Genomic DNA, 112754 nt, shown 5'->3' on the forward strand with positions numbered 1-112754 from the left:
ACGTGTTCGGGCTCGAGTTCGACGAAGTCGCGGCCACGATCGGGCGCGAGAGCGCCGCATGCCGCCAGCTCGCGGCGCGCGCCCGCACTCATGTGCGAGAGGCGCGCCCGCGTTTTCATGTGGAGAAAGCGCGCGGCCTCGAGCTGGCGCAGGCGTTCTTCGCGGCGTCGCGCAGCGGCGACATGAGCGCGCTGGGCGCCATGCTTGCCGATGACGTGAGCCTGCACGCGGACGGCGGCGGCAAGCGCCCGGCGATCGGCCGCCCGGTGTTCGGCTTCGAGAGTGTGATGAAGCTGCATGCGCAGCTAGCCGACCTGTTCCGCAAGAATGGCTCGACTTTCGTGCGCGCGGGTTTCATCAACGGCCTGCCCGGTTTCGTCTCGCGCGAGGCCGATGGCGAGTTGCAGACCACCGCGCTCGAGATCGAAGACGGCAAGGTCACGGCCATTTACGTGATGCGCAATCCGGACAAGCTGCGGCATCTGCACTGAGATGTGCGGCTTCCGGGCGACCCAAGCCGCCGTGCACAAACATTCCAGACTTGCAGCGGCGTTTCGAGGATCATGACTGCCTCGAAAAAGGAGGCAGCATGTTCGATACGAAAGTCGCGCTGGTCGTGCGGGAAAACCTCGCGGTCTGGCAGAAGCTCAATGTGACCGCGTTTCTCGCCACGGGCATTGCGGCGGCGGTGCCCGAAGCGCTTGGCGAGCCCTACGAAGACGCGCGCGGGCAACGCTACGGCAGGATGCTGGGCCAGCCGATGATGATCTATGGCGCCGATGTCGGGGGATTGCAGGCGGCGATGCGGCGCGGCGTTTCGCGCGAACTCACGATCGTGCCGTATGTGCACGCCATGTTCTCGACGGGCCACGACGCGGCGAACCGCGAGGTTTTTCGCGCCGAGGACCCGGAGAATCCCGATCTGGTGGGAATCGCGTTATACGGCCCGAAGAACGCGGTCGACAAGGCCGTGAAGGGGCTGGCGCTGCATCAGTAGACGCGCGCCGTTTCCATCACCCCGCCTTGCGCACCGGCGGAAAGCGCCGCTTGCCGTTGCCCACGGGAATGCGGCGGAAGCGCTCCTTTTTGTGCTCTTCCTCGAAGTGCGCAAGCGAGAGCTTGACGAGGTCGCTGCGCGAGACGATGCCCACGAGCCGCCGCGATTCGCGGTCGGCAACCACGGGCAGGCGTTCGAGCCCGTGAATCGCGAGGCGCGTGGCAACCTGCCGGCAGGTTTCCGCGGGGAGCGCCATGTCGGGGGAACGTTGCGCGAGCAACGAGCCGAGTGGCGTGTCGAGGGCTTCGGTCGCGGCGCTCGCGCGCACGGCGTCGAGCATCGCGCGATCCACCACACCGAGCACCGCGCCGTCGCGCAGCACCGGGAAGGCGCGGCGCTGCTGGGTCGAACCGAAATAGCGGTCGAGGGCGTCGCGCACGGTGACGTTCGCGTCGATCGTATCGACGGTGCGGGTCATCACTTCATCGACGTAATGGCGTTCGAGCGGATCGACGCCGTACTCGCGATAGATGTGATAACCGCGGCGCGCGATCTTTTCGGTCATGATCGAGCGCTTCATGACGACCGTCGCGAAGCCGTGCGCCACCAGCGTGGCCGTGAGCAGCGGCAGCAGCGCATTGGTATCGTGCGTGAGGCCGAACGCGAACACGATGGCCGTGAGCGGCGCGCCGAGCGTGGCGCCGAGCGTCGCCGCCATGCACACGAGCGGCCACAGCGCCGGGTCGCTGCCGGGCAGCACGTGGCTCAACACCGAGCCGAGCCCGGCGCCGAGCATGAGCAGCGGGGCGAGCACGCCGCCCGAGGTGCCGGAGCCGAGCGCCACGACCCAGATCACGGCTTTCACCACCAGAATCGCAATGGCGACCTGAAGAACGATGTGCTGATGCAGCAGATCGCCGATCACGTCGTAGCCCACGCCGAGCGCGCGCGGCTCGATGAAGCCGCCGATGCCCACCACGAGCCCGCCGATGGCCGGCCACCACGACCAGTGCAGCGGCAGATGGCCGAACAGGTCCTCGACCTTGTAGAGCGCCGCCGACAGCCCCGACGCGAGCGCGCCAGCCAGCAGCCCTGCGATGATGCACGAGAAGAGCGCCACGGCGTGCGGCGGCGGGGTCTGCATGGGAAAGAGCGGCGCCGTGCCGAAGAACACGGAGCGCGCGAAGCCGGCCACCGCGCACGCGAGCGCCACCGGCAGGAAGCTGCGCGGGCGCCATTCGAACAGCAGCAGTTCGACGGCGAGCAGCACGGCCGCGACCGGCGTGCCGAACACGGCGGTCATGCCCGCGGCCGCGCCCGCCACGAGGAGCGTCTTGCGCTCGGCCGAGGTGACGCGCACGCACTGCGCGAGCAGCGAGCCGAGCGCGCCGCCCGTCATGATGATCGGGCCTTCCGCGCCGAACGGGCCGCCGCTGCCGATCACGATGCCCGACGAAAGCGGCTTGAGCACGGCCACCTTCGGCGACATCTTGCTCTTGCCGAACAGAATGGCTTCGATGGCTTCGGGAATGCCGTGGCCGCGAATTTTCTCGGAGCCGAAGCGCGCCATCATCCCGACGATTAGTCCGCCAATCACCGGCACGACGATGACCCACGGCCCCAGCGTGTTGAGCGCGGGCGAGCGGTCGGCGAACGAGAACTGGCCGAAGAAGAACAGGTTCGTGAACCAGTGGATCAGGCTCAGCAGCACGAACGCCGCGAGCGTGGCCAGTGCGCCAATCACGGCGGCCAGCGCGCTGATGCCGGGCAGGCGTGCGTTCGCCGAGAAGTCGCGCTTGTGGGAATCGTCGGAATGCATGGTGAGCAGGCCCTAAAGATCGATACGCGGAATGGTGAATGCGCCCTCGAGCGACTTCAACTCGGCGCGATGCAGTTCGGCCAGGCGCGCGAGCAGCTTTTCGCCGGCAGCGAGCAAATGCACTTCCACCTGGCGCCGGTCGCGCTCGCTCACGCGGCGTTCGACGAGTTCGATCGCCTCGCAGCGCGAGACGAGCGCCACCACGCCGTGATGCTGCGCCTGCAAACGCTCGGCCAACTCGCCGATGGTCGCCCACGTGCGGCCGGGGTAACCCTTCACATGCAGCAGCAACAGGTATTGCAACGGCGTGATGCCCTCGGCCTGCGCGGCCTGCTCCGAGAAGCGCTCGAAGCGGCGCATCTGGTAGCGAAATTCGGACAGCTGTTCAAAGTCGACCTTGTCGAGGTCGCGCGCGCTTTTTTTCATCGGGAGTCCCTGGAACGGTTTAGTCTCCTAATATATCACGATGTGACATTTCTTCCCGAAAACGCCCGTCACATCGGCATGCGGCCAGGTGTATGGCCGCGATTCTGGCCGCCAAGCGGTTCAGGCCGGTGCCTGCTGCGGCGTCTTCGCCTGGTGATAGAGCCCCGAGATCAAATCGGCCTGCGTGATGATGCCCGCGAGCCGGTGGTCGTGATCGACCACCGGCACATGGTGGTGCCCGCGGCCCGCAAAAATACGCACGAGTTCGACGATCGGCGTCGTGTTCGCGACGGTCAGCACATGCGTGGTCATCAGCGTGCCGACACTCTGGCCGGACTCTGCGTGCGGCCGGAACAGGCGCGCAATCGCGTAAAGCATGAGACGCAGCGGATGCCGTTCGCGCCCGTCGTCGGCGAGGTCGGCGCGCGTGACGATGCCTTTCACCTGGTGATGCGCGTCCACCACGGGCAGTGCCTTCACATCGTGGCGCTTGAGCAGCGAGCGCGCTTCGCCCACGGTCGTCGCGGGCGTGATGCTCACCACGTTGGCCGACATGACGTCGGCGCAGGTCAGTTCGCCGAAGCTGCGCGCGTAGGCGCGGATCTCGGCGTCCTGGAGCACGGCTTCCAGGTCGTCGGTGTCGATGTCGAGCATTTCGTCGCGCTCGCGCAGCACGGCTTCGAGGTCGGCACGCGTGAAACCGGCTTGCGCGGGGACGGGGCCGGCCACCCGCGGGCGCCGCGCGGCATGCGGATAGCGATGCCCCGTGGCGGCGTGATAGACGAGCGCGCCGCCGAGCAGCAGGAACGACTGCAGCGCGACGGGCACGAATACGAACTCATAGCCGAGCGCATGCACGGCCGGGCCGCCCAGCACCGCGGTCAGCGCGACCGCGCCTGAGGGCGGATGCACGCAGCGCAGCGTAAACATCGCGACGATGGCCACGGCGATGGCCACGGCGGCGGCCGGCACGGGGTCATGGATCCACATCGCCGCGGTCACGCCCACGGTGGCGGAAACGAGGTTGCCGCCGATGATCGACCAGGGCTGCGCGAGCGGGCTGGCGGGGACGCCGAACAGCAGCACGGCGGAGGCGCCCATCGGGGCGATCAGGTACGGAATGCCCGCATCGCCGCCAGGCAGCCGGTGCGCGAGCGCCCCAGTCAGCGCGATGCCGACCAGCGCACCGCCGCCCGAGCGCAGACGCTCGCGCCATGTGATGGTGACCCTGGAAGGGGTGAAGCGGGTGAGCCAGCGAAGGACCTTGAAGCGTGACACGATTCGGAGCGGAAACGGATGGGGAGCGCAGACGGCTCGGCGCCGCCCAAAGAATAGGGATTATATCGCAATATGATATATATCGCGTCACTTAGTCGCGGCGATGTTGTACCGAGGATGCGCTTCGGGCAGGAATTTTTGGGGACGCAACCGTAACCGCGCGGCGGGCGGCGGCAGGTGAGGCAAGGTGAGGAGGCGCCGCCAGAGGGGCGGCGGCGCATTTTAGGCCGGCCAGTGAACGTTGGCCGCCGGTTCGAACTTCAAGTTTTAGCCAGCCTTAACCGGCATGCGGCGGCTGACCCGCGAAACGCGGCGCGGGAGCGGCGTTGGGATGGCCGTCGGGGTGGCGGTGATGGCCGGCATTGGCGTTGGCGCTGGCGTTCGCGTTGCGGTTCGGTGCGGGCGGCGGGCGATGTTGGGCGGTGTGCGCCGGCGGATGCCCGCCCGGCTGGGGCCGGTATCCATGCGGCGGCGTGCCGTGCGGCTGCATCGTCACGCGCACGCGCTGGGGCTCGGACATGTGCGCATGTTGCATCGGCAGATGGCCTTCGTTATGCGCCATCACCACGCGCAGTTCCGCGCGGCGGTGCAGGACTTCGCCGCGCAGGTCGCCGCGGCCGTAGTAGCGGCGCTGGCGGTGGCCGTCCGGCCCCACGATCCAGATATACGTGCCGCCGCCGGCGTAGACCACGTCGCGGTCGAGCACGACCGAAACGTAGGCGTCGTACGGTTGCGGCACATAAACGGGTTGTGCGACGACGACAGGCGGGGGCGGCGGCGGGGGAGCGACAACCACGGTCGTGGGGCGCGCGGGGGCGGTGGCGACTCGGGGGCTCGAGACGCAGCCGCTGATCAGCAGGGTTGCGGCCAGGGTTCCGAACAAGACAGATGCAGATGGCAGGGCGCGTGGTTTCGCGTGCAAGCGGGACTCCGGAATGAGTGGTTGCTGGTCCCGTGTGTTAACGGCAAATGCCCGAGGCGCTTGAGCAAGCGCCCGTCGACGCGGGGATTGCTGCGCGCCCAGCCATCCGTTTTTCGCATACCGGTGTTCCCAATTTGTGATTTTACGATGGCATATCGGCTTCCTATACTCGCCCGGAAAACGTACCGATGAAGTACCGATTCCGGAGACAGCCCCGCCATGAACGCCCCAGACCGTGCCGCCGTAGACGCTGCATCGCTAGCCGCATCCGTTTCGCTCGACGATAAATATACGCTAGAAAAGGGCCGCGTGTACATCAGCGGCACCCAGGCGCTGGTACGCCTGCCCATGCTGCAAAAGGCGCGCGACCGCAAGGCCGGCCTGAATACCGCGGGCTTCGTCTCGGGCTATCGCGGCTCGCCGCTCGGCGCGCTCGACCAGTCGCTCTGGAAGGCGAAAAAGCACCTCCAGGCCCACGACGTCGTGTTCCAGCCCGGCGTGAACGAAGACCTCGCCGCCACCGCCGTGTGGGGCACGCAGCAGATCAATCTCTGGCCCGGCGCGCAGCGCGACGGCGTGTTCGGCATGTGGTACGGCAAGGGCCCCGGCGTCGACCGCACCGGCGACGTGTTCAAGCACGCCAACTCCGCGGGCAGCGACGCGCGCGGCGGCGTGCTCGTGCTCGCGGGCGACGACCATGCGGCGAAGTCGTCGTCGGTCGCGCACCAGTCCGAGCACGCGCTCATCGCGGCGGGCATTCCCGTGCTCTATCCCGCGAACGTGCAGGAATATCTCGACTACGGTTTGCACGGCTGGGCCATGAGCCGCTACTCCGGCTTGTGGGTCGCCATGAAGTGCGTGACCGACGTGATCGAATCGACCGCGTCGATCGACCTGGACCCGGATCGCGTGGCAATCGTCACGCCCGCCGACTACACCATGCCCGAAGGCGGGCTCAATATCCGCTGGCCCGACACGCCGCTCGCCCAGGAAGCGCGCCTGCTTGACGAGAAGTGGTACGCCGCGCTCGCCTATGTGCGCGCGAACCGCCTGAACCGCGTGGTGATCGATTCGCCGCGCGCGCGCTTTGGCCTCATGACCGCGGGCAAGGCGTATCTCGACGTGCGCCAGGCGCTCACCGACCTCGGTCTCGACGACGAAACCTGCGCGCAGATCGGCGTGCGCGTGCTCAAGGTGGGCTGTGTGTGGCCGCTCGACGCGCAGGACGCGCGCGGCTTCGCCACCGGGCTCGAAGAAATTCTCGTGGTGGAGGAAAAGCGCCAGATTCTCGAATACGCGCTCAAGGAAGAGCTCTACAACTGGCGCGAAGACGTGCGTCCCAAGATCTACGGCAAGTTCGACGAGCGCGACAACGAAGGCGGCGAATGGTCGGTGCCGCGCGGCAACTGGCTGCTGCCCGCGCACTACGAACTCTCGCCCGCACTGATCGCCAAGGCCATTGCGCGTCGTCTCGCGCGCGCCGACGTGCCCGAGGAAGTCCGCGCACGTATGCTCGCGCGCGTGGCGATCATCGAGGCGAAGGAACGCGAGGCAGCGAAGCCGCGCGTGACGGTGGAGCGCAAGCCGTGGTTCTGCTCGGGCTGTCCGCACAACACCTCGACGAATGTGCCCGAAGGCTCGCGTGCGCTGGCGGGCATCGGCTGCCACTACATGTCGATGTGGATGGACCGCAAGACTGAAACGTTCAGCCAGATGGGCGGCGAGGGCGTGGCGTGGCTCGGCCAGATGCATTTCTCGGGCGACAGGCACGTGTTCGTGAATCTCGGCGACGGCACGTACTTTCACTCAGGACTGCTGGCGATTCGCGCGGCCATCGCATCGAACGCCAACATCACCTACAAGATTCTCTACAACGACGCGGTGGCGATGACGGGTGGCCAGCCCGTGGACGGCGTGCTCACCGTGCCGCAGATCGCGCATCAGGTGCATGCCGAAGGCGCGAAGCGCATCGTCATCGTCACGGACGAGCCGCAAAAATACGACGCAAAGATCGCATTGCCGGCAGGCGTGGATGTTCATCATCGCGACCAGCTCGACAGCGTGCAGCGCACGTTGCGCGAAATCGCCGGCACCACCGTGCTGATCTACGACCAGACCTGCGCCACCGAAAAGCGCCGTCGCCGCAAGCGCGGCGCCTATCCCGACCCGGCGCGCCGCGCGTTCATCAACGACGCCGTGTGCGAGGGCTGCGGCGACTGCTCGGTGCAATCGAACTGCCTGTCCGTCGAGCCGCTCGACACGCCGCTCGGCACGAAGCGCAAGATCAACCAGTCGTCGTGCAACAAGGACTTTTCGTGCGTGAAGGGCTTTTGCCCGAGCTTCGTGACGGCCGAGGGCGCGCAGTTGCGCAAGCCGCGCGCGGCGAACGTGTCCAGCGCCGCATCGATCGATTTCGACGCGCTGCCCATGCCGGTGCTCCCGCAACTGGCGAAGCCTTACGGCATCCTCGTGACGGGCGTGGGCGGCACGGGTGTCGTGACCATCGGCGGCCTGATCGGCATGGCCGCGCATCTTGCAGGCAAGGGCGTGACCGTGCTCGACATGGCCGGGCTCGCGCAAAAGGGCGGCGCCGTGCTGAGCCACGTGCAGGTGGCGGCGACGCCCGCCGCCTTGCACGCCACGCGCATCGCCACGGGCGAGGCGCGCCTCGTGATCGGCTGCGATGCGATCGTCTCCGCTTCGGGCGACGTGCTCTCGCGCACCCAGCATGGCGTGACGGTCGCGGCGATCAACAGCGGCGCGACGCCGACCGCGGAATTCGTCAAGAATCCGAAGTGGACGTTTCCGGGCGCGCAAACCGAGGCTGAACTGCGTGCGAGCATCGGCGAGGGCTGTGCGTTCGTGGACGCCAATGCGCTCGCGCTGGCCTTGCTCGGCGACACGATCTACAGCAATCCGCTGCTGCTGGGCTATGCGTGGCAAAAGGGTTGGCTGCCGCTCGAACTCGCGCATCTGCGCCGCGCGATCGAACTCAACGCCGTGGCCGTGGAGAAGAACCAGCAGGCGTTCAACTCGGGCCGCTACGTCGCGCATCATGGCGAGGCGTTCGTGCGCGCGCTCACCAGGACGCAGGCAGAGCCGCAAGCCGTCGTTCTGCGCATGCCCGAATCGCTCGACAAGGTGATCGCCGCGCGCGAAGCGCTGCTCACGGCGTATCAGAACGCCGCCTATGCGCAGCAGTATCGCCGCGTGGTCGAGCGCATTCGCGTGAAAGAGACAGCGCTTGGCTGCGACGCGAAGCTGCCGCTCACGCGCGCCGTTGCCGTGAATCTCGCGAAGCTCATGGCCTACAAGGACGAATACGAGGTCGCGCGTCTTTACGCCGATCCCGCGTATCTGCAGAAGCTGCGTGAGCAGTTCGAAGGCGAGCCGGGACGCGACTACAAGCTGAACTTCTGGCTCGCGCCGCCGCTCTTCGCGAAGCGCGACGAGCACGGTCATCTCGTGAAGCGCCGTTTCGGTCCGTGGGTGCTGCCGGTGTTGCGCACGCTGGCCCGCATGAAGGGGCTGCGCGGGACGGCGTTCGACGTGTTCGGCAAGACCGGAGAGCGTCGCGACGAACGCCGCTCGATTGCGCAATACGTCGCGCTCGTGGACGAATTCTGCGCGAGCCTCGACGCCCAGCGCCTGCCTGTCGCGCTGCAGCTCGCGGCGCTGCCCGACGAGATTCGCGGCTTCGGCCACGTCAAGGCGCACAATCTCGCGGCGGCCGGCAAAAAGCAGGAGCGCTTGCTGGCCGACTACCGCACGCCCGCTACGCAGCGCGCCACGGCGTAACGAGCCAAGCAGCGATCAGGGCAACAGGCGCCTGCCGAGCAAGCGCGGCAGGCGCAGCGCGAACCCGCTCACGAGCCGCAGATGCATGCCCGCGAGCAGCAGGTTGTCGCGCACGTAGTTGAAATGCGAGACCCCGCCTTCATCGGCGCCGAAGTAACGCACCGGCGCTTCGATCTGGATGGGCCGCACGCCGGCCCAGCACAGGCGCACGGCGGCTTCGGGATCGAAGTCGAAGCGGCGCATCCACGTCTGGCGGTGCATGATCGCCTTCAGTGGCGCGATCGGGTACACGCGAAAGCCGTATAGCGAATCGCCAATGCCGGCCCACAGCGTCTCGAAGTCGGCGAAGAAGTTCGACAGGCGTCGTCCCTGCACGCGCAGTTGCGGCGCGCTCGCGTCGAACTTCGGCAGGCCCAGCACCATGGCGTCGGGCGCGGCCTGCGAGGCGGCCATGAATTCGGGAATCAGCGCGGCGGGGTGCTGGCCGTCGGAGTCCATCGTCAGCACGTGGGTGAATCCGCGCGCCGCGGCGGCTTCGAGCCCCGCGAGCACCGCGCCGCCCTTGCCCCGGTTGTCGGGCAGCACGATGACGTGCAGGCCGGGGTCGTCGTTGGCCATGGCCTGCAGGCGCGCGGCGCTGCCGTCCGTGCTGCCGTCCACCACGACCCACACGGGGTTCCATTGCGCACGTGCGCCGCGCACGGTTTCGTCGAGCTTGGCGCCCGGGTTGTAGCTCGGGATCAGGACGAGATGCGTGGACGAAGGCGTGGCCATGGCAGCGGGTGCCTCGACAGCGTGAGATCCTGAAAAAATTCTAGGTCGCGCCGCTGCGCGCGCATAACCGCCCGGGCGGACGTCCGGCGCATCGTGCGCGGGGACGTCGTATCCGGATGCCTCGGCGCTCGCGCCCGTGCTGGTGCCGGGCGCGGAGCGCGACTGCCGCTTTGCGTCGAAGGGTTGCACAGACACTCGTATTTCCTCAGAGGATGCAGCAGCGGAAAACGCGCCGCGTGTTCAAGCCAGGCCGCCGTTGATCGAGAGCACTTGCCCTGTCACATAGGCGGCCGCGTCGGACACCAGGTACGCCACCATGCCCGCGACTTCCTCGGGCTGGCCGGCGCGCTGCGCGGGCACGAGCTGCTTGATGCGCTCGGCGGGAAACGCGTGCTCCGCCATGGGCGAAGCGATGATACCGGGCGCCACGGCGTTCACCGTGATGCCGCGCGAGGCCAGCTCCAGCGAGAGCGATTTCGTTGCGCCGATCAGCCCGGCCTTCGCGGCCGCGTAGTTCGCCTGGCCGCGATTGCCCATCACGCCCGCGAGCGAGGCGATGTTGACGATGCGCCCGTGGCGCGTACGGATCATCGGCATGAGGAGCGGCTGGGTCACGTTGAAAAAGCCGTTGAGCGAGACGTCGATCACGCGGCGCCATTGCTCCCGGCGCATGCCCACCAAGGGCGCGTCGTCGTGAATGCCCGCGTTGTTCACCAGGATCTGCACGGGCGCTTCGTCCACGAGCCGCGCGAGCGCGGCTTGGGCCGCGTCGGCGTCGGTCACGTCGAAGGCGATGGCGTGCGCGCTGCCGCCCGCCGCGACGATGCGCTGCGCGACGGCTTCGGCCTCGGCCAGACGCCGGTTCGCGTGCACCCAGACCTCGTGGCCCGCCTGCGCGAGCGCCACGCTGATGGCCTGCCCGAGTGCGCCGCTGCCGCCTGTCACGAGTGCACGCATGGGTTTTCCTCCCTCAATCCTGGCCAGGTCCTGGCCTGCGCCGGCAGTCATGGCACTACGCGCCGCGCACGTCAGCGCACCCGGTGCGCCGCGACGTAGGCGGCCAGCGAGCCGAGCGTCGCGAAGATCTTTTCGTTTTCCGGATTGTCCGAGCGCAGCTCGAAGCCGTACTTCTTCGAGATCAGCAGCGCAATTTCCAGGATGTCGATCGAGTCGAGCCCGAAGCCTTCGCCGTAGAGCGGAGTGTCGGCGCCCACTTCGTCGAGCGAGACATCTTCGAGATTCAGCTCTTTCACGATCTGCGTGGCGAGCTCTTGTTCCAGTGCGTTCATCATGCGTGGGCTCTCCGGGCGTGCGGGCCGAAAGCGCCGGCCACCCGTTTTTAGGGTTCGTTTGATGTAAAAGTTACCAGGATTCTAAGTGAAGGGTATCGGTGCGTATACCGTGCTCCCAGCCGAAAGGGTTACAGAGGGTCGGTGCCAGGCGCCGCCCTTTTTTGGGATCGGAACGCGCGAGACGCTTGCACGGCTTCGGGCCTGTCTGGATCCGACAAAAACCCCGCCTGACGCGATTCCGAACATTCAGTTACAAACCGGCATCCGGCAGGACAGGTGATCGGGTCCCGCCAATCTTAAAATGTGCGTGCCTGACCATAGTTGCAAGAAACCGGCCCGATACTTGCGTTTCTTAAGAGGATTCGGGGCGCTTGCCTTACCCTACGATTCACTTACGAGTCCATTTGCGATATTTGCCAGATGCCCTCTTTGCTTAGCCAGACCGCCCTGGGTCGCACCGGGGCCGACCGCCCGCCGGCGCCCTGCGCACGGCCCTCTGGCGCGCGCGTGCGCGGAGGCGGGCAATGAGCGCCGTGGCTGCGGCGGCGCGCGCGGCGCTTGGAGTGGCGGCTGTGGCCGCCTGGCAAATCGGCGCGCACTACGCGGTCGCGACGCCCGGCGCGCACGGCTTCGGCCTGGCCATGGCGCTCGTGCCCCCGCTCGCGATCGCGCTGGCCGCCGCCGCGCGTTCGCCGCGCCGGGCGTGGCTGCTGCCGCTGTGGACGCTCGTGGTGCTCACGCTGTGGTTCATGCGCACGCCGCTTGCTTGGCACTTTGAGTGGGGACTGTATCTGGAGCATGTGAGCTTCAACCTCGCGATGGCGCTGCTGTTTGGGCGCACGCTCGCGGCGGGGCGCGTGCCGCTTTGCACGCAGTTCGCGTCGATGATCCACGGCGGCGCGCTGACGCCGTCCGTCGCGCGCTATACGCGCCAGATCACGCTCGCATGGACGCTCTTTTTCGTCGCGATTGCCGGCGTTTCGACGCTGATGTTCGCGGTTGCACCGATCGTCGCGTGGTCGACGTTCGCCAACTATCTGGCGTTGCCGCTCGTGGCGGTGATGTTCGTCGCCGAGCACGCATGCCGGCGTTTCGTGCTGCCCGGCGAGGCGAATGCCGGCATGCTCGACGCGATTCGCGCATACCGGCAGACGACCCAGGCGCACGCGGAGCATTCCTGATCATGGACGCCGCTCGCCAGCCTGAATCAAAGCAGGGAACAACGCAGGAATCCGTATTGACTGAAGTTATGCAGACTCATCCGCTCGTTTTTCATACGTCGCCCGATCAGGTCATGGCCTGGCGCGACGGCGCGCCCGTTACGGTGCGCGCGTTCCTCGCCGATGTCACGCGTGTGGCCGCGGCACTGCCGGCGGGCGGCCACGTATTCAACGTCTGCCGCGATCGCTACCGCTTTACTGTGGGCCTGTGCGCGGCGCTCGTCTCTGGCCGCGTCAGCCTGCTGCCCTCGACGCAGACGCCGGAAACGGTGCGCCAGCTCGCCTCGTTCGCACCCGACGCGTTCTGCTTGCACGACGCGCCCGATTGCGCCATCGACCTGCCGCGTTTCGCGTATCCCGAAGCCCGGCAGGAAGCCGACGGGCACGCGCCGTTCGCCGTCCCGCGGATCGACGCCTCGCGCGTCGCGGCCTACGTTTTCACGTCGGGGTCCACCGGCGCGCCGGTGCCGCATGCCAAGACGTGGGGCGTGCTGGTGGCGGGCGTGCGCGCGTCGGCCGAGCGGCACGGCCTGCTCGCCGCGCGCGACTGCACGATCGTCGGCACGGTGCCGCCGCAGCACATGTATGGCTTCGAAGTGACCGTGCTCCTGCCGCTGATCGGTGGCTTCGCCTTCAGCAACCGGCTGCCGTTCTATCCCGTCGATATCCGCGACGAACTCGAAGCCGTGCCGCACCCGCGCGTGCTCGTGACCTCGCCGATCCATTTGCGCGCGCTGCTCGCCACCGATCACGCGCTGCCGCCGGCCGAGCTGGTGCTCTCCGCCACCGCGCCGCTCTCGGAAAAGCTCGCGCTCGAAGCGGAAACGCGCCTGAAGGCGCCGCTCGTCGAAATCTACGGCAGCACCGAAACCGGCCAGATCGCGACGCGCCGCACCGCGAAGGGCGCAACGTGGCAACTGTTCCCGCAGGTTCGCTTCGAAGCGCGCGCAAGCGCGGTCCAGGACGACGAAGGCCCCACGATGTGGGTTTCGGGCGGCCACGTGGAAGAGCCGGTGCCGATGGGCGACGCCATCGAACTGCTCGACGCGCAGCGTTTCCTGCTGCACGGGCGCAAGGCGGACCTCATCAACATCGCGGGCAAGCGGACCTCGCTCGCCTACCTCAACCATCAGCTCAACGCCATTCCTGGCGTGGTGGACGGCGTGTTCTTCATGCCAGCGCACCTCGAGCACGATGCGCATACGGGACACGACATCGTGCAGCGCCTCGTCGCGCTCGTGGTCGCGCCCACGCTCACGCTTGCCGATCTGCAGCGCGCGCTGCGCGAGCGCATCGATCGCGCGTTTCTGCCGCGTCCGCTGCTGTTCGTCGATTCCCTGCCGCGCAACGACACCGGCAAGCTGCCGCACGATGTGCTCGCGGCGTTCGTCGCGCGGCAGATGCGCGGCGGCCTCGCGCCGGCCGCGCGGGAAGCGGGCGACGCTCTATCCGAACCCGCAACCACGCTTTCGTTCGCGATTCCCGCCGATCATCCCGCGCTGCCGGGCCACTTCCCGGGTCACCCGATCGTGCCCGGCGTCGTGCTGCTCGATCACGCCATCGACGCGATCGGCGACGCGCTGAACCGGCCGTTCACCACGTTCAAGCTCAGCACCGCGAAATTCCTGAGCCCGGCCGCGCCTGGCGAAACGCTCGACCTCGCCTGGGACGCGGCGGCGAGCGGCGCGATCCGCTTCACGCTGCGCGCGGGCGCGCGCGATGTCGCGAGCGGCGTCATCAGCGACGAAAAAACCGGAGCGCAGCCATGACGAAGCGCACCGACTGGGCGAACCAGCAGGAGCGCAGCAATACGCTGCTCCTGCGCATCATGACGTGGCTCTCGCTGCGCCTCGGCCGCCGCGCGGGCCGCGTGCTGCTGCATTTGATCGCCCTGTATTTCGTGCTGTTTTCGCCGCGCGCGTGCGCCGCCTCGCGCGACTACCTGCGCCGCGTGCTGGGCCGCCCGGCGCACTGGCGCGATATCTACCGCCACGTGTTTACATTCGCGTCGACGATTCACGACCGCATCTACCTGGCGAACGCGCGCTTCGACATGTTCGATATCCGCCCGCACGGCCATACGCTCGTGGACGAGACGCTCGCCAAGGGGCGCGGCGTGTTCCTGATGGGCGCGCATCTCGGCAGCTTCGAGATCGTGCGCGCGCTCGGCCGCACGCGGCCCGACCTGCGCGTGGTCGTGACGATGTACGAAGAGAACGCGCAGAAGATCAACGCGACGCTCGCCGCCGTGAATCCCGCGGCGAAGCCCGAAGTGATCGGGCTCGGCCAGGTTGGCTCGATGCTGAAGGTGCACGAGCGTCTCGACCAGAACTGCATGGTGGGTATGCTCGCGGACCGCACGCTGCTCGCCGACGACGCCGCCACCATGCGCCGCATGGCGTTTCTCGGCGAACCGGCGGCGTTCCCGCTCGGGCCGCTCTACATGGCCGCGATGCTCAAGCGCCCGGTACTGTTCATGACGGGCCTGTATCGCGGCGGCAATCGCTACGACGTGCACTTCGAAACGCTGGCGGACTTCACCGACGTGCCGCGCGAGTCGCGCCAGCGCGCCATCGACGCGGCGCTCGTGCGCTACGTGACCCTGCTCGATCGCTATTGCCGCCTGGCGCCGTACAACTGGTTCAACTACTACGACTTCTGGCAGGGCGGCAGGCAGGGCGCGATGGTTGGCGCAACGGCATCGGCAACTGCGGCGGCGAGCACTGCAGCGCGTGCGCCGGCCACGGTGCGCCGCCGCGAGACGCGCCCCCATGCCGAGCTACCCGTGCACGAGGTGACCGACGCATGAGCGCGAACCGCCGTTGCGCAACCTTGCGCGCGCGCTGCCAGCGTGCGCTGGCGAGCGCCGCTTTCCTCGCCGCTTCCGTCATGACGGCGGCCGCGCCCGCCGCGCCGGCACAGGCCGCCGAAACCGCGCAGCCCGCGTGGACGCTCGACCGCCTGATGTCCACGCTCGCGCAGCGCAAGTCCGGCCGCGCGAGCTTCACCGAGACGAAGTACCTCTCGATCGCGACACAGCCCGTGGAGTCGTCGGGCGAACTCGTGTTCGTCGCGCCCGATCATCTGGAAAAGATCACGCAGAACCCGAAGCCCGAGCACCTCGTGGTGGACGGCGACATGCTCACCGTGCAGCGCGAGAACCACAAGTACACGCTGGCGCTCGCGCGCTATCCGGAACTGGGCGCGTTCATCGAGAGCATCCGCGCGACGCTCGCAGGCAACCGCTTCGCGCTGGAGCAGGTGTACAAGGTCGCGCTCACGGGTGAGGGCGACGACTGGACGCTCACGCTCACGCCGCTCGACTCGCGCATGCGCAAGGTAGTGAGCACCATCACGATCGACGGCACGCGCGACGCGATGCGCAGCGTCGCGATCCAGCAGGCAGACGGCGATCATTCGGTGATGCGCCTGCATGCCCTTTCCGCGGACGCGAACTGATGGACCCGCGCGCCCATCCGGTCCTTGCGCGCGGCGTCGCGCTCGTGCAGCGTCGCGCCGTTGCGGTGTGGCTGCTGTGCCTCGTCGCGTGCGCGGTGGCGATCGGCCGCGCGAACTTCACCGCCGATCTCTCGGCGTTTCTGCCGCGCTCGCCGAGCCCCACGCAGCAAGTGCTCGTCGATCAACTGCGCGACGGGCTGGCGTCCCGGCTCATTCTGATCGGCATCGACGGCGGCTACGAGAGCACGCGCGCGGAGCTTTCGCGCCGCGTGGCGGCGAGCCTGCGCGCCGACCCGCAATTCGTGGCGATCCACAACGGCTCGGGCCAGAACGACGCGCGCGACGAGCAGTTCATGTTCGCCCACCGCTATGTGCTGAGCCCCGCGGTCACGCCGCAACACTTCACGGAACAAGGGCTGCACGAAGCGCTGGGCGAGAGCCTCGATCTGCTGACTTCGTCGGCGGGGCTGGTTGCCAAGGACCTGCTGCCGCGCGACCCGACGGGCGAAGTGGCGGCGATGGTCGGCCAGCTCGATAGCGCGGCGCAGCCTGCGAGCCGCGGCGGCGTTTGGGCCTCGCGCGACGGCCGGCGCGCCGTGCTGGTGGCGCAAACGGCGGCCGCCGGCTCCGACACGGACGCCCAGTCCCGCGCCATCGACGCCGTGCGCGCCGCTTTTGCCGCCGCCACGCGCACCTTGCCCAATGCTTCGGCCTACCAGGTATCGCTGACGGGGCCGGGCGTGTTCGGGGTCGCCACGCGCGACGCGATTCGCCACGACGTGGAACGCCTCTCCACCCTGAGCCTCGTGCTGATCGTCGCGCTGCTGCTCACGCTGTACCATTCGCCGCGCACGCTGGGGCTCGGGCTCCTGCCGGTGTTCTCGGGTGTGGCGGTGGGCATTGCGACGGTTTCGCTCGTGTTCGGCACGGTGCATGGCTTGACGCTCGGCTTCGGCACGACGCTGATGGGCGAGGCGGTGGACTACTCGATCTATCTGTTCGTGCAGTCGTCGCAGGGTGGCCCCCGCGGCGCGCCTCAGGGCCGCGAGTCGATGCGCGCATGGCTCGCCGCTTACTGGCCGACCATCCGCCTTGGCGTGCTGACGTCGGTGTGCGGCTTCGCGACGATGCTGTTCTCGGGCTTCCCCGGCCTCGTGCAACTCGGGCTCTATTCGATCGCGGGCCTCGTGAGCGCCGCGCTCGTCACGCGATTCGTGCTGCCGCAACTGTCGGGCGGCGCAGTCGCGATCCGCGATGTGTCGCGTATCGGCGCGGCGCTCGCGCGCCTGGCGCACGCCGCACCGCGCCTGCGTTGGCCGCTCGCGGCGCTCGTGCTCGCCGCGCTCGCGTCGCTCTGGCTGCATCGCGACGACCTCTGGAGCCACGAGCTTGCCGCCTTGAGCCCCGTGCCCGCCGCGAGCCAGGCGCTCGACACGCGCCTGCGCGCGGACGTGGGCGCGCCCGACGTGCGCTATCTCGTGGTGATTCCGGCCGCGAGCGAGCAGGCCGCGCTCGAAGGCGCGGAGAAGGTCGGCGCGCAGTTGGAGCCGCTCGTCGAGCGTGGTGTGCTGGGCGGCTTCGAGAGCCCCGCGCGCTACCTGCCGAGCGACGCCACCCAGCGTGCACGCCTCGCGAGCCTGCCCGGCAAGGACGTGCTCACGGCGCGCCTGCAGGAGGCGCTCAGGAACCAGCCGGTGGATGTGAGGCCCGACGCCTTCGCGCCGTTCCTCGCCGACGTCGAGGCGGCGCGCAACGCGCCGCTCGTCACGCGCGCGGACCTCAAGGGCACGTCGATGGCGCTCGCCGTCGATGCGCTCCTGACCCAGCGCGACGGCCAGTGGAGCGCCATGCTCGCCTTGCGCGCGCCGCGCCATTCACAAGGCGCGCAGGCCGTGAATACGCCGAGCCTCGACGCCAGCTCCGTGAGCGGCGCCGTCGCCCGTGCGAACGTGCCGGGCGCGCTCTTCGTCGACATGAAGGCCGAAGCCGACCGCATGTACGTGGACTACGTGCACGAAGACATTCGCCTCTCGCTCGCGGGTTTCGCCGTCATCGTCGTGCTGCTGGTGTTCGCGCTGCGCTCGTTCTCGCGTGCGGCGAGGGCGCTCGCGCCGCTCGTCGCGGCGGTGCTGGTCGTGGCGGCGGGATTCGCGCTGGCAGGCGTGTCGCTCACCATTCTGCACCTGGTCGGGATGCTGCTCATCGTCGCGGTGGGCTCGAACTATGCACTGTTCTTTTGCAAGCGCGACGACGAAGCGGGCATCACGCCGCGCACGCTCGTCTCGTTGCTCGTCGCCAATCTCGCGACGGTGGCAGGCTTCGGCCTGCTCTCGCTGTCTCATGTGCCACTGCTCGAAACGTTCGGGCTGACGGTGGGGCCGGGCGCGATGCTCGCGCTCGTGTTCGCGGCGATTCTCGCGCCGCCGCTCGTGCACAGCAGCGACGAGGCGCGCGTGGCCGCCGATACGCCTGAGCAGCAGCGGCCGGCTCGCCCGCGTACCGAACGCGCGCAGATGACCCACCCGCACGGAGGCCGCGCATGAATTCGGCTTCGTTGCGCGCTACGCATGCGACGCCCGCGTCCGCCACGGCGCGCCGCTGGAGGCCGTCGCCGTTCATAAGCGGCGCGGCGGCGCTGCACGCGGGAGCGGCCGCCGCCGTGGCCGCGCAGCCGCACGCGTGGCCGTGGGCCGCGGGCAGCGTGGTCGCGTCGCATCTCGCGCTGATCGCCGCGGGCCTGTGGCCGCGCAGCGCGTTGCTCGGCCCGAACTGGACGCGCCTGCCCGAGCACGCGGGGCAGCGCATCGCGCTCACCATCGACGATGGCCCGGACCCCGAAGTGACACCGCGCGTGCTCGACTTACTCGACCACTTCGAAGTTCGCGCAACCTTCTTCTGCATCGGCGATCTCGCGCGACGCCACCCGCATCTGGTCGAAGCGATCGTGGCGCGCGGCCATGCCGTCGAGAACCATAGCCAGCGCCATCGGCATACGTTTTCAGTTTCGGGGCCCATCGTGATGAAGCGCGAGATCGAGGCGGCGCAGCGCACGCTTGCCGAAATCGCGGGGACGCCGCCGCGCTTTTTCCGCGCACCGGCGGGCCTGCGCAATCCGTTCCTCGAGCCGGTGCTGTGCGGCCTCGGCCTGCACCTCGCGAGCTGGACGCGGCGCGGCTTCGACACCCGCGCGAAAGAGGCCGGGACGGTCACGCACCGCCTGCTCGACGGCCTGGCTGCGCGCGACATCCTGCTCGTGCACGACGGCCACGCGGCGCGCGACGCAAGCGGCCAGCCGCTCGTGCTCGACGTGCTGCCGCCGCTCCTGCGCGCCGCCGCCGAACGCCAGCTGCAGTGGACCACACTGCGCGCGTGCCTCGACGGCGAAGCCGGTCAACCCTGATTCCACCGCTGCGCAAACGGAACGACTGACGTGAAACCACTGATCCTTTCGCATTTCACCGCTACCAGCTGCCTCGGGCGCGGGCTCGACGCGACGCTCGACGCGCTGCGCGGCAAGCGCGGGGGCCTCGCGCGCTGCGACTTCGCGCGCGCGGACCTCGATACGTGGATTGGCGAAGTGGCGGGCCTCGAGAGCGAGACGCTACGCGCCGACCTCGCGGACTATGCGTGCCGCAACCACCGTCTCGCGCAGATCGGCTTCACGCAGGACGGTTTCGCCGAACACATTCGGGCCGCCGTCGCGCGCTATGGCGCCGAGCGGGTGGGCGTGTTCGTCGGCACCAGCACCTCGGGCATTCTCGAAACCGAAAACGCCTACCGGCAGCGGGACCTGGAAAGCGGCGCGCTCAAGCCGGGCTTTCACTACGCGCAGACGCACAACCCGTTCGCGCTGGCCTCGTTCGTGCGCGCCTATTTTGGCCTGCGCGGCCCGGCCACGTCGATTTCTTCCGCCTGTTCCTCGGGCGCGAAGGTGTTTGGCTCCGCGCGCCGCATGATCGAGGCGGGGCTGATCGATGCGGCCGTGGTGGGCGGCGTCGATTCGCTCTGCCTGACGACGCTATACGGTTTCAACTCGCTCGAACTGCTTTCGCGCGATCCGTGCCGCCCGTTCGACGTGAACCGCAACGGCATTTCGATTGGCGAGGCCGCGGCGTTCGCCTTCCTCGAGCGCACGCCCGACACGCTGGACGACGACGCCATCCTCCTGCTCGGCGTGGGCGAATCGAGCGACGCGCATCACATGTCGTCGCCGCATCCCGAAGGGCTCGGCGCGCGCGCCGCGATGGCGCAGGCGCTTTCCACCGCGGGCGTGGCCCCAGACGAAATCGGTTACATCAATCTGCATGGCACGGCCACGCCAAGCAACGACGTCGCTGAAAGCCGCGCGATCAACGCACTGTTCGAGCGCACGCCATGCAGCTCGACCAAGGGCGCGACGGGGCATACGCTCGGCGCGGCGGGTGCGCTCGAAGCCGTGATCGCGGCGCTCGCGCTGCGCCATCGTTTCGTGCCCGCCGGCGTCAACACCACGCAGCCTGACGCCGCGCTCGGCCTCGACTACGTGCTGGAAAGCCGCGAAGCGCAAGTCGGCGCCGCACTCAGCAATTCATTCGGTTTTGGCGGCACGAACTGCAGCCTCCTGTTCGGGCGCGCGGACCGCGCACATCACGGATGACCGCCATGAAACTTTCCGTATTCATCGAAAGCGTCGGCGTGATCGGCCCGGGTCTCGCCAACTGGCCGCAGACGGTCGACGTGCTCGCCGCGCGCGCGCCCTACGCGAGCGCACGCACGGTGCTGCCGCCGCCGGAGGGGTTGCCGGCGGCAGAGCGCCGCCGCACCGGGGCCGTCGTCAAGACCGCGCTCGCCGTGGGCCACGAAGCCGTCGCGGCGAGCGGTCGCGACGCGACGACGCTTGCCGCCGTGTTCGCGGCCTCGGGTGGAGATGGTCAGAACTGCCACATAATTTGCGACGCGCTGGCAAGCGACGACCGCCTGCTTTCGCCCACGCGTTTTCACAACTCGGTGCATAACGCGCCCGCGGGCTACTGGAGCATCGCGACGCGCGACCGGGCCGCATCGAACGTGCTGTGCGCGCACGACGGCAGCTTCGCAGCGGGGCTGCTCGAAAGCGCGTGTCAGGTGGCCGTGGATGGCGTGCCCACCTTGCTGATCGCCTACGACGCCGACTATCCCGAGCCGCTGCACGCGTTGCGTCCCGTGGCCGATGCATTCGGCGTCGCGCTCGTGCTCGCGCCGCAGGCCAGCGCGACGACGCTCGCGCGCCTCGACGTGACGCTCACCGAAGCGCTCGCGACGCCGCTCGCCTCGCCTGAACTCGAAGCGCTGCGCACGAACAATCCCGCCGCGCGTGTGCTGCCGCTGCTCGAAGCGCTCGCGAGCATCGATGCATCCGGCCAACGTGCGAGCGTGGTCATCGACTACATGCCCGAGCTGCGTGTGCAAATCGACGTCGAGCCCGTGGACGCGTCTGGAGAGGGGGCATGACGACGCAAGCCACTCTGCCCGCTACGCTCGCGGACGTGATCGCGAACGCCGCGCCGGGCGCGCCGCTCGACCGCGCATGGATCGCGGCGCGCATACCGCATAGCGGCGCGATGTGCCTGCTCGACGCGGTACAGTCATGGGATGAGACGCGTATCCGCTGCATCGCGACCAGCCATCGCGATCCGCACAATCCGCTGCGCTCGCGCGGCCGCCTTGCGGCGGTGTGCGGCGTGGAGTACGCGGCGCAGGCCATGGCGGTGCATGGCGCGTTGCTCGGCGCACTGGACGGCGCAGAGGCCGAGCGTCCGCGCGTGGGTTTTCTTGCGAGCGTGCGCACGGTAGTGGCGCATATCGAGCGCCTCGACACGCTCGCCGCGCCGCTCGCGATCGAAGCCGAACGCGTGAGCGGCAGCGGCAACACGGTACTCTATGGTTTTACGGTGCGCGGCGAGGGCCGCGTGCTGCTTACGGGACGCGCGGCAGTCATGCTCGACGCGTCCGCAGTCATTCGATGACAATACAAAAGGGAGCCCGATGATGAAATCCAAACGGTTCATACTTGCCGCGCTCGTGCTGGGCATGGCCAGCACGATGGCGCACGCCGACCTTCACGAAGTGAAGGAGAACATCAAGCACGACTCGAAGGAAGCGGCCACGAAAACCGGCCACGCCGCACGCGACTTCGGCCACGCCACCGCGCACGCGGCGAAGACGGTGGGCCACGGCATCGCGCATGCGTCGCGCGAAGGCTACGAGGCCACCAAGCGCGCGACCAAGCGCGTGTTCCATAAGGACGGCAACGGCGAAAGCAGCGAGAAGAGTCAGGCGTAAGGCGTTTTTTGCGATGTACCGGCGCGCGTAGGCGTTTACCCTCGCGAACCCCTACGCGCCGCCCATACCCCTCCACCCGGCGTGCCTTCCCGTCCGCGCCCTGTTATCCGGCTCGCCGCCGGCCCGTACCTTTCGCCCCAACGCTTCAAGAATCGCGCCGCCCTTGCCGTTAACGCAGGGGCGGCGCAATCGCTCGCCTGACGGCGAGCGGTTTGCCGCGCACCACATTAGAGATCGAGCCGGCCGCGGGCGCTACCTGCACCACAGGCACCGCGGCAACAAGAGGGGAAGAAGGTATGGTCTATTCCCAAGCGGCGGGAGCGTTCGGCGCAGCGGGATCACGGGGCGGTCAGTCGGAGGTGTCGAAAGAATCGGACGGGGCAACCAGCGGGGCCGCGAACGGAACCGATGCGGCGCTCGCACAGGAGCGCAGCGTATTGCGGCTGGTGTCGCGCAGCATGCCGCTGCCGGAACTGCTGGCGGAAGTCTGCTGTCGCGCCGGGCGGCTGCTGGGCGCGGGCGCAAACTGTGCGGTCCTGCAACTCGATGCCGACGGCCAGCGCCTGCGCATCGGCAGTGCGCCGAACTTGCCGGCGCAGTATCACGCCGCGTTCGACGGCACGCCGGTCGGTTCCGGCACGAGCCCGTCCGGCACGGCGATCGCCGAGCGGCGCACGATATGCGTGGAGGACTACGAACTCGCGCACGAGTGGGGCGAGTACCGCCGCATCGCGCTCGACAGCGGCCTGCGCGCGGTCTGGACGACGCCGCTCGACGACGACAACGGCGGCGTGCTGGGCGCGCTCGCCGTGTACCAGAGCCGGCCCTGGCGGCCCAGCGCGGCCGAGGAGGCGCTGCTGTGCGACATCGCTCACAGCGTCGCGGCCATGCTCAACCAGCAGACCATGGCCGAGCGTCTCGCGCTCAGCGAGGAGCACCATCGCCTCGTGGTGGACCACCTCAACGAAGGCATCGTGATGCAGGCCCGCGACGACACCGTGCTCGCCTGCAATCGCAGCGCGCGGCGCCTCCTGCGCCTGCCCGAGCACGCTGTCGGCATGAGCATCATGCAGGTGATTCCGCGCGTGCTCGACGAAAGCGGCAAGCCCCTGCCCACCTCGAAGCGCCCGAGCATGAAGGCGCTCGAGACGGGCAAGCCGGTGCTCGGCGAGACCGTCGGCCTCGAACTCGCGGACGGCGAGATCGTCTGGGTGAGCGAGAACGTGCTGCCGATCTTCCGGCCCGGCGAAAGCGAGCCGATTTCCGTGGTGGTCTCGTTCACGGATATCGGGCCCGTGCGCGAGGCGCAGCAGCAATTGCGCTACCTCGCCACGCGCGACGCGCTCACAGGCCTGTACAACCGCACCTTCCTCGCCGATCGCATGCACGCGATGCTGGAGCGCGCCACGTGTTCGGCGAAGCCGGCGCTCCTCTTCGTCGATCTCGACGGGTTCAAGAAGGTCAACGACACGGGCGGCCACGAAGCCGGCGACTCGCTGCTGCGCGACGTGGGGCGGCGCCTCACCGGCTGCGTGAGCGAGGGGGACACGCTCGCACGCGTGGGTGGCGACGAATTCGTGATCGCGGTGTGCTGCTACAAGGGCGTGGACGACCTTGTCGCGCTTGCGCAGCGCGTGCTCGGCGCGCTTGCCGCGCCGTTCGCGGTCGCGGGCAACGAGTACTACCTGGGCGCCTCGATCGGCATCAGCCTGTATCCCGACGATGGCCGCAGCGCCGCCGCGCTCATGCGCAACGCCGATTCGGCCATGTACGCGGCCAAGCAGCGCGGCACCAACCAGTTCCAGTTCTTCACGAACGAGTTGCGCCAGCACCTGCAGCGCCGTTTCCAGATCGAGCGGGGGCTGCGCCGCGCGCTCGCTTCGGGCGAACTGCGCCTCGTCTATCAGCCGATCGTGGATGGCGAAAGCGGCCGCATGATCGGCGCCGAGGCGCTGCTGCGCTGGGAGAGCGAGGAGCTCGGCCAGGTCTCGCCGGTGGAGTTCATCCCCGTGGCCGAGGACACCGGCATGATCATCCCGATCGGCCAGTGGGTGCTCGAGCACGCGTGCCGCCAGGCCGCGCAGTGGCGGCGCCTCTTCGCGCCCGACTTCGTCATGGCGGTCAACTTCTCGCCGCGCCAGATCGCGGACGGGCTGGTCGAACAGGTGGAGGGGTGCCTCGCGCGCACGGGCCTCGCGCCCGACGCGCTCGAAGTGGAGATCACCGAAGGCATTCTGATGAGCGACAGCCAGAGTGTGCTGCCTCTCCTGCACGCGCTGAACGCCATTGGCGTGCGCATTTCAGTGGACGATTTCGGCACCGGCTACTCGTCGCTTTCGTATTTGAAGCGCTTTCCGCTGCACCATCTGAAGGTCGATCGCACGTTCGTGGCGGGACTGCCCGACAACCGCGACTCCGTGGCGATCACCTCGGCCGTCGTGGCGATGGCGCATTCGCTCGGCATGCGCGTGACCGCCGAAGGCGTGGAAACGCCCGAGCAGGCGTCGTTTCTGCGCTCGCTGCGCTGCGAGCGGCAGCAGGGCTACCTGTTCGGCAGGCCGGTGAGCGCCCAGGGCTGCGCGGCGCTCCTGCGCGAGCATGCTGCTGGCCGCGTGCGCGAGGGCGTGTGAGCGTGTCCTGATCCGGCACGCTCGTGCGGGAGCGGCAGGCTCAAGATTTCCCGCGCCAGGCCGTAGACGTTGGCAGAGAGCGGATGCCGGACGCATCGCGCCACACGTAAAGGACACCAGAGAATCATGGATAGCGGCTTCGCAATCGACGAACGAACCCGCCTGACGAGCACGAACCAGTTCGAGCTGCTGCTTTTCCGTCTCGGCGCGGCGCCGGGCAGCGACGTTGGCGAAGTCTTCGGCATCAACGTTTTCAAGGTACGGGAAATTCTGAGCATGCCGGCGATCACGCCGATCGCGGCGTCGTCCCCCTACGTGCTGGGCGCGGCGAACATCCGCGGCCAGGTGATGCCCGTGATCGACCTGCCGCGGCTCATGGGCTGCGAGCCGGCCACGGGCCTGAACATCCTGCTCGTGACCGAATTCGCGCGTTCCACCCAGGGCTTCGCGCTCGAAAGCGTGGACGAGATCGTGCGGCTCGAATGGAGCCAGGTGCTGACCGCCGACGTCACGATGGGCAACCGCGTGACGAGCATCGCGCGGCTCGAGAACGACCCCGAGAGCAAGAAACTCGTGCAGGTGGTGGACGTGGAGCAGGTGCTGCGCGACGTCTTCCCGGCGCAGCACGGCGCGGTCGTGCCGGAGGACGTGGGCGAGCCCGCGATGATTCCGCCGGGTGCCAAGGTGCTGGCCGCCGACGACTCGGGCTTCGCGCGCGAGCTGATCGGCCAGAGCCTCAAGGCGCTCGGCGTGGAATACACGATGGCGAAGACGGGACTCGAAGCGTGGAAGCAGCTCGACGAGATTGCCAGGAACGCGGAGCGCGACGGCGTGCGCGCGAAGGATCGCATTGCGCTCGTGCTGACCGACCTCGAAATGCCGGAGATGGACGGCTTCACGTTGACGCGCAAGATCAAGGCGGACCCGCGCACCGTGGATATTCCGGTGGTGATTCATTCGTCGCTCACGGGCACGGCGAATGAGGCGCACGTGAAGAATGCAGGCGCGAGCGGCTACGTGGCGAAATTCGCCGCCGGCGACCTCGCGGGGGCGATTCGCAGCGCGCTCGCCGGCAAGCCCATTTACGCCTGATTTCATCAGCGGATGTTCGCGCCGGTGCGCAATGTCTGCGCAAGATCGCCGATGGCGACTACGGCAATCTCGGTGACGTTTCAACGCTGGCCGACCCGCGTGTCGTGAAGGAGTCGATCGATCGTCGCGTTGCTCAGTCGTGCATTAGCGCATCAACGCGCGAACAGGCGCCCCAGCTGCGGCTCGCTATCCTGCACCCCCGCGAGCCGCAGCGCGTGCCACGCCATCGCGTAGTTGCTCGACAGAACGGGCTTGCCGGTCTGCGCCTCGATCTGAGGCACGAGCGCGGCCACGCGCAGGCTGGTGCACGACACGAACACCGCATCGGCATCGTCGTGGCGCGCCAGCGTTTCTATCGCACTGCGAATCGAACTCGCATCGATGCGCGCCACCTCGTTGTCGTCCGCGTGCTCGAACGAAGCCATGCGTGTGACGGCCACGCCGCGCGCCTCGATGTAATCGCGCATGAAGTCGTTGATGGTACGCACGTAGGGTGTAAGAAGCGCCACGCGGCGCACCTTGAGCGCCTTTAGCGCGGCGAGCGCGGCCGTGATCGGCGTGGTGCAGGCAATATCGGGCCGCGCCTCGCGGATGCGTGCCGCAACCTTGTCTTCGCCTATCACCATCGAAGCCGACGTGCAGCCGAACGCCACCACGTCGAGGCGCTCGCCGGGCAGCATGAGGTTCACGGCGGGGGCGATGCGCGCCTCGATTTCCGCGAGGCGAGGCGGCGTGATGTCCGGCGAATTCTCGAGCCGGCTCTCGTAGAACGCCACGCCCGGCTGGCGCAACAGATCGCGCCATTCGTATTCGATCGTATGATCGGTGGCCAGCACGACGAGGCCGATCGCGGCGCGGCGGGCAATGCCGCCGTCGAGCGCGAAGCCGAGCTTCGTGTAGGCATCCTCGTGATCTTGCGGCGGTGCGGTAATGGTCATCTCAGCATCAATCCCGTCATGTCGAGTTCGGGCTCGCGCCCGGCCATGATGTCGGCGAGCAGTTTTGCGGTGCCGCACGACATGGTCCAGCCCATGTGTCCGTGACCCGTGTTCAGAAAGAAGTTGCGATGGCGCGTGCGGCCGATCAGCGGCGTGCCTTCGGGCGTCATCGGCCGCAGCCCGGCCCAGTACGCCGGCTGCGTGTAGTCGGCGCCCTGGGGAAAGAGTTCGCGCGCCGCCTGCATCATGGAAGTGAAATCGGCGGGCGTGTGGCGCGTGTCGTAGCCCGCGAAATCCGCGGTGGCCGTGAAGCGCAGGCGCGCGCCAAAACGCGCCCATGCCACGAGGTGATTCTCGTCGACGCCACCCATCTCGGGCGGCCGATGCCCGGGCCCGCAGGGGAACGTGGCCGAATAGCCCTTCACCGGATAGACCGCGATGCGATAGCCGAGTGGCCGCGCGAGGATCGGCGACCAGGAGCCGAGCGCGAGCACGTAGTCGTCGCCCTGAATCATGCCCGCGCTCGTGCGCACGCCGGCAATGCGGTCGCCGGTGGCTTCGATGGCCTCGATCGGGGCATCGAACACGAAGCGCACACCCATACGTTCGCAAACTTCCTTGAGCCCGCGCGTGAAGCGGTGGGCGTCACCGCTTGCGTCGCTGGGGCAGTAGATCGCGCCCGCGATGCGCTCGCGCGCGTGGGCGAGCGCCGGTTCGCGTGCTGCAACGGCGGCGGCGTCGAGCGTTTCGAGCGGCAGTCCGTTTTCCACGAGGATCGACATGTGGGCGCGGCCGCGCTCGAACGAGGCGGCGTCGCGATAGAGATAGAGCAGGCCGCGGCTGATGAGGTCGTATTCGAGTTGCTCGCGCGCCGTGACCTCTTGCAGTTGATGCTGCGAATAGCGGCACAACTTGACCTTGCGCGAGGTGTTCTCGCGCGAGCGCGCCTCGGTGCAGTTGAGCAGGAATTGCGCGCACCAGGCCCACATATGCGGATCGGCCTTCAGGCGCAGGCGCAACGCCTGGCCCTCGACGAACAGCGATTTGAGCAGGATTTTCGGCGCACGCGGCGAGGCCCATGTGTACGAGTGGCCCGGCGCGACGAGCCCCGCGTTGGCGAAACTGGTTTCGAGCGCAACGCCTGAGCGTCGCTCGATAACGGTGACGTCGCGGCCGTCGCGCGCAAGGTAATACGCGCTCGTGACGCCCGCGATGCCGCCGCCCAGTACGATGGTCTTCATTCGCGCCCCTCCATGCGTGTATACAAATTACCTTCACGCTGCCGCGAGCGCACGTAATTTGTATACGCGCATACCCTAGGCAGTTAAACGGTGACGTGCATCTATCATGGATAAGTCGTTATGCGCCGGTCCCATGCAAGCCGCGCGCCATGAGCGCGCGAGACCTGCAGGGCATCGCACTGGACGAATTATTTCGTTTCGCTAACTGACCGCGCGGGCTCGCCTGCGTTGCGGCATCGCCCGGTCGGGTCCACGCTCAGGAGCCGCTCACATGAATCCTCAGAACAATGGCGCGCTGCACACAACCCTCGCGCTCACGCTCTTTTCGCTCGCGGCGCTGGCGCCTGGACTCGCCCAGGCGCAGACCATCAAGATCGGCGTGGCGGTGCCGCTTTCGGGCAGCAGCGCCGCAGCGGGCACGGATATCCTGAACGGCGCGAAGCTCGCGGCCGCGAAGATCAACGCGGCGGGTGGCGTGCTCGGCAAGCAGATCGAACTCGTGCCCGAAGACGACGCATGCGACGCACAAACGGCGGTACAGGCCGCGCAGAAGCTCGTGGACGCGGGCGTGGTTGCCGTGGCGGGCGGCTACTGCTCGAGCGCGGCACTGCCCGAGTTGACCGCATTCCACCGCGCCGGCATTCCCTACGTGCTCGATGCCTCGACCAATCCGAAGCTCACGGAAATGGGCTACGACAATGTGTTCCGCACGATTGGCCGTGACGACGAGCAAGGGCCTTTCGCGGCCAGCTTCATCAAGAATTCGCTGCACGCGAAGCGCGCGGCAGTGATCGACGACAACACGACCTACGCCAAGGGTCTCGCGCAGAACACGGTGGAATCGCTCAAGAAGATGGGCGTGGACGTGGTCTATGCCGACTCGATCACGCCGGGCCAGATGGATTATTCGCCGACGCTCACCAAGGTTTCCTCGCTCAAGCCGGACGTGATCTATTACACGGGCTATTTCTCCGAAGCGGGTCTGCTCGTGAAGGAAGCGCGCCAGGTGGGCCTGAAGATGACCTTCATGGGCGGCGACGGCACCAATGACCCCACGCTCATGAAGACGGCAGGGCCAGCCGCCGACGGCATGATCATCACGACTGCGCCGCTCGCACAGTTCCTTCCTGGTGCGCACGACTACCTCGATCAGTACAACAAGAGCTATGGTCAGGGGCCGGGGCCGTACTCGGTGTACGAGTACGACGCCGTGGGCGTGACCGCCAAGGCCATCGCCGACGGCAAGTCGGCAAAGCCCGCAGACATCAGCGCCGCGCTGCACAAGATCACGGACTACCAGGGCGCCACGGGAACGATCGGCTTCAATCCGAAGGGCGACCGTAGCCGTGCCGTGTACATCACGGTCGTCGTGCATAACGATCAGTTCGAGCCTTACCAACGCCAGGATGCCAGCGGCAAGTGGGTGGCTATGAAGTAAGCGTACCGGGCCGCTCATGAGCACCTTCTTCCAGTTCGTCATCGAGGGGCTGACGATCGGCTCGTTCTACGCGCTCGTCGCCCTCGGCTACACGATGGTCTACGGCATTATCCGGCTCATCAACTTCGCACACGGGGATCTTTTCATGGTGGGCGCGTTCGTGGGCTGGACCGCGCTCGCCGCGCTCGCGGCCGCTCGCCTGCCGCTCGCGCTCGCGCTGTTCGTGGCCTTCGCGGTGGCCATGCTCGCGACCGGCGTGCTCGGCGTGGCGATCGCGCGCGTGGCCTATCAGCCGTTGCTGCGCGCGCCGCGCCTGTCCATTCTCATTACGGCGCTAGCCGTTTCTCTGCTGCTGGAGAACGGCGTCCTGATTGCCTACGGCGCGGGCTTTCGTACGTACCCGCACCTGCTCACGCATACGGGCTTCGACGTTGCGCAAGTGCACATCACGTTCGCGCAGATCGGCACTATCGCGGCCAGCTTCGCGCTGATGATCGCGCTGTATCTGTTCGTACACCATACGTTCGTCGGTACGGCCATGCGCGCGCTCGCCATCGACCAGGACGCGGCGCGGCTCATGGGCATCGACGTCGAGCGGCTCATCCAGCTCACGTTTTTCATCGGTTCGGCGCTCGCCGCGGTCGCCGGCGTGATGGAAGGGCTCTTCTACACGCAGATCAACTTCTTCATGGGCTTCGTGCTCGGGCTGCGCGCGTTCACGGCGGCCGTGCTCGGCGGCATCGGCAATATTCCGGGGGCGATGGTGGGCGGCTTCCTGATCGGTTTGCTGGAGGCGTTCGGCGCGGGATATGTCTCCTCCCAATGGACCGACGTGTTCGTGTTCGGTGTGCTGATCGCCGTGCTCGTGGTGAAGCCCACCGGGCTATTCGGCGAACGCGTGGTCGAGAGGATGTGAGACATGCGCGCGCGGGCCACGGACACTTCATGGGTCGTTTCCGGCGTGCTGCTCGCGTTGGCGATCGCGCTGCCCAAGTTCGCGAGCGGTTATATCGTCGATGTCGGGCTCACCATCATCACCTACGCGATTCTGGGCCTCGGGTTGAACATCGTCGTGGGCTATGCCGGGTTGCTCGACCTCGGCTACGCGGCGTTTTTTGCCATCGGCGCCTATACCACGGCGCTGCTCGAGACGCTGCTGCACTTCTCGTTCTGGGCGACGCTGCCGTTCAGCCTGGTGTTCGCGGGCGCCTCCGGCGTCGTGATCGGCTACCCCACGCTGCGCCTGCGTAGCGACTATCTCGCCATCGTCACGCTCGGCTTCGGCGAGATCACGCGCATCGTCGCCACCAATCTCGACATTACCGGCGGCCCGAACGGCATCTACGGCATCGAGCCGCCGAGCCTGTTCGGCTTCGAATTCAGTTCGCCGCGCTCGGTGTATGTGCTGGGCATGGCGTTCTTCATCGTCGTGCTGGTGTTCGCCGTGCGGCTCGGACGCTCGCGCCTCGGGCGCGCTTGGACCAGCATCCGCGAGGACGAAGCCGCCGCCGAAGCGGTGGGTGTCGCGACCCTGCGCGTGAAGATGCTCGCCTACGTGATCGGCGCACTGATCGGCGGCCTCGCGGGCAGTCTGTTCGCCGCGCGCTTCGGCACGATCGACCCCACGGCGTTCACCTATCTGCAGTCGGTGACGATTCTCATCGTCGTCGTGATGGGGGGACGCGGCAGCATTCCCGGCGTGATACTCGGCGCGCTGATCGTCGCGGGGCTGCCGGAAATGCTGCGCTTTTTGAACCTGTGGCGTATTTTCGGCTTTGCCGTGGCGCTCGTCGTGCTCATGTTGTTGCGTCCGCAAGGATTGTGGCCGGCGCGCGTGAGGCGTGCCGCGCCGCGGCCCGAAGAGGAAACGGTGGCGCACGAAGCGGAAGCCGCGGAAGCGGCGGGCAAGGAAACCGAGGCGGCCGTTTCCCTCGCCGATAGCGGCGGCCTCGAAGCCGCCGCCGCGCGCGAAACCCTGCTCGAGGTGCATGACCTCGAGCGCCGCTTTGGCGGCGTGCGCGCGATTGGCGGCATTACCTTCCAGGTGCGCAGCGGCGAAATTCTCGCGTTGATCGGCCCGAACGGCGCGGGCAAGACCACGGTGTTCAACTGCCTGACGGGCGTAATCCGGCCGAGCGGCGGCCGCCTCGTCTGGCGCGGCGAGCCGCTTGGCGGCGGCGCGCCCCATCGCAACGTGCATCGCGGCATTGCCCGTACGTTTCAGGGCATTCGCCTGTTTAACCATATGAGCGCATTCGAGAACGTGCTGATCGGCATGGACCATCGCCTGCACACGGCCCTCGTAGCGGAACTGGTGGGCACGCGCGCCGCGCGCGCCGAAGCCGCCGAGCACGGCGCGCTCGGGCAGCGCTGGCTCGATCTGGTGGGGCTCGGCGCGCGGGCGAGCGAATATGCCTCGGACCTCCCCTATGGCGATCAGCGCAGGCTGGAAATCGCCCGCGCGCTGGCGAGCCAGCCACGCTTGTTGCTGCTCGACGAGCCCGCCGCCGGCATGAACCCAACCGAAAAGCACGCGTTGATGGCGCAGATCCGCCGCATCCGCGACCTGGGCGTGACCGTGCTGCTGATCGAACACGACATGGCGCTCGTGATGGGCGTGTCCGACCGCATCATCGTGATGGACCATGGCGAGATCATTGCTCAGGGCACGCCCGCGCAAATCCAGAACGACCCGGTGGTGATCGACGCCTACCTGGGCACGGCGGAGGAAGACGACGGACCCGACGCCACGGACGGGGAGAAGTCGCTATGGGGGTAGAGACGTCCGACAAACTCCTCGACGTTCGCGACCTGCGCGTGAACTACGGCAACATCGAAGCGCTGCACGGCGTTTCGCTCGATGTCGAGCCGGGCGAGATCGTCGCGCTGCTCGGGGCCAACGGCGCGGGCAAGACCACGACGCTGCGCACCATCTCCGGACTGCTGCGTCCGCGCGGCGGCAGCATCGGGTTCGAGGGGCAGGCGCTCGTCGGGCTGCCGTCGCATCGCATCGTCGCGCTCGGGATCGGGCACGTGCCGGAGGGGCGCCGTATTTTCGGCGGGTTGACGGTCGAGGAGAACCTGCGCCTGGGCGGCTACCTGTTGCGGCGCGATGCCGGCGCGCTTGATCAGGGCATTGCTCAGGCATACGAAACATTCAGCCGGCTGCGCGAGCGCAAGGACCAGCTTGCCGGCACGCTGAGCGGCGGCGAGCAGCAAATGCTCGCGATTGCGCGCGCGCTCATGCTCAAGCCCAAACTCGTGCTGCTCGACGAGCCTTCCATGGGGCTCGCGCCCAAGCTCGTGCGCGCGATCTTCGAAGTGATCGCGCGCATCAGCCACGCGGGCACGGCGGTGCTGCTCGTGGAGCAGAATGCGCGGCAGGCGCTGCGCATCGCGAACCGCGCCTATGTGCTGGAAGGCGGCCGCGTGGCGCTCGCGGGTTCGGCCCATGAACTGGCCGACGACAACCGCGTGCGCGCCACCTATCTCGGCGGCAGCGCGGCGGCGCAGGAGGGCGGGGCCGTCTAGGGCACCAGATCGGTTCTCTGGAAAATTCAGTATTCATATAGAAAATCATTATCGTTCGCATTAGCAATTAATCATCATCCGATGCAAAATAAGAGACACAGCGATGGCCGACGCATCGGGCATAAATTGCGCAAAACGGACATTTTTCTGGAAAATGAGCGAAGGAATATTCGATCGTGGATCAAATATGGCGGCGACCGCTTGAAATCCCGCACCGCAAGCTCGAACGGCCAATCGTGGCGGCAAGCTACCAGTACGACGCTGCCCATAAGGGATCGTGGCTTTCGCACGATCAGGGGCGGTTCGTCTTTACGGAGAGCGGGGTGCTGCGTGTGACGACGCCCAGCGGCATGTGGACGCTCGGGCCGCAGCGCGGGCTGTGGATCGCGCCGCGCGTGCGCCACGAATTGATCGCGACGAGCGCGGTGAGCCTGCATAGCGTGTCGTTAGAGCCGCAGGCGTCGCCGTGGCCAGAATCCGCATGTCATGCGATGCGGGTTTCACCGCTGTTGCGCGAACTGGTGGCCGCGCTGGTCGAAGACCGCGAGCGCGGCCCGGAGTGCCGCTACGCGCTTATTACGCCGCTGTTGCTCAGCGAAATGCGCAATGCGCGCGAGGCCTCGGGCGGCGGGTTGCCGCTGCCGCTCGACCGGCGTTTGCGGCAGATTTGCGATTTCCTGCTGGCGGCGCCTGCCAACGGCGACTCGCTCGCGACCTGGGGCGAGCGCGTGGGGGCGAGCGAGCGTACGCTCGCGAGGCGCTTCAAGGACGAGACCGGCTTGACGTTCGGCCACTGGCGCCAGCAGCTGCGCATCGTCGAGGCCGTGTCGAGGCTCGCCCAGGGCGTGCGCGTGGCGGAGATCGCGGCCGAGCTCGGCTATGCGAATTCGAGCGCGTTCATCTCCATGTTCCGCAAGACGATGGGCGAGCCGCCTCAGCGGTATTTGAAAAGCGAGCCGCGTTGAAGGCGTTTGCCGTTCTCGTGGCGCGCGTCACATCTGCTTGAACAGGTGTGCGTACTGGCGGCTTACGTCGAGGGCGCCCGCGTGGCCGCGCAGCCTCAACGTCATCTTCCCGATCGCGCTGACCGAGGCGCATTCCACCTGATCCACGTTGACCACCGTGCCGCGGTGAACTTGCCAGAAGCGCGCCGGGTCCAGTTGCGCGCATAACTCTCGCAGGCTCGTGCGGATCAGCAATTCGCCGCTGTGCGTCGTGACCACGACATATTTGTCGGCTGCTTCGAAGTACAAAACATCTTCCACCGGCACCATGCGGATGTCGTTGCCGCTCGAGGCGCGCAGATATCGCAGCGGGGCCCAGCGCGGGGCGCTTTCCGCATTGCCCGCTCGTGCACCGGCGCGCGCTTCGCGGACGTCCTGGGTGATCGTTTCGAGCTGGCGCAGCACGCGTTGCAGATCGGCCTGCATCTGCGGCGCCTCGGCGTCGTTTGCCGCCGATCGCGCGAGCCGGACGCGCAGGCGCTCCACCGTCCGCGCGAGCCGCGCAGTCTCCACGGGCTTGAGCAGATAGTCGATGGCCGCGGCCTCGAAGGCCTCGAGGGCATAGGCGTCGTAGGCGGTCACGAACACGATTTGCGGCGGCGCGGCGAGATTCGCGCACGCGCGCGCGACATCGAGGCCAGTCGCGCCCGGCATGGCGATGTCGAGGAACGCGACGTCGGGCGTCAGCGCGCCGATGCGTTCAATGGCTTCCTGGCCGTTGCCGGCCGTTGCCACGATGCGCAGTTCCGGCCACGCGGAGGCCAGTTCGCGTTCCAGGGCGGCGGCGATCAGCGGCTCGTCCTCGGCGATCAGTGCGGTCGGAGTGTCGGGCGAGCGGTGCGAGGCGTCGCCGTGTTGCGCCGTATCTGCGGGCGCGTGGCGTTTCATGATCTGGACTCCTGCACGCTTGCACCAACAGTATCGCGCAGCGGCAGCGGCAGCCGCACCCGCGCAACGAGGCCATGCGGCACGTTCTCGATCAGCGTGAGCGACGCCTGCTCGCCATAGAGCGCCGCGAGCCGCTCGCGCACGTTCACTAGCCCGACGCCCGCGCCCTGGGTGCCCGGCGTCGCGCCAAAACCCGGGCCCGTATCGGTCACGCTCAACTCGACATTGTCACCGTCGCGCCGTGCGGCAACGTCGATTCTGCCGCCCTCGAGCGCACCCTGGATGCCATGCTTGAGCGCGTTCTCCACGAGCGGCTGCAACAGCATGGGCGGCACCGGGAGGTCGGCGCAATCGTGCGGCAGGTCGAGCGCGTAGGCAAGGCGCGGGCCGATACGCATGGCATGCACGGCGAGCATCGAGTCGAGCACCTTGAACTGCACCGCGAGCGTTTCGCTTTGCGCGCGCGAGGCCTCGAGCGTCGCGCGCAGGAAGCGGTTGAGGCTCGCGAGCAGTTCGCGCGCACGCGGCGGGTCGGACGCGATCAGGCTGTCGAGCGTCGCCAGCGTGTTAAAGAGAAAGTGCGGCTCGATCTGGGCCTGCAGCGCCTGCAGGCGCGCGCTGAGCGCCGTGCGCTCTGCGGCTTCCTTTTGCCATGCCGTGCGCGCGACCTGTTCGCTCAGCTCGGCAATGCGCGTGCGCGACCAGCCATACCAGGTGACCAGCAGCGTGGCGGTCAGCGCGATCCAGCCGGTGAGCGCGAGATCCTTCGTCGCGAACGCGTTGTGCAAGCCGATTCCGAGCATCACGCTCGCGATGCCGCGCCCGAGCGACGCACCGAGCACGATGGCGAGCACCATCGCCAAGGCGAGGCGCGGGCCCGTGAGCGCATTGTGGCGTTGCAGAAAGAAGCGGGCGACGTCGAGCAGCAGCATGATCGAAAGCCCGATCGCCTGGCTGAAGACGAGGTTGTCGATGAAGCGCTCGTGAACGCCCGCGGCGGTGAGCGCGACCGCAATCAGCGCATTGCCTATGACGACGATCACGCCCTCGCGCGCGAACCCGGCGAGCAGGACATTGGCCGTCGGCGCGGGGAGGCGGGCGGCGGCGTTCGGAAACTCGACGTGCATGCCAGGAATCATGCGAACCAGCTCGTGACGATGAGGTTGAGCAACCGGTGCGGCGTCGCAACGGCGGCAAGACCGGCCGCAATGAGGCTGAAGAACGAACCGCGCATGGCGAGGCGATGGCCGCGGACGTTGCCGTGGCGGATCGCCCAGATGGCGCGCCCGACGCTTGCGAACGTCAGCAGCGACAGGCCGTGCACCCAGGACAGATGCCCCGGATGCAGCTCGCGGATATCGAACGAGCTGAGCGCGGCGGTAAGCATCGTTAGTGCCCAGAGGCGGCCGAGCCACTTGTGCCGCGCGCTGCCCTTTTCGGCCAGCATGACGGCGGTTCCGAGTATGACAGAAAGTGTTGCGGCGACGACGTGCGCAGCAATGATGGCAGACATGCTGGCTCTCCATGGCGGGTCGAGCGGGGGCGATGTCTGCAGTGTGGTGAATGGGGGCGGGGCGGGCGAGGGGGATGCGACGAAGTGTGGGGAAACGGGCGCGAACGGGGCCTGGGTGGCGCGAACGGTCGGCAGGCGGACCGCGCGGCGCCACTCAATCCGGCGGCGCGTTGTCGATTTCCCGCAGAATCTCTTCGAACGGCGCGGGCTTGACGAGATGCCGGTCGAAGCCTGCCTCGCTCGCTGCTTGGCGGTCGCGCTCCTGGCCGTAGCCCGTCAGCGCGATCAATTGCACGTGCGCGGTGGCCGGCCCGGCGCGCAGCGCCTTCGCCAGCGCGTGACCGTCCATGCCGGGCAAGCCGATGTCGAGAATCGCGACGTTGGGCAGGAAGCTCTGCGCGAGCGCGAGTGCGCTCGGTCCGTCGTGCGCCACGCGCACCTCGTGGCCTTCGAGTTCCAGCAGCATGAGCAGCGAAGTAGCGGAATCGACGTTGTCGTCGGCGATCAGCACGCGGCGGCGCGGCGGCGCGATTTGTTCCCCGGCGCCCGGCGCTTCGTCGCGCGGCGCTTCGCACTGCGACGCTCGCGCGAGCGGCAGACGCACGACGAATTCCGAGCCGTGTCCAAGCCCGTCCGAATGGGCGCTCACCGAGCCGCCATGCAGTTCCGCGAGTTCGCGCACGAGTGCGAGGCCGATGCCGAGGCCGCCGTCGGCGCGCTTCACGGCTTCGCGCGACTGCATGAAGAGCTCGAACACGTAGGGCAGCTCGTCGGGCGCGATGCCGATGCCGTTGTCGCGCACGCGAATCAGGATCTCGTAGACGTCCTGTTCGAGCCGCAACGCGATCTGGCCGCCTTCGGCCGTGTACTTCGCGGCGTTGGAAAGCAGGTTGCTCATGATCTGCGCCACGCGTATCGCGTCGCCGGTCACATGGCACGGCTCGCAGTCGATCTCGACCGTGAGCGTTTGCGATTTCGCGTCGAGGAAGGGCCGGCTCGTTTCCACGGCGGTCTGGACGATCTCGCGCAGGTCGAGCGTGCTCATCTGCAGCGCGATCTTGCCGTGCGAGATGCGCGAGACGTCGAGCAGGTCGTCGACGAGGCGGCCGAGATGCTCGACCTGGCGGCTCGCGATCTGCCGCGCGTCGGCGCGCATGACATCGTTCGCGCCATGGCGCGGGTCGAGTAGCGCGATGGCGTTGCGAATCGGCGCGAGCGGATTGCGCAGTTCGTGCGCAAGTGTCGCGAGGAAGCGGTCCTTGCGGCGGTCGGCGTCACGCAGCGCTTTTTCGGCCGCGTAGAGGCGCAGGAGCGCGCGCACGTTCGCCACCAGCTCGGCGGGCTCGACGGGCTCGGTGAGGTAGCTGTCGGCGCCGCCGTCGAGCGCGAGAATCTTGTCGCGCGTCTGCACCGCGGCGGCGGAGGTCTGCAGCACGAGCGTGGAGGTCGTTTCCGGGTCTGCCTTGATGAGGCGGCACACTTCGATGCCGCTGATGTCGGGCAGCTTGACGTCGAGCAGCACGATCGCAGGCGCCTGTTCGCGCACGGCTTCGAGCGCGGCCTGGCCCGTCGCGGCTTCGATCACGGCGTAGCCGGCGTGGCGCAGCACGCGCGACTTCACGTAGCGCGCGCCTTCGTTGTCGTCGACGTTGAGGATCAGCGTGGCCTGCGCGTTCATGGCACCGCGTCCCCGGAGGTCTCGGGTTCGTCCTCGACGGACGTCGCGAGGCACACCGGCACATTCAGGCGGAACGTCGAGCCCACGCCGGGCTCGCTTTCCACGCCCACTTCGCCGCCCAGCAGCGCCGCAAGCTTGCGGCACAGCGGCAGGCCAAGACCCGTTCCCTTCACGCGCTGCTGGAGGCGGTTCTGCACCTGGCCGAACTCCTCGAAAATGATCTGGTGGTGTTCGGGAGCAATTCCGATGCCCGTGTCCGCAACGAAGAAGGTGATGCGCGCTTCGTCGCCGTCGCCGGGCATGCACTGGGCGCCCACGCGAATCTGCCCGCGCTCGGTGTACTTGAGCGCGTTCGAGACGAAATTGCGCAGGATCTGCGTGAGTTTGGGTTCGTCGGTGTAAAGCTGCGGCAGGCCTGCCGTGGAACCGAACTCGAGCGTGACCTCCGGCGTATCGAGCAGCGGCATGAGCATGGTGCGCAGCGCGGCGAAGAGGTCGGCGGCATCGAACCACGTGGGCACGACTTCGGTCTTGCCGGCTTCGATCTTCGCGAGATCGAGCAGGTCGTTCACGGTCTCGCCCAGGCTTTCCGCAGACGAAAGAATCAGCTTGACCTGGCGTTCCTGCTCCACGCTCAGGTCGCCGTCGAGCCGGTTGAGCAGCAGGTTGGCGAGCGCGCGGATCGAACTGAGCGGTGTGCGCAATTCGTGGCTCATGTTCGAGAGAAAGCGCGTCTTCATCATGTCGGCGCGGCGCAGCTCCTCGGCGCGCTCGTCGAGTTCGGCGTAGAGCGCCACCACGCCGCGGTTGGTCGCTTCCAGCTCCTGCGTGAGGCGCGAGAGTTCTTCCTGGCGTTCGCGCAGTTCGTCGAGCGCCGTCACGAGTTCGCGGTTCTGCTGCTGCAGTTCTTCGAGGGAGTCGCCATGCGCGCCTTCCTGCGGACTGCGTGCGGCGAGTTCGTGCACGATGCGCTCGAGTTCCGGGCCGCTCGCCTCGCCGCGCTCGTGCGGCAAGTCGCGCGTCATGGTGACGGTCGTGCCGCCGGTCGACGAACGAATCTCGAAGCGGTCCATGAGGCGGCGGCTGCCCGTGATGCCGAGGCCCATGCCGCCCGGCGAGCGATAAGTGCCGTCGAGCACGGCTTCGAGTTCGCGCACGCCGGGGCCCTGGTCGCTGACCTGCACGGCGAGCGCTTCGCGCGGCCGCTCGCCTTCCAGCGCGAAGGCGACTTCGCCGCCGCCCGCATATTCGAACGCGTTGCGGGCGATTTCGGAGACGGCGCTCGCAATGCGCGTCTGGTCGAGCGGCGAGAAGCCGAGTCCGGCGGCCAGCTCGCGCGCGCGGCGACGCGCGGCGACGACGTCCTGGGCGGTTTGCAGCCGGATGCGCAGCAGGGGCTTATTCATGATTCAACTGTACTCCGGGGCGGGCGCGCACGACGACGACGGTGGCGTCGTCGCGCCGGCGCGCGAAGTCTCGGTAGAGAACGGCCGCGATCACGGCGGCGGGCTGGTTGGCGAGGCCGGGCCAGGCGGCGAGGTCCCAGCGGGTGCCGATGCCGTCCGAATGCAGGACGAGGAGCGCGTTCTCGCTCCACGTCAGCTCGAACTCCTGGGTGCCGCGCATCGTGTGGCCCACGATGCCGTTGCGCGAGACGAGCTGATAACACTCGCGCGCGGGTGGTGTGCCTGCGCCGGCGGAGCGCTGCGCGTGGCCGGCCGAAGCGCGGTTATCGATGGGGCGGCCCGCGCCATACGCGACCGCCGAGATGTTGCCCGTGCCGCAAAACGCGAGCGCGCCGCGCGCCAGATCGATGCGCACGAGCGCGAGCGCCGCGCCGCGCGTGGGGCGCAGGGCCGCGTGCGAGAGTTCCATGAGTGCGGCGGGCGCGAGGCCGGCGCGGCGGCGCAGCACGTCGAGCGCGGCCACGGCGGCCACGTGGGCTTCGGCACCGTGGCCGAGCCCATCGGCGAGTGCGAGCGTGAGGCCGCTCTGGTCGGCCTGCGCCTGCCAGCCGTCGCCGCAGACTTCCTCGCCGGGGTAAGGCACGCAGACCCCGCCGATCTCGGGTCGGGTGAATGCCGCGAGCGCTGCGTTGACGCCGCTTTTCTGCACGAGCACGCGCAACACCGTGCCCGCGCCCGGCTGCGAGTAAATGGCGAACTGGTTCGAGAGCCGCCGGATCGCGCCGAGCCCGGTGCCGGGCGTCCCGGTCGTGGAGTGGCCGTCGGCGAGGGCGATGCCCACGTCGGCCATGCCGGGGCCGCTGTCGAGCGCGATCAGCTCCACCGCGCCCTCCAGCGCGCGCACGAGCAGTTCGCCGTGGCCGGCATGCTTGAGGATATTGGTGGCCGCTTCCGTGAGCACGATCGCGAGGCGGCCGGCGTCGGTCTCGCTGAGCGCCGCAAAGCGCGCGGCTTCGCTGGCGCCGCGGCGTGCAAAGGCGACGCCGCTGGCGTCGCCGATCTCGAAGGAGCGGTGGGTGCCGCCGGCAGAACCGGCCGCGCCGTCTAGCGTACTTTCCATTTCGTGATGGTGACCGTTGTACCGCTGCCCGGAGTCGATTCGATCGTGAACTCGTCGCACAGTCGCCGCGAGCCGCCGAGGCCGAGTCCCAGGCCATTGCCGCTCGTGAAGCCGTCCTGCAGCGCGCGCCCGATATCGGCAATACCCGGACCCTGATCGACGAACGAGAGCCGCAGTCCCACGCGCACGCCTTTTTCCAGCACGTCGAGCCGCGCATCGCCGCCGCCGCCATGCTGCAGCGTGTTGCGTGCGAGCTCGCTCGCCGCCGTCACGAACTTGGTCTGTTCGATGAGCGAGAAACCCTGCGCGATGGCGGCGTCGCGCACGATCTGTCGCAGCCGGACGATTTCCTCGTCCGATCTCAGGCTCACCTGGGCCGCAAGCCTTCCGGTCGTGTCGTTGCTATTCATGATTGAACGCAAGAGACGTGCTAGCTAACGGAGTCATCGGACTCAACGGAGCTGCCGCTGCTTGAGCAGCGCCATGCCTTTTTCGACGTTCAGCGCGGTGCGCACGCCCGACAGCGTGAGACCGAGCTCGACCAGCGTGATCGCCACGGACGGCTGCATGCCGACCACCACGGTCTGCGCGTCGAGCACCATCGCCATGGCGGCCGTGTTGCTGATCATGCGGCCGATGAACGAGTCGACCACGTCGAGCGTCGAGATGTCGATCAGCACGCCCTTGGCCGACTCTTTCACGATGCGCTCGGTAAGGTCGTCCTGCAGTGCGATCGCGAGGCGGTCGTGCATGTCCACCTGGATCGTGACGATCAGGCAGTCGCCGAGGCGCAGAATCGGAATGCGTTCCATCGTGTGCGGTTCCCCGTGCTTCAGTGGCGCTGAGTGGCGTTCAGGTCGTGGCCTTCGGCGAGATGATGGTCGCGCCGATGCGCTGCAACGCGATGACGAAGGCGTCGGCGAGCGTGGACTTGGTCGTGACGTTGGTGAGATCGACGCCCAGATGCACGATGGTCTGCGCGATCTGCGGGCGGATGCCGCTGATGATGCAGTCCGCGCCCATGAGGCGCGCGGCGGCCACGGTCTTGAGCAGATGCTGCGCGACGAGCGTGTCGACGGTGGGCACGCCCGTGATGTCGATGATCGCGAGGCCCGCGCCCGTGTCGACGATCTTCTGCAGCAGGCTCTCCATGACGACCTGGGTGCGCGCGGAATCGAGCGTGCCGATGAGCGGCAGCGCGAGGATGCCTTCCCAAAGCTGCACGACGGGCGTGGAAAGCTCGAGCAGTTCTTCCTGCTGGCGCGCGATGATCGCTTCGCGGCTCTTCTGGAAAATGTCGGTGGTGTAGATGCCGAAGCCATCGAGCAGCAGGTTGACCTGCCAGCTCACATGGGCAAGCTCGGCGGCGTTGTTCGCATACGCCTCGCGCAGCCGCGCATAGAGCGGCTCCTTGAACGAGAACACGAAGGTGGCCGTCTCGACAGGCGTGTAGCCCTGACGTGCGCGATGCGCCGACATGTCCGCGAGGAATGCGCGCACCGGCTCCCAGTCCGGGCTGCCCGAATCGAAGGTTCCGGTGTTAGGCAGCGTGTCGAGAAAGACATTCAGGAACGCCGAAAACTGCTCGCGAATTTCCCCCTCCATCGCAAGGCCGCGGCGCAGCGCGATCGGCAGATGCAGGCGCAGCCATTCCGCGAGCAGCGTGTCGCGATGCTGGCCGAGGATGTCCGCAATGCGAACCTGTTCCGGTGTGTTCATGCGATCTCCTGAGCGATGGGGCCACGCCTCCTTTCGGGACGAACCGCTGAACCTTGCACCCTCGTATCGATTTGATCCCAATTGCATGGCGATTGAACCGATTACGCGGTCAGTCAAGGCGAGCGAACGGGCGGGCGTGGGGCTGCATGCGTTTTTCGTGCCCGCTGGTCCGCGCAACGACTGCTGGGCCTGCAGCGCGCGGCACCATCCGCTTTGCCATGACGCGCTTGTAGTTTTTACAGGGCGGTCGTTATGTGCAGATGAGTGAGCCTTGTTTTCGGGTGGCCCGCTATGTCATGGAATGGTATGTAACTTGCTTTGCCGTAGCGCCTTTCGGGCTGGAGGCGTTCCTCGGAAGCCGGTGCGCGGGCTCGCACGCCCCGCGCGTGAAGGCATGAACGCACGAGCCGCACAGCGATCCGACCGGACCCCGCCCGACCCGCTAGACTGAGCGCTGGCGTGCGCTTGCGCGAAGCGTGCGGTTTGTCGATTTCGCGCCCGCTCGCCTCTCCCGCCATTGCCCAGAGATATCGATGACCAGGTTATTCCGCATGACCGCGCTGCTTGCGTGGTGTCTGTCGTTCCTGCCCGCTACGGCGGCATTCGCTCAATCGGCCCAGGTGGACCAGTCGGACCCGCAGGCGCTCATCAAGACCGCCACGCAGCAGATCCTCGACGAGGTCCGCACGAAGGCCATCGCGCCCGACGATATCGCGCGCATCCAGGATATCGTCAACCGCGACATTCTTCCGTACGTCGATTTTCGCCGCACCACGCGCCTCGCCATGGGGCCGCACTGGCGCACCACGACGCCCGAGCAGCAAGCGCAGATCGAGCAGCAGTTCCAGCTGCTGCTGATCCATCTCTACTCGGGCGCCATCGCGCAACTCAAGCCTGACCAGAAGATCGAGTACCCGCCCATGCGCAGTTCGCCAGGAGACACCGACGTCGTCGTGCGCACGCTCGCGCAGACCAGCAGCAATCCGGTTGAAATCGATTACCGCCTGTACAAGACGCCGCAGGGCTGGCGCCTTTATGACCTGAACGTGCTCGGTGCGTGGCTGATCCAGACCTATCGCCAGCAGTTCAACGAGAAGATCCAGCAGGGCGGCGTGGACGGGCTCATCCAGTTCCTGACCGCGCGCAACCAGGAGCTCGTCACGGGCAAGACGCAGACGCAGTGACGTGCGGTTTTTGCGTCCGCCTCTCGCGACCTGCGAAAATCTGGACGGCTGCGCCTCACGTATGGAGGCGCTGTACCATTTCCAGGTGCGCCTCGTGCGTATAGATGGGCCGTGCGCTTGCCCGAGCCCGCGCGGCCCCGATGTTTCTTTTTTTGCCGATCCGATCCGACATGAATTTCCCGCTGCCGCCGCAGGGCCGACGCAACCGGGTGTTTCCGCCAAGCCCGCCGACGCTGCACAGCCTCGCCTCCGTCATTACCGGCGTGGTCGTGGTGTGCGGCTTGTACTTTGGGCGTGCGGTGCTGATTCCCATTACGCTCTCGGTGCTGCTGAGCTTTCTGCTGGCGCCGCTCGTGACCACGCTGCGGCGCTTTCATCTGCCACAGTTCCTCGCCATCCTCGTTGCGGTGCTTTCCACCGTGCTCGCGCTTGCCGGTGTGGGCGCGCTGATCGCCGCGCAGGTCTACCAGCTTTCCGCCTCCCTGCCGCAGTACCAGGAAGAGATCGAGCAGAAAGTGCAAACGGTGCAGGAAAAAACCGTGGGCCGCGCCGATTCGCTGATGTCGCGAGCCGCCACCGCGCTGCAGCGTGTGACGCCCACGCCGCCGCCCGCGCCGCCGCAGCCGCGCGGGCGCGCGGCGCGCAATCAGCCGCAGCAGCCCATGCCCGTGGAGATCCATAATCCGGCGCCCACGCCGCTTACGCTCGCGCAAAAGGCGCTCGCCCCAGCTATCGCGCCGCTCGAGACGACCTTCATCGTGCTGGTGGTGACGATCTTCATCCTGTTCCAGCGCGAGGATCTGCGCGACCGGCTCATCAGCGTGTTCGGCTCAGACGACCTGCACCGCACCACAACCGCCATCAACGACGCCTCGCAGCGGCTCTCGCGCTACTTCGTCGCGCAAGTCGGCGTGAACGTCACGGTGGGCGGCGTGATCGCGCTGGGGCTGGCGGGCATCGGCGTGCCGGGCGCGCTGTTGTTCGGCGCGGTGGCGGCGCTCATGCGCTTCGTGCCGTACATCGGCATCTGGATCGCCGCGATCATGGCGACGATCGTCGCCGCGGCCACGCAGCCGCAGTGGACCATGGGCGTCACGACGCTGATCTTCTTCATCGTCGTGGACGTGGTGGCGGGTCAGTTCGCCGAGCCGATGGTCTATGGCAAGCGCTCGGGCCTTTCGCCGCTGGCCGTGGTAGTGGCGGCGATCTTCTGGAGCTGGCTGTGGGGGCCCGTGGGGCTGGTGCTTTCCACGCCGCTCACGCTGTGCATCGTCACGCTGGGCCGCTACGTGGACCGGCTGAACTTCCTCACGATCCTGCTCGGCGACCAGCCCGCGCTCACGCCTGCGCAAACCTGCTACCAGCGCCTGCTCGCCGACGATCCTCATGAAGCGCTGCTGCAGGCGGACCGGCTGCTCACGAGCATGCCGCTCATCGACTACTACGAGCAGGTGGTGTTCGAGGGCCTGCGCTTCGCGCGCAACGACGCCTTGCGCGGCGTGCTGCCCGGCGAGCAGGTCGCGCGCATCAACCAGGCGCTGCTCGATATCGTCGAGGATCTCGAATCCGTGGACGATTCTCGCCACACCGCAGCCGAGGAGGAGAGCGCCAGGAAGTCCGTCGAAGGCGCGGACGAAGGCGCCAAGGTAATCGAGTTCACGCTCTCGCCGGACGCGGGCGAGGTGCTCTGCGTACCCGGACGCGGCGCGTTCGACGACGTGGCGGTGGCGATCGTCGGCCAGTTGCTCATGCGGCGCAACATTCCCTGCACGGCTACCACCTACGACGAAGTGCGCGCCACGCGCGGGGCCATGATCGACGAGCGCTCGCCGGCCATCTGCCTGGTGTCGCTCGATGCGCCCGAGTCGGCGCCGTACCTGCGCAATCTCGTGCGGCGCCTGCGCGAGCGTGCGCCCGACGCGACCATCGTGGTGGGCATCGGCGCGGCGTTGCGCGACGACGGCGCAGGCATTGCCGACGACCCCGGCACGCTCTTCCCGACCTCGCTGCGCAACCTCGTGGAGGAATGCGGCGCGGCGCTCGTGCCGGCTCACACGCCGCAAAGCGAAAAGAGGGCGGCAGCACCGGATATGCAGGATCAATATAGTGCGGGAGCGAAATTGTGACAGTCATGCCCGTGTCACATTAAGGCTCGAATATATGCGGCCCTGTGCCCCTGGTTGCGGCATGAAAGTTACTGGGAGACGACATTGCTGAGCCCTAAGGAATTCGCCACGCTGATGCTGGTCCGCCATTCGCCGGACCAGATCGACATGAATCGCCAGGAACTGGACACGCTGCTCGAGCGTCAGCTGGTTGCGCTCGAGCATTGGACGGAAGGCCACCGCCGGCTGTCGCTCACGATTGCCGGCCGCTCGCTGCTCGAAGCCGTGGGGCGGCTGGAATACGTGACGGGTTTGCCCGAGGGGTATGGCAACGAGCGCCTCGCCGCCGGCCTTTGATGCTTGTCTGATTCTCCCGCAGTGAGCCTGCGCGCGGCCCGGCCTCGAATGGAGCCGGGCCGTATCTTTATGCAAAACACATTTCCCCGCTTGCATTTACTGAGGCATGCCAGGTAATTGTGTGCTTTTGCCCACGCCCGCAGGCGTGATCGTCTTGTGTCCCCCAAAGGGCGCTGCTACGCTGAGTCGGTTCTCCGGCGGTATCGAGCGAAGGCCGGCGCACGCTGTCTTACGGAAGGATTGCGGCAGGCGTTTTCCTGTACGGGTATTTCCCCATCGCCCGGCTTGGTGGCGCTCGTCAAACTGACTCCATCCTCCAGAGTCTTTCCCAACTCACCTACCCCCTAAAGCAAAAGGAGGATCTATGGCAAAGCGTATTGCCTACGTGACCGGCGGCATGGGCGGCATCGGAACGGCCATCTGCCAGCGTCTGCACAAGGATGGCTACACGGTGGTCGCGGGCTGCGGCCCGAACTCGCAGCGCAAGGCGCGCTGGCTCGACGAGCAGAAGGCGCTGGGCTACGAGTTCGTCGCGTCCGAAGGCAACGTGGCCGACTGGGACTCCACGGCTGCCGCGTTCGAGAAGGTGAAGAAGGACGTCGGCGAGATCGACATCCTGGTCAACAACGCCGGCATCACGCGCGACGTCGTGTTCCGCAAGATGACGCACGAAGACTGGATCGCGGTGATCGACACCAATCTCACGAGCCTCTTCAACGTGACCAAGCAGGTGATCGACGGCATGATCGAGCGGGGCTTTGGGCGGGTGATCAATATTTCGTCGGTCAACGGGCAGAAAGGCCAGTTCGGTCAGACGAATTACTCTACAGCCAAGGCCGGCATTCACGGCTTCACCATGGCGCTCGCGCAGGAAGTGGCGACCAAGGGCGTGACGGTCAACACCGTTTCTCCCGGCTATATCGGCACGGACATGGTGAAGGCGGTGAAGCCCGAAGTGCTCTCGAAGATCGTCGACAGCATTCCGGTGCGGCGCCTCGGCGAGCCGCAGGAAATTGCCTCGATCGTGGCGTGGCTCGCGTCCGACGAAGCAGGTTTCTCGACCGGCGCGGACTTCTCGCTCAACGGCGGCCTGCACATGAGCTGAGCATTGCCGCGGCTTCTTGCGCGGTGCTTGTGAGCACAACGAAGTGATCTGGCGGGAGCGGCGAAATGCCGGCTCCCGCCTCGTATTTGGGGGCGCCGGTTTTGTGCTGGGTCTGGAATCGGCGTCCGGCGACCGCAGCGCAGGACACGTGAGGCAGGCGCGCTCGCGCCACGCGTTCCACTTGCGACGCACCAGGCGAGAGTTCTTCCTAGACTATCGTCATGGCCTCGACCCGCGACCGCAATCCGTCATCACCGCCGCTTTCCCGCTACGGAAAAAAGCGGGATTTCAGTGTCACGCCTGAACCGGCGCCGCCGGCTGCCAGCTCGCCCGTTGAAAATGGACATCTGGGCTTCGTCGTGCAGAAGCACTGGGCGAGCCGGCTGCACTACGACTTCAGGCTCGAACTCGACGGGGTATTGCTCTCATGGGCCGTACCCAAAGGTCCGTGTTACGACCCGAAGGAAAAACGGATGGCCATTCACGTGGAGGACCATCCTGCCGACTACGCGGGTTTTGAAGGCACGATTCCGGCAAAGCAATACGGCGCTGGCGACGTGATCGTCTGGGACCGTGGCACCTGGGAACCCGTCGGTGATCCGCGTGAGGGGATGACTGCGGGCAAGCTGGTCTTCCGTCTCCACGGCGAAAAACTTGCCGGACTCTGGGAGCTGGTCCGCATATCGAAGCCGGGCGACAGGCAAGACCAGTGGATGCTGTTCAAGAAGCGCGATGCCTGGGCGCAGCCGCTTGCCGAATACGATGTCATCAAGGCGCTTCCCGATAGCGTGACGGCGAAGCCGCTCGGGCTCATCGAGGAACGTGCGCCGCGGGCAGCGAGGCCTGCGCGCAGCGAATCGTCGGAGATCGACCTTTGCGCGGCGGTGTCTGCTCCGTTGCCTGCCAGGCTCGAGCCCCAACTCGCGACCCTGGCGCCATCACTTCCCACAAGCGGTGATTGGGTAACGGAAGCCAAGCTCGACGGCTATCGCATGCTGTCCCGCGTCGCCAAAGGCCGTGTGCGACTCATCACACGAGGCGGTCATGACTGGACAGTGAGGTTTCCCGCGCTTGCAGCAGAGGTCGAGGCGCTTGGGCTCAACAGCGCGTGGCTGGATGGCGAAATCACCGTCCTCAAAAACGGCCTTCCCAGTTTCGCTGCGTTGCAAGATGCGATAGACGGCAACGCGAATCAAGACATCGTCTACTTCCTGTTCGACCTGGTGTACCTCGACGGGAAAGACCTCAGGAAGGTGCCGCTGTGGTCGAGGCGCATGCTGCTCGCGCAGCTTCTTCACGATGCCGGTGAGCACATCCGGTTCAGCGAGGACTTCGAGGCGCCCCCGACCCAACTGTTCGAGGCCGCCTCGGGCCTGGGCCTGGAAGGCCTCATGCTCAAGCGCCGCGACGCGCCTTATGAGTCGGGGCGGACCCAGACGTGGCTCAAGGCAAAATCCCGGCTCCGGCAGGAACTGGTCATCTGCGGGTTCACGGCCCGAGGCGGTAAAGACGGGGAGATTGGCAGCCTGTTGCTTGGCTATTACGCAGACGGCAGGCTTCGCGACGCTGGAAGCGTCGGCACCGGCTGGGACGCCAGGATCGCGCGGGACCTGTGGGCGCGGCTGACGCCGCTCGAAGTCGATGCGGCACCCTTTGAAGTCGACGTCGCGAGGTCGCGCCGGTGGGCCCGGCGCTCGGCCGGCAGTGAGCGGTGGGTTCGCCCTGAACTCGTCGCAGAGGTCGAATTCGCGGACTGGACCGCCGATGGCGTCATCCGGCAGGCCTCGTTCAGAGGTCTGCGCATCGACAAGCCGCCAGGCGGCGTCGTCCGGGAGGGGGGGAAGACGCAGGCGCCGGAGCCGCAACTGAAGCTGAAAATCACGCATCCGGAACGCGTCGTCGACCCATCGACGGGTGTCACGAAGGCGGACCTCGTGCGCTACTACGCGAGTATCGCGGAGCGGATGCTGCCTCACCTGAAAGCCCGGCCCATTGCGATGGTTCGCGCGCCCGCAGGCATCGCCGAAGACCTGTTCTTTCAGAAGCATGCCGAGAGAACAGGCATGCCCGGATTGACGGCTCACGACCGCAGTCTCTGGCCGAATCATCCGCCCCTCTTGAGCGTCGACACGGTCGATGCGCTGCTGTCGGCGGCACAGATGAACGCCGTCGAGTTTCACACCTGGAATTCGACCGTTCGACGACTCGACAAGCCCGACAGGGTCATCTTCGACCTGGACCCAGGCGAGGGCGTGAAATGGGGACGCGTTCAGGAAGCGGCGCTGCTGGTTCAAACGTTGTTGTCGGAAGTGGGGCTGCAAGCCTGGCTGAAGACGAGCGGCGGGAAAGGCTTGCACGTCGTCGTGCCGCTCGCGCCGCGGCTGGACTACGATGCGGTCAAGTCGTTCTCGCAGGCATTCGTGCGGCATCTGGCGAAGACGATTCCCGAGCGCTTTTCGGCGACCGCCGGGGCTTCGAACCGGGTCGGAAAGGTCTATGTCGACTACTTGCGCAACGGCAAGGCACAGACCACCGCTGCGGCATTTTCCGCGCGTGCGCGACCCGGGATGGGCGTCTCGATGCCGGTCGCCTGGGAGCAGTTGAATGACCTCAAGAGCGGGGCGCAGTGGACCGTACAAACGGCCCGCGAGTATCTGAGCTTCCAGCAGCAGGACCCGTGGGCCGATTACTGGTCGGGGTCGCAATCGTTGGCACCGGCGATAAAGCGCCTAAAATGAAACGACCGCCGGTCGGCGGCGGCACGCGCTTTGCGTGAGCGACGTGCCGAACCTGCAAATCCGCGAGGAGAAGTCCATGCCCGCCCGCTCAATTGCTTCCCTGACGCTGTCCTTCGGGCTCGTTTCGATTCCGGTGAAGCTCTATACCGCTACCGAGAGTTCGTCCGACATCCGGTTCCACATGCTGGCGCCCGACGGCTCGCGCGTGAAGCAGCAATACGTCTCCGAGAAGACGGGCGATGTCGTCGAGCGCTCGAGCATGAGCAAGGGCTACGAATTCGAAAAGGACCGCTTCGTGGTCTTCACCACCGACGAGCTAAAGGCGCTGGAAGACGCTGCGAGCCATGTCGTCGAAATCATGGCCTTCATCCCGGAAGAGGCGATCAACCCGGTCTTCTACGACAAGGCCTACTACATTGCACCCGACAAGCGCGGCGGCAAGCCGTATAGCCTCTTGCAGCAGGCGCTCGTGCAGAGTGGCCGCTGCGCATTGGCGAAATGGGCGTCGAAAGGACGGACGCGGATCGTGCAGGTGCGCCCCGAAGAAGATGGACTCGTCTTTCAGCAATTGCTGTACGCCGACGAGGTTCGCTCGCTGGCTGACCTCCATGTCGAACATGTCGACGTATCCGATACCGAGATGAAACTCGCGCTGCAGATTATCGAGCAGGGCTCCGAGGACAATTACGACCCGACTGCGTACGAAGACGAAGAGAAGAAGCGCATCCTCGCAGCCATCGACGAAAAGATCGCAGGCAAGCAGGTCGTCGTTCACGAGGCTCGCGAAGAGCTTGCGGGTGGCGGACAGGTTATCGACCTGATGGATGCATTGCGGGCGAGTTTGAAGGGTGGCGCGAAAGCGAAGACCGCTCCGGCGCCCAAGCGTAGCAAGAGCGCCGAGCCCGTTACCGAACTGCCTGTCGCGCCCAGGACGCGCAAGCCGCCGGCGCGTGCCGCCAAGGCGCCCGCCGAAGCGCCTGCCAGGGTGCGGGCACGCAAGTGACGCCACAAGTCGCCGCGCGCGAAATTTCGATGCGCGAGTTGCAGGCCATGCTGGGCGTTTCCCGGAGGGTGGTATCGGGCCTCATTGCTGCAGGATTCGTGAACCCGTCACGCGGACCGCGAAACGCCTACCGCTTCACGTTCCAGGACGTCGTGCTGCTGCGTACGGCGTTGCAGCTGCGCGATGCGCGTATTCCACCGCGCAAGATCATCATGGCGCTCACGCGGCTCAGAGACGAGTTGCCCGATCGGTTACCGCTTACGGGGATTCGCGTATCGGCAGTCGGCAACGATGTGGCCGTGCGAACGGGTCCTTCGCAGTGGGATGCCGCCACCGGTCAGTTCCTGCTGGATTTCGAAGTGGCGCAGATCAAGGGCGATGTCGTGTTTCTCGACTCGGCGCCTGCGCAAAAGAATCTCGCGCATCAGGCGCAGGAGTGGTACGACCTGGGCGAACAGTTGAGAGCATCCGATGTAAACGGCGCTGAACGGGCGTACAAGAAGGCTATCGCGCTATCGCCGCAACCTTTTTATCCTGCCTACGTTGACCTGGGCGCGCTGCTGTGTGAACTCGAATCCCGGTGCGAAGATGCGCTGCATGTATTCGATGAGGCGTTGGCTCACTTTCCCGACGATGCCGTGTTGCACTTCAATCGCGCGATTGCGTTCGAGGAGCTGGGACGCTTCGAAGACGCCGAGCGAAGCTATATGCGCTGCCTCGAACTCGACCCGACGTACGCGGACGCTCACCACAACCTGGCCATGCTGCTCGAAAGACGTGGCGACCCGCAGGGTTTGGTTCGTCATTTGAGCGCGTATCGACGGTTGACTACCTAAACCGTGCAGAAGGTGGCAAGTGGGCCAGAATGTGCGCAGAAACTCAGCTTTCCCCCGCACAGACCACGACAACCCCGCCTCAAACCGTCGCCACCAGAATCGACTCCCCGCTAGCCGGCCTCAGCCCATCGCTTCGTCCTGCGAAGTAACGCGCGGTGAGATCCGCGGTCGAAACATGACGCGCATTGCGCAACCCGGCCTCGCTTGCCAGCGCAAGCATCTCATCGGGCGCGAAAAAGCTCACGAACGGCGTACCCGCCGCCTTCGCGCGTTCATACACGGCGGCATGCTGCGAGCGCTCGGGCTCGTCGATGAGTTCGAGCGGCAGGAGGAAGGTCATGACGAGCGTCGAGCCCGGTGCGAGTTGCGCGATCTGCCGCAGCGTCGCGAGGTTCGCCTCGCGCGTGAGATACATGGAAACGCCCGTCGAGGCGATCACCGCGGGACTCGCGGCATCGAACCCAGCCGCGGCGAGCCGCTCCCACCACGTCTCGCCGGCTTCGAAATCCACCGGCACGAAGCGCAGCCACGCCTGCTCGCGATACCCCAGCTCCATGAGCCGCTGACGCTTCCATGTCTGCGTGCCCGGCCTGTCCACTTCGTACACGTGCAGGCGCGAGGCGATTTCGGGGTGGCGCTGGGCGAACGTGTCGAGTCCCGCGCCGAGAAGCACGTACTGGCGGGCGAGCCCGTTAGCGGTCTGTTCGGCGACAAGGTCTTCGACAAAGCGCGCGCGCCCGACGATCGAGGCACGATAACCGCGCGTCCCTTCAGGGTGCATATCGGGCCGCTCGCGCCAGTTCGACTCCGGTGCGGCGATCTGCATGCCGGTTTCGTCTTCGAGCACGTGGGGCGCATCGTCGACCTGGACGTGCAGCGCGCGCCACAGCGCGACGCGAATGGCGGTGCTGTCGGGAGCGGCGGGATGGCTGGCGGGCATGGTTCGGTCCTCTCGCGCGGGTTTCGTCGCACGATTATCGCGCGCCTTGCTCGCGGCCGTGTGTCCCGTAGATGTCGGCGCTCACCTGCCGCAACGCCTCGATCATCACGCTCGCCGCGGGCGTGAGGAGGCCGTCCGCGCGCGTGATGATGCCGAAGTCGTCCATCTGGCAATCCATCGGCACGGGCAGGATCGCGACCATGCCGTGCGCCGCGTAGTAGCGCGCCACGTCCTCGGTGAGCACGGCGATCATGTCGCTTTGCTCCAGCACGCGCGTGATGAACAGCAGCGCGGGTGTCTCGACCACGTTCGATGGGGGCGCGAGGCTCGCGCGCTGGAACATCAGCTCGAAGCGGTGGCGCAGCACGCTGCCAACGGGCGGCACGACCCACGTGGCGCGCGCGATGTCGGCGAGCGCGATCGGTCGGGCTTCGTCCTGCGCCGCCACGAGCATGGGGTGCCCCGGCCGGACCACGGCGCACACGGGCTCGCCCGCGAGCGGTTCGTAACGCAACTGGAGCTTGTCGTGCTCGGCGGACAGGCGGCCCAGCACCACGTCGAGCTTGTCTTGCGCCAGGTGTTCGAGCAGCACGTTGCTGGCGTCGATCTCCACGGAGACGCGCAGGTTCGCATGCGTGCGCTTGACCGCCGCAACGGCCGCCGGCAGCACGCGCACGCCCGGCGAGGTGATCGCGCCCACCGCCACGTGGCCAAGGCGCCCGGCCTTGAGCGCGCTCAGTTCCTCCTGCGCCTGGTCCAGGCTGCCGAGCACGGCGCGCGCGTGGCGGATCAGCGCGTCGCCGTACAGCGTGGGCCGCATGCCGCGCGGCATGCGTTCGAACAGCACCGCGCCGAGCATGTCTTCGAGCTCGCGCAGGAGCTTCGAGGCGGCGGGCTGCGTCATGTTCAGCGCCGCCGCCGCGCGGTGAATGTTACCTTCCTCCGCCAGCGCCACGACGAGGAGCAATTGCCGCGTTTTCAGCCGCGTGCGCACGTACCAGGGGCTCGTATCGAGCATGTCTCCGCCTGATTTCCCAAATAGTTTTAGGTGTTTATACCAATGCCGATTTCGATATCGGAAGCGTCCATTATTTCATTAGGAGGTTATCAGACTTCTCCGTAGACTGTCCCGAATCCATCGCTCGAAGCACTCGGCGAACTACTCGCTCTACACAACGAACACGATGTCGGATACCAAACCCAAACTGCGCTCCCAACAGTGGTTCGGCACCACGGACAAGAACGGCTTCATGTACCGAAGCTGGATGAAGAATCAAGGCATTCCCGATCACGAATTCGATGGTCGCCCGATCATCGGCATCTGCAACACCTGGTCGGAACTCACGCCCTGCAATGCGCATTTCCGCAAGCTCGCCGAGCACGTGAAGCGCGGCATTTATGAAGCGGGCGGCTTCCCCGTCGAATTCCCGGTGTTCTCGAACGGCGAATCGAACCTGCGTCCCTCGGCCATGCTCACGCGCAATCTCGCCTCCATGGACGTGGAAGAGGCGATTCGCGGCAACCCCATCGACGCCGTCGTGCTGCTGTGCGGCTGCGACAAGACCACGCCCGCGCTGCTGATGGGCGCGGCGAGCGTGGACGTGCCCGCCATCGTCGTGACCGGCGGCCCGATGCTCAACGGCAAGCACGAAGGCCGTGACATCGGCTCCGGCACGGTCGTCTGGAGGCTGCACGAGGAACTGAAGGCGGGCGAGATCAACCTGCATCAGTTCCTTTCGGCCGAAGCGGGCATGTCGCGCTCGGCGGGCACCTGCAACACCATGGGCACTGCCTCGACGATGGCCTGCATGGCCGAATCGCTCGGCGTTTCGCTGCCGCACAACGCCGCGATTCCCGCCGTCGATTCGCGCCGCTACGTGCTCGCGCACATGTCGGGCATCCGCATCGTGCAGATGGCGCTGGAAGACCTGAAGCTCTCGAAGGTCCTCACGCGTGAAGCGTTCGAGAACGCCATCCGCACCAACGCCGCGATTGGCGGCTCGACCAACGCCGTGATTCACCTGAAGGCGATTGCCGGGCGCATCGGCGTCGATCTCGAACTGGAAGACTGGCAGCGCATTGGCCGCAACACGCCGACCATCGTCGATCTGCAGCCGTCGGGCCGCTTCCTGATGGAAGAGTTCTATTACGCGGGCGGCCTGCCGGCGGTGCTGCGCCGGCTCGGCGAAGCGAACCTCCTGCCGCATCCCAATGCGCTCACGGTCAACGGCAAGTCCATCTGGGACAACGTGCGCGAGGCGCCCAATTACAACGATGAAGTGATCCGTCAACTCGACAACCCATTGATCGCGGACGGCGGCATCTGTATCCTGCGCGGCAATCTCGCGCCGCGCGGCGCCGTGCTCAAGCCTTCGGCGGCCACGCCCGAGCTGCTCAAGCATCGGGGCCGCGCCGTGGTGTTCGAAAACTTCGACCACTACAAGGCGACGATCGCCGACGAGTCGCTCGACGTCGACAAGGACTCCATCCTCGTGATGAAGAACTGCGGCCCGCGCGGCTACCCCGGCATGGCCGAGGTCGGCAACATGGGCCTGCCGCCCAAGCTGCTGCGCCAGGGCGTGAAGGACATGGTGCGCATTTCCGATGCGCGCATGAGCGGCACGGCTTACGGCACGGTGGTCCTGCACGTGGCGCCCGAAGCGGCGGCGGGCGGCCCGCTCGCGGCGGTGCGCAACGGCGACTGGATCGAGCTGGACTGCGAATCGGGCCGCCTGCATCTGGACATCAGCGACGAGGAACTCGCGCGCCGTCTGAGCGATGTCGATCCGGCGGCCGCGCCCGGCGTGGCGGAGCAGCTGGGCAAGGGCGGTTATGCGCGCCTTTACGTCGATCACGTGCTGCAGGCCGACGAGGGTTGCGACCTCGACTTCCTCGTGGGCAAGCGCGGGGCGGCGGTGCCGCGGCATTCGCACTGAGCGGTTGACGCAATGAGCCAGGGCGCGCCGGCGCCCTGAGCGCAGCAAAAGAGAAGAAACGAGCCTGGAGACACGATGACGAACCCGCAGGTGCTGCAACACGAAAGCCCCGCTGCACTGGTAAGCGCCAGCAGCGAGGAAAAGCACATCGTCGGCCATATCGCGCGCCGGCTGCTGCCTTTTCTCGCGCTGATCTATGTGGTGGCGTACGTCGATCGCACCGTGGTCGGCTTCGCGAAGCTGCACATGAACGCGGCCGTGGGCCTGTCCGACGCCGCCTACGGCCTGGGCGCGGGCCTCTTCTTCATCGGTTATTTCCTCTGCGAAGTGCCGAGCAATCTCGCGCTCGCGCGCTTCGGCGCGCGCGTGTGGTTCGCGCGCATCCTCTTCACGTGGGGCGTGATCACGATGCTGATGGCGCTCGTGAGCGGCCCGAAGAGCTTTTACGCGTTGCGCTTTCTGCTGGGCGCGGCGGAGGCCGGGCTCTATCCCGGCATTCTGTATTTCCTCACGCAGTGGTTCCCCATGCGCCACCGCGCGCGCGTGATCGGCCTGCTCGTGCTCGCGCAGCCCATCGCCGGCATCGTCACGGGCCCGATCGCGGGCGCGCTGCTCGAAACGCACGGCTTTTTCGGCATGTCGAGCTGGCAGACGCTCTTCGTCGTGAGCGGCCTGCCTGCCGTGCTGCTGTGCATTCCCACGCTGCGTCTGTTGCCCGAATCGCCCGCGCATGCACGCTGGCTCGACGACACTGAGCGCCGCTGGATCGCGCGCGAACTCGCCGCCGACCAGCGCACCTACCGCCTCGACACGCATCGCAACCCATTCAGCGCGCTCAAGGACCGCCGCGTGCTGCTGCTTGCGCTGCTGTTCCTGCCGTTTCCGCTGTGCATCTATGGTTTGTCGCTCTGGTTGCCTACCATTATCAAGGCGTTCGGCGTGAGCGATTCCACGGCGGGCCTGCTTTCCGCGGTGCCGTATCTGTTCGCGGTAGCGGGCTTGCTGATCGTGCCGCGCCATTCGGACAAGCATCGCGAACGCTACGGCCACATCGTCGTGGTCTCGGGCGTCGCGGCGCTGACGATGGCCGCGAGCGCGTGGTTTCACGCGCCGGCGCTGCAACTGCTGTTCATCTGCCTGACCGCTTTTTCGATCTACTCGATTCAGGCCGTGGTCTGGGCGCTGCCCGGCGAGTTCCTCACCGGCGCGAGCGCGGCCGTGGGGATCGCGACGATCAACTCGCTCGCGAATCTCGGCGGCTATCTCGGCCCCTATGGCATCGGGCTCATCAAGGACGCGACGGGCAGCCTGGCGGCCGGGCTTTACTTTCTCGCGGCCACGCTGGTGTTCGCGGTGCTTGTGACGTTCGCCGTGCGCGCGGTGCTGCGCACGCCTCGCCGCAGCACGGGAGAGCTGGCGAGCGAATCGTGAAGGCGCGGCCTGACACTCTTTCTCAAGCAGGACTGAAGACATGACTACGAGCCGTACGCCCCGATTCAGGGGCATTTTCCCCGTCGTGCCGACCACGTTCACCGAAACGGGCGAACTGGATCTGGCAAGCCAGAAGCGCGCCGTCGATTTCATGATCGACGCGGGCTCGGACGGCCTGTGCATTCTCGCGAACTTCTCGGAGCAGTTCTCGCTCTCCGACGACGAGCGCGAAGTCATCACGCGCACCGTGCTCGAGCACGTGGCAGGCCGCGTGCCCGTGATCGTGACGACCACGCACTACGGCACGCCGGTTGCCGCCGCACGCAGCAAGCGCGCGCAGGAGCAGGGCGCGGCGATGGTGATGCTCATGCCGCCGTACCACGGCGCGACCTTCCGCGTGCCCGAGCAGCAGATTTACGACTTCTACGCGCGCGTGTCCGATGCGATCGACATTCCCATCATGATCCAGGACGCGCCTGCGAGCGGCACGGTGCTCTCCGCCCCGTTCCTCGCGCGCATGGCGCGCGAGATCGAGCAGGTTTCGTACTTCAAGATCGAAACGCCGGGCGCGGCAAACAAGCTGCGCGAGCTGATCAAGCTGGCGGGCGAGGCCGTCGAAGGCCCGTGGGACGGCGAAGAAGCCATTACGTTGCTCGCGGACCTGAACGCCGGCGCGACCGGCTCGATGACGGGCGGCGGCTTCCCGGACGGTATTCGCCCGATCATCGTAGCCCACCGCGAAGGCCGCACCGACGACGCATTCGCGCTGTACCAGAAGTGGCTGCCGCTCATCAATCACGAAAACCGCCAGGCGGGCATGCTCGCCTGCAAGTCGCTGATGAAGGAAGGCGGCGTAATCGAGTGTGAACTGCCGCGCCACCCGTTGCCCGCGATGCATCCCGCGACGCGTGCCGAGCTGGTCGACATCGCGCGACGCCTCGATCCGCTCGTATTGCGCTGGGGTAGATAAATAATTCGTCATGCAGAATAAAAAATCTCCCTGAAAAGAAGGGACGGAGATACGTCATGAAAGCGTCCTATACATTGGGTATCGTCGGCGTGGGCAAGATTGCGCGCGACCAGCATCTGCCCGCCATCGCGGGCAATCCCGGCTTCGAACTCGTCGCGAGCGCGAGCCGCAACGCGCAGGTCGAGAACGTGCGCAACTACAAGGACATCGGTGCGCTGCTGGCCGCCGAGTCCGATCTCGACGCCGTGTCGCTGTGCGCGCCGCCGCAGGTGCGCTACGCGCAGGCGCGCGCCGCGCTCGAAGCGGGCAAGCACGTCATGCTCGAAAAGCCGCCTGGCGCGAGCGTGAGCGAAGTCGAGGCGCTGCGCGAACTCGCGCAAAAGCGCGGCCGCACGCTGTTCACCACGTGGCATTCGCGCTGCGCGAGCGCCGTCGAACCCGCGCGCGCGTGGCTCGCCGAGCGCACCATTCGCGCCGTGCACGTGCGCTGGAAGGAAGACGTGCGCCGCTGGCATCCGGGTCAGACGTGGATCTGGGAACCGGGCGGCCTCGGCGTGTTCGATCCGGGCATCAACGCGCTTTCCATCGTCACGCGCATCCTGCCGCGCGAAGTGCTGCTGCAGGGCGCGACGCTGCATGTGCCGAGCGATTGCTCGACGCCGATCGCAGCCGAACTCGATTGCATCGACACCGATGGCGTGCCCGTGCGCGCCGAGTTCGACTGGCGCCACGGTCCGGTCGAGCAATGGGAAATCGATGTGGAGACCACGGACGGCCTGCTCTCGATCGCGGAAGGCGGCAAGCGCCTCGCGATTGCGGGCGAGCCGGTCGCGCTCGACGCGGAACGGGAATATGCGGCGCTCTATGAGCGTTTTCACTGGTTGATCGCCCACGGCACCGACGACGTGGACGTGCGCCCGCTGCGCCTCGTGGCGGACGCGTTCCTGCTCGGCAGGCACGTCGAAGTCGAGGCCTTCGGGCATTAAAGACGCTTCTTTCAAGCATTACACACGCAGCACACCACACCTGAGGAGACAGGAGCATGACCAGCAAGATCCGCCGTTTGACCCTTCGTGCCGCATTCGCGGCGATGTGCATTGCCCCGCTCGGCATGAACGTGGCGGCGCACGCCGACTCGCCCGTGAAGATCGGTTTCCTCGTGAAGATGCCGGAACAGGCATGGTTCATCAACGAGCAGAAGGCCGCCACGGCGCTCGGCCAGAAGGAGAACTTCTCGGTGGTGAACATCGGCACGCCGGACGGCGAGAAGGTGCTCGCCGCCATCGACAACCTCGGCGCGCAAGGCGCACAGGGCTTCGTGATCTGCGCGCCGGACGTGCGTCTCGGGCCGGCGATCCAGGCGCGCGCCAAGCGCTACAACATGAAGTTCGTGACGGTGGACGACCAGCTCGTCGACTCGTCGGGCAAGCCGATCGCCAGCGTGCCGCACCTCGGTATGTCGGCGCTCAAGATCGGCAATCAGGTCGGCCAGGCGATCACCGACGAAATGAAGCGCCGCGGCTGGAAGCCGGAAGAAGTGGGCGCACTGCGTATCACCGACTATGAACTGCCCACGGCGAAGCTGCGCACGGACGGCGCGACGCAATCGCTGCTGGCCGGCGGCTTCAAGAAGGAAAACATCTTCGACGCCCCGCAAAAGACCACCGACGACGAAGGTGGCTTCAATGCGGCGTCGCCGGTGCTCGCCCAGCATCCGAACATCAAGAAGTGGGTGGTGTTCGCGCTCAACGAGGAAAGCGTGCTGGGCGCCGTGCGCGCGACCGAACAGCTGCACATTCCGTCGGCTGACGTGATCGGCGTGGGCATCAACGGCGCAGGCGAAGCGTTCGCCGAGTTCCAGAAGAAGCAGCCTACGGGCTTCTACGGCACGATCGCCGTGAGCTCGACGAACCACGGCAAGGAAAGCGCCGAGAACCTCGTCGAGTGGATCCGCGACGGCAAGCAGCCGGCCGCCGACACGCAGACCACCGGCAAGCTGATGACGCGCGACAACTGGACGGCCGTGCGCAGCGAGCTGGGTATCTAAGGACTGCGTAGAAGACTGAGGCGAAGCAAAGGGCAGGGATGCAATGACTGAAACGATGACTGATGCGAACGCGCAAGCGAACGCGGTGAAGGGCGCTCAACAGGGGAATCGCGCGTACCTGGAGCTCGACGGCATTACCGTGAGCTTCCCGGGCGTGCGCGCGCTCGACCGCGTGGCGCTGGAAGTGCGTGCCGGCGAAGTGCACGGCTTGATGGGCGAGAACGGCGCGGGCAAATCCACGCTGCTCAAGGTGCTCTCGGGCGTGAACCAGCCGCAGGAAGGCACGCTCGAGCTGAATGGCGTGGAGCACCGCTTCACGACCACGAAGGCGGCGCTCGAAGCGGGTATCGCGATCATCTATCAGGAACTGCATCTCGTGCCCGAGCTGACGGTGGCGGAAAACCTGATGCTCGGGCAGTTGCCCAATCGCCTCGGCGTGCTCGACGAAGGCACGCTCGTCAAGCGCGCGATGGATGAACTCAAGCGGCTTGGCGAGCGCATCGATCCGCGCACGCCGGTGAAGAATCTCTCCATCGGCCAGCGCCAGATGATCGAGATCGGCAAGGCGCTCATGCGCGACGCGCGCGTGATCGCCTTCGACGAACCGACCAGCTCGCTCTCGGCGCGCGAGACGGAGAACCTCTTTCGCATCATCAACGCGCTGCGAGCGGATGGCCGCGCGATCATCTACGTCACGCACCGCATGGACGAAGTCTATGAGCTCTGCGACCGCGTGACGGTGTTCCGCGACGGCAAGCGCATCGAGACGTTCGATTCGGTAGCCGATCTCGACCGCAATCGCCTGATCGCGGCGATGGTGGGCCGCTCGATCGAGGACGTGTACGGCTATCGTCCGCGCCAGGCGGGAGACGTGCTGATCGAAGCGAAGGGCCTGCTGGGTCCCGGCCTGGCCGAGCCGGTATCGTTTACGGCGCGGCGCGGCGAGATCGTCGGCTTCTTCGGGCTCGTGGGCGCCGGGCGCTCGGAACTCATGAAGCTGGTTTACGGCGCGACGCGCGCCAGCGCGGGGCATGTCGAACTCGACGGCAAGCGCGTCAATTTCGCGAGCCCCCGCGACGCCGTGCGCGCGGGCCTCGCACTGTGCCCCGAGGACCGCAAGCAGGAAGGCATCGTCGCGATCGCCTCGGTGGCCGACAACCTGAACATCAGCGCGCGCCGCCACTTCAGCCCCGCGCGCTTCCTCCTCGACGCGCGGCGCGAGCGCGATCTCGCGCAGGACTACATCAAGAAGCTCGCGATCAAGACGCGCAACGGCGACACGGCCATCGGCACGCTCTCGGGCGGCAACCAGCAGAAGGTGATTCTGTCGCGCTGGCTCGCCGAGCGCATCGAGGTGTTCCTGATGGACGAGCCCACGCGCGGCATCGACGTGGGCGCGCGCGCCGAGATCTACAACCTGCTGTACGAGCTCGCCGAAGCGGGCAAGACCGTGATCATGGTGTCGAGCGACCTGGCCGAGGTGATCGGCGTGTCGGACCGCATCATCGTCATGCGCGAAGGCCGGATTGCCGGCAGCCTGCCGAAGGCCGAAGCTTCGCCCGACGAACTGATCAAGATGGCGCTGCCGCGCTGAAATCCTTTTTGTAACGACGAACCAGAAATGAGTGAAGCCATGCAGCCACAGGGCACGCCTACCGTCAACGAAGCCGCCGCGCCGATTACCCCCCAGCGCGCGCGGGCGTGGGACATGATCAACAAATCGGGCATCGTGGTGGTGTTCGTGGTGCTGTTCGCGGTGCTATCCGCCACGGTGCCCGACTTCCTCACGACCCGCAACATTCAGGGCCTGCTGCTCTCCGTCACGCTGATCGGCTCGATTGCCGTCACGATGATGTTCGTGCTCGCGCTGGGCGAGGTCGATCTTTCGGTCGCCTCGATCGTGGCGTTCGCGGGCGTGGTGGCCTCCACGGTCATCACGCAGTCGCATAGCGTGCTGCTCGGCATTACGGCCGGCGTGCTCGCGGGCGGCGCGGTCGGGCTCGTGAACGGCGTGCTGATCGCGCGCTTCAAGATCAACTCGCTGATCGCCACGCTCGCGATGATGGAAGCGGTGCGCGGCCTCGCCTTCCTCACCTCGAACGGCGACGCCGTGATGATCTCGGAAGAACGCTTCTTCGATCTGGGCGGCGGCTCGTTCCTGGGCATCTCGTACCCGATCTGGAGCAACATCATCGGTTTCGTGGTGTTCGGTTTCCTGCTCAAGAAAACCGTGTTCGGCAAGAACGTGCTCGCGGTGGGCGGCAATAGCGAAGCGGCGCGCCTGGCCGGCCTGCCGGTCACGCGCATCAAGATCACGGTGTTCGTGCTGCAAGGGCTCATTACGGGCTTCGCGGGCGTGATGCTGGCCTCGCGCATGAGCCTCGGCGACCCGAAGACTTCGGTGGGCCTCGAACTCGGTGTGATCTCGGCCTGCGTGCTGGGCGGCGTGTCGCTCACGGGCGGCGTGGCGACGATCTCGGGCGTCCTGGTGGGCGTGCTCATCATGGGCGCGGTGCAGGACGCCATGAGCCTCATGAACGTGCCGACGTTCTATCAGTACCTGATTCGCGGCGGCATCCTGCTGCTCGCGGTGCTGTTCGACCAGTTCCGTCGCAGCAAGCGGGCGGTGTGAGGCAAGCGCACGTCAATGGGCCGCGCAATGCGGCCCAGGTGCGGCGGCGCTTCAGTCTGCAAGCCTCAGGTTTCCAGCCCCGCCCCGCCCAGAATCGACTTGGCGTCGGCGCGCGCATTGTCGAGTTGCACGACGCTCGCCTGCCGCGCCGCAAGCGCGTCGCCGTGCTCGATCGCCGTGAGAATCGCCTTGTGGCGCGGCAACGAAAGGGCGTGCGTGTTGGGATGGCGGCTCGTGAGCTTGATCGACTCGGAAAGCGCGAGCGAGAGCATGTTGCCGATGTACGCCAGCATGTTGTTATGCGTGGCGGCCATGATCGCGCGGTGGAATTCCAGATCGGGTTCGAGCAGGTCGGCAGCGGTTTGCGCCTGCTCCATGCGGGCGTAGGCCGCGGTGATGCGGGCGCGGTCTTCGTCGTTTGCTGAAATCGCGGCAAGTGCCGCGGCGGCGGGTTCGATGATCTGCCGCACGGTCATGAGCGAGCGGAAGAACTCGCCTTCGGGAATGCTGTTGACGGTCCAGTACAGCACGTCGGGGTCGAGCATGTGCCATTCTTCGCGCGGGCGAACGACACTGCCCACGCGCGGCTTCGACACCACGAGACCCTTGGCGACCAGCACGCGCGTGGCCTCGCGCAGCACGGGCCGGCTCACGCCGTAGGTTTCGCACAGCGTGGGTTCGGGCGGCAGGCGCTGCCCGGGGGCGAGCGTGCCGCCTACGATCTGCATGCCGAGCTCCTGCACGATGCGCGCGTGCATGCTCTTGCGTTTCTCTAGATTGCGGTAATCCATGATTGTCCGGCCGGGGGCTACCCGATCGGAGCGTCCCCCCTGTATGTGGGAACCATTACGCGCTGGTGGCGCGCATGGCCCGATATTCCCGCCGCACGATATCCATCAGTTCAGCCACCGATGTATTGGCGCTGTGCTGCTCGTATGTCACGCGGCCTCGCTGCATCAACATGATGCGATCCGCAATATCGAGCGTCTGCGCATAGTTGTGCATGATCATGATAATCGATAGGCCGCCTTTTTCCTTCAAACGCATGATGAGATCGATGATCAGACCCGCTTCGCGCGCTCCCATCGCGGCGAGCGGCTCATCGAGCAACAGGATTTTTGCGTTCGAATGCACGGCGCGCGCCACCGCGATCGCCTGGCGCTGACCACCCGAAAGCCGCTCCACAGGCAGGTCCACGGAGGGCACGTGCACGCCGATGTCGTCGAGCAGTTGCGCCGCGCGCTGGCGCATCTGCTTGTGATCGAGCAGTTTGAAGGGCCCGCGCCGCACAATCTCGCGGTTCAGGAACATGTTGTGGTAAATGCTCAGCGAATTCGCCAGCGCGAGGTCCTGATAAACACATTCGATGCCGAGCGAGCGCGCATGGTCCACCGAGCGCAGCAGCGTCTCGCTGCCGTCGATCTGCAGTGTGCCGCTCGTTTGCTGATGAAAACCCGTGAGGATTTTCACGAGCGTGGACTTGCCCGCGCCGTTGTCGCCGAGAATGCCGAGGATTTCGCCGCGGCCGAGCGTGAGCGAAACGCCGTCGAGCGCCGTGACCGCGCCGAAGCGCTTGACGATGTTCTCGCCGCGCACCGCGAGCGGGGCGTTGGCCGTGGCGGTTGCGCCGCCGGGGGAGGCTTGCGATTCGTCCATCATCGGCTCCCTTTGCGGCGCAGGCGCCCAACGTGGATGTTGAAGACCATGGCGGCGAGAATCGCGGCGCCGAGGATGATGTTGAAGGTGAACGCGTTGATGCCGATGAGCGTGAAGCCGTCGTTGAGAATGCCGAGCACCGCTGCGCCGATCAGGCCGCCCACGATCGTGCCCGAGCCGCCCGTGAGCGGCGTGCCGCCGATCACGGCCGAAGCCACGGCGAGGAACATGATCTGGTTGCCGCCCGCCTGCGGGTCGATCGAGGTGATGCGAAAGCCTTCCAGAATGCCGGTGAAGCCCGCGAGCACGGCGGCAATGATGAAATTGCCGAGGCGCAGCCGGTTCACGTGAATACCGGCCTCGCTCGCGCCTAGCGGATTCGCGCCGGCCGCCTGCGTATGCAGGCCCCAGCGCGTGTGGCGCAGCAGCACGTGCATGGCAAATGCGATGACGACAGTCCAGAGGATCTCGCTATAGCCCCACGCGCCCATGAAGGCCGCGAATTCGGGCGAACCCGGCGTCTGCACCGGCGTGCCGCGCGAAATGGTGAGCGTGATGCCGTTGATGAGGAAGAGCGTGCCGAGCGTCGTGACGAACGAGGGCAGACGCAGCCACACGGTCACGGCCCCGTTCACGAAGCCGACGATGCCCGCGGCCACGAGCCCCGCGATCACGGCGAGCCACATGGGCGCGCCCGCGTCGTTGGCGAACACCATCATGAACGGCGCGAAGGCGAACACCATGCCGGCTGAAAGATCGATGTCGCCGCCGATCATCAGCATGATTTCGCCGAACGCGATGATCGCCACCGGCGCGATGAACTGCGAGAGGTTGACGAGACTCGCGTTGGTGAGCAGGAAATCCCGGTTGGAAAATTCGAAGTACGCCGCGAGGATCATCGCCACGAGCAGAATACGCAACTCGGGCGCCCACGCGGAGAGCCATTGCCCGCGCGGGCGGGCAACAGCCCGCGCGGAGACTTCAGCCTTGCCGGTTTCGTTCACAGAGTTCATCACTCGTAGTTCATTGCACTGGGTTCATTACGACTTGATCGCACCGCTCATCGGCACGATTTGCGGCTTGGTGGTCTTGCCTTCGAAACGCGTCGAGGTATTGAGGTACGGCTCGACGGTTTCCTTCGTCACGAACTTCAGACCCGTGTTCGTGTCGGCCGGCCCGACCAGCCCGCCCGAGGCGAGCGTCACGAACGCCTGCATCACCGTATAGAAGCCCTGCACGTACGGCTGCTGGTCGATCGTGAAGTCGAGATAGCCTTCGTGGATGAGCTGGACCGTGGTCGGCAGCAGGTCGAAGCCGCCGCCGTGCACACCCTTCGAGGGCAGGTTGTTTTCCTTCATCACCTGCGCGACGCCCTGCGTGCTGCCCGCATCGACAGCGAACATGCCCTTCAGGTCCTGGTGGCCCAGGTAGAACGACTTGATCTTCGAAAGCTCTTCGTTGACGGTCGCGCCCGTGGCCACGGTCTGGATGTCGATCTTCTTGCCGGACTTCTTGATGGCGTCGCTCGCTCCGTCCAGACGCGGCTGGATGTTGAGCTGGCCAGGCGTGGCGATGAAGAGGCCGACGAGGCCGCTGTCGATCAGGCTCACGATACGCTCGCCCATCTGGTAGCCCGAGAGATACAGGTCCTGGCCGATATAGGCAAGCCGCGGGTTCTTCTTGCCGCGCGGCGCGTCGGCGTTATAGGCGAAGACGGGAATGCCCGCGTCGAGCGCCGCCTGAATGGGCTTGTCGAAAGCGGTGGGGTCGACGATCGGCACTGCGATCGCATCGGCCTTCGCGGCGATGGCCGAATTCACGGCACGCACCATTTCGCCCGCGTCGGACGTGGCCGAGCCGGTCCACTGGTAGTCCATGTTGAGCAGCGAGCACGCGTCCTGAATGCCGTATTGCGTCGGCACGAAGAACGGATTCGTGGTGACGTGATTGACGAACACGATCTTCCACTTCTTGTGCGAAGGGAAGCCCGATTCGGCGGCCTGCGCCGTGGAAATGAATCCGCCGCCGCCAACCGCACCGAGCAGCGATAGCGCCGCGCCCAGTCCCGCACCCTGCATCAGGCCGCGCCGGCCCGTGTCGATCAAGCCCTTACCGTCTTTTGCGTCATCCCGATCCTGCGCCATGTTTTCCTCCGGTCTTGTCATCGTGGTCGATGTAGGCGACTTTTCGTCGAAAAGCGTGCAGATACTGGCCAGTACCGGGGGAACGCGCTAGACATCCGCAGCGAACATGGGTTCGCCAGGCGCCGACGGTACCGCAAAAATCTTAGTGCAGCGTGATGAGGCCTCCTAATCCATGTATACCCGTAACTACTCCATACGCGCTGCCATGGCGACGATCGTCCATGACAAGCGGCTTACGCACCGCCCTTCGCCTCCTGCATGTGCGGCGGCGGGCTGGCGAGCTTGGCCTGGTCCATCGGCGCGGCGGCTTGCGGCCGCGTGGTGCGCGGGGCGCCGCGGCCTGTGCCGGTGGACTTGCGGCGCGCGGCGTGGCGCTCGGTTGCGCGCTGCATGAGGCAGAACGCGCAGAGCAGCGCGCCGATCACGATGCGCGTCCACCACGAGCTGAGCGTGCCGTCGAAGGTAATGAGCGTCTGGATCGTGCCCAGAATGCCCACGCCGAACACCGAGCCGATCACATAGCCCACGCCGCCCGTAAGCAGCGTGCCGCCGATCACGGTCGCGGCGATGGCGTCGAGTTCCATGCCTTGCGCCTGCAGCCCGTAGCCCGACAGCACGTAGAGCGTAAACACCACGCCGCCGAGCGCCGAGCAAAAGCCCGAGAGCGCGTACACGCCGATCTTGGTGCGCGCCACCGGCAGGCCCATGAGCAGCGCGGAGCGCTCGTTGCCGCCGATCGCGTAGACGTTGCGCCCAAAGCGCGTGAAGTGCGCGATGACGATGCCCGCAACGAGCATGGCGATGGCCGTGAGCGAACCGGTGGTGAGCGAGCCGCTGCCCACCGGAATGTTGAATTCGGAGAGCGCGTGAAAACCGGGGTCGTTGATCTGGATGGATTCGGTGGTGATGAGAAAGCAGGTGCCGCGCGCGAGGAACATGCCCGCGAGCGTGATGATGAAGGGCTGCAGCCGGAAGAAGTGGATCAGCGCGCCCATTGCCGCGCCGTACAGCGCGCCGCAGAGCAAGACGAGCGGCACGACCACGAGCACGGGCCAGTGCAGTTTTTCGGTGCCCACGGCGCAGAGAATCGTCGTGAGCGCGACCACGGCGCCGACCGAAAGATCGATGCCGCCCGAGATGATCACGAATGTCATGCCGATGGCGACGATCAGCAGGAACGCGTTGTCGACCAGCAGCCCGAAGGCCACCTGAAGCGAGAAGAAACCGGTGTACATGACCGAGCCGAAGCCGAACAGCACGGCAAACAGCACGACGGTCACGACGATGGGCAGCACGCGCGGATCGACGAAGCGGGTGGCGCCGCGCCGGCACGCTGCGAGCGTGTTCGAAAAGGACAGGGCAGGGCGGTTCATGCTCGGCTTCCCCCGAATGGGTGCATGACGACTCAGGCGCGCACGCGGCGCGCGAGAGCGATGCGTTTGAGTTGTTGAAAAGCGAAGGTTCGCGCGGCGGGCGACTGGATCAGGCACACGAGCAGCACGACCACGGCCTTCACGACGAGCGTGGCCTCGGGCGGCACGCCGATCGAATAGGTGGTGTAGGTGAGCGTCTGGATAATGAGCGCGCCGAGCACCGTGCCCGCGAGACTGAAGCGCCCGCCCAGCAGCGACGTGCCGCCGAGCGTTACGGCGAGAATGGCGTCGAGTTCGAGCAGAAGGCCCGCGTTGTTGCCGTCCGCGCTGCGCACGTTCGAACTGATGAGAATGCCGGCGATCGCGGCGGTCACGCCGCAGAACGCGTACGCGCCGAACACCACGGCTTGCGACGACAGGCCCGCAAGTCGCGCGGCCACCGGATTCACGCCGATCGAGCGGATGAACAGGCCGAGCGCCGTGCGGTTGACGATCAGCGCGGTGAGCGCGGTCACGGCAATCGCGATCCACACGGCGCACGGGATCAGCGCGAAATAGCCGCCGCCCGCGAAGAGATAACCGGGCGCGCCGATGGGGATGATCTGGCCGCCCGTGAGCAGCTGCGCCACGCCGCGGCCCGCCACCATCAGGATGAGCGTGGCGATGATCGGCTGCATGCCGACGAACGCGACGAGCAGCCCGTTCCAGATGCCGGCGAGCAGGCCCACCGCGAGCGCCGCGCCGAACGCGAGGCCCACGCGCGAAGGATCGGCGGCGAGCACCGTGGCGGCCGCCGCACCCGCGATCGCCACGACTGCGCCCACGGAAATGTCGATGCCGCGCGTGGCGATCACGAGCGTCATGCCGAGCGACACCACGACGAGCGGCGCGGCGCGCATGAGGATGTCGATGGGCGCGCCGAACAGGTGGCCGCCCAGCATCGTGATCGAGAGGAAGTTGCCGCGATGCACGACATCGACGACGAAAAGCGCGATGAGCGTCACCGCGGGCCACACCAGCGGATGCCGGATGACGAGCGAAAGCCAGACGGGGAGGGCGGGGCGCGTCATCGACGGTCTCCGGCAATGAGGTCGTAGACTTCGTGCTCCGAGCGCGCCGCGCCCGAAAGCTCGGCCACCTTGCGCCGGTCGCGCAGCACGGCGATGCGGTCGGAGACACGCACCACCTCGCTGATCTCCGACGAAATGAACAGGATGCCGAGGCCCTTTGCGCAAAGCGCGCGCACGCGGTCCATGATTTCGAACTTGGCGGCCACGTCGATGCCGCGTGTGGGTTCGTCGAGGATCAGCAAACGCGGCTTCGTCGCAAGCCAGCGCGCGAGCAGCACCTTCTGCTGGTTGCCGCCCGAAAGCAGGCCAATGGGCTGTTCGGCGTCGCGCGCCTTGATGCCGAGTTGCTCGATATATTCGTTGGCCAGTTCGCGCTGGCGCGAGCGCCGTATCATGCGCCACCAGCCCAGTTGCGCCTGCAGCGCAAGCACGATGTTTTCGCGGATCGACAGATCGGCGACGATGCCTTCCTTCTTGCGGTCTTCGGGACAGTAGGCCATGCCGTGGCGCACGGCGTCTCGCGGCGAAGAAAGCTTCACCGCTTTGCCGTTGATATGCAGCGTTCCCGCATCGGCTTTGTCCGCGCCGAACAGCAGGCGGGCGGTTTCCGTGCGGCCCGAGCCGAGCAGGCCAGCGAGGCCGAGAATCTGGCCCGGCTGCACTTCCAGATCGAGCGGATTGAGCACGCCGCGGCGCGCCACGCCTTGCGCCGCAAGATACGGTTCGGCGTTCGTTGCCGCCGTCTCGCCGTGCACCGTTTCGGCTTGCGTGAGCCGCTCGCCCGCGTTCTGCAGGCCCACCATTTTCGCGACCAGCGTTTGCACCGGCAGGTCGGCGGCGAGATATTCGCCTTCGCGCTCGCCGTTGCGCATCACCGTGATGCGATCGGAGATCGCATAGGTCTGCTCCAGAAAATGCGTGACGAACAGGATCGCAATGCCCGACGCTTTCAGCTTGCGCAGCACGTCGAACAGGCGCGCGACTTCGCCTTCGTCGAGGCTCGAAGTCGGTTCGTCGAGAATCAGAATGCGCGCATCGACGGACACCGCGCGCGCAATCGCCACCATCTGCTGCATCGCAATGGGGTAGGTGTCGAGCGACTGCGTGACGTCGAGAGAGAGATTCAGTTGCGCGAGCGCTTCTTCTGCGCGGCGATGAATCGTTTTCCAGTCGATCAGGCCGAGGCCGCGCTTGCGCGGCTGGCGGCCCGCGAAAATGTTCTCCGCAACCGAGAGGTTCGGGCAGAGATTGACCTCCTGGTAGAGCGTCTGGATGCCGGCGGCTTCCGCCATCTGCGGCGTCGGGAAGTGCACCGCCTCGCCCGCGAGGCGTATCTCGCCCGCCTCGGGCTGGTGCACGCCGGTCAGCACGTTGATGAGCGTGGACTTGCCGGCGCCGTTCTGCCCCATCAGCGTATGGATTTCGCCGGGGTACAGACGAAAATCGACCCGGTCGAGCGCACGCACGCCGGGGAAGGTTCGGGTAAGACCGACGGTTTCGAGTATCGGGGCAACGCTCATAAGCAACCGTGAAAGAGGCCAGAGCGCGCGGTGTGCTGAGTCAACTCCTTAAATACTAAGGGCAACGAAGCACGCCGCGCCGCTTGCAGCGAAGTTTAGTACTTGCGCGACGGGAGCACCTGTGCCGCCACGTCCTCCGGGAACACCGTTTCGTTCGTCACGATGCGCTTGGGCAACTGCTTGCCCGCCACGACGTCCTTCACGGCGCTCATGAGCTGCGGCCCGAGCAGCGGGCTGCACTCCACGTCGACATTCATCTTGCCGGCGATCATCGCCTGGAAGCCGCCCTTGGTGGCGTCGAACGACACGACGCTGATGTCCTTGCCCGGCTTCATGCCGGCTTCTTCCATGGCCTGGATCGCGCCGAGCGCCATGTCGTCGTTATGCGCGTAGACCACGTTGATCTTGTTTCCATACGTCTTCGCGAATGCTTCCATGACCTGCTTGCCGCCGGCCAGCGTGAAGTCGCCGCTTTGCGACGCGATGATCTTGAACTTCGGATCGTTCTTGATCACTTCCATGAGGCCCGAGTGACGGTCGTTGGCCGGTGCGGAACCCACGGTGCCTTGCAGTTCGACGATATTGATCGGGCCGGGGTTGTCCTTGTAGTGATCTTCAAGCCACTTGCCCGCGCGGCGGCCTTCTTCCATGAAGTCCGAGCCGATCATCGTCACGTAGAGCGACTGATCCTTCACGTCGATGTTGCGGTCCGTGAGGATCACGGGAATCTTGGCGCGCCTGGCCTCCTGCAGCACCGGCTCCCAGCCCGATTCGACCACAGGCGAGAACGCGATCACGTCCACCTTTTGGGCGATATACGAGCGGATCGCCTTGATCTGGTTTTCCTGCTTCTGCTGGGCGTCCGAGAACTTGAGGTTGATGCCGGCGTCTTTGGCGGCCTGTTTGACCGACACCGTGTTTGCCGTGCGCCATGCGCTTTCCGCGCCGACCTGCGCAAAACCTAGCGTAATCTGCTTGTCTTCGGCGTGTGCGACACCCGCCGCCAACGAGAAAGCGGCCGCCGCAGCGACCAACCCGCTTACCATGCGTGTTGCCAGTTTCATGCGTGTCTCCGATGTAGCTCTGTGCGTTGTATTTCTTTAATTCATGGCGCTACACCCGCGTCCATCACGGCCGGACAGTATCACGAGAAGTATCGCGCCATCCCTGGCCTTCGGTTATATCCTCTCGGTATACCGTTGGCCGCCCCTGCTGACCACAATAGACAAACTATATGCAACGACCAGAACGGTTTCGATTAGCGTTTTCCCGATAATCGCAGTCCATATAGTCATGCTATTTATAGGACTTTCTCACTAAGTGGGCAAAGCCATGAACACCCGTAAGCCCAAGCTTCGCTCGGCCGCGTGGTTCGGCACCACGGATAAAAACGGCTTCATGTACCGGAGCTGGATGAAGAATCAAGGAATACCGGATCATGAGTTCGCCGGCAAGCCGATTATCGGCATTTGCAATACGTGGTCGGAACTCACGCCGTGTAACGCGCACTTTCGCAAGCTCGCAGAGCACGTCAAGCGCGGCGTCTATGAAGCCGGTGGATTTCCGGTCGAGTTTCCCGTGTTCTCGAACGGTGAGTCGAACCTGCGGCCCACGGCCATGTTCACACGCAACCTCGCTTCGATGGATGTTGAGGAATCCATACGAGGCAATCCAGTCGATGCCGTCGTGCTGCTGGTCGGCTGCGACAAGACCACGCCCGCATTGCTGATGGGCGCGGCCAGTTGCGACGTCCCTGCGATTGCCGTGACCGGCGGCCCGATGCTCAACGGGAAGCACGAAGGGCGCGATATCGGTTCGGGCACGGTGGTGTGGCAACTGAGCGAGCAGGTGAAGGCGGGCAAGATTTCGATCCACGAGTTCATGTCGGCGGAGTCGGGCATGTCGCGCTCGGCGGGCACCTGCAACACCATGGGTACGGCTTCGACGATGGCGTGCATGGCCGAAGCGCTGGGCGTCACGCTGCCGCACAACGCGGCGATTCCGGCCGTGGACGCGCGCCGCTACGTGCTCGCGCACATGTCGGGCATGCGTATCGTGGAGATGGCGCTCGAAGACCTGCGCCTCTCGAAGCTGCTCACGCGCGCGGCGTTCGAAAACGCCATTCGCACGAACGCGGCGATCGGCGGCTCGACCAATGCGGCGATCCACCTGAAAGCGATCGCGGGACGCATCGGCGTGCCGCTCGAACTCGACGACTGGACGCGCATCGGGCAAGGTACGCCGACCCTCGTCGACCTGCAGCCTTCGGGCCGCTTTCTGATGGAGGAGTTCTATTACGCGGGCGGCTTGCCCGCCGTGCTGCGGCGCCTCGGTGAAGCGAACCTGCTGCCGCATCCCGATGCGCTCACGGCCAACGGCAAAACGCTGTGGGAAAACGTGCGCGAAGCCCCCATTCACAACGCCGAAGTCATTCGCCCGCTCGACAATCCGCTCGTCAAAGACGGCGCGCTGTGCGTGCTGCGCGGCAATCTCGCGCCGAACGGCGCGGTGTTGAAGCCGTCGGCGGCCACGCAGAAGCTGTTAAAGCATCGCGGGCCCGCCGTGGTGTTCGAGAACTTCGACGACTACAAGGCGCGCATCGGCGACCCCGATCTCGACGTCACGGCCGATTCCGTGCTCGTCTTGAAGAACTGCGGGCCCAAGGGATATCCGGGCATGGCCGAGGTGGGCAACATGGGCTTGCCGCCCAAGCTGCTTGCGCAGGGCGTAACCGACATGGTGCGCGTGTCGGACGCGCGCATGAGCGGCACGGCGTACGGCACGGTGGTGCTGCACGTGGCCCCTGAAGCGCGTGCGGGCGGCCCGCTCGCGATCGTGCGGGACGGCGACTGGATCGAGCTGGACTGCGAGGAGGGCGTATTGCGCGTGGATATCAGCGACGAGGCGATCGTCGCGCGGCTCGACGAGTGGGCTGCGAACCAGCGGCCCATCCCCGCCGATCGCAGCGGTTATCGCAAGCTTTATGTCGAGCACGTGTTGCAGGCCGACGAGGGCTGCGATTTCGACTTCCTGGTGGGTTGCCGCGGCTCGGACGTGCCGAGCCACTCGCATTGACATTCGGAATCCGTATCAAATCGCGCAGCGCCTGAAGGCGTAACCATCAAGCCGCCTTCGGCGCGCGCTCGTCGGCGCCGAGGCAATTCAGACCCATGAGCGTCGCCTCGACGGCTTCGTCGAGCGGCGTATGCGGCTCGCGCCCGAGTTCGCGGACGAGGCGGGCGTTGTCGAGCTGCAACGGTTCGCTCCACAAATAGCGCATCTCCATCAGTTCGCGCAGCGTCGTCACGAAGGGCGAGATGACGCGCATGAAGGCCCAGGCGAAGGGCTTGCTCTGCGGCTTCAGTCCGTGGCGCCGGGCGACGCGGCAGATCGCTTCGACGAACTGCGAGCCATCGGCGTCCCAGTGGCCGGCCATGTGGAACACTGCGAACGCGGGCAGCGTGTCGCGCCGCTCGATCAGCTCGAGCATCGTACGCGCGACATCGGGCACGTACGACCACGCGTGGCCCACGCCGCGCGTCCCCGGCTGGCGCACGACCTGCACCGGCTCGTCACGCTTCACGATACCTTGCGCAAACCAGCTATTGCCCACGTGCGGCCCGAAAAAGTCGCCCGCACGCACGACGATCGAGCGCACGCCATGCTCGCTCGCGGCCCGCATGCGCCGCTCCAGTTCCACGCGAATCGCGCCCTTGCGCGTGAGCGGCTGCTGGGGCGAATCTTCACGCAGTACCGGGAAGGTGTCGGGCCCGAAGTTGTAGATGGTGCCCGGCAGCACGACGGTCGCGCCCACGGCGGCCGCGGCGGCGAGCGTGTTGTCGATCATCGGCAGCACGACTTCCGCCCAGCGCCGGTATCCGGGCGGGTTCACGGCGTGCACGATCACCGCGCAACCCTGCGCGGCGCGTACCACCGCTTCGCGCGAGAGCGCGTCGCCGTCGACCCACTCGATGGCGCCGGCGGCAGCCGTGCCCGGCGCACCGCCGCGCCGCAGCGCGCGGACTTGCCAGCCGGCGTCGAGCAACTGGCGCGCGACTTCGCTGCCGATTCCGCCGCTGGCGCCGAGTACGAGTGCGCGGTTCTGTCGATTGATGGGGGTGGCGTTCATGCGGGTTCTCCTGAAGGGTGAGCGGTGATGAGGGGCATTCTGCGCCGCTTGCCGTCAATAGAAAATTGGCGAAAATAGACCATAAGCTATACATTTATGTATAGCGTGCGATCTGAATTGGGGACGAAGTATGGCCGACAAGGAACCGAACTGGGAGTGGTACCGGAGCTTTCTGCAGGTCCTGGAAAGCGGCTCGCTCTCGGCGGCCGCCCGCGCGTTGGGCATCACGCAGCCGACCGTCGGCCGCCACATCGAAAGTCTGGAGGCGGCGCTTGGACTCACGCTGTTTACGCGCTCATCCGATGGGTTCTCGCCAACCGAGGCGGCCAATGAACTGCGGCCGTACGCGGTCGGCCTTGCGATGACGACGGCCGCCTTGCGCCGCGCGGCGAGCGGTCACGGCTCGGGCGTGCGGGGGACCGTGCGGCTGACGGCGAGCGAAGTCATCGGCGTCGAGGTCTTGCCGCCGATCCTGGCGGCGCTGCGCCACCAATATCCCGAGCTGAGGATCGAACTCGTGCTGTCAAACAGGGCGGACGACCTCCTGCGTCGTGAAGCGGACATTGCGATACGCATGTTCCGGCCAGTGCAGGAGGCGCTGATCGCCAAACGTGTTGGCGCGATCGACGTCGGGCTGCATGCCCACGAACGATATCTGGCGCTTCATGGCGTGCCGAAGTCGATGAAAGAGCTGACACGCCATTCGGTCATCGGCTTCGATCACGAGAACGCGTTCATTCGTTCGGTTCAGCCCAGGTTCGCAGCCTACAGCCGTCATAACTTTGCATTTCGCGCCGACAGCGACCTTGCCCAGTTGGCCGCGATACGCGCTGGTTTCGGCATCGGCGGGTGCCAGTCGCCGTTGGCGGCAAGAGACCCGAAGCTGGTGCGCGTTCTGCGCGACGAGTTCTCGCTGAGCCTGGATACGTGGGTCGCCATGCATGAGGATCTGCGCACGAGCGCGCGTTGCACGGTAACTTTTGCGGCGCTGGCGTCGGGGCTTAGCGCTTACATAGAAGGCGCGTAACGATCGCCTCAGCGCGGCGCGCGGCCCGCCCGCGCATACGAAGCGAGCATGGTCGCGAGCTCCTGTGCGGCAGGCGTGAGCGGCACGGCCGCGCGCTGCAGCAAACAGACCTGCTGCGCCGCCGGCCGCTCGGCGATCCTGATGCGCGTGAGCCGTTCGGCAAACGGGCCGCGCGTGGCGACCACCGACGACTCCAGCGCGAGGCAATCCGTTTCGCTGACCCAATGCAGCGTTTCGAAGAGCCCCTCCACCGTCGCCACGATGCGCGGCGGCGGCAACCCGTGGTCGGTGAAGAACGTCGTGAGCCGGCTCGAAGCGAAGGCGTCCGCGATATTGGGCGAGCGCGTCGCGAGCCAGTCGCAGTGCGTGAGCGAGCGCAGCGTGCGCGCCCCCGCCTTCGGGTGGTCGCGGCGGCAGACGACCACCGGGTCCGACGGGTAAAGCTCCGTCACCGAGAGATCGGTCGTATCGGTCTGGTCAGAAACGAGGGCGAGCGCGAAATCGAGTGTGCCTTCGCGTATCCACGAGATCATCATGCGCGACGTGCCCGTGCGCAGACGCAGCGCCACGCGTGGAAACCGCTTGCTGTACTGCCCGAGCACGGGCACGAGCGCGTCCATGAGCGGATCGGTCGTCAGGCCGAACGCCACTTCGCCCGCGTAATCGCCGCGCAGTTGCTGCGCCTCTTCGCTCGCGCGCTCGCACTCGCCGAGAATCGACGCCGCTCGTACCAGCATGCGCTGGCCGAGCACCGTGAGCGTCACGCCGCGATTCGTGCGTGTGAGCAGCGGGCCGCCCAGTTCGACTTCGAGATTCTGCAACTGCTGCGTCACGCCGCTTTGCGCCACGCCGAGGGCGCGCGACGCCGCCCGCACACTGCCACGCTGGGCGACGGCGACGAAGACGCGCAACTGGGAGAGCGTGAGACTCATGGGCGACGACTGGCTGTGATCGGTATGTGTGATCATGATAGACGAATTCGAGCTTTTCCCGAACGCAGCGTCGTCCTACCATCGGTCGGCAGGAGACCCCCACGTTCACTGATCGCTCATCATGAAAAAAATCCCGTCGATCCTTCTTTCGCTCGCGCTGGCCCTGAGCAGCAATGCCTTTGCGCGCGAGGGCGACATCGTGCGCCTCGGCATCGATCCGACCTATCCGCCCATGGACGCCAAGGCGCCCGACGGCTCGCTCAAAGGCTTCGACGTCGATCTCGGCAACGAGATCTGCCGCCGGATTCACGTGCGTTGCCAGTGGGTCGAGCTGGAGTTCTCGGGCATGATCCCGGCGCTGCAGGCGCGCAAGATCGACGCGATCATGTCGTCGATGGCGATCACCGCGAAGCGCGAGCAGCAAATTCTCTTCACATCGAAGCTGTTCCAGTTCAAGTCGCGGCTCGTCGCACGCAAGGGCGCCCCGTTCGGCGCCACCGCGCAGTCGCTGGCCGGCAGGTCGGTCGGGGTGCAGGCGGGCACGCAGTTCGAGACCTATGCGCTCGCGAACTGGGCGCCGGCGGGCGTGCACGTCGTCACCTACAAGAGCCAGGACGAAGTGTTCGCCGACCTCGTCAACGGGCGGCTCGACGCCGCGCTGCTGGGCTACGTCGAAGCCGACTACGGCTTCCTGCGCACGCCGCAGGGCAACGGTTTCGCGTTTGCCGGCGGCCCGATTTCGATGGGCGACCGCGGCACGGGCATCGGCATGCGCAAGGACGAAGCGGCGCTGCAGGCGCAGATGAACGACGCGATTGCGTCCATGCTCAAGGACGGCACCTACGCGCAGATCGCGCATCGCTATTTCGACTTCGATCCGTACGGAAACTGAGCGGCAACTGAGCCGCTGCACACATTTTTGAAACCGCATTGAATACATGAACCAGCAATCGACTCCGCTCCTGAGCGCCACGCCGGGCACGCACCGCGAACTGACCAGCTTCCATTTCGGCCCCGCCGACGCATCCCAGAGGGTCTATATCCAGGCGTCGCTGCACGCCGACGAAACGCCCGCCATGCTGACGGCCGTGCTGTTGCGCACGCAACTGGCGGAACTCGAGGCGCAAGGCGCGCTCGCCGCGCAGGTGGTGCTCGTGCCGCTCGCCAATCCCGTGGGCCTGAACCAGCACGTGCTCGGCCAGTTCATCGGCCGGTTCGATCTCGCGAGCGGCAGGAACTTCAACCGCCATTTCCACGCGTTTCCAAAGCTGCTCGCGCGCGCAAAGGAGACGCTCGGCGCGGACGTCGACCGCAACCGCGAGCTGATCCGGCAACTGATGCGCGAAGCGCTCGACGCGCAAGAGCCGCTCACGGAATTCGATTCGCTCCAGTTGGCGCTGCTGCGGCTCTCGCACGACGCCGATCTCATCATCGACCTGCATTGCTCGCTCGAGGCGGTCATGCACGTGTACACGAGCGAGGCCGGCTGGCCCGATGTCGAGCCGCTGGCCCGCTACCTCGGCTCGCGCGCGCAACTGCTCGCCACCGACTCGGGCGCGCAGGCGTTCGACGAGGCGCATAGCCTGCTGTGGTGGCAACTGCGTCAACAGATGCCGGCCACGCAGCCCGTGCCCGCCGGACCCACCGCGGTGACGATCGAGTGCCGCGGCCAGCGCGACGTGTCGTGGGGAACCGCGCAGCAGGACGCCGACGCGCTGATCGACTATCTGCGCTGGCGCGGTGCGCTCACCGGCGGCGACGTGAAGCCGCTGCCGGAGCTGCTGATGCCGGCCACGCCGCTCGCCGGCAGCGCGCAATGCTATGCGCCGTGCAGCGGTATTCTCGTGCATCGCGCGAAAATCGGCGACTGGATCCGCGAAAACGACCCGCTCTTCGATATCGTCGATCCGATGACGGGGGCAACGACGACGGTGAAGAGCACCGCGGAAGGCGTTTTCTATATGCGCAGGGCGATTCGCTTCGTCACGGCCGGCGCGCCGCTCGGTCGCGTGACGGGCACGCGTCCGATACGCAGCGGCGTGCTGCTGGGGGCTTGAGGGGAGGGTGTCGCGTCAGGCGTGCCGCGCTTTGCCCATCGGCACGATCACGCGCACCCAGAGTCCGCCCTCGGGATGATTGCCGATCTTGAGCTTCGCGTTGCACAGGCGCGCGAGGCGCCGGACGATCGACAGGCCCATGCCCCAATGCGAGTCGAGGCGAAGGCTCGCCGCGCGCGAGGCGGGCAACGGCGACGCCGGCGCGCCGCCCTCGGGCAGACTCGCCGCTACGCCTTCGCCGTGGTCCCGCACGCTCAAGGTCCACGAGCGCGGCCCGCGCGCCGTGCAGATCTCGATGGGCGGTTTGCCGTGCGCGTGCGCGTTGCCCACGAGATTGTCGACGAGGCGCACGAGCGCGGAGCGCGGCAGCGCAAACGCCTCGCCGGCGTCCAGTCGCAGCACGATGCTCGCGTCCGCGTTCGCGCCATAGACGAAGCGGTCCTTCAGATACGCGTCCACGGTCACGGGCGCATGATTCACGCCGCCCTGGCCGGCCGTGTCGACGAACTGCCGCGCGAGATCCTGGAAGAGATCGATGTCCTCGACGAGGGCCACGCGCAAGCTCCAGCGCGTGACGTTCATCGTATAGGCGCGCAACCGCGCCACTCGCGATTCAGTCTGCCGCAGGAAAGCGGCGAAGGTAGCCGACTGGTCTTCGACTGCGCCGGTGCGGCGGCACAACAGATCGCCGATCGCGCGGGCAAGCCCATGCAGCTTGCGCGGGCAGTCCACGAGCGCGAGCGCGGGTGCCGGGGCGCTTGCGCTCGTCGCGGCGCGCAGGGTGGCGATCATGGCGAGCAGATCGTGGCGCACCGTCCGCAGCCACCAGGCGCGCAGCGCGAACAGCAACACCCCGAGCGCCAGCATGAGCGCCGCGAATCGCGCATCGAACCAGCGGGCGGCCATCTTCAGGCGCGTGAAGCCAGACGAACAGGCTTCGCGCAGATAGGAGGCGTTCGACGCCGTCCCGGCATGCGGCGCCCAGATGGCATCGCGCAGATGAGGCGTTACCTCGGCGCCGAGATTGACGATGTCCGGTTTGATCGACACTAGCGGCGCGATCCCACGGACGCTCGCACCTTGTGCGGCCAGTTCCAGTTCCAGTTCGGCGTCCTGCTGCTGGGCGACCTGCGTCGCGGAAGCCGGTCCGAATGCCGTGTCGCCGAAATCGAGCAGCGACTCTGCATCGAGATATCGAAAACCGACTTGCACCAGCATCAGCGACGCCATCCACAGCAGGAATATCCGGGCAAACACAACAATCACCTTTCTTTTTTTGACGTCGAAGTTTGACTTGCGCCGGTCGGCGCACGTTTGAAATAGCCGCAAATCGGGCTATGACCGGCATTGTCCGCGAGGTGCGCGATCTTCTATTCGTGGAAAAGCACTGGAATTTGCGCCGTTTTTCCGCTTGAGCGATGCTGGTTCCCGCGCAGTCCAGTATTTGGGAATGGGTGCGCCCGTTGCGTTAGGCCATCAGACGGCGCTCGGGGTCTATGCAGGTGGCACCGGTATGTGAGCCTTCGGAGTCCTTGATAAAATCGTCGGACACCCGAAAGCTCACGCCTGCGGCATTTCGTCAGGCCGGCTGACGCAGCGTTCTGAAGGTCGCGCGAACTTCTTCCGTGAACGCGGCAGGCTGTTCCCATGCTGCGAAATGGCCGCCTTTCGGAAGGCGATTGTAGTGAACCAGCCTGGGGTAGGCGCGCTCCGTCCAGCTCTTCGGTGCGGCATAAATTTCGTCCGGGAAGACACTCACGCCAACCGGCAGCTCCACATGCTTGGGCGCGAAAAAGTTGAGCTTGTTTTCCCAATATAGGCGCGCGGAGGAAACCGCCGTCTTCGTCAGCCAATAGAGCGTCACATTGTCGAGCACGTCATCTTTCGTCAGGCCTTCGGGCTGGCCTGCGAACACGCGCGCGATCATCGCCTGCCCGCTCGCGTCGTGGTCGAGCATCCATGCGGCGAGGCCGACTGGCGAATCCTGGATCGCGTAGAGCGTCTGCGGGCGGTTCGCCATTTCGAGGGCGTAGTCCAGACCATGCTTGTAAAAGTAATCGAGCTGGTCGTACGCGTGCTGCTCTTCCGGCGAGAGCCCGGCCGGGGGCGGCGTGCCGTCCTTGAGCGATTTGGCGACAGCGTCGGGCACGGTCGCTGGCATGTTGGTGTGAATGCCCACGAGTCCTGCCGGCTTGAGCAGCGCCAACTGCTCCGTCACGGCATTGCCCCAGTCGCCCCCTTGCGCGGCGTAGCGCTTGTAGCCGAGCCGATCCATCAGCACGACCCAGGCGCGAGCGACACGCTGGGGGTCCCAACCGGTTTTCGTCGGCTTACCCGAGAAACCGTAACCCGGAAGAGAAGGAATGACGACATGGAACGCATCGGATGCGCTCCCGCCATGCGCGGTTGGATTGGTCAACGGTTCGATGATTTTCAGCTGCTCGATGATCGAACCGGGCCAGCCGTGCGTGACGACGATCGGCAGCGCGTTCTCGTGCTTCGAGCGCACATGGATGAAGTGAATATCGAGCCCGTCGATTTCCGTGACGTATTGCGGCAGCGAGTTGAGCCTCGCCTCCACCTTGCGCCAGTCGTAGTCGTCTGCCCAGTAGCTGGCGAGCCGTTGCATGGTCGCGAGCTGCACGCCTTGCGAGGCGTCGTCGACCGTTTCGCGCTCGGGCCATTGCGTCGCGACAATACGGCGCCGCAGATCGGTCAGCGCCGCTTCCGGCGCATGCACGCGCAGCGGACGAATCGAAGACGGATCGCCGGCGGCAATCTGCGTGAGTCCGCCGGCCGACGGCTTCGATTCCGCGAAGGCGAACCGGCTCATTGCGGCGCCTGCAAGCGTCACGGCAGCGGCCCCGATGAAGCGCCGGCGCGAAAGGGGCGTGGGATGAAGATCGTTTGACATATCAATTCCTGATGGTGACGTTGGATAATGGCGCGCAGGAAGCATTGGACGTGCGCATGCCTTTCCCCAACCGCGATATGGGTTGTAGTCCTAACTATTACTTATCGAAGCCGGCGCGCGGAAACTGTGCGCGTCGCTGCGACGGCTATTCGGTGTCGAGTGAACGAATCAGATTGGCACGCAGGTTCACGATCGCCCTTTGCAGTTTCATGAATTCGTCGTGGCCCAGCCCGGTCGCGTCGGTGAGATCCGCGATTTTCAGGCTCTTTTCGCGCAGCTTCCGGCCGCTCGCGGTCAGGCTCACACGCACCTGACGCTCATCTTCCGGATCGCGCCGCCGCTGCACATACCCCATCGCTTCGAGCTTTTTCAGCATGGGCGTCAGCGTGTTCGATTCGAGAAAGAGCTTCTCGCCCAAGCCGCTCACCGTCTGGTTGTCCTGCTCCCAGAGCGCGATGATCGCGATGTACTGCGGATAGGTCAGCCCGAGTTCGTCCAGGATCGGCTTGTATGCCTTGCCGAATGCCAGATTGGTCGAGTAGACCGCGAAGCAAAGGTAGTCTGCGAGCGGCGCGGGCGTGGCGCCCTGCGCCGGGTGGTCCGTCGATTTCATGGTCATCCTCTTCGGGCAAAGGGCCTCAATGGCTCGCAAACTTGAATAAATCGCTTGCGATTATATCGTAGGCCGAAACCGGTTCCGCCGCACATCGCCATTGCGATGCCGGGCGAAACAGCCACGACGCCGTGGCGCAATCAATGGTGGGCGAAGAGGTTGTTTCGCTCCATCGAGACGCGGCTGCCCGCGCCCGTGGTGGCGTCGGCCGTGCCGCCGTAAGCCGTCGCTGCGGTGCCGCTTTCGGCGCGCTCGGCGGCGAGCGTTTGCACGCTCTGGCCGCGTTGCGATGCCGGTGCGCCGACTTCGGGCCGATACGACGGGGCCGGGCCGTAGCCGCTGGCGAATGCGGGGGCGGTTGCGCTGACAGAAAGGGCGATGAGGAGCTTGGCGATGAATTGGGTCTTCATGATCGGATCTCGCTAGGTGAATTGCAGTGAAATGGGGTGAAGGAGGCGATTGCGTTCGCCGGTTATGCGGTGACGACGGTGAGGCTCACGTCGATGTTGCCGTGCACGGCCTTCGAGTACGGGCAGATCTGATGGGCGCTGCGCGCGATGGCCTCGGCCACGTTTTGCTCGATGCCCGGCAGCGTGACCGTGAAGTGCGCGCCCAGGAACCAGGCGGCGCCGGTCTGGCCGACATCGACCTGAATGTCGACCGAAGCGTCCTCCGGCAGGGCGACCTTCTTCAGCGAGGCCGCGATGGCGAGCGCGGAGATGTAGCAGGCCGACCATGCGCCGGCGAACAGCTGCTCGGCGCGCGGATGCGGTTCGGTCGCGACGATGTCGAGGGTTTCGCCGCTCGAAGACGACAGTTCGAGGTCGACGACGCCGAATTCACCGCGTTGGGCCGCGGGGTCGTGATTGATGGTGGTGTGGGTGTTGCCCGAGAACAGCACTTTGTCGATCGTTGCCATGTTGCGCTCCTTGATGGATTTCAGGTTTGGGTCATATGCGTCGCATAAGATCGAATCGCATGCGATACATAATGGACAAGAAATTTCCCTGTGTCAAGCGTATAAGATTAACTCGCATGCGATTTATATGGGGCTGTTTCGGAGGGAGCAGTCAGTCGTGACGACGTTCACGAACGTTGCAGCGGGAATTTGGGATCGAGCCCTTTTGTTTCCGGCACTCGCGGGAGTGCCGGGACGTCGGACCGAGCCGCCTGGGGCGTTCGCGAGCGTTACGCAGCCAATTCGATGGCCGGCTCGCACACGATGGGGAAGTTCACCGAATTGGCGATATAGCACTGCTCGTGCGCTGCGTGATGCAGCCGCTCGGCGAGGCTGCGGTTGTCGCTCGCGCGGATCGTGACGCGCGGGCGCAGCACGATCTTCGTGAAGGCGCCGCGCTGCGGCGTATCGGCCATCGTGCCTTCGGCCTCGTCTTCGTAGGCGAGCACGGCGATGCCCGCCTCGGCGCACAGGTGCAGATACCAGAGCTTGTGGCACGCGCAAGCCGAGGCCACCAGCAGATCTTCCGGATTCCAGCGCGAAGCGTCGCCGCGAAAGGCCGGATCCGACGAGCCCGGAATGTCCGGCTTGCCGTTCGCGCGGATCACGTGATCGCGGTCGTAGTCGCGATAACCCGAGGTGCCGCTGCCGCGATTGCCCGTCCATTGCACCGAAACGCGATAGGTGTGTTCGCCATGCGCCATGCTGACTCTCCGTTCGATCGAAAAGGGGATGCGCCATTATGACCGCATTCGGCATTTTGGTATACCATTATGCCGAACGGGCCCAAAAACGAACCGGGCACTAACCGGGCATGACATGCATGGAAACAAAATTCGACTCCACGGCGGACGCGGTTGCGTCCGGGTTGCGCGACCTGATCGTCAGCGGTGAGCTGGGCAGCGGCGAGCGCCTTGTCGAGCGCGATCTCGCGGAGCGTTTCGAGGTGAGCCGCATTCCGCTGCGCGAAGCGATCCAGCGGCTCGCGCGCGAGGGGCTCGTCGAGATTTTCCGCAATCGCGGCGCGGTCGTGCGCATGCTCACGGTGCAGGACGTGGAGGAGATCTACGGCCTGCGCGCGCTGCTCGAAGGCGACGCGGTCTTTCGCGGGGTCAAGCGCATCGACGACGAAACGCTTGCACGCGCCGAACTCGTTCACCGGCTGCTGGGCGAAGCAGTCACCACGCAGAAGCAGGGCGAACTCAACCGTGAGTTTCACGAACTGATTTACGGCGCCTGCGGCAACACACGGCAGCTGGCGGCGATCCGCGAACTGCGCGCGCAGGTGGAGCGCTATGAGCGGCTGCAAAATACGCTCCTTGCCGATACCCCCTCGTTTCAGCACGAACACGAGGCCATCCTGGAAGCGTGCCTCGCGCGCAACGCACGCGGCGCGCGCGCCTTGACCGTGGCGCATATCGACTCGGCACGACGCATCGTGCTCGCCGTGGTGGAGCGTATGGCCGAGCAAGGCTAGCGCGCATGCACCACTGCATTCACAACCATCGCGCCGGTTTTTACGAGATTTTTTCTTGTGGCCCTTACGGGCCAACCCTAGACTGGGGGCATCGAAACGACTGGAGACGCCATGTCGATCTCGCGTGCAAGCCAGCGCCCGCAAGAGCAGATCACCTCCGTGCAGCCCGGCCTCGGCCGCCTCGTGCTGAGGCGCTTCGATCCACGCCACGACTCATGGGAAGCGCTGACGCGTCTGCTGCATCGCGCGTTTTCGCGGCTCGCGTCGCTCGGATTGCACTGCTCATGTGCCGATCAGGCGGCGAGCCTCACGCGTGAACGCGCGCTGGCTGGAGATTGTTTCGTCGCTGTCTGCAATGGCAGGATCATCGGCACGCTCACGGTGGAAGGTCACGATAGCCATTCGCAGTGCGAACATTATCGCCAGCGCAGTGTGGCTTCGGTCCATCAGTTCGGCATCGAGCCAAAATGGCAAAGCCGCGGTATCGGCCGCGCGCTGCTTGCTTTCGCGGGGCGTTGGGCGGCTGCGCGCGGCTACACGCAGCTCGCGCTCGACACGCCGTTTCCAGCCGACCACCTCATCGCGTTCTATCGCGCACAAGGCTTCATTCTCGTCGACGTCGTGCGTTTTGCCGGCCGTGGCTACGACAGCGCCGTGCTCAGCAAGGCGGCTGCGGCACGGTGCGGCGGCGTGGCACTCCCGCATTCGCCTGGCGAGGTGCCGCACGCCGCGTCGCCGGGTCAGTTCGCCTGAGCGTGCGCCACGCTCACGTCTCGCGCGTGCGCGCCGCTTCACGCTCCAGGTAGCGCAGGAATTCGTCGGCGGGCATGGCCTTCGCATAGAGCCAGCCCTGCGCGAACTGCACGCCGCGCTCGCGCAGATATTGCGCTTGCGCCTCGGTTTCCACCCCCTCGGCGACCATCAGCAGGTCGAGGCTGCGCGCCATTTCGATGATGTGCGGCACGATCTTGTTCATTTCCTCGCCGCTCGCCAGCGAGAGGAGGAACGAGCGGTCGATCTTGATGCCATCCACGGGCAATGCCTGCAGATACGAGAGACTCGAATATCCCGTGCCGAAATCGTCGATGAAGATGCGGTGACCGGCTGCGCGAAACGCTTCGAGAACGGGTGCGGAGCTGGCCGTATCCATGAGCGTGCGCTCAATCGCTTCGAACCAGATTTGTTCGGGGCGCACGCCATATTTCGCGAGGCTCGCCTTGAGGGTTTGGAGCACGCGTGTGCCGGCGAGATCCTTGCCGGCAAGATTGAGCGAGACGTGCAGATCGCGGCGACGCGCGAGCATCGCGCCGACGCCCTCGAACACGGACCGTATGACCTGATCGGTGATGGGCTCGATGAGATCGAGCGACTCCGCCATCGGAATGAACGTGTCGGGCGCCACAAGGGTGCCGTCTTCGAGCTTCCAGCGCACGAGCGCTTCGGCGCCGACGCAGCGCCCGCTCTCCAGCGAGACGAGCGGCTGCAGCCACGCCACGAACTGGCGCCGACGGATGCCCTGCAGCATCGCGTTGCGCGGCGTGCGCAGCGTGCGGCGCCAGCGCAGGACGAGCCACGTGCCGATGGCACTCAGGACGAGCGCGGGCGGTAGCAGCGTTCTGAGCTGCGCCGGCACGTCGCGGCGCATGCGGTCCTCGGGCTCGTATGCGACCACCGCAATGGGATAACGGCTCGAGCGCTCGACGACGTAATAGCGGCCTTCGAAATACGGGCTGCCGGTGCGCTGGAGCGCGGCGCGTACGAGGGCGTCGTCCGTGTGCGGCCAGCTTGAAATCACGGCGCCGTGCTGCGTTTCGAGCACGGTGAGCTTGATGGTGTCGTCGAGCGGCACGATGTCGAGGTAGAAGCGCGGATCGATCACCACGACGTGGTTGCCCAGGCGCACGTTGAGCATCTGCCGCTCGTTGCCGCGCTTGCCGACTTCGGTATGCCAGGCGGTGAAGCCGCCTGCATAGGTCCATTCGGGCGGCGGCAACGCGATGTCGACAGCGCCGTGCAGCGAACTGCAGCGCAGCCGCATGTCATGGGTCGAGGCGACTTCGCGAATGTATCGAAACTGCTCCTCGACCTGCCGCAGGCGCTGCATGTGGTCGTTTGTGCACGGCGTGTCGGGGTACGACATGAGCTGGCGCAGCGCGGAGTCGGCTTCGGAGGTGACCAGTTCGGCGCGCAGCAGCGCGCGATTCGAAAAGACGTCCACCTGTTGGCGCTGCTGGCGTTCGTTGACGGCGTCCGACGCATACACTGCCGCCGTGAGCGTTGCCAGGACGGCGAACGCCACGACACAATAGGTCGTCAGGGCGGTGAGTCGGCTGCTCATGGCGTACGGTCGGGCTCCGGCGTCGCGGACGAAGGCGACGCGCGGCCTTCGTCGATCGCCGCTGCCGATGGTAGCGTCTTTCCGCTGGCGGCGACGCGCTGCTGTCCGGCGCGCAAGCGCAATCGCAGTGGCCGACGGGGTTCCGGCTCATGCGTGGCGCATGAATGCGGCCACCGGGATCGGCAAACGCACGTCAGGCACGCGCTGGATCGATCGATCTGGAATCCTCTGCAACGACGCGATTGCGGCCGCCTGTCTTCGCGGCATAGAGCCGCCGGTCGGCGACCTGCATGAGCGCTTCGTAGTGGGCGGCGCAGTCGGCGGGACTGGCCGCCACCCCAATCGAGACGGTGAACGCAATCGCATCCGGGTTCACGGCTTCGCCCGGCACACTGGCGCCATGCGCCGAGTCTGCCGCGTGCGCTTCGACCGCCCGGCGGATGCGCTCGGCAACGCTCGCGGCCGCCGTGAGATCGGCGCCGGGAAGCAGCGCCGCGAATTCCTCGCCGCCCACGCGCGCAGGCATTTCCGCGCTGCGCAGGTTGTTGCGCAGGATGTCCGCGAAGATCACCAGCACGCGGTCGCCGGCCGCGTGGCCGAAGCGGTCGTTCACGCGCTTGAAGTAGTCGATATCGAGCATCAGCATCGCCACGGCGGGCGCCGCCGCTTCAGCGCCCTCGCGGGCGGCGCGTTCCAGTGTTTCGTCGAATACTTCCTGGAAGCGCCGGCGGTTCGCGAGGCCGGTGAGCGGATCGCTGCGCGCGAGCGTTTCAAGCCGCGTACTCGCTTCGACGTACTGGCCGAATATGTGCTTGACGATGCGCAGCGTGCCGACGAGCAGCACCGCGATCGCCAGCCAGGCGACGATCAGCGGGCTGTTGAACACGCGGCGCGCTGCTGCGAGCGTGAGTTCTGAGTCGTCCGTGTCCGTGAGCAGGATCCAGTGCGTATCGCCCACGTGCTGGAACAGCAGATACCGGCCCGAGTGCACGGCGTAGCCCTTGCCGCGCTTTAACCAGGCCGCCGCCGACGCTCGCGCGACGTCGAGCAGATACGGATCGAAGCGCGCGGGACGCTGCGCCGTGATCTCGCCATTGACGAAGTAGACAAGGTCGCCGTTACTGTTCAGCAGGCCGAACTCGGCAGGCGCCTCGTCGTCGGTCAGGTTCGAGGTGGCGAGCTGAAGCGCGAGCAGGCGCGAGGGTGCGACGTCCATCACCACCGCCCCGCGAAACTGTCCGTTCGTGTAGACGGGCGCGCTGAGCGTGGCGATCGCCTCGCCTTTTTTCGATTCCGTATAGATCGGAGTCCAGACGATGTCGCGTCCCGCATTCTGTCCGGTGGCATGCAGGCGGTAGTAGGGCATGGTGCTGAAGCGCCGCAACAGGTCGGGCGCGTGCGCGTCCGGGCGCTCGGGCGAGAGCACGTACAGGCCGTTGGCCGAGATGTACGCGACCGTGCTTTGCACCGCGTCGGCGTGCTGGCTGATCGCGAGGAGCGGGCTGATCGAGCGCGCGAGCACGATGTCGGCGGGCAGTGCGGCGGCGTCGCGGTCAAACCCCTCGATTCCCGCGAGCCCTTGCGCATTGGTGCCGAAAACGCGCGGTCCGTCCATCGCGCCGGGAGCCTCCCATTGCGGCTGGCCGCTGTCGCGCAGCGCGGCCTGCACCTTCGGATTCTGCAAGCCGGCGCGCTGCTGGCCCGGCGAAGCGAGCAGATGTTCCGCATAGTCGCGCAGGAACAGCAGGCGCCGGCGCTCTGCGGAAATCAGCGCGTCCACGCCTACGGCGCGCACCTCCAGGTCGCGCTGGCGGCTATGGAGGTCGTAGCGCGTCATCTGGTAGAGCTGGCGCAGGCCGACGCCGCTCACCAGCGCCATGGCCGCAAGAAAGCACACCGTCACCACGAGATGCGGGCGTTTCATGACTATGCTGGAGAAGCCGTGCGGCCGCGTGCGGCCTGGCGTGTGCTGCATGAAGCCCTCGGGGGACTGTGACTGGACGCGCGCGCATCGCATTGCATTGCAGCGTGGCCCGGCAGCGCGTTTGCGGACATCGCGATGAGCATAGCATCGCCTGTCAGAACCGCGCCGCATGCCGCCTCAGACGTCCCGGATCGCTCCGGGTGTCAGTCAACCGCGCCAGGCCGAATGGCGGATCACGCTGCAGAAGTTGCCGGCATGGAAGTGAGGGTCCTTGTCGGCGAGCACGTCGGCCTTGACGTTGCCGAACGTCGTGGCGGGCTTGTGCTTGATGCCGTTATAGAAGGTCTGGATGATGTCCTCCTTGAAGTGTTCGCTGCGCGGGTGCGCGTGCACCACGGCCTCGCGTTCGGTGTCGCTGAAGCGGTCGTAGGCAATGCCGAGCACGTCCATTTCGACGCCTGCCGTCACGAGCGCGATCACCGGATGCATGTGCTGCGGGATGCCCGGCGTCGTATGCAGCGCGATGGCGGTCCACACGAGGTCGATGTCCTGCTGCGAGATGCCGTGGCCGCGCAGGAAGTCGCGCGCGGCATTCGCGCCGTCTACTTCGAAGCGTTCGTGCTCGCTGCTGTGCGCGTGCGTGAGGCCCATGTCATGAAACATTGCGCCGGCGTACAGCAGTTCGCGATCGAACTTCAGGCCGAGCCGGCGGCCGGCCAGCGCGCCGAAGTAATAGACGCGGCTCGAATGATGGAACAGCAGCGGCGATTCGGTGTCGCGCACGAGTTCGGTGATTTCGCGGGCGAGCTTGCTGTCGGGGATGGCGATATCGGCGAGGGTCGGGGTCATCTGGATGCTCCGTCGGGGTGGGTGATGAGCGCTATTCTGGGCGGCGCCAGGGTTGTCCTCAATCGACGGATGCCGTGGTTTTCTGCCAATTCGACCGAAATTGGGCCATCGCGGATTCGCGGCGCATAGCGGCGGTGCCGATAGCGGCAAAATTTCGCCGCAATCCGGGATTAGCGGCGATAATCGGCAAAATCGATTCGATCGGCGCGCATTTCATGCGCCTTGCATCGGGCGGCGAGATCCGGCCCGCGAATCGCACATTGGGCGCACGGGGAACGCTGCAGGGAACGCGCCGCGCCAACCAGGTCGGTAAGAACAAGAACCCACGCGACAGACTATGTACTCGATCCTGCCAGCGTTCGTGTCCGCGTTATTTCTCGGATTCGGCGTCTACGTGCTCCTGACCGAGGGCTTCACGCGCCTCTCGGTGCCGTTCGCCCTGATGTGCGCGACCACGTTCTTCTGGCAGGGCACCTGGGCCTTTCTGTTCCAGACGTCCGACCCCGAACTGTCCGGCGTGCTCGTAAAGGTCGGATACTTTTTCATCCTCTTTCTGCCTACCACGTTCTATCACTTCGTGACGGAAGTGAGCGCCCGGCGCGGCGAACGCCCGCTCCTCATCGCCTCGTATCTGCTCAGCGTGCTGCTCGCGGCGCTGCTGCTGTTGAGCGATTCCGTCGTGGACGGCTACGGCACGTTCTTCTTCGGCAAGTATCCGAAGGCGGGCATGCTGCATCCCGTGCACGTGGCGCAGACCGTGCTGCTCGCGTGCCGCAGCGCCTGGCTGCTGTACGCCGCGCGCGGTCAGACGCACGCGCACGATCGCCGCAAGCTGCTCGACCTGTGCTTCGTGAGTCTCGGCCTGTACACACTCGCCGCCACCGATTACGCCGTCAATTACGGGCTCGCGTTCTATCCCGTGGGCGCGGTGTTCATCGCGATCAGCCTTGGCATTCTCGCGGTCACGATCGTGCGTTTCGGCCTCATGCGCCCGTACCTCATCGCGGCTACGGTGGCGCACGAAGTCGCCACGCCGCTCGCGGCCATCGGTATGCATGCGGAGGAAATCGGCAACGTGTTGCCCGAACTCATGCGCGGTTATCAGCTGGCCGTGCAGCACCAGTTGTGCGTGGACGGACTCTACCCCGGTCAGTCGGAGCGCCTTTCCTCGCTCGCCACCTCGATACGCCGCCAGGTGGACAGCACGAGCACCGTGGTCGAAATGTCGCTGGCTTCGTTCACGCTCGACCGGCTCGACCGCCGCAGCTTCGAGACCTACCCGGTGCGCTCCTGCGTGAATGCGGCGCTCGAGCGCTTTCCATTCCGCACTGGCGAGCGCGACATGGTCGAGGTGGCACCCATCGACGCACAACTGAGTTTCTCGGGCTCGGATTCGCTCGTCGTGTTCGTGCTGTTCAATCTGCTCAAGAACGCGCTGTTCGCGATTCACGCGGAAATGGCCGAACGAAGCGACAGGGTGAGCGATTACGTGGGCCGCGTGGAGATCAGTGCAACGAGCGAAGCGGGCTTTTGCGTGCTGCGCTTTACCGACAACGGTTGCGGCATTCCCGCCGATATCCTGCCGCGCGTGTTCGATCCGTTTTATTCGACCAAGGCGCACGGGCGCGGGGCCGGCATGGGCCTCACATTCTGCCGCCGCGTGGCGGAGGCGCTGGGCGGCACGATCGCCTGCGAGTCCGAGCCGCACGTGTACACCACCTTCACGATCCGCCTGCCCGAGCCCGGCACGAGCGCCGACCGCGCGCTGCACGATGCGCCGGCGAAACCCCGCCGCTTTCCGGCGGGGCAGGATTTCGCGGGCTAGTTCAGGTAGCCGGGTTCAATCCGCTCAGTTCGAACCCGAAGGCAGGACCAGCTCGTATTCCTTCACGCGCTCGATGATGCCGGGCGGAAAGCGGCGAATGCGCTTATCGGTGCCGGCAAAGAGGATCTGCTGATAGCCGAGCGAAACGGGCCGCCCGTCCACGCAAAAGCGGAACACGAGATACGCGGAGCACTGACGCACCTGGAAGGTGTTGAGGTAGCAATCCACGCGCTGGAACGGAAAGGTTTCCTGCACGTATTCCTGGTGTGCGCGCTTGGTGACGAACACGCCGCCCGAGGCGAGCAGATTGTTGTGAATGCACTCGTGAAACCAGCGTTCGCGGCAAATGCCCTGCCATTCGAAATAACGGGCGAAATACGTGTTCATGAATGCGTTCGAGTCCTTGAGGTAGATGTCGATGACGTGATGAAACGTTTTGGTCGGCGTAGCTTCCATGATTTCGTCGGAGAATCCGGCGGTGCCACGGGACAGGACGGCGGGAATGGATTCGCGTGCGTACATCAGAGTGACTCCAGATAGGGACTGCAGGCGGCAGCCGCGCGTGCCTCCGGAGAAACGGAGGCATGCACCATTCTCTTCGCGTTCCTCTTCATCCAATACCGTGCTCCCCACATACGCAAACCGCTTCATGCTCGCTGGGTGCGATAACGTTTGCGCGCGTTCGATTGAGCGCGCACCTGCGGCTTCGGGTTGCTGTGTCCAGGCGAGACGCCGCATAATCGACATGTTTTCCTCGCGGTGCCGCTCCAGGTGTCGGGCGCGCCGCATGAGGCGCAGCGCGCTTACCGAGATCCAGCATGAGTTCCATCGTCAGACAGCCGGTTTACCATCCCGTCTCCGTCGTTTTCCTCGACGACAGCCCCGACTTCCTCTACGCGCTGCGCGGGCTCTTTCCGGGCGCGGGCACGGATCGCTACTTCACGAGCGCAAGAGAAGCGCTGGCCTTCGTCGCTTCGCACGAGGCGCGGCAGAGTGCGCGCAACCCCGCTGCGGGCGCGGCATGGTCGGAGTTCGAGAAGCGCGGCGGCAACGCGCTCGGTGAGGACGTAATGACCGACGCGGCGCGCTTCGGCGATATCGCGGCGCTCGTCGTGGACTACGAAATGCCGGAGATGACCGGCGTCGACTTCCTGGCCGCCGCGAAGGACGTGGCGTGCACGCGCATCCTGCTCACGGCCACGGCCGACGAATCACACGCGGTGGAGGCGTTCAACGCGGGGCTGATCGACTTTTACGTGAAGAAGTCCGATCCGGCGATGACCCGCAAGCTGCGCGGCGCCATAGAAGACGCCAAGCGCAAGTTCTGCGCACGGCGCGGCCATATCGGCGTGCACGGCGTGGGCGCGATCTACGCGAACCGGCGCGTCGCCGACGTGCTGCACGAAGTCGCGCAGCGCGAGCGCATCGTCGAGTACTACTGGCGCCCCGAGCAGAACGCCGTGCTCACGTTCGACGCCGAAGGCAACGCCGGCGTGTTTCTCGCGTGGGACAGTCACGACTGGGCGGCACAATGCGATGTCGTGACCGACGAAGGCGGTCCCGAAGCGTTGCGCGAGGAAATGGCGGCGCGCCGCGTCATGCCGGTGTACTGGCCGAACGAGGCGTATCGGCCCGGCATGTCGCGCGTGGAGTTCGCCACGCCGCAGCCGGTGGCGGGACTCGACGACACGCATACGAGCTGGACCCGTATCGGCGATCCGGGACTTGCGCCCGGGTTGATCACGTTTGCCGCATGGCGGGCGGCGCAAGGCGCGCCCGGTGAGGGCGGGCGCCTTGCGTGATCACCTCGCGACCGACGATTAGAACGTTTCCCAGTCTGCCGCTTCGTGAGCGGCGGTGGCCACGGGGATGGCCGATGCCGCCTTTGCTGTGACCGCGGGCGCTGCGTTGGCGGCCTTGCGGGCCGGCGTGGTTGTCGTGGCCTTCGCGGGCGCGGGGGCAGGGCGCTTGAGCGGTGCGGCGGGGCGCACGGCACGCGCGCGTTGATCCGGAGCTGCAACCGTCGACGCAAGCGCAGACTCGGCCTGCGCCCCAACGCGGAATACCGTCACGACGTCGCGCAACCCGTTCGACTGCGCTGCCATCGACTGCGCCGCCGCCGATGCCTCTTCCACGAGCGCCGCGTTCTGCTGCGTCACTTCGTCCATCTGCGCGACGGCGCGGTTCACCTGCTCGATGCCGGTGTGCTGCTCTTCGGACGCCGCCGCGATTTCGCCCATCAGGTCGGCCACGCGGCGCGCCGAAATCACCACCTCGTCGATCGTCTTACCGGCTTCGTCGACGAGCTTCGTGCCTTCCGACACCTGCGCCACCGACTGTCCAATCAGGTCCTTGATCTCCTTGGCCGCCGTCGCGCTGCGCTGGGCGAGGCTGCGCACTTCGCCCGCCACGACGGCGAAGCCACGGCCCTGGTCGCCGGCGCGCGCCGCTTCCACGGCCGCGTTGAGCGCGAGGATGTTGGTCTGGAAGGCGATGCCGTCGATCACGCCGATGATCTGCTCCACGCGCTGCGAGCTGCTCGAAATCTCGTTCATCGTTTCGACCACGCGGCGCACGACTTCGCCGCCGCGCGCGGCGACTTCCGATGCATTGACCGCGAGCGTGTTGCCCTGGCGCGCGTTGTCGGTATTGTGCTTGACCGTGGTCGTGAGCTCTTCGATGCTGGCGGCCGTTTCCTCGAGCGACGCGGCTTGCTCTTCGGTACGCGAGGAAAGATCCAGGTTGCCCGCCGCGATTTCCTTGGCGCCCGTCGTGATCGATTCGGCCGAGGTCTGGATGCGTTGCACGGTGTCGACCAGTTGGCGCTGCATTTGCTGCATCGAATGAAGCAGGCTGTGCTGGTCGCCGGGCGCGAGATTCACGTGGGCCGTGAGATCGCCTTCGGCGATGCGCTGGCAGATCTGCGAAGCGTAGTCCGGCTCGCCGCCAAGGCTGCGGCGAATCGTGCGGATGAGCCACATGAGGCCGAGCGTCACGGCCGCGCCGATCACCGTCACGAGCAAAAGGTTGCTGATCAGCGCGCTGCGGAAGGCGTCGTCGATGTCGTCGGTATAGATGCCGGTGAAGATGTGCCAGTCCCAGCCCGGTACGAGGGCGGAGTACGTGATCTTTTCGACCGGCGCGCTCTTGCCGGGCTTCGGCCACCAGTAGCTGCTGTAGCCGTCGCCGCCCGTGGACGAGCTTTTGACGATCTCGAGCGCCACATGCGTGCCGCGCGGGTCCGTCATGTTCGCCTGGCTCTTGCCTTCCATCTCCGGCTTGGGCGGCACGAGCAGCGCCACGGCGTTGCTGTCGTAAATGCCGAAGTAGCCGCTCTGGTCGTCGCCGTAGCGCGTGCCGCGCAGCGTGGCGATGGCGAAGCGCTTCGCGTCGTCGGCGCTCATGTGGCCCGCGGCCGCTTCTTTCTGATAGTACGAGACCACACCCAATGCGGTTTGCGTCTCCTGCTCGACGAGGGCCTTGCGGTCCGTCACCATGCCCGAGCGCGTCATGAAGGCGTTGGCCACCACCAGCACGACGAGCGAGATCCATAGCAGCCCGACGATGCCCCAGGCTTTCTGATTCAACGTTGTTCGCTTCACGTTCGTTTTTCTCCAGCCGTCTTCGATTTGTATTCTCGCGGCAGTGCACACGTGCAGCGCCAACGTGTTTAACGGATGGTTTGGAGGGAACCTTAACGTTTGCGTATGGGATCTTTGCGCTGGGTGGGACTTGTCATGCTAATTCTTTCGTTAGCCTTGCGCCCGCGGCGCCGCCGTCGAAGCTCGCACGACCAGTCGCGGCGCCGGGACCACGCACACGCGCGCCGCCGCGCCGGCGGCCGAACCGGGCGCTTCGACCAGTTCCGTCAGCAACTCGACGGCCAGCTCTGCCGCCTCGGTCGTTGCGACCGCAACGGTCGTGAGCGGGGGCCGCGACTCGCGCGCCAGCTGAATATCGGTAATGCCGACCACGGAAAGCTCGCGCGGCACGTCGAGCCCGAGATCGGCGGCGGCCTGCATGGCGCCTAGCGCCGGCAGGTCGTTGGTCGCGAAGATCGCGGTGAGGTCGGGATGCCGTGCGAGCAACTCGCTCGTGGCCGCATAACCGCCTTGCGTGGTGTCCGGCGCATAGCGTACGGGCGCGCCCGCACCGTCGAGGCCGGCGGCCTGCATGGCCGCGACGAAGCCGTCATAGCGTGCCGCGTGAATGCCGGAAACCTTGCTGCCGACGATCGCCCCAATGCGCCGATGCCCGAGCGTCAGCAAATGCTGCGCGGCAAGCTCCCCCGCGCGCCGGAAGTCCACGGCCACGCACGGCAGGCCCGGCGGGTCGAGCGGCCGCTCCCACATGCACAGCACGACCGGCGCGCCGCGCCGCACGGTGGCGCGCAGGTCGGCGAAGTCGAGATTGGCGTTCATCACGAGCACGCCCGCCGAGAGCGTGCCCGCAATCTGTTCGAGGTAGGCGCGGCCCGTTTGCGGGTCGCCATCCGTATTGCAGATGATGAGAAAGCGCCCGCTGCGCCGCAGCGCATTCTCCACGGCGAGCGCGAACTCCGGATAGAACGGATTCGCGATGCTCGACACCATCAGCGCAATGGTGGGCGGCCGCCCTTCGGCGAGCGCGCGGGCCGATAAATGCGGGCGATAGCCGAGCGCCTCGACCGCTTCGAGCACGCGTTGGCGCGTGGCTTCGCCCACGCGCCCGCGCTCGCGCAAGACGTTCGAGACGGTGGCCGGCGTGACGCCGGCGCGCCGCGCGACTTCGTTCAGGGTCGGCATGGGATCTCAAATGTCCATCTCAAAATATGGGAAGGCGATTCAACATTTGCATGATTGTGACGGGCACTGCAACATTGGTCCGACAATCAAAGCGAATATCGGAGACAAGGCAGCCAGATCGCAGAAGCGATCGCTTTTTTATGGGCTGCTGATTAAGCGCTTAATCCCCGTGTCGCGCTGATTAGAACATGGAGACGGGACGATGGCGAGCATTTCGTTGCGCGGCGTTCAGAAGGCATACGGCGAGAATGCGCCGGTGATTCGCAACGTCGATCTGGAGATCGGCAGGAACGAGTTCTGTGTATTCCTCGGCCCTTCGGGCTGCGGCAAGTCCACGCTGCTGCGCATGATCGCGGGCCTGGAAGACGTCACCGACGGCGACATTTCGATCGGCGGCAAGCTCGTGAACGACGTGAGTGCCGCGCAGCGCGGCGTGGCCATGGTGTTCCAGAGCTACGCGCTGTTCCCGCACATGACCGTGTACGAGAACATGGCGTTCGGCCTCAAGCTCGCGAAAACGCCGAGGGCCGAGATCGATCGCAAGGTGCGCGAAGCGGCACGCATTCTTCAGCTCGAAGCGTTGCTCGAGCGTCACCCCAAGGCGCTTTCGGGCGGCCAGCGGCAGCGCGTGGCGATTGGCCGGGCGATCGTACGCGAGCCCGGCGTGTTCCTGTTCGACGAACCGCTTTCCAATCTCGATGCCACGTTGCGCGGCCAGACGCGTATCGAGATCGCGCGCCTGCATCGCCAGTTCGAGCAGGCGAGCGTGGTGTACGTGACGCACGACCAGATCGAGGCGATGACGCTCGCCGACAAGATCGTCCTGCTGCATAGCGGTAAGGATACCGAACGATACGGCAGCATCGCGCAAGTTGGCGCGCCGCTCGAGCTTTATCACCGGCCCGCGAGCCGCTTCGTGGCGGGCTTCATCGGCTCGCCGCGCATGAATTTTCTGCCGGCGCGCGTGGCGGCCATCGAGACGAACGGCGTGAGCGTCACGCTCGACGAAAGCGGCGAAACGGTGCGGCTGCCGGTGCAGGGTGCGCGGCTCGCCGTGGGCGCGCCGGTCACGTTCGGCGTGCGTCCCGAGCATCTCGAACTCGTGGTGGAGGGCGTGGCATCGCGCACCTCGCGCGATGCTCAGGATGCCTTGACGATTGCGCGTGCCATCACGCTGATCGAGGAGCTTGGCGAACACAGCTATGTGCACCTCGATCAGCCGGGTGAGGCGGTGCTCGTCGCCAAGGCCCCCGGCGATGCCCGGCTCAGTAGCGGCGATACCGCGCAGTTCCGTGCGAGCGCGAGCGCCTGCCATCTGTTCGCGGAAGACGGCTTCGCCGTTGTGCCGCTCGCCACCGCCGATCAACCCGCATGAAAACAACAACCGAGGACACAGGGATGCGTCTTGGAGTCTGCTATTACCCGGAGCACTGGCCGGAGGCCATGTGGAAAGACGATGCCGCGCGCATGAAGGCGCTGGGCATCGCGCAGGTGCGTATCGCCGAATTCGCGTGGAGCCGCATCGAGCCCTCGCCGGGCGAATTCGACTGGGGCTGGCTCGATCGCGCGATCGACACGCTCGGTGCCGCCGGCCTGCAAGTGGTGATGTGCACGCCCACCGCCACGCCGCCCAAGTGGCTGATCGACCAGCATCCCGACATCCTGCCCGTGGGCGCCGATGGCCGCGTGCGCGGGTTCGGCTCGCGGCGGCACTACGATTTTTCGTCGCCGGCGTATTACGAGGCTTCGCGGCGCATCTGCGAGGCGGTCGCCGCGCGTTATGGCCAGCATCCCGCCGTCGCGTACTGGCAGACCGATAACGAGTACGGCTGCCATCAAACGGTGGTCAGCTACTCGACGGCGGCGGTGCAGCGCTTTCGCGAATGGCTCAAGGCGCGTTACGGCAGCATCGACGCGCTCAACACCGCCTGGGGCACCGTGTTCTGGAGCATGGAGTACCGCAGCTTCGACGAAATCGAGGCGCCCGTTGGCACCGTGACCGAGGCGCATCCGTCGCACCGGCTCGACTACCAGCGCTTCGCCTCCGACGAAGTGCAGCGCTACAACCGCATGCAGGTCGATATCCTGCGCGCGCATTCGCCGGGGCGGCCCATTGCACACAACTTCATGCAGCTCTTCATGGAGTTCGATCACTACAAGGTTGCAGCCGATCTCGACGTCGCGACGTGGGACAGCTATCCGCTCGGCGCGCTCGACCAGCAGTGGTACGCACCCGACGTGAAGGCGCGCTATCTGCGCACCGGGCACCCGGACTTCGCCTCGTTCAATCACGACGTGTATCGCGGCATGTCGAAGCTGCCGTTCTGGGTCATGGAGCAGCAGCCCGGCCCCGTGAACTGGGCCCACTGGAACCCCGCGCCGCTGCCTGGGATGGTGCGTCTCTGGAGCTGGGAAGCGTTCGCGCACGGCGCGGGCTGCGTGTCGTATTTCCGCTGGCGCCAGGCGCCGTTCGCGCAGGAGCAGATGCACGCGGGCCTGAATACGCCCGACAACCGCCCCGACCTCGCCAGTGCGGAAGCGGCGCGCGTGGCCGAGGAAATCGAGGCCGTGCTCGCGGTGGCCAAGGGCGGCCGCGACTTCGACGTGAAAACGCCGGTTGCGCTCGTGCTCGATTACGAGGCGAAGTGGCTCTTCGAGATTCATCCGCAGGGCGCGGATTTCCACTATCCGCGCTTCGCTGTGGAGTACTACTCGGCGCTGCGCGCGCTCGGCTTCGACGTGGATATCGTTTCGGTGCACGCGCCGCTCGACGGCTACCGGCTCGTGGTTGTGCCGCCGCTGCCCGTCGTGCCAGACGACTTCGCGCAGCGCCTCGCCAGTTCGGGCGCGCAAGTGGTGATCGGGCCGCGCACGGGCTCGAAAACCGCGGATCTGCAAATTCCCGCCAACCTGCCGCCGGGGCCGCTCGCGGCGCTGCTGCCGCTGCGCGTGTGGCGCGTGGAGTCGCTGCGGCCCAACATCAGCGAGCCGGTGCGCTTCGACATGGATGGCGCGCACGAAGGCCACGCGCGCCACTGGCGCGATCTGATCGAACTCGGCGCCGATACCGGCGAAAACGAATGGGCCGTGCCGGAAGTGCGCGCGACGTTCAGCGACGGCCATCCCGCGTACGTGAGGAGCGGCGCGGTCCACTACCTCGCGAGCCTGTTCGACGAGGCGAGCACGCAGGCGCTCTTTGCGCGCGTGGCGCGCGAAGCGGGCCTCACGCCGCAGCCGCTTGGCGACGCGATCCGCGTGAGCCGGCGCGGCGGCTTCACCTGGGTGTTCAACTACGGGCCGGGCACGCACACCCTTTCTGCGGATATTCCCGACGATGCATACGTGATCGGCTCGCGTACGATAGAGCCGCAGGGCGTGAGCGCCTACCGTTCGCAATAGACGCAAATAGACGTATTGCGCAGTTCCTGACGATGCAGCACCGACAACGACGTATAACCAAGGAGACACGCATGATCGGCAAGACCTTCAGACCACGCACCCTGCTCGTTGCTGCGACGCTGGCGGCGGGCGCGCTTGCAGGCGCGTTCGCGAGCGCGGCGCAGGCCGGCACGCTCGAAATGAACATTGCCTACAAGGGCGCAAGCCAGCGCGCCGTGTGGGAACAGGTGATCGACCAGTTCAAGAAGACGCACCCCGGCACCGACGTAAAGGTGTCGTTCGTCGACGAAGAAGCCTACAAGGTCCAGTTGCCGAACTGGCTCACGACCGCGCCGCCCGACATCGTGAACTGGCACGACGGCGAGCGCATGGCCTACTACGCGAAGCGCGGCCTTTTCGCGGATCTTTCGGACGACTGGAAAAAGAACAACTGGGACAGCATGTACGCCTCGACGAAGGAAGCGTCGTCGTACCAGGGCAAGCAGTACGCCGCGCCCACGGTGTATTACTCGTGGGGCATGTTCTATCGCAAGGACCTGTTCGACAAGGTAGGCATCAAGAGCGAGCCGAAAACGTGGAATGAATTCCTCGATGCCTGCAAGAAGCTCAAGGCCGCGGGCATCGCGCCGATTGCCGTGGCCGGGCGCGACGCGTGGACACTGGCGGGCTGGTTCGACTATCTGGACCTGCGCCTGAACGGCAACGCGTTCCACCAGAAGCTGATGGCAGGCGAGGTGCCGTACACCGACCCGCGCGTGAAAAAAGTCTACGTCACATGGAAGCAACTGCTCGACGACGGCGACTTCATTCCCAATTCGCTCTCGTACGATCTCGATGCGGCGCAGCCGTTCCTGTTCCAGGGTAAGGCCGCGATGATGCTGATGGGTACCTTCATCACGGGCGGTTTCAGCCCGACGGTCAAGCAGCAGATGGGCTACTTCCAGTTCCCGATCATCGACCCGAACGTGCCGACCGCCGAAGACGGTCCGGTCGAATCGCTGCACATTCCGGGCAAGGCGAAGAACAAGGCCGATGCGCGTGCGTTCCTCGCGTTCGCGGAGACGCCGGATGTTGGCGCGCAGCTTGCCAAGGGGCTGGGTTCGCTTTCGGCCAACAGCAAGTCGCCGGAGCCCGAAGACCCGATTTCGAAGATCGGCTTCCAGATCCTCTCGAACACGAAGGGCGGCATTGCGCAGTTCTATGATCGCGACATGACGAAGGAAATGGCTGACGAAGGCATGAAGGGCATGCAGCAGTTCGTGTCCGATCCGACGAAGCTCGACTCGATTCTCGCGCAGCTCGAGCAGACGCGTCAGCGGATCTACAAGAAGTAAGGTGTTCGAAGCGAAGGCGGGCAGTGCGTCGGCGCTGCCCGCCGGGTAATCAAGCGGAGGTTTTTGCCGTGAGACAGGCAGTGAGTCACACCGTTGCGCATCGCGTGGACGGCGCCGCGCCGGCAGGCGGCGAGAACGGCGGCATGCAGCACGCAAGCGGGCGAGGCATTCAGCCGCGCCGCCGCGCGTCGCCCACCGCGCGGCGCCAGCGCCGTGCCGCGTGCCTCTTTCTCGCGCCCGCGGTCATCATGTTCGCGGTCTACGTGATCTGGCCGATTCTCTCCACGCTGCGTCTCTCGCTCTACAACTGGGACGGCATGACCGAAGCGAGCTTCGTGGGTTTCGCGAACTATATCGAGCTGTTCCACTCGCCCACGTTCTACACGGCGCTCAGGAACAACGTGATCTGGCTGGTGCTGTTCCTGCTCGCACCGCCCATGGGTCTTGCGATCGCGCTGTACCTCAACCAGGCCGTGGGCGGCATCCGCATCGTCAAGTCGCTGTTCTTCGCGCCGTTCGTGCTTTCTGGCGTGGTGGTGGGCCTCATCTACTCGTGGTTCTACGACCCCACGTTCGGCCTGCTCGCGCTCATGCTGGGCCGCGGCATTCCCGTGCTCGGCGACCCGAACTACGCCACGCCGGGCATCATCTTCGCCGCACTCTGGCCGCAAACCGCGTACTGCATGATCCTCTATCTCACGGGCCTCACCACGCTCAACAGCGAGCAGATCGAGGCCGCGCGCATGGAAGGCGCGAAGGGCTGGACCATGCTCTGGCACGTGATCCTGCCGCAACTGCGGCCCGTCACGTTCATGGCCGTGGTGGTCACGATCATAGGCGCGCTGCGCAGTTTCGACCTCATCTCCGTGATGACGGGCGGCGGACCATTCGAAAGCTCGACCGTGCTCGCGTACTACATGTACGACCAGGCGATCAAATACTACCGGCTCGGTTATTCGGCCGCGATTGCCGTCGTGCTGTTCGCGATCATGCTGCTCTACATCGTCTATCACCTGCGCCGCCTGCGGCGCAGCGAGCACTGAATCCGCTACGAGGAGCCCCCATGTTTCCGATTCCGGTCGACAAGTGGAAGCCCGCGTCGCGCCGCCTGTACAAGCTCTCGCTGCCCGTGGCGCTCGTCATCTGGCTGCTGCCGCTGATTGCCGTGCTCGTCACCTCGGTGCGCTCCACCGAGGAACTGAGCGAAGGCAACTACTGGGGCTGGCCGAGACACTTCGCGATGATCGAGAACTATCGCGACGCACTCACGACTTCGCCCATGCTCCATTACTTCTGGAACAGCGTGCAGATTACGCTGCCCGCCGTGGCCGGGGCGATTGCGCTCGCAGCGCTGGCGGGCTATGCGCTCGCCATCTATCGCTTTCCGGGCAATGCGGCGCTGTTCGCGACCTTCGTTGCGGGCAACTTCGTGCCGATCCAGGTGCTGATGATTCCGGTGCGCGACCTCACGCTCAGGCTGGGTCTCTACAACACCGTCGGCGGCCTGATCCTGTTCCATCTTTCGTTTCAGACCGGTTTTTGCGCGCTCTTCCTGCGTAATTTCATCAAGCAGCTGCCATTCGAACTCGTGGAGGCCGCGCGCATCGAGGGCGCGAACGAATGGACCGTGTTCGTGCGCATCGTGCTGCCGCTCATCCGCCCGGCGCTCGCAGCACTCGCCATTCTCGTCTTCACGTTCGTCTGGAACGACTACTTCTGGGCGCTGTGCCTGACCCAGGGCGACGACGCCGCGCCGATCACGGTGGGCGTCGCGGCCCTCAAGGGGCAATGGACGACGGCGTGGAACCTCGTTTCCGCAGGCTCGGTCCTTGCTGCGCTGCCTTCGGTGATGATGTTCTTCGCGATGCAGAAGCACTTCGTAGCAGGGCTCACGTTCGGCGCGACCAAGGGCTGAACGGCTGCTGAAGGGCGGGGCGATTTGACTTCGGCGCGGCGCTACGGTCCAATTTCAAACGACCCGACGCACGCGATACCCGCAAGGAACGCCCCATGGAGCAAAACGAACCGGCCCCACAGGCGATGCAGCCCGCATCGCCCACGCAACTGCCCGCAGCGCTCGTTCGAGAATTCGACGGCGAGCACCTCGAAGCGCGTCTTGCCGATGCGGTTCGCCTTTCGACCGTCAGCGAGGACGGCTGGCCGCACGGTGCGCAACTGAGCGCGGGCGAGATCCTGGCCGTGAACGCCACCACGCTGCTCATCGCGCTCTGGCCGCAGTCCAGCACCACCGCGAACCTTATGCGCGACGGCCGCCTCACGCTCTCGCTCGTGCATGACGGCGCGCTGCTGGAGATCCGCGCACGCGCACACGCCGTGGCGCAGCGGCAAACGGCACTCGAACTGAGCGTATTTCGCGTGGAAATCGAATCCGTCACCGGGCATCGCGCGAAGTATGCCGAGGTGCTGAGCGGCGTGACGTTCCGGCTCTACGAGCCCGTGCAGGTGCTGAAGCGTTGGCGCGAGCAGATCGCGATGCTGCGTACATTCGCCTGGGTTTGCACACAGTGCGTGGCGAAACCTTCGTGATGTTGTCATTGTCGATGTGCTAGCGTGTCCAGCGGGGCGCGCGCTTCGCGCGACCCCGGCGCGACGCAAAAACGAACGCTACCGGAACCACGATGCAGACCACGGTACTCACAGACTGGCAGCAATTCATGGCGCTGACGACGCAGCTCGACGGCTGGGCGTTTCGCGGCCAGCAGAACGCGCAGTGGCACCTCGAAAGCTCGCTCACACGCTACATGCGCGACTACGTGGGCGACCGGCTGCAATGGCGCCAGCGCGAGGAGCGCGCGATTCGCGTGTTTCGCCGCAAGGCGCACAACTTTCTCGCGCATCCGGACCTGCTCAAGGACGATCTGCGCTGTCTCGCGCTCATGCAGCACCACGGCGCACCCACGCGGCTGCTCGATTTCACCAAGAGCCCGTTCGTCGCGGCCTTTTTCGCGCTCGAACGCGCCACCGGCGACGCCGCCGTCTACGCACTGAACACGCCGGCGCTCTGGAACAGCCGCGCGCTGCCCAAGGTCAATCCCACGCTCACGCGCGATGTGATCGACCCGCGCGCGCACGACAACTTCGAGCGCTACTTCTTTAGCAACACGAACGAAATTCTCTGGTCGGGCGAGCCTACCGAGATGGACGACCGGCTCGTCGCGCAGTCGGGCACGTTCGTCGTGCCGGGCGTGATCGACAAGCCGTTGCAGGCCATTCTGGAAGGCTACGAGAGCCACGAGGAACTGCTGCACAAGATCGTGCTGCCCGAGCGCATCCGCATGGACGCGATGAAGTGGCTCTACCGCATGAACATCACGAATGCGTCGCTGTTTCCGGGGCTCGACGGGCTCGCGCGATCCATTGCGGTGGAGCTGGAAATCGTATGGTCGGGCATGGTGGTACCGGTTGCGGGCTCGCCGAACTGAACCGGCGCAAGCCCGCAGCGCCAACAATCAAGGCGTTTCGGGCCGCGGCAGATTGAGGCCGGGCGCGAGGCGCGTGGCCTTGAATTCCGTCACTTCGTAGTGGGCGACGCCTTGCTGCGCAAAGGGATCGGCGGCGAGCAGCGCATCGAGCCGCTCGCGCGGCATGTGCGAGGCGATGATTACGCCGCCGTCGCGCGGCATTTTCGGTCCTGCGGCAATGAAATTGCCGGCTTCGAACTGCGCGTCGAGGTACGCGCGATGCCCGGGCAGGGCGTCGTCGATGCGTTCGAGCGAAGCGGTATAGAACAGCGAAACGATGTACATGGGCGATCGATTAAAAACGAGCGAAGTGTGTATGTTAGCGCGCGAGACCGCGCAACGCCGCGTGTTGTAACAGCATGATCGTCTTGCCGTCCACGATCTCGCCGCGCTCGATCATGCTCAGCGCCTCGCCAAGCGGCATTTCGACCACTTCCAGATCCTCGCCTTCCTCTTCGACTCCGCCGCCCGCGCCGGGCCGCTCGGCGGGGTCGTATTCGCCCAGGTAGAAGTAAAGCTTCTCGGTCACGGAGCCCGGGCTCATGTACGCCTCGAACACCTTGCGCAGGTTGCGCACGCGGTAGCCCGTTTCTTCTTCGACTTCGGCGCGAATGCGCTCGTCGGGCGCGGCGTCGTCGAGCAGGCCGCCCGGGGCTTCGATCATCATGCCGTCGTGCCCGTTGACGAACGTCGGCATGCGAAATTGCCGCGTGAGCACGACGTTGCCGCTGCGCGGATCGTGCAGCAGGATGGTCGCGCCGTTGCCGCGATCGTAGGTCTCGCGGCTCTGGCGCTGCCACGCGCCGTTGCTGCGCAGGAAGTCGAAGGTCACCTTGCGGAGCACATACCAGTCGTCGGACAGCACGGTGGTTTCGATCATTCGCACGCGGTCTTTCGTTGCAGTCATCTCGTTCCCCTTGGTCGGCATTCGCCATTCATGGTATCGTGCAGTTTCGTGCAAAATCAAGAAAATTCGTGCAATCCCGTGTAACCCGGTGTGCGCCATTCCCATGCTCACAGATCAACGAAAGAAAGCGATACTCGCGGCGCTCAAGCGCGATGGCCAGGTGCTCGCCGGCGAACTGAGCGCGCAATTCGGCGTTTCCGAGGACACCGTGCGGCGCGACCTGCGCGAGCTGGCCGCCGAGGGCCTGTTGCAGCGCGTGCACGGCGGCGCGCTCCCGGCTTCGCCGGCGGTGGCGCCTATCGCAGAGCGGCGCGGCATGGAGGTGGCAGCGAAGCGACGCATTGCGCAAAAGGCCGCGGACATGATCGCGCCGGGGCAGGTGGCGATCGTCGATGGCGGGACGACCTCGGCGCTTCTGGTCGAGTGCCTGCCGCGCGATCTGCGGGCAACCATCGTCACGCATAGCCCCGGCGTCGCGGTGGCGCTCGCGGAGCATCCCGCCATCGAAGTCGTGCTGATCGGCGGGAAGCTCTACAAGCATTCGGTGGTCACCGTGGGCGCGGCGGCCGTGGAGGCGATCGCGCACATTCACGCAGACCTGTACTTCATGGGCGTGACGGGCGTGCACGTGCAAGCCGGGCTGAGCACGGGCGATTTCGAGGAATCCTATGTAAAACGCGCGCTGGCTGCGCGCGCGGCTGAAACGGTCGTCCTGGCGTCGGCCGAGAAGCTCAACGCCGCGTCGCCGTATTGCATCGGTCCAATCGGTATGGCGCAGACCATCGTCGTCGAGCGTTCGGCGGACGCGAAGCTGATCGAGCCGATCGAAGCGGCCGGCGTGACGGTGGTGCGCGCCTGAGTGCGTGATCACAGCTATCCCACGATGCCAAGAACAAACGCATTCAAGCCCAAAAGCAATAGCAGCAGGATCGCAGGCAAATGGCGTACGACAATTGAGCCAGCATCGCGCTTGTCCAAACTGGGAGTCGCGTTGAATCTTGCACGTTTTCTCATTTCGAAGAATTCCCAAAGCGGCGCGCGCGACGACGATGTACCCATCGCAGCGAGGTGGTGGAGTCTCGCGTCACGGCGCTGAAGTTTCCAGGCAACGAACAGCGATGCTGTGTTCAGTAGGCAGCAGCCATCGAAAGCAGCAGGTAGCGCATGAGTTCGATTTCGTAATCGACCGGGGCGGTCGGGGCGGCGCTGTCGTCCATTGATGGCGGAGGCGCATCTGCGTCGATGCACGCGCCAGTCGGAGCTTCCGTAGCGAAGCAAAACGCATTGCCACGGCCTGGACCCGCGCGCTTAAGCAACCGTCTTGGCGCGCCGATCATGAGGGATCCGCCACGAAACAGGACTCGTCGATCGGAATCCGCATATAGCGACGGCCGTTGCCATCGGAAGCGGGCAGACGTCCGCCGCGCAAATTCACCTGCATCGCGGGGAACAGCAGCGCCGGCACCTTCAGCGTGAGATCGCGCGCAGTTCGCATCGCAACGAATTCGCTTTCGCTGATGCCGTCGCGCACATGGATATTGTGTTGCCGCTGCTCGGCAATCGTCGTTTCGAAGCGTACGTCACGCCCCGCAGGCGGGTAGTCGTGACAGACGAATACGCGGGTCGATTCGGGCAGTGCCAGGAGCCGCCGCACCGACGCATAGAGCGTTTTCGCATCGCCACCCGGGAAATCGCAGCGTGCCGTGCCGAGGTCGGGCATAAACAGCGTATCGCCGACGAACAGCGCATCGCCAATCAAATAGGCCGTGTCTGCGGGCGTGTGTCCGGGTGTCGGAATCGCACGCGCCGTCATGGTGCCGATCGTGAATGCCTCCTCGGGTCCGAATAGACAATCAAAGCCGTGCTCGTCGGCGAGATCGAACGTCGTCGAGAACAGCGAGCGCACGTCGGCGATACGCGCGCTCGTAGCGATGGTGCCGCCCCTACGCCGTTTCAGTTCGACGGCGCCCGATAGATGATCCGCATGCGCATGCGTTTCGAGAATCCATCCGACGACCAGATGCTGCTCCCCGATAAACGCGAGGATGCGATCGAGTGACGCAGTCGACGGGCGCCCGGACGCCGTGTCGTAGTCCAGTACCGGGTCGATCACCGCGCAAGTCGAACCCGCGCCCGCATGAACGATGTGACTGACAGTGCCCGTTACTGCATCATGAAACGATTGAACATGAGGAAACATAAAACACTCCTGAAGCGTGATCCACTACATGCACGAAGCGCGCACGAGAAAGAACGTGCGTTGCGCGGCGGGCGCGGGCGCCGCGGACCCGTGATCGACATAGCGTTCGATCTGCACGTGATCGAAGCCGGCTTCGAAGCAGGCTTCGCGAAAAGCGGTCGGTCCATGAACGCGAAAACCGTGGCGGCTGAACGGCATCGACAGCGCCGCTTCGGGTGTCATCGCCGCGATCACCAGTTGTCCTTCGTCGCGCAGCACACGGCGGATTTCCCGAAGGGCTGCCAGGAGGTCCGGCCAGAAGTAGACGCTGTTGATCGCGATGGCCTTGTCGAATGAGGCGTTTGCGTAGGGAATGCTGGCGACGTCCGCCGTCGTCAGCGCGACGCGTCCGCGCGCCAGCAACATGGCGTTGCGTTCGCGAGCCGCAGTCGTCATCGTCGGCGATATGTCGATGCCCACGAGCGTCAGCCGTGGCGCACGCGTCAGCACGGACAGGATATGGCCGCCGTTGCCTGGCCCGATCTCGACGATGCGTTCGTCCGCCTGCGGATCGAGTCTGGTGAACGCTGCATCGATCAACGCGGCGTTGACGCGCTCCATCATGTCGCCGACCGCGAGGCCGGTCTCGGCCGTGGGGCACGCGAGGTGCGACATCAAGGTATCGATGTCGATGCCCGCGAGCGCAGCGTTGGTGCTATCAGTTCTGGAGGTCACCTTCGACTCCTTCTTCCTGCGGTTTCGTGAAAAGGACCGACGACGCGAGGACGACGATGAGGTTGGCAAGCAACGCGATCACAGCGGCATAGACCGGCATCGCGAGCGCGCCGACATGAATCGTGTAAGTAGCGGTCTTGAAGCCATTCACGGCCACCATCCACGTGCCGGTGCCCAGACCGGATATCCAGCCCGCCATCAGACTGCGCGCGCGCACGGCGGGCACGAAGAGACCCAGCACGACGGCAGGCAAGGTCTGCGTGATCCAGACGCCGCCGAGCAGCTGCAACTGAATGGCAAACTGAACGGGCATGAACAGCACGAAACCCAGCGCCCCGAACTTGACGAACAGCGAGACCTGCTTTGCCACCCGGGTCTCGCGCGCCGCGCTGCAATACGGCGCGAAATACGGCCGCCACACGTTGCGCGTGAAAAGATTGGCCGCGGCAATCGACATGATCGCGGCGGGCACCAGCGCGCCAATGCCGATCGCCGCGAACGCGACGCCGACGAACCACGAAGGGAAGTAGTGCAGGAAAAGTGCGAACACTGCGAAGTTCGGGCCGTATTGCCGGAACTTAGCCGCGTACTCGGGCATCGCGCCGACACCCGCCGCGAGCGCCATCACACCAAGCAGTGCGACGAAGGCGAGCAGCAGCGAATACGCAGGCAGCAAGGCCATGTTGCGTCGGATCACGCGATCGGATGATGCGGAGAGTGTTGCCGTCATCGAATGCGGATAGAGCAGCAACGCAAGTGCCGAGCCGAGCGCGAGTGTTGCATACGACGAGTACGCGTTGAGGCTCGTGGCGTCCGGCGCTTTCAGCAGCAGCTTCGCTGGCGGCAACGCCGCGAACATGTGACCGAAGCCGCCAAGCCGCGCCGGGATCACGATCAGTGCCCCGATGATCGTCGCGTAGATCAGCAAGTCCTTGACGACAGCGATCATTGCCGGCGCGCGTAATCCGCTCGACCACGTATAGACCGCGAGTACGCCGAACGCGACGAAAAGCGGCGTTTCGCCGAGCCAGCCATGCGTCGGAAGGCCGAGCGCGCCGAGCGTGACCCGAATGCCCACCAGTTGCAACGCAATATACGGCATGGTCGCGAGAATGCCTGTCAACGCGATCGCGAGCGCAAGGGGGCGACTGCCAAAGCGCTGTTCGATGTAGTCGGCGAGGGTCACATGGCCATGCTTGCGCGCAACGCGCCACAGGCGCGGCAAGACGAGAAAGCCGAGAGGAAACGTGATGATGGTGTACGGCACCGCGAAGAAACCCGTCGCGCCCGCAGCGAAAACAAGCGCCGGCACGGCGACGAAGGTGTACGCGGTGTAAAGGTCGCCGCCGACCAGGAACCAGCTCATGACGGTGCCGAAGCGCCGACCGGCGAGTCCCCATTCGTGAATGGCGCTGAGATCGCTGCGCCGCCATCGCGCCGCCGCCATCCCCAGCACGCTCACCAGTGCAAAAAGTGCGATGAAGATACCTATCGACATTACGTTCATGCGGCACCTTCTTGCGATCGCGCTGCGGACTTGCGCGCGGCGCTCGCGTCGAGCAGGTAAGCTGCGCCCGTCAGCAGCGCGCCCGCGAGAACGCAGCCCGTTTGCCACCAGTAGAAGAATGGCCAGCCGTCGAGCGTGGGTGTCATGCGGTTGTAGAACGGCACGCTAAGCGCGGCAACAATGGGCGAGGCAAGCAACAGCAGAGTCAGCCGGGATGTCATCGGTCGAGTTCCAGGTCGAAAACGGGGGTGAACGCACGCGAGTGCGCGTTGATGAGCGCCGCCAGCCGTTCGATGCCGCGGTCGATCTGCTGCGGCGATACGGTCGCGAAGGACAGGCGCAGAAAGTGGTGGAGCGGATCGCGTGCAAAGAACGGCGCGCCGGGGACGAATGCGACATTGACGGCAAGCGCGTCTTCGAGCAGTGCCGCGCTGTCGATGTCGGGCGGCAGCGCGAGCCAGACGAACATGCCGCCTTCGGGCACGTTCCAGCGCACGCCTTCGGGCATGTGCCTGTCGAGTGCGGATAGCATTGCTTCGCATTGCTGACGATAGAAACTGGCAAGTCGCGGTACGTGAGATTCGAGCAATCCGTCGCGCACGGTCTCGTAGACGATGTGCTGCGAAAGCGTCGAGCTATGCAGATCGGCCGCCTGCTTGACCTGGACGAACTTTTGCTGCAGCGCGCCCGGCACGATCATGTAGCCGACCCGCAATCCGGGCGCGAGGGCCTTTGAAAACGAACCCAGGTAAATGACGTTGTCGGGCGCCATCGAATGGATGGACGGCAACTGACCGCCGTCGAACGCAAGCGCGGCATAGGGATCGTCCTCGACGACGATGAGCCCGGTGCGGCGGGCGATTTCTGCGATCTTCCTGCGACGCTGGAACGGCAGACGCGTCCCCGTGGGGTTCTGGAAGTTCGGCTGCAGATACAACAGCGCGGCGCGCTCGGGTTCGATGTACTCGAGCGCTTTCGACACGATGCCGTGGTCGTCCGTCTGCACGCTCACGAATTCGGGTTCGTATAGCGAGAGCGACTGCAGCGCGCCGAGATACGTCGGCCGCTCCACGAGCACCGCGCTTTGGGGATCGACGAGCACCTTGCCGATGAGGTCGAACGCCTGCTGGGAGCCGCTCGTGATCAGGACGTTGGACGGCGTGACGGGATGCTGGCTGGTCGAGTGCGCGCGCGCGATCCATTCGCGCAATGGCGCATAGCCTTCCGTCGCGCTGTACTGGAAGATGTCGGCACTGGAAGCATGCGTCGCCCGAGCGGATGCATCGCGTAGTGCGGCGAGCGGAAACGAGGCGGGCGACGGAACGCCGCCCGCGAACGAGATCATGTCGGGTCGTTCGGTGAGCTTGAGAATTTCGCGAATCGCCGAACTGTTCAGCGATCGTGCGCGTTGAGCGATACGCCGCTCGGCACGGGACAACGTATTTGCCATCTGATTGCTCCTCCTTGAAGAGCGTCATCGTAGACAGCAGGGAAACAATGAAAAAGACGGCTGGAGGAGTAAAACTGTTTCCGCGTGGAAACGATCGGGACGAGGACGAAATCGGGCCTGCGCCCTTTTTCATGCGCTCGAATGAAGGCTGTTTGCGAAGGGAGTCAGTCGTTCATCAAGGCGGGCAACGCTTCGGCGAGATAGTCGACGGTCGCGCGCATCGCTTGCGTCATGCCGCGTTGCGACGGAAAGACGATACTTAACGTGCCTCGTGGGATGTGCCAGTCCGGGAGGACGCGCACGAGCCGTCCGTCTGCGAGTTCGGCCTTGCACATCGGCGAGGGTAGGGCGACGACGCCTAGCCCCGCCTGGGCCGCGAACTTCGCGAACGGCGCGTCGTTGCAGCGAATCCTCGGGTGGTAGGAAACGGTCGCGGTGCGTCCATCCGAGGCATGCAGCAACCAGGTACAGCCGGTATCGCGACGCGCCAGCTGCATGCCGTCCGCGCCGTTCAGCTCAGCCGGCTCGGAGGGCGGTCCATTCGCAAAGAGCGTGGGGCTCGCGACGAGCACTACGCGCGTTTGCCCAACGGGCCGCGCGATCAGCGACGAACTTTGCAGCGGCTCCGTATGGCTGCGCAGCGCAATGTCATACCCTTCTTCAACGATGTCGACATAGCGGCTGGAGGTCTGCAGATCGATGTCGATTTTCGGATGCACGGCGAGAAACGGCGGCAGCACTCTATCGAGCGCCATCCGGACGATGCCGGCCGCACACGTGATGCGCACGCGTCCAACCGGCTCCGTCAGGCGCGCCTGTGCGGCCTGCTCGGCATCGCGTACCTCGTTCATTACGCGCAGGCAGTGCGCGTGGAAGTCCACGCCCGCCTCGGTGAGCGAGAACTTGCGCGTCGTGCGGTTCGCAAGGCGCAGTCCCAGCGCCTGCTCCAATGCCTGCAGGCGTTTGCTAAGGGTGCCCTTGGGTATCCCGATTGCATCGGCCGCAGCGGAAAAGCCACGTTTCTCGACCACGACCGAAAAGTAATACAGATCATTGAGGTCGATCATGGCGATCGTTTCCGTACTGAGACAATGAATCCATTCTAGACCGCTTTCAGTGCGGTTCTCGTCTGACGAAATGGTGAACGAAGCGGCGCCGCGAGCCGAAGCGCGCCGGCCTCGCGAATCACAGAATGCCGGTGCCGAGGCCCCCGTCGACCTGGATCGTTGCGCCGTTGATATAGCTGGCGCGGGGAGACGCCAGAAACGCGACCAGCGCGCCGAGTTCCTCCGGACGACCGAGGCGCCGCAAGGGGACTTCCGCGGCCAGTTCCGCGAGGCCCTGTTGTTCGCTTCTGCCGTCCGCGAGTTTCTGCTTGAGCGACGACTCGCGGATGCGGTCGGT

The 112754-nt window shown here is 66.0% G+C and carries 102 protein-coding genes (2 of these 102 only partly in view); 50 read left to right on the top strand and 52 right to left on the bottom strand.

Translation table 11 applies throughout. From position 1 onward, the window contains the following. Positions 1-491 carry the 3' portion of a sigma-70 family RNA polymerase sigma factor gene (locus tag ACOJB8_RS22045; protein ID WP_342949063.1) on the top strand. It extends 367 nt beyond the left edge of the window, so the window shows 491 of its 858 coding nt (coding positions 368-858); its start codon lies off the left edge, out of view; its stop codon occupies positions 489-491. Between the two features lie 98 nt (positions 492-589). Further along, positions 590-997, top strand: coding sequence for a DUF2000 family protein (locus tag ACOJB8_RS22050; RefSeq protein WP_368683389.1), 408 nt, complete (start codon positions 590-592; stop codon positions 995-997). Positions 998-1013: 16 nt separating this feature from the next. Here the strand turns inward: ACOJB8_RS22050 and ACOJB8_RS22055 are convergent, their stop codons facing one another. The 4 genes from ACOJB8_RS22055 to ACOJB8_RS22070 all read right to left on the bottom strand — a co-directional run bounded on the left by ACOJB8_RS22055 (position 1014) and on the right by ACOJB8_RS22070 (position 5403). Beyond that, positions 1014-2816: a chloride channel protein gene (locus ACOJB8_RS22055; protein ID WP_475014189.1), complete on the bottom strand. Its 1803-nt coding sequence runs from the start codon at positions 2814-2816 to the stop codon at positions 1014-1016. A 12-nt stretch (positions 2817-2828) separates the two neighbouring features. Next, positions 2829-3242: a MarR family winged helix-turn-helix transcriptional regulator gene (locus ACOJB8_RS22060; protein ID WP_368729276.1), complete on the bottom strand. Its 414-nt coding sequence runs from the start codon at positions 3240-3242 to the stop codon at positions 2829-2831. 120 nt (positions 3243-3362) lie between these two features. Then, positions 3363-4520, bottom strand: coding sequence for an HPP family protein (locus ACOJB8_RS22065; RefSeq protein WP_475014191.1), 1158 nt, complete (start codon positions 4518-4520; stop codon positions 3363-3365). 277 nt (positions 4521-4797) lie between these two features. Next, complete coding sequence (locus ACOJB8_RS22070) at positions 4798-5403, bottom strand: hypothetical protein (RefSeq protein ID WP_475014193.1); 606 nt, start codon at positions 5401-5403, stop codon at positions 4798-4800. A 258-nt stretch (positions 5404-5661) separates the two neighbouring features. Between ACOJB8_RS22070 and ACOJB8_RS22075 the strand changes: the two genes are divergently transcribed. Then, a complete protein-coding gene (locus ACOJB8_RS22075) occupies positions 5662-9240 on the top strand; it encodes an indolepyruvate ferredoxin oxidoreductase family protein (protein ID WP_475014195.1) in 3579 nt (1192 codons plus the stop codon). Positions 9241-9255: 15 nt separating this feature from the next. Here the strand turns inward: ACOJB8_RS22075 and ACOJB8_RS22080 are convergent, their stop codons facing one another. The 3 genes from ACOJB8_RS22080 to ACOJB8_RS22090 form a co-directional block, all read right to left on the bottom strand. After that, positions 9256-10014: a glycosyltransferase family 2 protein gene (locus ACOJB8_RS22080; protein ID WP_342949057.1), complete on the bottom strand. Its 759-nt coding sequence runs from the start codon at positions 10012-10014 to the stop codon at positions 9256-9258. Between the two features lie 240 nt (positions 10015-10254). Continuing rightward, positions 10255-10971, bottom strand: coding sequence for a 3-oxoacyl-ACP reductase FabG (gene fabG / locus ACOJB8_RS22085; protein ID WP_368683394.1), 717 nt, complete (start codon positions 10969-10971; stop codon positions 10255-10257). A 71-nt stretch (positions 10972-11042) separates the two neighbouring features. Continuing rightward, positions 11043-11303: a phosphopantetheine-binding protein gene (locus ACOJB8_RS22090; protein WP_069265977.1), complete on the bottom strand. Its 261-nt coding sequence runs from the start codon at positions 11301-11303 to the stop codon at positions 11043-11045. A gap of 527 nt (positions 11304-11830) precedes the next feature. Here ACOJB8_RS22090 and ACOJB8_RS22095 point away from each other — a divergent pair. From ACOJB8_RS22095 to ACOJB8_RS22150, 12 genes are all read left to right on the top strand, one after another. Beyond that, positions 11831-12487: a COG4648 family protein gene (locus ACOJB8_RS22095; RefSeq protein WP_406951992.1), complete on the top strand. Its 657-nt coding sequence runs from the start codon at positions 11831-11833 to the stop codon at positions 12485-12487. A 68-nt stretch (positions 12488-12555) separates the two neighbouring features. Further along, complete coding sequence (locus ACOJB8_RS22100; RefSeq protein WP_475014330.1) at positions 12556-14295, top strand: AMP-binding protein; 1740 nt, start codon at positions 12556-12558, stop codon at positions 14293-14295. After that, positions 14292-15335 (top strand): LpxL/LpxP family acyltransferase, encoded by a 1044-nt coding sequence (locus ACOJB8_RS22105; RefSeq protein ID WP_141710723.1) that lies wholly within the window; start codon positions 14292-14294, stop codon positions 15333-15335. The genes ACOJB8_RS22100 and ACOJB8_RS22105 overlap by 4 nt, the downstream gene beginning before the upstream one ends. Further along, positions 15332-15985, top strand: a complete 654-nt coding sequence (locus ACOJB8_RS22110) for an outer membrane lipoprotein carrier protein LolA (protein WP_475014197.1) — start codon at positions 15332-15334, stop codon at positions 15983-15985. Before ACOJB8_RS22105 ends, ACOJB8_RS22110 begins: the two co-directional genes overlap by 4 nt. Beyond that, positions 15985-18528, top strand: a complete 2544-nt coding sequence (locus tag ACOJB8_RS22115; protein WP_475014199.1) for an MMPL family transporter — start codon at positions 15985-15987, stop codon at positions 18526-18528. Before ACOJB8_RS22110 ends, ACOJB8_RS22115 begins: the two co-directional genes overlap by 1 nt. Next, positions 18525-19385 (top strand): polysaccharide deacetylase family protein, encoded by an 861-nt coding sequence (locus tag ACOJB8_RS22120; protein ID WP_475014201.1) that lies wholly within the window; start codon positions 18525-18527, stop codon positions 19383-19385. The genes ACOJB8_RS22115 and ACOJB8_RS22120 overlap by 4 nt, the downstream gene beginning before the upstream one ends. Positions 19386-19415: 30 nt before the next feature. Next, the gene (locus ACOJB8_RS22125) at positions 19416-20621 is read left to right on the top strand and encodes a beta-ketoacyl-[acyl-carrier-protein] synthase family protein (RefSeq protein ID WP_475014203.1); all 1206 of its coding nucleotides are present in this window, start codon (positions 19416-19418) and stop codon (positions 20619-20621) included. A 5-nt stretch (positions 20622-20626) separates the two neighbouring features. Continuing rightward, a complete protein-coding gene (locus ACOJB8_RS22130; protein WP_475014205.1) occupies positions 20627-21454 on the top strand; it encodes a beta-ketoacyl synthase chain length factor in 828 nt (275 codons plus the stop codon). Continuing rightward, positions 21451-21969, top strand: coding sequence for a hotdog family protein (locus tag ACOJB8_RS22135; RefSeq protein ID WP_368602377.1), 519 nt, complete (start codon positions 21451-21453; stop codon positions 21967-21969). The genes ACOJB8_RS22130 and ACOJB8_RS22135 overlap by 4 nt, the downstream gene beginning before the upstream one ends. A 22-nt stretch (positions 21970-21991) precedes the next feature. Continuing rightward, a complete protein-coding gene (locus ACOJB8_RS22140; protein WP_368683400.1) occupies positions 21992-22285 on the top strand; it encodes a hypothetical protein in 294 nt (97 codons plus the stop codon). A 296-nt stretch (positions 22286-22581) separates the two neighbouring features. Beyond that, entirely contained in the window at positions 22582-24915 is a 2334-nt protein-coding gene (locus tag ACOJB8_RS22145; RefSeq protein WP_475014207.1) for a putative bifunctional diguanylate cyclase/phosphodiesterase, read from the top strand. A 126-nt stretch (positions 24916-25041) separates the two neighbouring features. Beyond that, on the top strand, positions 25042-26007 hold the full coding sequence (locus ACOJB8_RS22150; protein ID WP_368618785.1) for a chemotaxis protein: 966 nt from the start codon (positions 25042-25044) through the stop codon (positions 26005-26007). 152 nt (positions 26008-26159) lie between these two features. Here ACOJB8_RS22150 and ACOJB8_RS22155 read toward each other — a convergent pair whose 3' ends face one another. Next, positions 26160-26945 carry a maleate cis-trans isomerase family protein gene (locus ACOJB8_RS22155; RefSeq protein ID WP_406951985.1) on the bottom strand — a complete coding sequence of 262 codons (786 nt, stop codon included), beginning with the start codon at positions 26943-26945 and terminating at the stop codon, positions 26160-26162. Then, positions 26942-28186 (bottom strand): D-amino acid dehydrogenase, encoded by a 1245-nt coding sequence (locus ACOJB8_RS22160; RefSeq protein ID WP_368618783.1) that lies wholly within the window; start codon positions 28184-28186, stop codon positions 26942-26944. Before ACOJB8_RS22160 ends, ACOJB8_RS22155 begins: the two co-directional genes overlap by 4 nt. A 271-nt stretch (positions 28187-28457) precedes the next feature. On the opposite strand from ACOJB8_RS22160, the gene ACOJB8_RS22165 reads away from it, so the two are divergent. The 5 genes from ACOJB8_RS22165 to ACOJB8_RS22185 all read left to right on the top strand — a co-directional run bounded on the left by ACOJB8_RS22165 (position 28458) and on the right by ACOJB8_RS22185 (position 34120). Next, positions 28458-29624 carry a branched-chain amino acid ABC transporter substrate-binding protein gene (locus ACOJB8_RS22165; protein WP_475014210.1) on the top strand — a complete coding sequence of 389 codons (1167 nt, stop codon included), beginning with the start codon at positions 28458-28460 and terminating at the stop codon, positions 29622-29624. 16 nt (positions 29625-29640) lie between these two features. Further along, on the top strand, positions 29641-30540 hold the full coding sequence (locus tag ACOJB8_RS22170) for a branched-chain amino acid ABC transporter permease (protein ID WP_475014212.1): 900 nt from the start codon (positions 29641-29643) through the stop codon (positions 30538-30540). A 3-nt stretch (positions 30541-30543) separates the two neighbouring features. Next, the gene (locus ACOJB8_RS22175) at positions 30544-32403 is read left to right on the top strand and encodes a branched-chain amino acid ABC transporter ATP-binding protein/permease (protein WP_475014214.1); all 1860 of its coding nucleotides are present in this window, start codon (positions 30544-30546) and stop codon (positions 32401-32403) included. Further along, positions 32394-33155: an ABC transporter ATP-binding protein gene (locus tag ACOJB8_RS22180; RefSeq protein WP_069265811.1), complete on the top strand. Its 762-nt coding sequence runs from the start codon at positions 32394-32396 to the stop codon at positions 33153-33155. Before ACOJB8_RS22175 ends, ACOJB8_RS22180 begins: the two co-directional genes overlap by 10 nt. Positions 33156-33331: 176 nt before the next feature. Next, the gene (locus ACOJB8_RS22185; protein WP_475014216.1) at positions 33332-34120 is read left to right on the top strand and encodes an AraC family transcriptional regulator; all 789 of its coding nucleotides are present in this window, start codon (positions 33332-33334) and stop codon (positions 34118-34120) included. A gap of 27 nt (positions 34121-34147) precedes the next feature. Here ACOJB8_RS22185 and ACOJB8_RS22190 read toward each other — a convergent pair whose 3' ends face one another. The 9 genes from ACOJB8_RS22190 to ACOJB8_RS22230 all read right to left on the bottom strand — a co-directional run bounded on the left by ACOJB8_RS22190 (position 34148) and on the right by ACOJB8_RS22230 (position 42483). Then, positions 34148-35047 (bottom strand): LytR/AlgR family response regulator transcription factor, encoded by a 900-nt coding sequence (locus ACOJB8_RS22190; protein WP_475014218.1) that lies wholly within the window; start codon positions 35045-35047, stop codon positions 34148-34150. Further along, complete coding sequence (locus ACOJB8_RS22195) at positions 35044-36186, bottom strand: sensor histidine kinase (RefSeq protein WP_475014220.1); 1143 nt, start codon at positions 36184-36186, stop codon at positions 35044-35046. Before ACOJB8_RS22195 ends, ACOJB8_RS22190 begins: the two co-directional genes overlap by 4 nt. Further along, positions 36183-36560, bottom strand: coding sequence for a DUF2306 domain-containing protein (locus ACOJB8_RS22200; protein ID WP_368683405.1), 378 nt, complete (start codon positions 36558-36560; stop codon positions 36183-36185). The genes ACOJB8_RS22195 and ACOJB8_RS22200 overlap by 4 nt, the downstream gene beginning before the upstream one ends. 154 nt (positions 36561-36714) lie before the next feature. Further along, on the bottom strand, positions 36715-38238 hold the full coding sequence (locus ACOJB8_RS22205) for an ATP-binding response regulator (RefSeq protein WP_475014222.1): 1524 nt from the start codon (positions 38236-38238) through the stop codon (positions 36715-36717). After that, a complete protein-coding gene (locus ACOJB8_RS22210; RefSeq protein WP_475014224.1) occupies positions 38235-39644 on the bottom strand; it encodes a sensor histidine kinase in 1410 nt (469 codons plus the stop codon). The genes ACOJB8_RS22205 and ACOJB8_RS22210 overlap by 4 nt, the downstream gene beginning before the upstream one ends. Further along, complete coding sequence (locus ACOJB8_RS22215; RefSeq protein WP_475014226.1) at positions 39637-40764, bottom strand: ATP-binding protein; 1128 nt, start codon at positions 40762-40764, stop codon at positions 39637-39639. Before ACOJB8_RS22215 ends, ACOJB8_RS22210 begins: the two co-directional genes overlap by 8 nt. Beyond that, complete coding sequence (locus ACOJB8_RS22220; protein ID WP_069265818.1) at positions 40749-41174, bottom strand: ATP-binding protein; 426 nt, start codon at positions 41172-41174, stop codon at positions 40749-40751. The genes ACOJB8_RS22215 and ACOJB8_RS22220 overlap by 16 nt, the downstream gene beginning before the upstream one ends. 42 nt (positions 41175-41216) lie before the next feature. Beyond that, positions 41217-41576: an STAS domain-containing protein gene (locus ACOJB8_RS22225; protein ID WP_069265819.1), complete on the bottom strand. Its 360-nt coding sequence runs from the start codon at positions 41574-41576 to the stop codon at positions 41217-41219. 40 nt (positions 41577-41616) lie between these two features. After that, a complete protein-coding gene (locus tag ACOJB8_RS22230; protein ID WP_342949037.1) occupies positions 41617-42483 on the bottom strand; it encodes an STAS domain-containing protein in 867 nt (288 codons plus the stop codon). 551 nt (positions 42484-43034) lie between these two features. On the opposite strand from ACOJB8_RS22230, the gene ACOJB8_RS22235 reads away from it, so the two are divergent. The 7 genes from ACOJB8_RS22235 to ACOJB8_RS22265 all read left to right on the top strand — a co-directional run bounded on the left by ACOJB8_RS22235 (position 43035) and on the right by ACOJB8_RS22265 (position 51811). Beyond that, positions 43035-43667, top strand: coding sequence for an MlaC/ttg2D family ABC transporter substrate-binding protein (locus ACOJB8_RS22235; RefSeq protein WP_370684290.1), 633 nt, complete (start codon positions 43035-43037; stop codon positions 43665-43667). Positions 43668-43837: 170 nt separating this feature from the next. Beyond that, a complete protein-coding gene (locus tag ACOJB8_RS22240; protein ID WP_342949036.1) occupies positions 43838-45793 on the top strand; it encodes an AI-2E family transporter in 1956 nt (651 codons plus the stop codon). Between the two features lie 84 nt (positions 45794-45877). After that, positions 45878-46129 carry a hypothetical protein gene (locus ACOJB8_RS22245; RefSeq protein ID WP_256094801.1) on the top strand — a complete coding sequence of 84 codons (252 nt, stop codon included), beginning with the start codon at positions 45878-45880 and terminating at the stop codon, positions 46127-46129. Between the two features lie 364 nt (positions 46130-46493). Continuing rightward, entirely contained in the window at positions 46494-47234 is a 741-nt protein-coding gene (locus tag ACOJB8_RS22250) for a 3-ketoacyl-ACP reductase (protein ID WP_069265823.1), read from the top strand. A 221-nt stretch (positions 47235-47455) separates the two neighbouring features. Next, positions 47456-49972 carry a DNA ligase D gene (gene ligD / locus ACOJB8_RS22255; RefSeq protein ID WP_475014229.1) on the top strand — a complete coding sequence of 839 codons (2517 nt, stop codon included), beginning with the start codon at positions 47456-47458 and terminating at the stop codon, positions 49970-49972. Positions 49973-50048: 76 nt separating this feature from the next. Further along, the gene (ku, locus tag ACOJB8_RS22260; RefSeq protein ID WP_475014332.1) at positions 50049-50975 is read left to right on the top strand and encodes a non-homologous end joining protein Ku; all 927 of its coding nucleotides are present in this window, start codon (positions 50049-50051) and stop codon (positions 50973-50975) included. Between the two features lie 29 nt (positions 50976-51004). Continuing rightward, complete coding sequence (locus ACOJB8_RS22265; protein ID WP_475014335.1) at positions 51005-51811, top strand: tetratricopeptide repeat protein; 807 nt, start codon at positions 51005-51007, stop codon at positions 51809-51811. A gap of 79 nt (positions 51812-51890) precedes the next feature. On the opposite strand, the gene ACOJB8_RS22270 is transcribed toward ACOJB8_RS22265, so the two are convergent. Next, positions 51891-52751, bottom strand: coding sequence for a class I SAM-dependent methyltransferase (locus ACOJB8_RS22270; RefSeq protein WP_475014231.1), 861 nt, complete (start codon positions 52749-52751; stop codon positions 51891-51893). Between the two features lie 34 nt (positions 52752-52785). After that, positions 52786-53769: a LysR substrate-binding domain-containing protein gene (locus tag ACOJB8_RS22275; RefSeq protein ID WP_368727029.1), complete on the bottom strand. Its 984-nt coding sequence runs from the start codon at positions 53767-53769 to the stop codon at positions 52786-52788. A gap of 166 nt (positions 53770-53935) precedes the next feature. Here ACOJB8_RS22275 and ACOJB8_RS22280 point away from each other — a divergent pair, with 166 nt between their 5' ends. From ACOJB8_RS22280 to araH, 7 genes are all read left to right on the top strand, one after another. Further along, complete coding sequence (locus ACOJB8_RS22280; protein ID WP_069265828.1) at positions 53936-55687, top strand: IlvD/Edd family dehydratase; 1752 nt, start codon at positions 53936-53938, stop codon at positions 55685-55687. A gap of 75 nt (positions 55688-55762) precedes the next feature. Continuing rightward, positions 55763-57118 carry an MFS transporter gene (locus ACOJB8_RS22285; protein ID WP_475014233.1) on the top strand — a complete coding sequence of 452 codons (1356 nt, stop codon included), beginning with the start codon at positions 55763-55765 and terminating at the stop codon, positions 57116-57118. Positions 57119-57158: 40 nt separating this feature from the next. After that, positions 57159-58088 carry a dihydrodipicolinate synthase family protein gene (locus ACOJB8_RS22290; RefSeq protein WP_475014235.1) on the top strand — a complete coding sequence of 310 codons (930 nt, stop codon included), beginning with the start codon at positions 57159-57161 and terminating at the stop codon, positions 58086-58088. Positions 58089-58144: 56 nt separating this feature from the next. Next, positions 58145-59074, top strand: a complete 930-nt coding sequence (locus ACOJB8_RS22295) for a Gfo/Idh/MocA family protein (RefSeq protein ID WP_475014237.1) — start codon at positions 58145-58147, stop codon at positions 59072-59074. 56 nt (positions 59075-59130) lie between these two features. Continuing rightward, on the top strand, positions 59131-60135 hold the full coding sequence (locus ACOJB8_RS22300) for an arabinose ABC transporter substrate-binding protein (RefSeq protein WP_069265832.1): 1005 nt from the start codon (positions 59131-59133) through the stop codon (positions 60133-60135). Positions 60136-60190: 55 nt separating this feature from the next. Beyond that, complete coding sequence (araG, locus tag ACOJB8_RS22305) at positions 60191-61729, top strand: L-arabinose ABC transporter ATP-binding protein AraG (RefSeq protein ID WP_475014239.1); 1539 nt, start codon at positions 60191-60193, stop codon at positions 61727-61729. Positions 61730-61756: 27 nt separating this feature from the next. After that, positions 61757-62767, top strand: a complete 1011-nt coding sequence (gene araH, locus ACOJB8_RS22310) for an L-arabinose ABC transporter permease AraH (protein WP_069265834.1) — start codon at positions 61757-61759, stop codon at positions 62765-62767. Positions 62768-62832: 65 nt separating this feature from the next. Here the strand turns inward: araH and ACOJB8_RS22315 are convergent, their stop codons facing one another. The 8 genes from ACOJB8_RS22315 to ACOJB8_RS22350 form a co-directional block, all read right to left on the bottom strand. After that, positions 62833-63558, bottom strand: a complete 726-nt coding sequence (locus ACOJB8_RS22315; protein ID WP_110854758.1) for a FadR/GntR family transcriptional regulator — start codon at positions 63556-63558, stop codon at positions 62833-62835. Positions 63559-63613: 55 nt separating this feature from the next. Next, positions 63614-64423, bottom strand: a complete 810-nt coding sequence (locus ACOJB8_RS22320) for an ATP-binding cassette domain-containing protein (protein WP_368602592.1) — start codon at positions 64421-64423, stop codon at positions 63614-63616. Continuing rightward, positions 64423-65436 carry an ABC transporter permease gene (locus tag ACOJB8_RS22325; RefSeq protein ID WP_475014242.1) on the bottom strand — a complete coding sequence of 338 codons (1014 nt, stop codon included), beginning with the start codon at positions 65434-65436 and terminating at the stop codon, positions 64423-64425. The genes ACOJB8_RS22320 and ACOJB8_RS22325 overlap by 1 nt, the downstream gene beginning before the upstream one ends. Positions 65437-65463: 27 nt before the next feature. Next, a complete protein-coding gene (locus ACOJB8_RS22330) occupies positions 65464-66567 on the bottom strand; it encodes a sugar ABC transporter substrate-binding protein (RefSeq protein WP_069265838.1) in 1104 nt (367 codons plus the stop codon). A gap of 233 nt (positions 66568-66800) precedes the next feature. After that, positions 66801-67940, bottom strand: coding sequence for a galactofuranose ABC transporter, permease protein YjfF (yjfF, locus tag ACOJB8_RS22335; protein WP_083245333.1), 1140 nt, complete (start codon positions 67938-67940; stop codon positions 66801-66803). 32 nt (positions 67941-67972) lie between these two features. Beyond that, positions 67973-69010, bottom strand: a complete 1038-nt coding sequence (locus tag ACOJB8_RS22340) for an ABC transporter permease (protein WP_368683410.1) — start codon at positions 69008-69010, stop codon at positions 67973-67975. Then, a complete protein-coding gene (locus ACOJB8_RS22345) occupies positions 69007-70530 on the bottom strand; it encodes a sugar ABC transporter ATP-binding protein (protein WP_069265840.1) in 1524 nt (507 codons plus the stop codon). Before ACOJB8_RS22345 ends, ACOJB8_RS22340 begins: the two co-directional genes overlap by 4 nt. Before the next feature lie 95 nt (positions 70531-70625). After that, positions 70626-71576 carry an ABC transporter substrate-binding protein gene (locus ACOJB8_RS22350; protein ID WP_370684291.1) on the bottom strand — a complete coding sequence of 317 codons (951 nt, stop codon included), beginning with the start codon at positions 71574-71576 and terminating at the stop codon, positions 70626-70628. Between the two features lie 286 nt (positions 71577-71862). Between ACOJB8_RS22350 and ACOJB8_RS22355 the strand changes: the two genes are divergently transcribed. Further along, on the top strand, positions 71863-73605 hold the full coding sequence (locus tag ACOJB8_RS22355; protein WP_069265842.1) for an IlvD/Edd family dehydratase: 1743 nt from the start codon (positions 71863-71865) through the stop codon (positions 73603-73605). 46 nt (positions 73606-73651) lie between these two features. Here the strand turns inward: ACOJB8_RS22355 and ACOJB8_RS22360 are convergent, their stop codons facing one another. Then, on the bottom strand, positions 73652-74659 hold the full coding sequence (locus ACOJB8_RS22360) for an NAD-dependent epimerase/dehydratase family protein (RefSeq protein ID WP_475014245.1): 1008 nt from the start codon (positions 74657-74659) through the stop codon (positions 73652-73654). A 130-nt stretch (positions 74660-74789) separates the two neighbouring features. On the opposite strand from ACOJB8_RS22360, the gene ACOJB8_RS22365 reads away from it, so the two are divergent. After that, a complete protein-coding gene (locus tag ACOJB8_RS22365; RefSeq protein ID WP_475014247.1) occupies positions 74790-75686 on the top strand; it encodes a LysR family transcriptional regulator in 897 nt (298 codons plus the stop codon). A gap of 8 nt (positions 75687-75694) precedes the next feature. On the opposite strand, the gene ACOJB8_RS22370 is transcribed toward ACOJB8_RS22365, so the two are convergent. Further along, the gene (locus ACOJB8_RS22370) at positions 75695-76618 is read right to left on the bottom strand and encodes a LysR family transcriptional regulator (protein WP_475014338.1); all 924 of its coding nucleotides are present in this window, start codon (positions 76616-76618) and stop codon (positions 75695-75697) included. A 121-nt stretch (positions 76619-76739) separates the two neighbouring features. Between ACOJB8_RS22370 and ACOJB8_RS22375 the strand changes: the two genes are divergently transcribed. Both ACOJB8_RS22375 and ACOJB8_RS22380 read left to right on the top strand, forming a co-directional pair. Beyond that, on the top strand, positions 76740-77510 hold the full coding sequence (locus ACOJB8_RS22375; protein WP_475014249.1) for a transporter substrate-binding domain-containing protein: 771 nt from the start codon (positions 76740-76742) through the stop codon (positions 77508-77510). A gap of 46 nt (positions 77511-77556) precedes the next feature. Then, complete coding sequence (locus ACOJB8_RS22380; RefSeq protein WP_475014251.1) at positions 77557-78675, top strand: succinylglutamate desuccinylase/aspartoacylase family protein; 1119 nt, start codon at positions 77557-77559, stop codon at positions 78673-78675. A 15-nt stretch (positions 78676-78690) separates the two neighbouring features. On the opposite strand, the gene ACOJB8_RS22385 is transcribed toward ACOJB8_RS22380, so the two are convergent. The 6 genes from ACOJB8_RS22385 to ACOJB8_RS22410 all read right to left on the bottom strand — a co-directional run bounded on the left by ACOJB8_RS22385 (position 78691) and on the right by ACOJB8_RS22410 (position 83864). Then, positions 78691-79932 carry a sensor histidine kinase gene (locus tag ACOJB8_RS22385; RefSeq protein ID WP_475014253.1) on the bottom strand — a complete coding sequence of 414 codons (1242 nt, stop codon included), beginning with the start codon at positions 79930-79932 and terminating at the stop codon, positions 78691-78693. A 322-nt stretch (positions 79933-80254) separates the two neighbouring features. Then, on the bottom strand, positions 80255-81589 hold the full coding sequence (locus tag ACOJB8_RS22390; protein ID WP_475014255.1) for an epoxide hydrolase family protein: 1335 nt from the start codon (positions 81587-81589) through the stop codon (positions 80255-80257). A gap of 145 nt (positions 81590-81734) precedes the next feature. Continuing rightward, the gene (locus ACOJB8_RS22395) at positions 81735-82202 is read right to left on the bottom strand and encodes a MarR family winged helix-turn-helix transcriptional regulator (protein ID WP_028202370.1); all 468 of its coding nucleotides are present in this window, start codon (positions 82200-82202) and stop codon (positions 81735-81737) included. A gap of 140 nt (positions 82203-82342) precedes the next feature. Beyond that, positions 82343-82612 (bottom strand): hypothetical protein, encoded by a 270-nt coding sequence (locus tag ACOJB8_RS22400; protein WP_475014257.1) that lies wholly within the window; start codon positions 82610-82612, stop codon positions 82343-82345. Positions 82613-82674: 62 nt separating this feature from the next. Continuing rightward, positions 82675-83121, bottom strand: a complete 447-nt coding sequence (locus ACOJB8_RS22405) for an Ohr family peroxiredoxin (protein WP_368707444.1) — start codon at positions 83119-83121, stop codon at positions 82675-82677. 269 nt (positions 83122-83390) lie between these two features. After that, positions 83391-83864, bottom strand: a complete 474-nt coding sequence (locus ACOJB8_RS22410) for an OsmC family protein (RefSeq protein WP_266229397.1) — start codon at positions 83862-83864, stop codon at positions 83391-83393. A 119-nt stretch (positions 83865-83983) separates the two neighbouring features. On the opposite strand from ACOJB8_RS22410, the gene ACOJB8_RS22415 reads away from it, so the two are divergent. Both ACOJB8_RS22415 and ACOJB8_RS22420 read left to right on the top strand, forming a co-directional pair. Then, positions 83984-84637, top strand: coding sequence for a GntR family transcriptional regulator (locus tag ACOJB8_RS22415; protein ID WP_368683422.1), 654 nt, complete (start codon positions 83984-83986; stop codon positions 84635-84637). 111 nt (positions 84638-84748) lie between these two features. After that, positions 84749-85390: a GNAT family N-acetyltransferase gene (locus ACOJB8_RS22420; RefSeq protein WP_475014259.1), complete on the top strand. Its 642-nt coding sequence runs from the start codon at positions 84749-84751 to the stop codon at positions 85388-85390. Between the two features lie 13 nt (positions 85391-85403). On the opposite strand, the gene ACOJB8_RS22425 is transcribed toward ACOJB8_RS22420, so the two are convergent. From ACOJB8_RS22425 to ACOJB8_RS22440, 4 genes are all read right to left on the bottom strand, one after another. Then, a complete protein-coding gene (locus tag ACOJB8_RS22425; RefSeq protein ID WP_342949017.1) occupies positions 85404-86975 on the bottom strand; it encodes an EAL domain-containing protein in 1572 nt (523 codons plus the stop codon). A gap of 193 nt (positions 86976-87168) precedes the next feature. Continuing rightward, positions 87169-88899, bottom strand: a complete 1731-nt coding sequence (locus ACOJB8_RS22430; RefSeq protein ID WP_475014261.1) for a diguanylate cyclase — start codon at positions 88897-88899, stop codon at positions 87169-87171. Positions 88900-89106: 207 nt separating this feature from the next. Beyond that, positions 89107-89748 (bottom strand): HD domain-containing protein, encoded by a 642-nt coding sequence (locus ACOJB8_RS22435; protein WP_475014263.1) that lies wholly within the window; start codon positions 89746-89748, stop codon positions 89107-89109. A gap of 58 nt (positions 89749-89806) precedes the next feature. Next, a complete protein-coding gene (locus ACOJB8_RS22440) occupies positions 89807-89965 on the bottom strand; it encodes a hypothetical protein (protein WP_475014265.1) in 159 nt (52 codons plus the stop codon). A gap of 120 nt (positions 89966-90085) precedes the next feature. On the opposite strand from ACOJB8_RS22440, the gene ACOJB8_RS22445 reads away from it, so the two are divergent. After that, a complete protein-coding gene (locus ACOJB8_RS22445) occupies positions 90086-91573 on the top strand; it encodes a sensor histidine kinase (protein WP_368602402.1) in 1488 nt (495 codons plus the stop codon). A gap of 24 nt (positions 91574-91597) precedes the next feature. Here the strand turns inward: ACOJB8_RS22445 and ACOJB8_RS22450 are convergent, their stop codons facing one another. Continuing rightward, complete coding sequence (locus ACOJB8_RS22450) at positions 91598-92095, bottom strand: acyl-CoA thioesterase (protein WP_069265858.1); 498 nt, start codon at positions 92093-92095, stop codon at positions 91598-91600. A gap of 296 nt (positions 92096-92391) precedes the next feature. On the opposite strand from ACOJB8_RS22450, the gene ACOJB8_RS22455 reads away from it, so the two are divergent. Then, on the top strand, positions 92392-93375 hold the full coding sequence (locus tag ACOJB8_RS22455) for a response regulator (RefSeq protein WP_069265859.1): 984 nt from the start codon (positions 92392-92394) through the stop codon (positions 93373-93375). An 18-nt stretch (positions 93376-93393) separates the two neighbouring features. On the opposite strand, the gene ACOJB8_RS22460 is transcribed toward ACOJB8_RS22455, so the two are convergent. Together ACOJB8_RS22460 and ACOJB8_RS22465 are read right to left on the bottom strand one after the other, a co-directional pair. After that, complete coding sequence (locus tag ACOJB8_RS22460) at positions 93394-95160, bottom strand: methyl-accepting chemotaxis protein (protein WP_475014267.1); 1767 nt, start codon at positions 95158-95160, stop codon at positions 93394-93396. A gap of 165 nt (positions 95161-95325) precedes the next feature. Beyond that, positions 95326-96357 (bottom strand): LacI family DNA-binding transcriptional regulator, encoded by a 1032-nt coding sequence (locus ACOJB8_RS22465; protein WP_368683427.1) that lies wholly within the window; start codon positions 96355-96357, stop codon positions 95326-95328. 202 nt (positions 96358-96559) lie between these two features. On the opposite strand from ACOJB8_RS22465, the gene ACOJB8_RS22470 reads away from it, so the two are divergent. The 7 genes from ACOJB8_RS22470 (at position 96560) to ACOJB8_RS22500 (ending at position 104533) form a co-directional block, all read left to right on the top strand. Beyond that, positions 96560-97732, top strand: a complete 1173-nt coding sequence (locus ACOJB8_RS22470; protein ID WP_475014269.1) for an ABC transporter ATP-binding protein — start codon at positions 96560-96562, stop codon at positions 97730-97732. 23 nt (positions 97733-97755) lie between these two features. Further along, positions 97756-99756, top strand: coding sequence for a beta-galactosidase (locus ACOJB8_RS22475; RefSeq protein ID WP_475014340.1), 2001 nt, complete (start codon positions 97756-97758; stop codon positions 99754-99756). Positions 99757-99827: 71 nt separating this feature from the next. Continuing rightward, positions 99828-101090: an ABC transporter substrate-binding protein gene (locus tag ACOJB8_RS22480; RefSeq protein WP_475014271.1), complete on the top strand. Its 1263-nt coding sequence runs from the start codon at positions 99828-99830 to the stop codon at positions 101088-101090. A gap of 80 nt (positions 101091-101170) precedes the next feature. Next, positions 101171-102133, top strand: coding sequence for a carbohydrate ABC transporter permease (locus tag ACOJB8_RS22485; RefSeq protein ID WP_475014273.1), 963 nt, complete (start codon positions 101171-101173; stop codon positions 102131-102133). A gap of 20 nt (positions 102134-102153) precedes the next feature. Continuing rightward, positions 102154-103005, top strand: coding sequence for a carbohydrate ABC transporter permease (locus ACOJB8_RS22490; protein WP_324159796.1), 852 nt, complete (start codon positions 102154-102156; stop codon positions 103003-103005). A 95-nt stretch (positions 103006-103100) separates the two neighbouring features. Next, positions 103101-103637, top strand: coding sequence for a pyridoxamine 5'-phosphate oxidase family protein (locus ACOJB8_RS22495; protein ID WP_475014277.1), 537 nt, complete (start codon positions 103101-103103; stop codon positions 103635-103637). A 92-nt stretch (positions 103638-103729) separates the two neighbouring features. After that, on the top strand, positions 103730-104533 hold the full coding sequence (locus ACOJB8_RS22500) for an FRG domain-containing protein (RefSeq protein ID WP_069265867.1): 804 nt from the start codon (positions 103730-103732) through the stop codon (positions 104531-104533). 27 nt (positions 104534-104560) lie between these two features. Here ACOJB8_RS22500 and ACOJB8_RS22505 read toward each other — a convergent pair whose 3' ends face one another. Further along, on the bottom strand, positions 104561-104857 hold the full coding sequence (locus ACOJB8_RS22505) for a YciI family protein (protein WP_475014280.1): 297 nt from the start codon (positions 104855-104857) through the stop codon (positions 104561-104563). 34 nt (positions 104858-104891) lie between these two features. Beyond that, on the bottom strand, positions 104892-105479 hold the full coding sequence (locus ACOJB8_RS22510) for an NUDIX domain-containing protein (protein WP_368618754.1): 588 nt from the start codon (positions 105477-105479) through the stop codon (positions 104892-104894). Positions 105480-105582: 103 nt separating this feature from the next. Between ACOJB8_RS22510 and ACOJB8_RS22515 the strand changes: the two genes are divergently transcribed. Then, positions 105583-106338: a DeoR/GlpR family DNA-binding transcription regulator gene (locus ACOJB8_RS22515; protein ID WP_368618753.1), complete on the top strand. Its 756-nt coding sequence runs from the start codon at positions 105583-105585 to the stop codon at positions 106336-106338. Between the two features lie 474 nt (positions 106339-106812). On the opposite strand, the gene ACOJB8_RS22520 is transcribed toward ACOJB8_RS22515, so the two are convergent. The 7 genes from ACOJB8_RS22520 to ACOJB8_RS22550 all read right to left on the bottom strand — a co-directional run. Then, the gene (locus ACOJB8_RS22520) at positions 106813-107679 is read right to left on the bottom strand and encodes an MBL fold metallo-hydrolase (RefSeq protein WP_475014282.1); all 867 of its coding nucleotides are present in this window, start codon (positions 107677-107679) and stop codon (positions 106813-106815) included. A 24-nt stretch (positions 107680-107703) separates the two neighbouring features. Beyond that, on the bottom strand, positions 107704-108393 hold the full coding sequence (locus tag ACOJB8_RS22525; protein ID WP_368602408.1) for a class I SAM-dependent methyltransferase: 690 nt from the start codon (positions 108391-108393) through the stop codon (positions 107704-107706). Continuing rightward, on the bottom strand, positions 108377-109900 hold the full coding sequence (gene mctP / locus ACOJB8_RS22530; RefSeq protein ID WP_475014285.1) for a monocarboxylate uptake permease MctP: 1524 nt from the start codon (positions 109898-109900) through the stop codon (positions 108377-108379). Before mctP ends, ACOJB8_RS22525 begins: the two co-directional genes overlap by 17 nt. Further along, positions 109897-110121 (bottom strand): DUF3311 domain-containing protein, encoded by a 225-nt coding sequence (locus ACOJB8_RS22535; protein WP_475014288.1) that lies wholly within the window; start codon positions 110119-110121, stop codon positions 109897-109899. The genes mctP and ACOJB8_RS22535 overlap by 4 nt, the downstream gene beginning before the upstream one ends. Further along, on the bottom strand, positions 110118-111350 hold the full coding sequence (locus ACOJB8_RS22540) for an aminotransferase-like domain-containing protein (protein WP_368683432.1): 1233 nt from the start codon (positions 111348-111350) through the stop codon (positions 110118-110120). Before ACOJB8_RS22540 ends, ACOJB8_RS22535 begins: the two co-directional genes overlap by 4 nt. 164 nt (positions 111351-111514) lie before the next feature. Beyond that, positions 111515-112417 (bottom strand): LysR substrate-binding domain-containing protein, encoded by a 903-nt coding sequence (locus tag ACOJB8_RS22545; protein WP_069265874.1) that lies wholly within the window; start codon positions 112415-112417, stop codon positions 111515-111517. A gap of 118 nt (positions 112418-112535) precedes the next feature. Further along, a protein-coding gene (locus tag ACOJB8_RS22550; RefSeq protein WP_475014293.1) for an SDR family oxidoreductase crosses the window boundary here: on the bottom strand, positions 112536-112754 show its 3' portion. The gene runs 576 nt beyond the window's last position; 219 of the gene's 795 nt are visible here — the last part of the coding sequence; its start codon lies beyond the right edge, outside the window — the gene reads right to left on this strand; it ends in the stop codon at positions 112536-112538.

Source organism: Paraburkholderia sp. BR10141 (assembly GCF_056155635.1).

Coding starts and splice junctions, on each gene's coding strand:
- ACOJB8_RS22050 (WP_368683389.1), top strand. CDS start 590: ATGTTCGATACGAAAGTCGCGCTGGTCGTGCGGGAAAACCTCGCGGTC.
- ACOJB8_RS22055 (WP_475014189.1), bottom strand. CDS start 2,816: ATGCATTCCGACGATTCCCACAAGCGCGACTTCTCGGCGAACGCACGC.
- ACOJB8_RS22060 (WP_368729276.1), bottom strand. CDS start 3,242: ATGAAAAAAAGCGCGCGCGACCTCGACAAGGTCGACTTTGAACAGCTG.
- ACOJB8_RS22075 (WP_475014195.1), top strand. CDS start 5,662: ATGAACGCCCCAGACCGTGCCGCCGTAGACGCTGCATCGCTAGCCGCA.
- ACOJB8_RS22080 (WP_342949057.1), bottom strand. CDS start 10,014: ATGGCCACGCCTTCGTCCACGCATCTCGTCCTGATCCCGAGCTACAAC.
- fabG (WP_368683394.1), bottom strand. CDS start 10,971: ATGCGTGCACTCGTGACAGGCGGCAGCGGCGCACTCGGGCAGGCCATC.
- ACOJB8_RS22090 (WP_069265977.1), bottom strand. CDS start 11,303: ATGAACGCACTGGAACAAGAGCTCGCCACGCAGATCGTGAAAGAGCTG.
- ACOJB8_RS22095 (WP_406951992.1), top strand. CDS start 11,831: ATGAGCGCCGTGGCTGCGGCGGCGCGCGCGGCGCTTGGAGTGGCGGCT.
- ACOJB8_RS22100 (WP_475014330.1), top strand. CDS start 12,556: ATGCAGACTCATCCGCTCGTTTTTCATACGTCGCCCGATCAGGTCATG.
- ACOJB8_RS22105 (WP_141710723.1), top strand. CDS start 14,292: ATGACGAAGCGCACCGACTGGGCGAACCAGCAGGAGCGCAGCAATACG.
- ACOJB8_RS22110 (WP_475014197.1), top strand. CDS start 15,332: ATGAGCGCGAACCGCCGTTGCGCAACCTTGCGCGCGCGCTGCCAGCGT.
- ACOJB8_RS22115 (WP_475014199.1), top strand. CDS start 15,985: ATGGACCCGCGCGCCCATCCGGTCCTTGCGCGCGGCGTCGCGCTCGTG.
- ACOJB8_RS22120 (WP_475014201.1), top strand. CDS start 18,525: ATGAATTCGGCTTCGTTGCGCGCTACGCATGCGACGCCCGCGTCCGCC.
- ACOJB8_RS22130 (WP_475014205.1), top strand. CDS start 20,627: ATGAAACTTTCCGTATTCATCGAAAGCGTCGGCGTGATCGGCCCGGGT.
- ACOJB8_RS22135 (WP_368602377.1), top strand. CDS start 21,451: ATGACGACGCAAGCCACTCTGCCCGCTACGCTCGCGGACGTGATCGCG.
- ACOJB8_RS22140 (WP_368683400.1), top strand. CDS start 21,992: ATGAAATCCAAACGGTTCATACTTGCCGCGCTCGTGCTGGGCATGGCC.
- ACOJB8_RS22145 (WP_475014207.1), top strand. CDS start 22,582: ATGGTCTATTCCCAAGCGGCGGGAGCGTTCGGCGCAGCGGGATCACGG.
- ACOJB8_RS22150 (WP_368618785.1), top strand. CDS start 25,042: ATGGATAGCGGCTTCGCAATCGACGAACGAACCCGCCTGACGAGCACG.
- ACOJB8_RS22155 (WP_406951985.1), bottom strand. CDS start 26,945: ATGACCATTACCGCACCGCCGCAAGATCACGAGGATGCCTACACGAAG.
- ACOJB8_RS22160 (WP_368618783.1), bottom strand. CDS start 28,186: ATGAAGACCATCGTACTGGGCGGCGGCATCGCGGGCGTCACGAGCGCG.
- ACOJB8_RS22165 (WP_475014210.1), top strand. CDS start 28,458: ATGAATCCTCAGAACAATGGCGCGCTGCACACAACCCTCGCGCTCACG.
- ACOJB8_RS22170 (WP_475014212.1), top strand. CDS start 29,641: ATGAGCACCTTCTTCCAGTTCGTCATCGAGGGGCTGACGATCGGCTCG.
- ACOJB8_RS22175 (WP_475014214.1), top strand. CDS start 30,544: ATGCGCGCGCGGGCCACGGACACTTCATGGGTCGTTTCCGGCGTGCTG.
- ACOJB8_RS22180 (WP_069265811.1), top strand. CDS start 32,394: ATGGGGGTAGAGACGTCCGACAAACTCCTCGACGTTCGCGACCTGCGC.
- ACOJB8_RS22190 (WP_475014218.1), bottom strand. CDS start 35,047: ATGAAACGCCACGCGCCCGCAGATACGGCGCAACACGGCGACGCCTCG.
- ACOJB8_RS22195 (WP_475014220.1), bottom strand. CDS start 36,186: ATGATTCCTGGCATGCACGTCGAGTTTCCGAACGCCGCCGCCCGCCTC.
- ACOJB8_RS22200 (WP_368683405.1), bottom strand. CDS start 36,560: ATGTCTGCCATCATTGCTGCGCACGTCGTCGCCGCAACACTTTCTGTC.
- ACOJB8_RS22205 (WP_475014222.1), bottom strand. CDS start 38,238: ATGAACGCGCAGGCCACGCTGATCCTCAACGTCGACGACAACGAAGGC.
- ACOJB8_RS22210 (WP_475014224.1), bottom strand. CDS start 39,644: ATGAATAAGCCCCTGCTGCGCATCCGGCTGCAAACCGCCCAGGACGTC.
- ACOJB8_RS22215 (WP_475014226.1), bottom strand. CDS start 40,764: ATGGAAAGTACGCTAGACGGCGCGGCCGGTTCTGCCGGCGGCACCCAC.
- ACOJB8_RS22220 (WP_069265818.1), bottom strand. CDS start 41,174: ATGAATAGCAACGACACGACCGGAAGGCTTGCGGCCCAGGTGAGCCTG.
- ACOJB8_RS22225 (WP_069265819.1), bottom strand. CDS start 41,576: ATGGAACGCATTCCGATTCTGCGCCTCGGCGACTGCCTGATCGTCACG.
- ACOJB8_RS22230 (WP_342949037.1), bottom strand. CDS start 42,483: ATGAACACACCGGAACAGGTTCGCATTGCGGACATCCTCGGCCAGCAT.
- ACOJB8_RS22235 (WP_370684290.1), top strand. CDS start 43,035: ATGACCGCGCTGCTTGCGTGGTGTCTGTCGTTCCTGCCCGCTACGGCG.
- ACOJB8_RS22240 (WP_342949036.1), top strand. CDS start 43,838: ATGAATTTCCCGCTGCCGCCGCAGGGCCGACGCAACCGGGTGTTTCCG.
- ACOJB8_RS22250 (WP_069265823.1), top strand. CDS start 46,494: ATGGCAAAGCGTATTGCCTACGTGACCGGCGGCATGGGCGGCATCGGA.
- ligD (WP_475014229.1), top strand. CDS start 47,456: ATGGCCTCGACCCGCGACCGCAATCCGTCATCACCGCCGCTTTCCCGC.
- ku (WP_475014332.1), top strand. CDS start 50,049: ATGCCCGCCCGCTCAATTGCTTCCCTGACGCTGTCCTTCGGGCTCGTT.
- ACOJB8_RS22265 (WP_475014335.1), top strand. CDS start 51,005: ATGCGCGAGTTGCAGGCCATGCTGGGCGTTTCCCGGAGGGTGGTATCG.
- ACOJB8_RS22270 (WP_475014231.1), bottom strand. CDS start 52,751: ATGCCCGCCAGCCATCCCGCCGCTCCCGACAGCACCGCCATTCGCGTC.
- ACOJB8_RS22275 (WP_368727029.1), bottom strand. CDS start 53,769: ATGCTCGATACGAGCCCCTGGTACGTGCGCACGCGGCTGAAAACGCGG.
- ACOJB8_RS22280 (WP_069265828.1), top strand. CDS start 53,936: ATGTCGGATACCAAACCCAAACTGCGCTCCCAACAGTGGTTCGGCACC.
- ACOJB8_RS22285 (WP_475014233.1), top strand. CDS start 55,763: ATGACGAACCCGCAGGTGCTGCAACACGAAAGCCCCGCTGCACTGGTA.
- ACOJB8_RS22290 (WP_475014235.1), top strand. CDS start 57,159: ATGACTACGAGCCGTACGCCCCGATTCAGGGGCATTTTCCCCGTCGTG.
- ACOJB8_RS22295 (WP_475014237.1), top strand. CDS start 58,145: ATGAAAGCGTCCTATACATTGGGTATCGTCGGCGTGGGCAAGATTGCG.
- ACOJB8_RS22300 (WP_069265832.1), top strand. CDS start 59,131: ATGACCAGCAAGATCCGCCGTTTGACCCTTCGTGCCGCATTCGCGGCG.
- araG (WP_475014239.1), top strand. CDS start 60,191: ATGACTGATGCGAACGCGCAAGCGAACGCGGTGAAGGGCGCTCAACAG.
- araH (WP_069265834.1), top strand. CDS start 61,757: ATGAGTGAAGCCATGCAGCCACAGGGCACGCCTACCGTCAACGAAGCC.
- ACOJB8_RS22315 (WP_110854758.1), bottom strand. CDS start 63,558: ATGGATTACCGCAATCTAGAGAAACGCAAGAGCATGCACGCGCGCATC.
- ACOJB8_RS22320 (WP_368602592.1), bottom strand. CDS start 64,423: ATGGACGAATCGCAAGCCTCCCCCGGCGGCGCAACCGCCACGGCCAAC.
- ACOJB8_RS22325 (WP_475014242.1), bottom strand. CDS start 65,436: ATGAACTCTGTGAACGAAACCGGCAAGGCTGAAGTCTCCGCGCGGGCT.
- ACOJB8_RS22330 (WP_069265838.1), bottom strand. CDS start 66,567: ATGGCGCAGGATCGGGATGACGCAAAAGACGGTAAGGGCTTGATCGAC.
- yjfF (WP_083245333.1), bottom strand. CDS start 67,940: ATGAACCGCCCTGCCCTGTCCTTTTCGAACACGCTCGCAGCGTGCCGG.
- ACOJB8_RS22340 (WP_368683410.1), bottom strand. CDS start 69,010: ATGACGCGCCCCGCCCTCCCCGTCTGGCTTTCGCTCGTCATCCGGCAT.
- ACOJB8_RS22345 (WP_069265840.1), bottom strand. CDS start 70,530: ATGAGCGTTGCCCCGATACTCGAAACCGTCGGTCTTACCCGAACCTTC.
- ACOJB8_RS22350 (WP_370684291.1), bottom strand. CDS start 71,576: ATGGTAAGCGGGTTGGTCGCTGCGGCGGCCGCTTTCTCGTTGGCGGCG.
- ACOJB8_RS22355 (WP_069265842.1), top strand. CDS start 71,863: ATGAACACCCGTAAGCCCAAGCTTCGCTCGGCCGCGTGGTTCGGCACC.
- ACOJB8_RS22360 (WP_475014245.1), bottom strand. CDS start 74,659: ATGAACGCCACCCCCATCAATCGACAGAACCGCGCACTCGTACTCGGC.
- ACOJB8_RS22365 (WP_475014247.1), top strand. CDS start 74,790: ATGGCCGACAAGGAACCGAACTGGGAGTGGTACCGGAGCTTTCTGCAG.
- ACOJB8_RS22370 (WP_475014338.1), bottom strand. CDS start 76,618: ATGAGTCTCACGCTCTCCCAGTTGCGCGTCTTCGTCGCCGTCGCCCAG.
- ACOJB8_RS22375 (WP_475014249.1), top strand. CDS start 76,740: ATGAAAAAAATCCCGTCGATCCTTCTTTCGCTCGCGCTGGCCCTGAGC.
- ACOJB8_RS22380 (WP_475014251.1), top strand. CDS start 77,557: ATGAACCAGCAATCGACTCCGCTCCTGAGCGCCACGCCGGGCACGCAC.
- ACOJB8_RS22390 (WP_475014255.1), bottom strand. CDS start 81,589: ATGTCAAACGATCTTCATCCCACGCCCCTTTCGCGCCGGCGCTTCATC.
- ACOJB8_RS22395 (WP_028202370.1), bottom strand. CDS start 82,202: ATGAAATCGACGGACCACCCGGCGCAGGGCGCCACGCCCGCGCCGCTC.
- ACOJB8_RS22400 (WP_475014257.1), bottom strand. CDS start 82,612: ATGAAGACCCAATTCATCGCCAAGCTCCTCATCGCCCTTTCTGTCAGC.
- ACOJB8_RS22405 (WP_368707444.1), bottom strand. CDS start 83,121: ATGGCAACGATCGACAAAGTGCTGTTCTCGGGCAACACCCACACCACC.
- ACOJB8_RS22410 (WP_266229397.1), bottom strand. CDS start 83,864: ATGGCGCATGGCGAACACACCTATCGCGTTTCGGTGCAATGGACGGGC.
- ACOJB8_RS22415 (WP_368683422.1), top strand. CDS start 83,984: ATGGAAACAAAATTCGACTCCACGGCGGACGCGGTTGCGTCCGGGTTG.
- ACOJB8_RS22420 (WP_475014259.1), top strand. CDS start 84,749: ATGTCGATCTCGCGTGCAAGCCAGCGCCCGCAAGAGCAGATCACCTCC.
- ACOJB8_RS22425 (WP_342949017.1), bottom strand. CDS start 86,975: ATGAGCAGCCGACTCACCGCCCTGACGACCTATTGTGTCGTGGCGTTC.
- ACOJB8_RS22430 (WP_475014261.1), bottom strand. CDS start 88,899: ATGAAACGCCCGCATCTCGTGGTGACGGTGTGCTTTCTTGCGGCCATG.
- ACOJB8_RS22435 (WP_475014263.1), bottom strand. CDS start 89,748: ATGACCCCGACCCTCGCCGATATCGCCATCCCCGACAGCAAGCTCGCC.
- ACOJB8_RS22440 (WP_475014265.1), bottom strand. CDS start 89,965: ATGAAATGCGCGCCGATCGAATCGATTTTGCCGATTATCGCCGCTAAT.
- ACOJB8_RS22445 (WP_368602402.1), top strand. CDS start 90,086: ATGTACTCGATCCTGCCAGCGTTCGTGTCCGCGTTATTTCTCGGATTC.
- ACOJB8_RS22450 (WP_069265858.1), bottom strand. CDS start 92,095: ATGTACGCACGCGAATCCATTCCCGCCGTCCTGTCCCGTGGCACCGCC.
- ACOJB8_RS22455 (WP_069265859.1), top strand. CDS start 92,392: ATGAGTTCCATCGTCAGACAGCCGGTTTACCATCCCGTCTCCGTCGTT.
- ACOJB8_RS22465 (WP_368683427.1), bottom strand. CDS start 96,357: ATGCCGACCCTGAACGAAGTCGCGCGGCGCGCCGGCGTCACGCCGGCC.
- ACOJB8_RS22470 (WP_475014269.1), top strand. CDS start 96,560: ATGGCGAGCATTTCGTTGCGCGGCGTTCAGAAGGCATACGGCGAGAAT.
- ACOJB8_RS22475 (WP_475014340.1), top strand. CDS start 97,756: ATGCGTCTTGGAGTCTGCTATTACCCGGAGCACTGGCCGGAGGCCATG.
- ACOJB8_RS22480 (WP_475014271.1), top strand. CDS start 99,828: ATGATCGGCAAGACCTTCAGACCACGCACCCTGCTCGTTGCTGCGACG.
- ACOJB8_RS22490 (WP_324159796.1), top strand. CDS start 102,154: ATGTTTCCGATTCCGGTCGACAAGTGGAAGCCCGCGTCGCGCCGCCTG.
- ACOJB8_RS22495 (WP_475014277.1), top strand. CDS start 103,101: ATGGAGCAAAACGAACCGGCCCCACAGGCGATGCAGCCCGCATCGCCC.
- ACOJB8_RS22500 (WP_069265867.1), top strand. CDS start 103,730: ATGCAGACCACGGTACTCACAGACTGGCAGCAATTCATGGCGCTGACG.
- ACOJB8_RS22505 (WP_475014280.1), bottom strand. CDS start 104,857: ATGTACATCGTTTCGCTGTTCTATACCGCTTCGCTCGAACGCATCGAC.
- ACOJB8_RS22510 (WP_368618754.1), bottom strand. CDS start 105,479: ATGACTGCAACGAAAGACCGCGTGCGAATGATCGAAACCACCGTGCTG.
- ACOJB8_RS22515 (WP_368618753.1), top strand. CDS start 105,583: ATGCTCACAGATCAACGAAAGAAAGCGATACTCGCGGCGCTCAAGCGC.
- ACOJB8_RS22520 (WP_475014282.1), bottom strand. CDS start 107,679: ATGTTTCCTCATGTTCAATCGTTTCATGATGCAGTAACGGGCACTGTC.
- mctP (WP_475014285.1), bottom strand. CDS start 109,900: ATGAACGTAATGTCGATAGGTATCTTCATCGCACTTTTTGCACTGGTG.
- ACOJB8_RS22535 (WP_475014288.1), bottom strand. CDS start 110,121: ATGACATCCCGGCTGACTCTGCTGTTGCTTGCCTCGCCCATTGTTGCC.
- ACOJB8_RS22540 (WP_368683432.1), bottom strand. CDS start 111,350: ATGGCAAATACGTTGTCCCGTGCCGAGCGGCGTATCGCTCAACGCGCA.
- ACOJB8_RS22545 (WP_069265874.1), bottom strand. CDS start 112,417: ATGATCGACCTCAATGATCTGTATTACTTTTCGGTCGTGGTCGAGAAA.